This window comes from uncultured Treponema sp., from assembly GCF_934725225.1.
In the GTDB taxonomy this organism is placed as follows: Bacteria; Spirochaetota; Spirochaetia; order Treponematales; family Treponemataceae; genus Treponema_D.
This window is the reverse complement of sequence record NZ_CAKVAM010000004.1, coordinates 1-115343: the sequence shown is the minus strand read 5'-3', so window position 1 is coordinate 115343 and position 115343 is coordinate 1. Positions and strand designations below refer to the sequence as shown.

106 protein-coding genes, 1 tRNA gene and 1 riboswitch (1 of these 108 running past the window's edge) are annotated in these 115343 nt (G+C 40.5%); of the genes, 78 read left to right on the top strand and 29 right to left on the bottom strand.

Annotated elements, in window-relative coordinates:
• Positions 1-566, top strand: partial view of an ATP-grasp domain-containing protein gene (locus Q0H92_RS07345; RefSeq protein WP_296013430.1) — the end only. It extends 586 nt beyond the left edge of the window; 566 of the gene's 1152 nt are visible here — the last part of the coding sequence; its start codon lies beyond the left edge, outside the window; the stop codon is at positions 564-566.
• An 8-nt stretch (positions 567-574) separates the two neighbouring features.
• On the opposite strand, the gene Q0H92_RS07340 is transcribed toward Q0H92_RS07345, so the two are convergent.
• Both Q0H92_RS07340 and Q0H92_RS07335 read right to left on the bottom strand, forming a co-directional pair.
• Positions 575-1585, bottom strand: coding sequence for a radical SAM protein (locus Q0H92_RS07340; protein WP_296013427.1), 1011 nt, complete (start codon positions 1583-1585; stop codon positions 575-577).
• Positions 1586-1588: 3 nt separating this feature from the next.
• Positions 1589-1990 (bottom strand): hypothetical protein, encoded by a 402-nt coding sequence (locus Q0H92_RS07335; protein ID WP_296013424.1) that lies wholly within the window; start codon positions 1988-1990, stop codon positions 1589-1591.
• A 78-nt stretch (positions 1991-2068) separates the two neighbouring features.
• Between Q0H92_RS07335 and Q0H92_RS07330 the strand changes: the two genes are divergently transcribed.
• The 4 genes from Q0H92_RS07330 (at position 2069) to Q0H92_RS07315 (ending at position 4842) form a co-directional block, all read left to right on the top strand.
• Positions 2069-2608, top strand: a complete 540-nt coding sequence (locus Q0H92_RS07330; RefSeq protein ID WP_296013419.1) for an NUDIX domain-containing protein — start codon at positions 2069-2071, stop codon at positions 2606-2608.
• A complete protein-coding gene (locus Q0H92_RS07325; RefSeq protein ID WP_296013417.1) occupies positions 2598-2879 on the top strand; it encodes a hypothetical protein in 282 nt (93 codons plus the stop codon). The genes Q0H92_RS07330 and Q0H92_RS07325 overlap by 11 nt, the downstream gene beginning before the upstream one ends.
• A gap of 49 nt (positions 2880-2928) precedes the next feature.
• A tRNA-Cys gene (locus Q0H92_RS07320) sits at positions 2929-3000 on the top strand.
• A gap of 156 nt (positions 3001-3156) precedes the next feature.
• Positions 3157-4842 carry a glycoside hydrolase family 3 protein gene (locus Q0H92_RS07315; protein WP_296013413.1) on the top strand — a complete coding sequence of 562 codons (1686 nt, stop codon included), beginning with the start codon at positions 3157-3159 and terminating at the stop codon, positions 4840-4842.
• Between the two features lie 46 nt (positions 4843-4888).
• Here the strand turns inward: Q0H92_RS07315 and trxA are convergent, their stop codons facing one another.
• The gene (gene trxA, locus Q0H92_RS07310; protein WP_365920973.1) at positions 4889-5200 is read right to left on the bottom strand and encodes a thioredoxin; all 312 of its coding nucleotides are present in this window, start codon (positions 5198-5200) and stop codon (positions 4889-4891) included.
• An 11-nt stretch (positions 5201-5211) separates the two neighbouring features.
• The gene (locus Q0H92_RS07305; protein ID WP_288984750.1) at positions 5212-5409 is read right to left on the bottom strand and encodes a ferredoxin thioredoxin reductase catalytic beta chain; all 198 of its coding nucleotides are present in this window, start codon (positions 5407-5409) and stop codon (positions 5212-5214) included.
• A gap of 253 nt (positions 5410-5662) precedes the next feature.
• Here Q0H92_RS07305 and Q0H92_RS07300 point away from each other — a divergent pair, with 253 nt between their 5' ends.
• Positions 5663-7735, top strand: a complete 2073-nt coding sequence (locus tag Q0H92_RS07300; protein WP_296013404.1) for an FAD-dependent oxidoreductase — start codon at positions 5663-5665, stop codon at positions 7733-7735.
• A complete protein-coding gene (locus tag Q0H92_RS07295; protein ID WP_296013402.1) occupies positions 7735-8751 on the top strand; it encodes a Gx transporter family protein in 1017 nt (338 codons plus the stop codon). The genes Q0H92_RS07300 and Q0H92_RS07295 overlap by 1 nt, the downstream gene beginning before the upstream one ends.
• Here Q0H92_RS07295 and Q0H92_RS07290 read toward each other — a convergent pair.
• Positions 8748-9881, bottom strand: coding sequence for a Xaa-Pro peptidase family protein (locus Q0H92_RS07290; RefSeq protein ID WP_296013400.1), 1134 nt, complete (start codon positions 9879-9881; stop codon positions 8748-8750). The genes Q0H92_RS07295 and Q0H92_RS07290 overlap by 4 nt on opposite strands.
• A 17-nt stretch (positions 9882-9898) precedes the next feature.
• A complete protein-coding gene (gene murJ / locus Q0H92_RS07285; RefSeq protein ID WP_296013398.1) occupies positions 9899-11509 on the bottom strand; it encodes a murein biosynthesis integral membrane protein MurJ in 1611 nt (536 codons plus the stop codon).
• Positions 11510-11591: 82 nt separating this feature from the next.
• Here murJ and Q0H92_RS07280 point away from each other — a divergent pair, with 82 nt between their 5' ends.
• The 4 genes from Q0H92_RS07280 (at position 11592) to Q0H92_RS07265 (ending at position 17375) form a co-directional block, all read left to right on the top strand.
• On the top strand, positions 11592-13322 hold the full coding sequence (locus tag Q0H92_RS07280; protein ID WP_296013396.1) for an adenylate/guanylate cyclase domain-containing protein: 1731 nt from the start codon (positions 11592-11594) through the stop codon (positions 13320-13322).
• On the top strand, positions 13301-14800 hold the full coding sequence (locus tag Q0H92_RS07275) for a hypothetical protein (RefSeq protein WP_296013395.1): 1500 nt from the start codon (positions 13301-13303) through the stop codon (positions 14798-14800). Before Q0H92_RS07280 ends, Q0H92_RS07275 begins: the two co-directional genes overlap by 22 nt.
• A gap of 93 nt (positions 14801-14893) precedes the next feature.
• Positions 14894-15703, top strand: a complete 810-nt coding sequence (locus tag Q0H92_RS07270; RefSeq protein WP_296013393.1) for a pseudouridine synthase — start codon at positions 14894-14896, stop codon at positions 15701-15703.
• Positions 15696-17375: a formate--tetrahydrofolate ligase gene (locus tag Q0H92_RS07265; RefSeq protein ID WP_296013391.1), complete on the top strand. Its 1680-nt coding sequence runs from the start codon at positions 15696-15698 to the stop codon at positions 17373-17375. Before Q0H92_RS07270 ends, Q0H92_RS07265 begins: the two co-directional genes overlap by 8 nt.
• 52 nt (positions 17376-17427) lie before the next feature.
• Here the strand turns inward: Q0H92_RS07265 and thrH are convergent, their stop codons facing one another.
• Positions 17428-18033, bottom strand: a complete 606-nt coding sequence (gene thrH / locus Q0H92_RS07260) for a bifunctional phosphoserine phosphatase/homoserine phosphotransferase ThrH (RefSeq protein ID WP_294014038.1) — start codon at positions 18031-18033, stop codon at positions 17428-17430.
• Between the two features lie 107 nt (positions 18034-18140).
• On the opposite strand from thrH, the gene cimA reads away from it, so the two are divergent.
• From cimA to Q0H92_RS07175, 17 genes are all read left to right on the top strand, one after another.
• Complete coding sequence (gene cimA, locus Q0H92_RS07255; RefSeq protein ID WP_296013389.1) at positions 18141-19742, top strand: citramalate synthase; 1602 nt, start codon at positions 18141-18143, stop codon at positions 19740-19742.
• Positions 19743-19839: 97 nt separating this feature from the next.
• A complete protein-coding gene (gene leuB / locus Q0H92_RS07250; RefSeq protein WP_296013388.1) occupies positions 19840-20925 on the top strand; it encodes a 3-isopropylmalate dehydrogenase in 1086 nt (361 codons plus the stop codon).
• Positions 20926-21155: 230 nt separating this feature from the next.
• Positions 21156-23276 carry a response regulator gene (locus Q0H92_RS07245; RefSeq protein ID WP_296013386.1) on the top strand — a complete coding sequence of 707 codons (2121 nt, stop codon included), beginning with the start codon at positions 21156-21158 and terminating at the stop codon, positions 23274-23276.
• 159 nt (positions 23277-23435) lie between these two features.
• The gene (locus tag Q0H92_RS07240; RefSeq protein WP_296013384.1) at positions 23436-24704 is read left to right on the top strand and encodes a diaminopimelate decarboxylase; all 1269 of its coding nucleotides are present in this window, start codon (positions 23436-23438) and stop codon (positions 24702-24704) included.
• A gap of 38 nt (positions 24705-24742) precedes the next feature.
• The gene (locus tag Q0H92_RS07235; protein ID WP_296013382.1) at positions 24743-25156 is read left to right on the top strand and encodes a bacteriohemerythrin; all 414 of its coding nucleotides are present in this window, start codon (positions 24743-24745) and stop codon (positions 25154-25156) included.
• Between the two features lie 217 nt (positions 25157-25373).
• Entirely contained in the window at positions 25374-25583 is a 210-nt protein-coding gene (locus Q0H92_RS07230; protein WP_295795719.1) for a FeoA family protein, read from the top strand.
• A 62-nt stretch (positions 25584-25645) separates the two neighbouring features.
• Complete coding sequence (locus Q0H92_RS07225) at positions 25646-25867, top strand: ferrous iron transport protein A (RefSeq protein WP_294014023.1); 222 nt, start codon at positions 25646-25648, stop codon at positions 25865-25867.
• A 1-nt stretch (position 25868) separates the two neighbouring features.
• Complete coding sequence (feoB, locus tag Q0H92_RS07220; RefSeq protein WP_296013378.1) at positions 25869-28136, top strand: ferrous iron transport protein B; 2268 nt, start codon at positions 25869-25871, stop codon at positions 28134-28136.
• Between the two features lie 240 nt (positions 28137-28376).
• Complete coding sequence (locus Q0H92_RS07215; RefSeq protein ID WP_296013376.1) at positions 28377-28535, top strand: hypothetical protein; 159 nt, start codon at positions 28377-28379, stop codon at positions 28533-28535.
• A 71-nt stretch (positions 28536-28606) separates the two neighbouring features.
• Positions 28607-28705: riboswitch (glycine riboswitch) on the top strand.
• Positions 28706-28784: 79 nt separating this feature from the next.
• Positions 28785-30206, top strand: coding sequence for a sodium:alanine symporter family protein (locus Q0H92_RS07210; RefSeq protein ID WP_296013375.1), 1422 nt, complete (start codon positions 28785-28787; stop codon positions 30204-30206).
• 109 nt (positions 30207-30315) lie between these two features.
• Positions 30316-30642 carry a hypothetical protein gene (locus tag Q0H92_RS07205; protein ID WP_296013373.1) on the top strand — a complete coding sequence of 109 codons (327 nt, stop codon included), beginning with the start codon at positions 30316-30318 and terminating at the stop codon, positions 30640-30642.
• A 23-nt stretch (positions 30643-30665) separates the two neighbouring features.
• Positions 30666-31241, top strand: coding sequence for a sigma-70 family RNA polymerase sigma factor (locus Q0H92_RS07200; protein WP_296013371.1), 576 nt, complete (start codon positions 30666-30668; stop codon positions 31239-31241).
• Positions 31238-31690, top strand: coding sequence for a hypothetical protein (locus Q0H92_RS07195; protein WP_296013370.1), 453 nt, complete (start codon positions 31238-31240; stop codon positions 31688-31690). The genes Q0H92_RS07200 and Q0H92_RS07195 overlap by 4 nt, the downstream gene beginning before the upstream one ends.
• A 20-nt stretch (positions 31691-31710) precedes the next feature.
• Entirely contained in the window at positions 31711-33849 is a 2139-nt protein-coding gene (glgX, locus tag Q0H92_RS07190; protein ID WP_296013368.1) for a glycogen debranching protein GlgX, read from the top strand.
• A gap of 103 nt (positions 33850-33952) precedes the next feature.
• Positions 33953-36400: a glycogen/starch/alpha-glucan phosphorylase gene (locus Q0H92_RS07185; protein WP_296013366.1), complete on the top strand. Its 2448-nt coding sequence runs from the start codon at positions 33953-33955 to the stop codon at positions 36398-36400.
• 118 nt (positions 36401-36518) lie between these two features.
• Positions 36519-37415 (top strand): DMT family transporter, encoded by an 897-nt coding sequence (locus tag Q0H92_RS07180; protein ID WP_296013365.1) that lies wholly within the window; start codon positions 36519-36521, stop codon positions 37413-37415.
• 123 nt (positions 37416-37538) lie between these two features.
• Positions 37539-38843: an outer membrane protein transport protein gene (locus Q0H92_RS07175; protein WP_296013363.1), complete on the top strand. Its 1305-nt coding sequence runs from the start codon at positions 37539-37541 to the stop codon at positions 38841-38843.
• On the opposite strand, the gene uvrC is transcribed toward Q0H92_RS07175, so the two are convergent.
• On the bottom strand, positions 38840-40804 hold the full coding sequence (gene uvrC, locus Q0H92_RS07170) for an excinuclease ABC subunit UvrC (protein WP_296013361.1): 1965 nt from the start codon (positions 40802-40804) through the stop codon (positions 38840-38842). The genes Q0H92_RS07175 and uvrC overlap by 4 nt on opposite strands.
• Here uvrC and Q0H92_RS07165 point away from each other — a divergent pair.
• The 4 genes from Q0H92_RS07165 to purF are packed head-to-tail and all read left to right on the top strand — an operon-like array spanning position 40793 to position 47028.
• A complete protein-coding gene (locus tag Q0H92_RS07165) occupies positions 40793-42295 on the top strand; it encodes a LamG-like jellyroll fold domain-containing protein (protein ID WP_296013359.1) in 1503 nt (500 codons plus the stop codon). The genes uvrC and Q0H92_RS07165 overlap by 12 nt on opposite strands.
• Positions 42296-42305: 10 nt before the next feature.
• Positions 42306-44966 (top strand): tetratricopeptide repeat protein, encoded by a 2661-nt coding sequence (locus tag Q0H92_RS07160; protein WP_296013357.1) that lies wholly within the window; start codon positions 42306-42308, stop codon positions 44964-44966.
• 47 nt (positions 44967-45013) lie between these two features.
• The gene (gene purE / locus Q0H92_RS07155) at positions 45014-45514 is read left to right on the top strand and encodes a 5-(carboxyamino)imidazole ribonucleotide mutase (RefSeq protein WP_296013354.1); all 501 of its coding nucleotides are present in this window, start codon (positions 45014-45016) and stop codon (positions 45512-45514) included.
• Positions 45515-45540: 26 nt separating this feature from the next.
• Complete coding sequence (gene purF / locus Q0H92_RS07150) at positions 45541-47028, top strand: amidophosphoribosyltransferase (RefSeq protein WP_296013353.1); 1488 nt, start codon at positions 45541-45543, stop codon at positions 47026-47028.
• Between the two features lie 224 nt (positions 47029-47252).
• On the opposite strand, the gene Q0H92_RS07145 is transcribed toward purF, so the two are convergent.
• Entirely contained in the window at positions 47253-48056 is an 804-nt protein-coding gene (locus Q0H92_RS07145; protein ID WP_296013351.1) for a hypothetical protein, read from the bottom strand.
• A gap of 106 nt (positions 48057-48162) precedes the next feature.
• On the opposite strand from Q0H92_RS07145, the gene Q0H92_RS07140 reads away from it, so the two are divergent.
• Positions 48163-48408 carry a hypothetical protein gene (locus tag Q0H92_RS07140; RefSeq protein WP_296013348.1) on the top strand — a complete coding sequence of 82 codons (246 nt, stop codon included), beginning with the start codon at positions 48163-48165 and terminating at the stop codon, positions 48406-48408.
• Here the strand turns inward: Q0H92_RS07140 and Q0H92_RS07135 are convergent.
• The 4 genes from Q0H92_RS07135 to Q0H92_RS07120 all read right to left on the bottom strand — a co-directional run bounded on the left by Q0H92_RS07135 (position 48396) and on the right by Q0H92_RS07120 (position 51677).
• The gene (locus Q0H92_RS07135) at positions 48396-49034 is read right to left on the bottom strand and encodes a hypothetical protein (protein WP_273353288.1); all 639 of its coding nucleotides are present in this window, start codon (positions 49032-49034) and stop codon (positions 48396-48398) included. The two genes, Q0H92_RS07140 and Q0H92_RS07135, sit on opposite strands and share 13 nt — an antisense overlap.
• An 18-nt stretch (positions 49035-49052) precedes the next feature.
• Positions 49053-49274, bottom strand: coding sequence for a hypothetical protein (locus tag Q0H92_RS07130; protein WP_296013346.1), 222 nt, complete (start codon positions 49272-49274; stop codon positions 49053-49055).
• Positions 49275-49315: 41 nt separating this feature from the next.
• Positions 49316-50629: an ATP-binding protein gene (locus Q0H92_RS07125; protein WP_296013344.1), complete on the bottom strand. Its 1314-nt coding sequence runs from the start codon at positions 50627-50629 to the stop codon at positions 49316-49318.
• Positions 50630-50975: 346 nt separating this feature from the next.
• Positions 50976-51677, bottom strand: a complete 702-nt coding sequence (locus Q0H92_RS07120) for a DNA-binding domain-containing protein (protein ID WP_296013342.1) — start codon at positions 51675-51677, stop codon at positions 50976-50978.
• Positions 51678-51935: 258 nt separating this feature from the next.
• On the opposite strand from Q0H92_RS07120, the gene Q0H92_RS07115 reads away from it, so the two are divergent.
• Genes Q0H92_RS07115 through Q0H92_RS07100 form a run of 4 tightly spaced genes read left to right on the top strand, consistent with a single transcriptional unit; the run spans position 51936 to position 53194 of the window.
• Entirely contained in the window at positions 51936-52172 is a 237-nt protein-coding gene (locus Q0H92_RS07115; RefSeq protein WP_296013339.1) for a hypothetical protein, read from the top strand.
• Entirely contained in the window at positions 52169-52564 is a 396-nt protein-coding gene (locus Q0H92_RS07110; protein WP_296013337.1) for an NlpC/P60 family protein, read from the top strand. Before Q0H92_RS07115 ends, Q0H92_RS07110 begins: the two co-directional genes overlap by 4 nt.
• The gene (locus Q0H92_RS07105) at positions 52561-52983 is read left to right on the top strand and encodes a hypothetical protein (protein ID WP_296013335.1); all 423 of its coding nucleotides are present in this window, start codon (positions 52561-52563) and stop codon (positions 52981-52983) included. Before Q0H92_RS07110 ends, Q0H92_RS07105 begins: the two co-directional genes overlap by 4 nt.
• Positions 52955-53194, top strand: coding sequence for a hypothetical protein (locus tag Q0H92_RS07100; RefSeq protein ID WP_296013334.1), 240 nt, complete (start codon positions 52955-52957; stop codon positions 53192-53194). Before Q0H92_RS07105 ends, Q0H92_RS07100 begins: the two co-directional genes overlap by 29 nt.
• Before the next feature lie 113 nt (positions 53195-53307).
• Here the strand turns inward: Q0H92_RS07100 and Q0H92_RS07095 are convergent, their stop codons facing one another.
• The 4 genes from Q0H92_RS07095 to Q0H92_RS07080 all read right to left on the bottom strand — a co-directional run bounded on the left by Q0H92_RS07095 (position 53308) and on the right by Q0H92_RS07080 (position 58276).
• Entirely contained in the window at positions 53308-53475 is a 168-nt protein-coding gene (locus tag Q0H92_RS07095; RefSeq protein ID WP_296013332.1) for a hypothetical protein, read from the bottom strand.
• A 502-nt stretch (positions 53476-53977) separates the two neighbouring features.
• Positions 53978-55141, bottom strand: a complete 1164-nt coding sequence (locus Q0H92_RS07090) for an ATP-binding protein (RefSeq protein ID WP_296013329.1) — start codon at positions 55139-55141, stop codon at positions 53978-53980.
• 302 nt (positions 55142-55443) lie between these two features.
• Positions 55444-56640 (bottom strand): AAA family ATPase, encoded by a 1197-nt coding sequence (locus Q0H92_RS07085; protein WP_296013328.1) that lies wholly within the window; start codon positions 56638-56640, stop codon positions 55444-55446.
• 337 nt (positions 56641-56977) lie between these two features.
• Positions 56978-58276 carry an ATP-binding protein gene (locus Q0H92_RS07080; protein ID WP_296013326.1) on the bottom strand — a complete coding sequence of 433 codons (1299 nt, stop codon included), beginning with the start codon at positions 58274-58276 and terminating at the stop codon, positions 56978-56980.
• Positions 58277-58701: 425 nt separating this feature from the next.
• On the opposite strand from Q0H92_RS07080, the gene Q0H92_RS07075 reads away from it, so the two are divergent.
• The 11 genes from Q0H92_RS07075 to Q0H92_RS07025 all read left to right on the top strand — a co-directional run bounded on the left by Q0H92_RS07075 (position 58702) and on the right by Q0H92_RS07025 (position 70396).
• Positions 58702-61476: an SUMF1/EgtB/PvdO family nonheme iron enzyme gene (locus Q0H92_RS07075; protein ID WP_296013324.1), complete on the top strand. Its 2775-nt coding sequence runs from the start codon at positions 58702-58704 to the stop codon at positions 61474-61476.
• A gap of 186 nt (positions 61477-61662) precedes the next feature.
• On the top strand, positions 61663-62955 hold the full coding sequence (locus Q0H92_RS07070) for a hypothetical protein (protein ID WP_296013322.1): 1293 nt from the start codon (positions 61663-61665) through the stop codon (positions 62953-62955).
• 30 nt (positions 62956-62985) lie between these two features.
• Entirely contained in the window at positions 62986-63825 is an 840-nt protein-coding gene (locus Q0H92_RS07065) for a formylglycine-generating enzyme family protein (protein WP_296013320.1), read from the top strand.
• Positions 63826-64049: 224 nt separating this feature from the next.
• On the top strand, positions 64050-64781 hold the full coding sequence (locus tag Q0H92_RS07060; RefSeq protein ID WP_296013318.1) for a hypothetical protein: 732 nt from the start codon (positions 64050-64052) through the stop codon (positions 64779-64781).
• A gap of 126 nt (positions 64782-64907) precedes the next feature.
• Positions 64908-65486 (top strand): SUMF1/EgtB/PvdO family nonheme iron enzyme, encoded by a 579-nt coding sequence (locus Q0H92_RS07055; RefSeq protein WP_296013316.1) that lies wholly within the window; start codon positions 64908-64910, stop codon positions 65484-65486.
• Positions 65487-65510: 24 nt separating this feature from the next.
• On the top strand, positions 65511-65849 hold the full coding sequence (locus tag Q0H92_RS07050; protein ID WP_365920970.1) for a formylglycine-generating enzyme family protein: 339 nt from the start codon (positions 65511-65513) through the stop codon (positions 65847-65849).
• 141 nt (positions 65850-65990) lie between these two features.
• Complete coding sequence (locus tag Q0H92_RS07045; RefSeq protein ID WP_296013314.1) at positions 65991-66812, top strand: formylglycine-generating enzyme family protein; 822 nt, start codon at positions 65991-65993, stop codon at positions 66810-66812.
• A gap of 10 nt (positions 66813-66822) precedes the next feature.
• A complete protein-coding gene (locus tag Q0H92_RS07040) occupies positions 66823-67635 on the top strand; it encodes a formylglycine-generating enzyme family protein (protein WP_296013312.1) in 813 nt (270 codons plus the stop codon).
• A gap of 244 nt (positions 67636-67879) precedes the next feature.
• Positions 67880-68410, top strand: a complete 531-nt coding sequence (locus tag Q0H92_RS07035; protein WP_296013310.1) for an HRDC domain-containing protein — start codon at positions 67880-67882, stop codon at positions 68408-68410.
• A 191-nt stretch (positions 68411-68601) separates the two neighbouring features.
• Positions 68602-69225, top strand: a complete 624-nt coding sequence (locus Q0H92_RS07030; protein ID WP_365920967.1) for an RNA-directed DNA polymerase — start codon at positions 68602-68604, stop codon at positions 69223-69225.
• A 76-nt stretch (positions 69226-69301) separates the two neighbouring features.
• A complete protein-coding gene (locus Q0H92_RS07025) occupies positions 69302-70396 on the top strand; it encodes a hypothetical protein (RefSeq protein WP_296013308.1) in 1095 nt (364 codons plus the stop codon).
• 63 nt (positions 70397-70459) lie between these two features.
• Here the strand turns inward: Q0H92_RS07025 and Q0H92_RS07020 are convergent, their stop codons facing one another.
• From Q0H92_RS07020 to Q0H92_RS07010, 3 genes are all read right to left on the bottom strand, one after another.
• Entirely contained in the window at positions 70460-70741 is a 282-nt protein-coding gene (locus tag Q0H92_RS07020) for a helix-turn-helix transcriptional regulator (protein ID WP_296013306.1), read from the bottom strand.
• Positions 70734-71093 carry a type II toxin-antitoxin system RelE/ParE family toxin gene (locus tag Q0H92_RS07015; RefSeq protein WP_296013305.1) on the bottom strand — a complete coding sequence of 120 codons (360 nt, stop codon included), beginning with the start codon at positions 71091-71093 and terminating at the stop codon, positions 70734-70736. The genes Q0H92_RS07020 and Q0H92_RS07015 overlap by 8 nt, the downstream gene beginning before the upstream one ends.
• A 128-nt stretch (positions 71094-71221) precedes the next feature.
• Positions 71222-72367: an ATP-binding protein gene (locus Q0H92_RS07010; protein ID WP_296013303.1), complete on the bottom strand. Its 1146-nt coding sequence runs from the start codon at positions 72365-72367 to the stop codon at positions 71222-71224.
• Positions 72368-72639: 272 nt separating this feature from the next.
• On the opposite strand from Q0H92_RS07010, the gene Q0H92_RS07005 reads away from it, so the two are divergent.
• The 3 genes from Q0H92_RS07005 to purN are packed head-to-tail and all read left to right on the top strand — an operon-like array spanning position 72640 to position 75585.
• Complete coding sequence (locus tag Q0H92_RS07005; protein WP_296013301.1) at positions 72640-73830, top strand: Fic family protein; 1191 nt, start codon at positions 72640-72642, stop codon at positions 73828-73830.
• Positions 73831-73856: 26 nt separating this feature from the next.
• Positions 73857-74966 carry a phosphoribosylformylglycinamidine cyclo-ligase gene (gene purM / locus Q0H92_RS07000; RefSeq protein ID WP_296013299.1) on the top strand — a complete coding sequence of 370 codons (1110 nt, stop codon included), beginning with the start codon at positions 73857-73859 and terminating at the stop codon, positions 74964-74966.
• Positions 74959-75585 (top strand): phosphoribosylglycinamide formyltransferase, encoded by a 627-nt coding sequence (gene purN, locus Q0H92_RS06995; protein ID WP_296013297.1) that lies wholly within the window; start codon positions 74959-74961, stop codon positions 75583-75585. Before purM ends, purN begins: the two co-directional genes overlap by 8 nt.
• On the opposite strand, the gene Q0H92_RS06990 is transcribed toward purN, so the two are convergent.
• Both Q0H92_RS06990 and Q0H92_RS06985 read right to left on the bottom strand, forming a co-directional pair.
• The gene (locus Q0H92_RS06990; RefSeq protein ID WP_296013295.1) at positions 75582-76298 is read right to left on the bottom strand and encodes a tRNA threonylcarbamoyladenosine dehydratase; all 717 of its coding nucleotides are present in this window, start codon (positions 76296-76298) and stop codon (positions 75582-75584) included. The genes purN and Q0H92_RS06990 overlap by 4 nt on opposite strands.
• Before the next feature lies 1 nt (position 76299).
• Positions 76300-77772: an OmpA family protein gene (locus Q0H92_RS06985; protein ID WP_296013294.1), complete on the bottom strand. Its 1473-nt coding sequence runs from the start codon at positions 77770-77772 to the stop codon at positions 76300-76302.
• A 290-nt stretch (positions 77773-78062) separates the two neighbouring features.
• Between Q0H92_RS06985 and Q0H92_RS06980 the strand changes: the two genes are divergently transcribed.
• The 6 genes from Q0H92_RS06980 (at position 78063) to Q0H92_RS06955 (ending at position 85033) form a co-directional block, all read left to right on the top strand.
• Positions 78063-80111 (top strand): methyl-accepting chemotaxis protein, encoded by a 2049-nt coding sequence (locus Q0H92_RS06980; RefSeq protein WP_296013292.1) that lies wholly within the window; start codon positions 78063-78065, stop codon positions 80109-80111.
• 232 nt (positions 80112-80343) lie between these two features.
• Positions 80344-80589: an OadG family protein gene (locus Q0H92_RS06975; protein WP_296013290.1), complete on the top strand. Its 246-nt coding sequence runs from the start codon at positions 80344-80346 to the stop codon at positions 80587-80589.
• A gap of 28 nt (positions 80590-80617) precedes the next feature.
• On the top strand, positions 80618-82684 hold the full coding sequence (oadA, locus tag Q0H92_RS06970) for a sodium-extruding oxaloacetate decarboxylase subunit alpha (RefSeq protein ID WP_296013289.1): 2067 nt from the start codon (positions 80618-80620) through the stop codon (positions 82682-82684).
• A gap of 52 nt (positions 82685-82736) precedes the next feature.
• Positions 82737-84164, top strand: coding sequence for a sodium ion-translocating decarboxylase subunit beta (locus tag Q0H92_RS06965; protein ID WP_296013288.1), 1428 nt, complete (start codon positions 82737-82739; stop codon positions 84162-84164).
• 67 nt (positions 84165-84231) lie between these two features.
• Complete coding sequence (locus Q0H92_RS06960) at positions 84232-84573, top strand: hypothetical protein (protein WP_296013286.1); 342 nt, start codon at positions 84232-84234, stop codon at positions 84571-84573.
• A gap of 64 nt (positions 84574-84637) precedes the next feature.
• Positions 84638-85033, top strand: coding sequence for a hypothetical protein (locus Q0H92_RS06955; RefSeq protein WP_296013284.1), 396 nt, complete (start codon positions 84638-84640; stop codon positions 85031-85033).
• Positions 85034-85151: 118 nt separating this feature from the next.
• Here the strand turns inward: Q0H92_RS06955 and Q0H92_RS06950 are convergent, their stop codons facing one another.
• Positions 85152-85997: a DUF5718 family protein gene (locus Q0H92_RS06950; protein ID WP_296013282.1), complete on the bottom strand. Its 846-nt coding sequence runs from the start codon at positions 85995-85997 to the stop codon at positions 85152-85154.
• Positions 85998-86207: 210 nt separating this feature from the next.
• Between Q0H92_RS06950 and rplU the strand changes: the two genes are divergently transcribed.
• The 8 genes from rplU to rsfS all read left to right on the top strand — a co-directional run bounded on the left by rplU (position 86208) and on the right by rsfS (position 91216).
• Positions 86208-86522: a 50S ribosomal protein L21 gene (gene rplU, locus Q0H92_RS06945; protein WP_013701108.1), complete on the top strand. Its 315-nt coding sequence runs from the start codon at positions 86208-86210 to the stop codon at positions 86520-86522.
• Positions 86523-86561: 39 nt separating this feature from the next.
• Positions 86562-86855 (top strand): ribosomal-processing cysteine protease Prp, encoded by a 294-nt coding sequence (locus Q0H92_RS06940; protein ID WP_296013280.1) that lies wholly within the window; start codon positions 86562-86564, stop codon positions 86853-86855.
• A 30-nt stretch (positions 86856-86885) separates the two neighbouring features.
• Positions 86886-87146: a 50S ribosomal protein L27 gene (gene rpmA, locus Q0H92_RS06935; RefSeq protein ID WP_295800265.1), complete on the top strand. Its 261-nt coding sequence runs from the start codon at positions 86886-86888 to the stop codon at positions 87144-87146.
• A gap of 101 nt (positions 87147-87247) precedes the next feature.
• Positions 87248-88369: a GTPase ObgE gene (obgE, locus tag Q0H92_RS06930; protein WP_296013278.1), complete on the top strand. Its 1122-nt coding sequence runs from the start codon at positions 87248-87250 to the stop codon at positions 88367-88369.
• Positions 88370-88371: 2 nt separating this feature from the next.
• Positions 88372-89028, top strand: coding sequence for a nicotinate (nicotinamide) nucleotide adenylyltransferase (gene nadD, locus Q0H92_RS06925; protein WP_296013276.1), 657 nt, complete (start codon positions 88372-88374; stop codon positions 89026-89028).
• Positions 89012-89620, top strand: coding sequence for a bis(5'-nucleosyl)-tetraphosphatase (symmetrical) YqeK (yqeK, locus tag Q0H92_RS06920; RefSeq protein ID WP_296013275.1), 609 nt, complete (start codon positions 89012-89014; stop codon positions 89618-89620). Before nadD ends, yqeK begins: the two co-directional genes overlap by 17 nt.
• Before the next feature lie 18 nt (positions 89621-89638).
• A complete protein-coding gene (locus tag Q0H92_RS06915) occupies positions 89639-90862 on the top strand; it encodes an LCP family protein (RefSeq protein WP_296013273.1) in 1224 nt (407 codons plus the stop codon).
• A gap of 6 nt (positions 90863-90868) precedes the next feature.
• The gene (gene rsfS / locus Q0H92_RS06910; protein ID WP_296013271.1) at positions 90869-91216 is read left to right on the top strand and encodes a ribosome silencing factor; all 348 of its coding nucleotides are present in this window, start codon (positions 90869-90871) and stop codon (positions 91214-91216) included.
• A gap of 4 nt (positions 91217-91220) precedes the next feature.
• Here rsfS and Q0H92_RS06905 read toward each other — a convergent pair whose 3' ends face one another.
• Positions 91221-92210, bottom strand: coding sequence for a lytic transglycosylase domain-containing protein (locus tag Q0H92_RS06905; protein ID WP_296013269.1), 990 nt, complete (start codon positions 92208-92210; stop codon positions 91221-91223).
• A complete protein-coding gene (locus Q0H92_RS06900; RefSeq protein WP_296013267.1) occupies positions 92210-93274 on the bottom strand; it encodes a tetratricopeptide repeat protein in 1065 nt (354 codons plus the stop codon). Before Q0H92_RS06900 ends, Q0H92_RS06905 begins: the two co-directional genes overlap by 1 nt.
• Positions 93275-93398: 124 nt before the next feature.
• On the opposite strand from Q0H92_RS06900, the gene Q0H92_RS06895 reads away from it, so the two are divergent.
• The 8 genes from Q0H92_RS06895 (at position 93399) to Q0H92_RS06860 (ending at position 104483) form a co-directional block, all read left to right on the top strand.
• Positions 93399-93845 (top strand): hypothetical protein, encoded by a 447-nt coding sequence (locus tag Q0H92_RS06895; protein WP_296013264.1) that lies wholly within the window; start codon positions 93399-93401, stop codon positions 93843-93845.
• On the top strand, positions 93832-95640 hold the full coding sequence (locus Q0H92_RS06890; RefSeq protein WP_296013262.1) for a hypothetical protein: 1809 nt from the start codon (positions 93832-93834) through the stop codon (positions 95638-95640). The genes Q0H92_RS06895 and Q0H92_RS06890 overlap by 14 nt, the downstream gene beginning before the upstream one ends.
• A gap of 152 nt (positions 95641-95792) precedes the next feature.
• Entirely contained in the window at positions 95793-96215 is a 423-nt protein-coding gene (gene yajC, locus Q0H92_RS06885) for a preprotein translocase subunit YajC (protein WP_296013260.1), read from the top strand.
• Positions 96208-97944, top strand: coding sequence for a protein translocase subunit SecD (secD, locus tag Q0H92_RS06880; protein ID WP_296013258.1), 1737 nt, complete (start codon positions 96208-96210; stop codon positions 97942-97944). Before yajC ends, secD begins: the two co-directional genes overlap by 8 nt.
• Positions 97944-99194, top strand: coding sequence for a protein translocase subunit SecF (secF, locus tag Q0H92_RS06875; protein WP_296013256.1), 1251 nt, complete (start codon positions 97944-97946; stop codon positions 99192-99194). The genes secD and secF overlap by 1 nt, the downstream gene beginning before the upstream one ends.
• A gap of 135 nt (positions 99195-99329) precedes the next feature.
• Positions 99330-100184: a 4-hydroxy-3-methylbut-2-enyl diphosphate reductase gene (ispH, locus tag Q0H92_RS06870; protein ID WP_296013254.1), complete on the top strand. Its 855-nt coding sequence runs from the start codon at positions 99330-99332 to the stop codon at positions 100182-100184.
• A gap of 63 nt (positions 100185-100247) precedes the next feature.
• Positions 100248-101318, top strand: a complete 1071-nt coding sequence (locus Q0H92_RS06865) for a hypothetical protein (protein WP_296013252.1) — start codon at positions 100248-100250, stop codon at positions 101316-101318.
• Positions 101319-101321: 3 nt separating this feature from the next.
• Positions 101322-104483 carry a FlgD immunoglobulin-like domain containing protein gene (locus Q0H92_RS06860; protein WP_296013250.1) on the top strand — a complete coding sequence of 1054 codons (3162 nt, stop codon included), beginning with the start codon at positions 101322-101324 and terminating at the stop codon, positions 104481-104483.
• Between the two features lie 74 nt (positions 104484-104557).
• On the opposite strand, the gene pepF is transcribed toward Q0H92_RS06860, so the two are convergent.
• The gene (pepF, locus tag Q0H92_RS06855; RefSeq protein WP_296013247.1) at positions 104558-106357 is read right to left on the bottom strand and encodes an oligoendopeptidase F; all 1800 of its coding nucleotides are present in this window, start codon (positions 106355-106357) and stop codon (positions 104558-104560) included.
• 85 nt (positions 106358-106442) lie between these two features.
• On the opposite strand from pepF, the gene Q0H92_RS06850 reads away from it, so the two are divergent.
• From Q0H92_RS06850 to Q0H92_RS06835, 4 genes are all read left to right on the top strand, one after another.
• Positions 106443-107768: an SH3 domain-containing protein gene (locus Q0H92_RS06850; RefSeq protein ID WP_296013245.1), complete on the top strand. Its 1326-nt coding sequence runs from the start codon at positions 106443-106445 to the stop codon at positions 107766-107768.
• Positions 107769-107839: 71 nt separating this feature from the next.
• Positions 107840-109774, top strand: a complete 1935-nt coding sequence (abc-f, locus tag Q0H92_RS06845; RefSeq protein WP_296013243.1) for a ribosomal protection-like ABC-F family protein — start codon at positions 107840-107842, stop codon at positions 109772-109774.
• Positions 109775-109886: 112 nt separating this feature from the next.
• A complete protein-coding gene (gene galE, locus Q0H92_RS06840) occupies positions 109887-110867 on the top strand; it encodes a UDP-glucose 4-epimerase GalE (RefSeq protein WP_296013241.1) in 981 nt (326 codons plus the stop codon).
• 76 nt (positions 110868-110943) lie between these two features.
• On the top strand, positions 110944-112179 hold the full coding sequence (locus Q0H92_RS06835; protein WP_296013240.1) for a M20 family metallo-hydrolase: 1236 nt from the start codon (positions 110944-110946) through the stop codon (positions 112177-112179).
• On the opposite strand, the gene Q0H92_RS06830 is transcribed toward Q0H92_RS06835, so the two are convergent.
• Positions 112176-112973 (bottom strand): DUF4491 family protein, encoded by a 798-nt coding sequence (locus Q0H92_RS06830; protein ID WP_296013238.1) that lies wholly within the window; start codon positions 112971-112973, stop codon positions 112176-112178. The genes Q0H92_RS06835 and Q0H92_RS06830 overlap by 4 nt on opposite strands.
• Before the next feature lie 137 nt (positions 112974-113110).
• Between Q0H92_RS06830 and Q0H92_RS06825 the strand changes: the two genes are divergently transcribed.
• Positions 113111-113938 carry a hypothetical protein gene (locus tag Q0H92_RS06825; RefSeq protein ID WP_296013237.1) on the top strand — a complete coding sequence of 276 codons (828 nt, stop codon included), beginning with the start codon at positions 113111-113113 and terminating at the stop codon, positions 113936-113938.
• A gap of 171 nt (positions 113939-114109) precedes the next feature.
• Here the strand turns inward: Q0H92_RS06825 and Q0H92_RS06820 are convergent, their stop codons facing one another.
• Positions 114110-115087, bottom strand: coding sequence for a formylglycine-generating enzyme family protein (locus tag Q0H92_RS06820; RefSeq protein ID WP_296013235.1), 978 nt, complete (start codon positions 115085-115087; stop codon positions 114110-114112).
• Positions 115088-115133: 46 nt separating this feature from the next.
• Positions 115134-115343 (bottom strand): hypothetical protein (locus Q0H92_RS06815; RefSeq protein WP_296013233.1); only part of this gene is annotated, 210 nt, incomplete at its 5' end.

Here is a 115343-nt window from a genome sequence, read left to right as displayed (position 1 = left end):
CTTTAGTCCGGCTTTGCAAAAAAGAAATTGTTTTTATTCATGGAACGCCGTGCACTGCGGTTTATCAGCTTTTGAATCCTACCGCGGAAATAAAATCAGTTCTTGAAAAGTGGTGCGGTGCTTTGTTTGAAAAAGAAAATATTTCGTTCGGGCAGTTTGATTTTATTGAAGACCGTGAAGGAAGTTTTGTTCCGATTGATTTTGCGCCTAGAGTTGGCGGCGGAATTGAAGAGCTTTTAAAGTGTTGCAAAAAAAATGTCTATGCGGATGCAGTGCTGAATATTTCAAATCAAAATGAAACCAGTATTTTTTCTTCGGATGAAAATTATCTTTCGCAGTTCAATTATCTTCCTACAAAAAGCGGAAAAATTTTCAATGACAACTACGAGCTTCTTTCTGGAAAAAAAATTGTTTGCAAGCACAAGGGAGACTTTGTTCCAGAATGTCCTTCAAGCTCCGCAAGCAGAATTGCAGTTGTAATTGCGCGCCATAAATCGCCTGTTGAAAAAGAAATTTTAGATTCGCTTTTAATTGGCAGCGAGCATATTGAATTTTGGAAAAAATAATTTGAAAATCAGTTTGTTAGAAATTTTTCTTTCCAATGCCAAATCGGTTTTGCAAGCGCATTGCTGAAAGGCTGTGTTCTGTTAAAATCCGGAAGCCAGCTTGTATCGTCGCTTAAATCTTGGTAGAACAAATATTCAAAGTCGTAGGCTTCAATAATGTCGCGCAAAGTTTCATCTTCGTCTTTGTTAATCAAGCGGTTTTCAAAAGCGTCAAGAGAATTTTCTCTCCAGTTTTTTTCAGCTTCAGTTTTTGATTTAAAAGGAACTGGCGTGTACTGCGACATAAGCGAAATGCAGCTTTTTCCGTCCGCATTTTTTTTCAGCCATTCAAGCGCAAGGATTGTATCGTCAATTTTTCCAGGCAATGCAAGATGTCTTATTATAACGCCGCGTTTTATTTTTTCTTTTTTCTCGCCGTTTTTTGAAACTTCTTCTACTTCAAGCGGGAAATTTTTTATCATCCAGCTGATGCTTTTTTTTGCGGCAAGCGGATAATCTTCTGCCATAAAAAGTTTTTTGCTTGCTTCGCTGCTGATTGTTTTAAAATCCGGAAGCCATATATCAACAACGTTTTTTAAAAGTTCAAGAGTTTCAACTGATTCATAAGAACTGGAATTCCAAGCAACTGGAATTTCAAGTCCTGAATTTTTTGCTGATTTTAGGAACTGCGCGATTTTTGGAATGTGATGGCTTCCAGTAACTAAATTTATATTTTCAGCTCCAAGCTCTTGAAGCGTGATGCAGATTTTTACAAATTCCTTTTCATCTACATTTGCGCCCATTCCTTGCTGGCTTATCTGATAGTTTTGGCAGAACGAGCATTTTAAAGTGCAGCCTGTAAAAAAAATTGTTCCGCTTCCTCCGAAAACTGTAATGAGCGGTTCTTCGCCAAAATGCAAACCTGCAGAAGCGATTTTTAAATTTTCTGTTTCTCCGCAGAATCCAGTTTTTCCGCTAGCTCTGTCTGACTTGCATTTTCTTGGACACTGAACGCACTGCTGGTAAAAATTCTTTTCCATTAATTACATTGCCTGCTTGTCTAAAAAAATCATCATCATGCTGTTTAAAGTTTCAATTGGAATTTCTTCTGCCTCGCAATTTGTAATTTGGCAAAGTTCTTTCCAGTCGTCGTTGCTTAAAGCTTCCGTTGAAGAAACGTCATTTTCTATGAGAGCCTGCATTGCTCCAAGAATTTTTATGTGCTCTTCTGTCGGTTCATTTTCTGGCTGGCTTGAATTCAAAATATATTTGTTCATCCAGTAATCAGAAAAAGCGTCCGCAAGCGACTTTAAATTTCTATTTGAGTTTGAAAATAAATTCTGAATTTGAACGCAGACTTTTTTTCCGTCATAAACTGGATTTTCTGAACGGTAATGCTTTTTGATTTTTTGAACATCTGAAAAAAATTTTTGAATGTTATCCATGAAGTAAATATACATTTAATTTTCAAAAAATAAAATAGCAGTTTTTCATTGCGCTTGTTTTGTGCTATAATATTTTTTATGGAAAATAATAAATTTAATTTTTGTCCTGACTGCGGCTCAAAAAAAATTCAGACGCTTTTGAACGGAAGGCAATGGTTCTGCCCTGACTGCGGGCTTGAGCTTTTTAACAATGTTGCTTCTGCGGTTGGCGTGATTCTTGAAAATGAAAAACACGAAATTCTTTTTGAACGCCGGGCAAAAGAACCCAGAAAAAATTTTCTTGCATTTCCCGGAGGATTTTGCGAGCCTGATGAAGAGCCTGAAAAAAGCGTAATGCGTGAATGTTCCGAGGAAATTGGAGTTGTGCCGGAAAAAATAAAATTTGTCGGAGCGTTCCCAAATACTTATGTTTACAAAAAAATAATTTATAAAACCTGCGATATGTTTTATTCAGCCTCTTTGCCTTCTGATTTTGAATTTAAAACCCAGCAAAGCGAAGTCATTTCACTTGAATGGGTGAAAGTTGAATCTTTGGCGGATATAGAAAAAATTCCGTTGGCATTTGGTTCCGCAAAAAAAGCTCTTTTAAAATATCTGGAGATAAAAAATGCGCGCTAGTTTTTTTATTTGCATTGCAGGAATTGCAATTTATCTTTGTGTTTTGTTTTTTTACTGCATGAAAATTTCAGCGAAGAAAAATGCAATGAAAAAGGAAGACAAGGAAATTCAAAAAGCCAGCGCATCGTTTGTAAGTAGCTTGCTTCTTTGCGCTCTTATTGAACTTCTTCCGATTTTGATTCCTCTAAAAACTTACGTGATTGCAATTGTATGTCTGTGCGGAATTTTGGGCGCATATCTTGTTTTAAAAGAACGTTTTGAAAAATTGTAAATTCCACTAGACAAGAATCTTTTTTCTTGCTATAGTATTTTCACGTTATGGCGTCATACCCAAGTGGTAAGGGACTGGTCTGCAAAACCACTATGCATCGGTTCGATTCCGATTGACGCCTTTCGCAATTGAAGATGTCTTTTTTAAGGCATCTTTTTTTTGCGCTTACGGATTTTACAAGCAAAGCTGGAATCCGATTTTATATATTGCTGCCTTCGGGCGGCATTTTTTTTATAAAATTGCATTTTTTGTCTGTTTAAGCTAAAATATTTTCTCAATGAAATTAAAAGTTGTAGCATTTTTTTTCTGTTCAGTAATTTTTACAGTTGCTTTTGCTGATTCTGCAAAGATAGATTTTTGGAGTGATATTCCGCCAGAACCACTTTCTCAGAAGCTTGTTGACTCTATGAGCGATGAAGAGCTTCTTGCGCAGATTCTCATGTTCGGCTGGGCTGGGGCAGAACCGAGCGACTTGCTGAATTCCTGGGTTACACAACGCGGACTTGGAAGCGTAAAAGTTTTCGGCTGGAATACTGACAATATTCAAAAAGTTGCAAAGTCTGTGCGCATTCTTCAGCAGGAAGCGGCAAGCAGGTCTTTAAAGATTCCGCTGTTCGTTGCTACAGATCAGGAAGGCGGCTGGATTCGGCACGTAAAAGGAGAAACTTCTGATACCCCGGGGAACCTTGCGATTGGAGCTTCCGGTTATCCGCTTGACGCTTATTATTCCGGCTTCTATATAAACCGTGAAATCCGCGCGCTTGGAATTAATATGAATTTTGCTCCAACTGTTGATTTATATACGAATTTGAATTCAAGCGTAATCGGTCCGCGCTCGTTTGGCTCTGACCCTGTTGATGCTGGAATTCTTGGAGAAGCTTTTGCGGCAGGCTCGATGGATGCTGGTGTTATTCCGACTGCAAAACATTTTCCGGGACATGGCGACACAAGCCTTGACAGCCACGGAAGGCTTCCGCAGATTGAAATTGATGCGCGGACTTTGGTGAACCGTGAGCTTGTTCCGTTTGAATATTTGATAAAGGCGAAAATTCCTGCAATCATGAGCGGGCATCTTTCGTTTCCGCAGATTGAAAGCGACGGAACTCCTGCAAGCCTTTCAAAAAAATTCCTGACTGACATTTTGCGCCGTCAGATGAATTTTGACGGTCTTATAATTACTGATGACATGATGATGAACGGAGCGACTTTGTTTGCAGGCTCTTTTCATCGTGCTGTAATGATGGCGATTGAGGCTGGAAACGACATTATAATTTCTTCCACGACTGCCGGACTTTATGACAATATGTGGACGCGAAATCTTGAGCGGATGCGGACGAATTCAGAATTCAAAGAACGTGTAAAAGATGCCGCTCGCCGCGTTATTTTTGCCAAGCTGAATTATTTTAAAAGCGAAAATCATGCGCCGCTTTATCCTGATGAAAATTCAATTTTTGAACACATCCCAGATAAAGACGGCCAGAAATTTTTTCTTGAGCAAGCCTGCCGTTCGGTGAGCGTTTACAAGCAAGGCTCTGCTTTTCCATTGAAGCCTGCGGAAGGTGAGCGTGTTTTAATAGCAGGTCCTTTTCTTTCGCTTTATAGTGAAGGTCGCAAGCGTTATCCAAATGTTTCAACTTTTCACTTTAGCTATGAACTGAAAAATGACAACAGCAATTTTGATATTTGGAATGCGGCTTCTTTGGTTTCCGTGGCGGACAGCTATGACACAATTATTATTTGTGTTTACGACAAACACACGGCGAACATTGCGAAACGTTTGCGATACATGGACAAGCGTGTTGTCATTCTTTCCATTATGTCGCCGGTTTTTGTTCTCGATGATTTTGACTGGGCGGACACGATTCTCTGCGGATACAGCTACTCAAGCTATTCGTTTGCGGCTTTGTTTGGAGCCTTGAGCGGAGAATTTGTTCCGCGGGGAATTGTTCCGTTGAAGCACTAAAAAAATCCGTCTAAATGATGAAAAATCTTTAGGCGGATTTTAAATGCTATTCTATGAATTTTAGAATTTCATCTTTTGGCTGATAACCGACGCTGGTTTTTACTGCTTTGCCATTTTTGAAAAGCACAAGCATCGGAATGCTTACAACTCCAAATTGCGTTGCGAGCGCAGGTTCTTCATCAACATTTACTTTTCCGACTTTTAAGGTTTCTGATTTTTCCGCCGCGATTTCTTCAATTACAGGAGACAGCATTCTGCAAGGACCGCACCAAGTAGCCCAAAAGTCAACAAGAACCGGCTTGCTTGAATTTAAAACTTCTTCTTTGAAATTTGATTCAGTGATTTTTACTTCCATAATTTCCTCCAAAATTATTTTGATTTATAATAAAGCATGCAATGGCAAAATCCTTCAAAGTCAGGATCTTTTATCTGGTCTCTGAATTCCTTGCACATACATTTTGTGTCTGGAGTTTTTTCAACTCTGCACGGACAGTAGCCGCCTTTTTGCTTTAAGCCTTCTTTTACAGTTTGCGCGATTTCAGAATTTGGATTTTCAGTTATTTTCATTTTTCCTCCAAAAAAATTGAATGAATCTCTTTAAAATTCTGGTGCATTTTTCTGTCATAATAAAAGATACAAAATGTTTTTGCGTAAGACAAGTTGATTCGGAATGCCGCTTGTAAAATGTGTTTCTTCCATTTAAGTTTGAAATTTGGTATACTTGGCGCATTTAGAAAATTGAAGATTCGGGCTTTTGAGTTTTTGTTTTGCGCTGAAAAATTTTGCTTTAAAAACTTCCCGCTTTTTAAATAGAGGAACTATGGCTTTTTATGATTCATTCGATGTAGCAGTTTGCGGCGGAGGTCATGCCGGAATTGAAGCTTCCCTTGCTTGCGCCAGAATGGGATTAAAGACAATTTTAATTACGCAGTCAATTGACTCAATTGGAAGAATGAGCTGCAATCCTTCAATCGGAGGAATTGCAAAAGGAAATATTGTCCGGGAAATTGATGCGCTTGGCGGAGAAATGGGAAAGCTGATTGACCGCTCGATGATTCAATTTAGAATGCTGAACAAAAGCCGCGGTCCTGCAGTTCAGGCTCCTCGTTCACAAGCAGACAAAATTGTTTATTCATCTCTTGCGCGTCATGTTGTGGAAACTACGGAAAATCTTTCAACTTTGATGGATACTGTTGTTGATGTTTTGACTGTAGCCTCGGATGTGCCGTTGCCAAAAGACAGCTCTGGTTCTATGGAAGCAGGTTCGATTCCCGGAGAAAAACGTTCAGGCTCTTCATACGCTTTTGCAACACAAGCTTGTCGCAGCGGAATGAGACAAAAAATTATCGGCGTTGTTACGGAGCGTGGAAGAATTATTCCTTGCCGTGCCGCAGTTCTTACGACGGGAACTTTTTTGGGCGGAAGAATTTTTATCGGTGAATACGATGCTCCTTGCGGACGTTTAGGCGAGACTGGCGCATTTGGCTTGACTGAAAGTTTGAGCCGCCTTGGGTTTACAACAGGCAGACTTAAGACAGGAACTCCTCCGCGGATTTTAAAGCACACAGTTGATTTTTCAAAATTTGAGCTTCAAGAAGGCGACAAGGAAATTGTTCCGTTCAGTTTTGATGATGAAAAAATTGAACGTCCGATTGTGCCGTGCCATTTGGTTTATACAAATGAAGAAACTCATAAAATAATCAGAGAAAATATAAACCGCTCGCCATTGTACTCTGGAAAAATCAGCGGAGTTGGTCCTCGCTATTGTCCGAGCATTGAAGATAAAGTCATGCGTTTTGCTGAACGGAACAGGCATCAGCTTTTTGTTGAGCCGGAAGGACTTGAAACTGACGAGATTTATCTGAACGGATTAAGTTCCAGTTTGCCAGAAGAAGTTCAGGATGCTTTTTTGAGAACTATGCCCGGATTTGAAAACTGCGTTGTAAGCCGCCCGGGGTATGCTGTTGAATATGACTATGTTGAGCCGACGCAGCTTTTTCCTTCTCTTGAAACAAAGCGAGTTGCCGGTCTTTTTAATGCCGGACAAATCAACGGAACTTCAGGCTATGAAGAAGCGGCAGGGCAGGGACTTGTTGCTGGAATAAATGCCGCTCTTTATGCAAGGGAACACAAAAAATTGTGCGGACCGATTTGCGCTCCAGACTCATCATTCGGCTCTTCTCCTGCAAGTTCTGAACCGGGAAAATTTATGCCCAAGCCAGTTTTCAATTCTGATGAACTTAAAAATTTTGCTGAAATTTCCGCGAAAGAAACGGAAGCCTTGTCCAAGAAATTGAAGGAAACACAAAAAGAATTCGGCTTTGATTCGTTTGAAAAAATTCCGTCTTATGAGCCGCTTGTTCTTGGACGCGACGAGGCTTACATCGGCGTGCTTATTGACGACCTTGTTACGCTTGGAACAAAAGAGCCTTACAGAATGTTTACTGCGCGCGCTGAATACAGGCTGAAACTTAGACATGACACAGCTGACAGACGTTTGCGGAAAAAAGGATTTGATGCAGGACTTATTTCAAAAGCGCAGTTTGAACAGATGAATTTGAAATATCAGAAAGTTGACGAAGCGCTTGAATTTTTGAGCAAGCATCCAGATGCTGAAAATCCGGGAACTTTCAACAGCCTTGAATGGACTTTGGCGCAAGAAGATTTTAAGTATCGCTATTATATTGAAAAGCAGGATTCCAGAGTTGCAAAAATGCATCGCATGGAAAACGCAAGAATTCCCGCTGATTTTGATTATTCAAAAATTGTCGCATTGTCTTCTGAAAGCCGCGCGAAACTTGAAAAAATCCGGCCGCTTACTTTGGGACAGGCTTCAAGAATAAGCGGAATCAGAAACAGCGACATAATGCTTTTGATGGTTTATCTTCGCTGATGGAAAAAATCGACTGGAACAAAATTGCTTTTTTTTCTGCTCTCTGTTTTTTTCTTTCTGCTGTGGAATATGCAGTTCCAAAGCCTCTGCCTTTTTTTAAAATTGGATTTGCAAATCTTCCAGTTTTGATAAGCCTTTCAGTGCTGAAAAAAAAAGAAACTCTGCTTCTTGTTTTCTTAAAAATTTTTTTGCAGGCAGTTATAAGCGGAACTTTGTTTTCTTACGTTTTTATTTTTTCTTTTGCAGGTTCTGTTGCTTCCGGACTTTCCATGATGCTTGTATATTTTATTTTCAGAAACAAAATTTCTTTTGTTGGACTTTCTGTTTGCGGCGGACTTGCAAATAATATTGCGCAGATTTTTTTAGCCGGCGTTTTTATGTTTGGCTCGAATGTGAAATTTATTGCTCCTCCAATGCTTTGTGTTTCGTTTTGCACTTCGCTAGCTCTGGGAATTTTTGCAGAAAGCTTTTGCAGAAAATCAGTTTGGTTTAATGAACTTGTTCTTGAAACTCCAGTGAAAATCGGCTCGGCATTTTCAGAAAGCGAAAAATTGAATTTTTTTAATATTTTTATTTCTGCAATTGGTTTTGCAATTTTGATTTTTAGAAATTCAGTTTTTGAAATTTATTTTGTTGTTGTGCTTTTTGCTGTTTTAGTTTTTATAAAAAAAAGAAAATTAAAAATTCTTCCGTCTGTTCTTTTGATTTTTTTTGTTGTTCTTTTTTCATTGTTTTCTCCGCATGGAAAAATTTTATTTACTTTTGGAAACTTGAATATAACTTTGGGGGCTTTGATTTTAGGACTTGTAAAGGGCGGGCGACTTTGCGGTTTTGTTTTTGTGTCGCAGTTTTTAATTTTAAAAAACATTTTTTTTCCCGGCAGAGTAGGAAAGTTTTTTTCTAATATTATGTCTTGTTTTTCAAAACTGTCAGAGATAAAAATCCGGCTGACAAAAGAAAATTTTATTTCTCAAATTGACAGCCGGCTTTGCAAAGTTTGGCAGAATGAAATTTAAATTCTAAAAATTTCTGAGTGCGTTAAAACTTCATTGCCAGTTTCTGTTATTAGAATGTCATTTTCAAGACGAGTTCCGCCAAGATTTTTATCATAAAGTCCAGGCTCAAGTGTTATGATATTTCCAACTTTGAAAACATCATTTTTGTTTGCTCTCATGCTTACAAATGGCTCTTCGTGAATTTCAAGGCCTGTTCCGTGTCCAAGTCCGTGCGGCATAGTTCTGTTTATTTTTGCAAAAATTTCATCGGCCTTTTTTACTGCGCGGGAAATTTTTTCGTTAGGCATATAAAGTTTTTTGCATTCATCCGCGGCTTCTTGCACGGAATTTAAAAGCTGTTCTTGTTCTTTTGAAAGCGGCCCTTTTGCAATTGTGATTGTGCAGTCGCTTGCGTAGCCTTCATAGCAAACTCCGTAGTCCAAAATTGACAAGCCCTGCGTTCCCCAGGTTCCTTGCGTGTATCCCGGAAAAGCGTGGATTGCAAAACTTCGATCTGGACCTGCGGCAAGTGTGTCAAAACTTGTGCGTTCTGCGCCTTTTATTCTTAGCTCGTGTTCTGCAAAAAGCGCGACATCAGTTTCAGTTTTTATTTTTCCTTGGCGCAAATTTCCCACAATGATTTTTGTCATTTCATCTGTGATTGCGGCGGCTTTTTTTGTGCATTCAATTTCATAGTTGTCTTTTACGGCGCGAAGTGATTTTACAAAGTCGTGTGCAGAATTTTCTTCAGCGCAGATTTTAAAGTTTTCAAGTTTTTCTGAATATTTTTTAAACTGAATGTATGGAGTTTCTGGAGAAATGCAGACTTTTGATTTTTTTTCAGAAATGGCTGAAGTCAAAATTTCTTTTGCGGCATTTATGTAGCTTCTTTTAAATTTTTCAGAAGGAATTATTTCATCTGCAAACGCTTTGTCTTTTGCTAAATTTTCATCCCACGGAATTAAAAAAGATTTTCCATTATCCAAAATAATTAAAGATGCATCGCTTGGATGTCCGCAAAGATAACGCACGGCAACATCTCTTCTCTGTTCAGAATCTTCAAAGATTGCCGCCTTGATATTGTTTTGCTTTAAATATTCGCTGACTTTTTTCCGCCTGTTTTCATAAATTTGCTTTAAATTAAAATTCATTTTCTTCCCCTGAAATTTTATTTTCGTCTTGAAATTTTTTCAAATGCTGTTTTTAAAAGTGAATCTTTTGAAATAAAAAGGAGCGCAAGTCCTATTGCTCCAAAAATTGCCGCAGTTATAAAAATAGGAATTCCTTGTGAAATGATTCTTGGATTTCCGCTGAAAAATTTAATGAAATAATTTTTTGTCAAAACGACAGGAACAATTGCAATTACAGAAAATGCCGCGATTTTTATTGCGTATAAAACTGCAAGCTTTAAAATGTTTCCAACGTGAATTGATTTTGTTTTTCTTAAAAAAATAAAAAGCATCAATGTGTTTGCCGCGCTTGCAATCGTGAGAGCCAGCGCAATTCCTTTTCCTTTGAATTTAATTGAAAGAATTGAAGCCAGCGCAATGTTCACGGCGAAATTTATAAGTCCTGCGATTGTGGGGCTTTTTGTGTTTTGCTGAGCGTAAAATGCCGGGGAAACAATTCTGTTTACGGCAATAAAAAAAAGTCCCGCGATGTGAAAGTTAAAAACTTCAACTGTCATCTTGGTTGATTCGGAATTGAATTTTCCGCCCGCAAAAATCAGCGTGATAATATTTTCGCCCATTGCAAGTGAATAAAAAGTTACAGGAATTGCAATCAACGCCATGATTTTTATTGACTGAATCAAAAGCGAGTTGAAGTTTTCCCACAGATTTTTTTTTGCAAAACCAGTCAAATCCGGGAGAATTACAGTTCCGATTGTTACAGCGCAAATTCCCAAAATCAATTCCTGAAGCCTGAGCGAATATTGAAGGCTTGAAACGATTCCTTCTCCTGCGCGCGCCGCCAGTGCCGAGGACACAATGTCGTTTATCTGGTAGCCCGCCATTCCGATTATCGTCGGACCAATCAGCGCAAAAACTTTTTTGCTTCCTTCATTTGAAAATGCTTTTTTTAAATTTACAAAAGTTATTTTCCAGTTGTTTTTTAAAACGAACGGAAACTGAAAAAGCGCTTGGATTGTTCCGCCTGAAATTACGCCGATTGCCATTGCTCTTGCAGGATTTGCCGTGAAGCGCGAAAGAACGAATGTTGATAAAATTACGATTATATTGAAAAGAATCGGAGTGAATCCTGACGGCGAAAATATTTTTAGTCCGTTTAAAATTCCCTGAAAAAATGCCGCTACGGAAATTACAAAAAGATACGGAAACATTATCCTTGTCAAAACAACAGCTTCTTCCATTGAATTTTTGTCAGCGTAAAAAATCCGCAGAATGAACGGCGCAAAAATAATTCCGGCGATTACAAAAAGCGATGTCAAGAAAACAACCAGCGTAAAAGTCGCGCTTATAAAATCCTGCGTTTTTTGTTTTCCTTCCGAAGTTCCGCATTCTTCAAGATGATTTTTAAAAGTCGGAATGAACGCCACGGAAATTGAATTTTCAGCAAAAAGCCTTCGGAAAAGATTCGGAATCATAAAAGCGATTCCAAATGCGTCTGAAAAAGCTGAAGTTCCTAAAAAACGTGCCTTTGTCATTTCCCTTAAAAGTCCAAGAACTCTTGAAACCAAGGTAAGCATTGAAAGTGAAATTCCTTTTGCTAAAAGTGAATTTTGCGCATTTTTTTCTTTATTTTTTTGAGAAGTAGACATATAATATATAGAATAATCCGCTTGATAAAATAAAGCAATCGCTAAAGGATTATTTTTAAAGGAGAGCAACGGGAGGAAAATTTTGAAGACTGGAAAACGTCATTTAAAGTTTTTTCAATATGTTGGCGACACTCCGATTGTTCCTACAAAATTGAAAATAATTATTTTCTTTGTGGCAATGCTTTTGCTTTCCACTTTTTCAACAAATCTTGTTGCGATTATGCTTTCACAAAGAAAAACAATTCAGCTTTCAAATATTGTGCTTGTTGACAAACTCACGGAACTTTACAATGTTGCAAACAGCCAGAAGCAAATTGAAGCTTATTCGCAGGACACACAGACTTCAATTGATTCAATCACTCAAAGCGCGAAAAACGGATTTGCAAAAGATGAAAAAAACAGCGTTGCGCTCGGCGTGAATCCAGACGGCTCTCTTTTATTTTTTGCGACTCCAAATGAAGAACTAAAATGGGAACGCTTTACAGACAAAGACTGCATCGAGATGATGGAAAATTCAGAAACACACGAAGGTTCTGTTTCTTTTATTTCTCCTGAAGGAGATGAATATTTTGGAGTTTACAAATATCATCCGGACTGGCTCACTTATATAATCCGTGCGAACCGCCGTTCCGACACAAACCGCGCGATGTATCAGGTTTTGTGGATTACAGTTGTGCTTGTTCTTATAATGTCAGCGTTTTTCATTCTTATGGGAACAAAAATTCTTGACGGACTTCTTTCAAATATCAATAAATTTTCAACACAGCTTTACAAAATGCAGCAGGACAAAAAACTTAATCTCATTGATATTTCAGAATCGCCGAACGATGACATCACTTATCTTGCCGCAAACTTCAATTCGCTTTCTTCAACGATAACAAATCTTCTTCAGATTTTCCAAAAGTTTGTTCCGGAAAATGTTGTGCGTAAGGCGCATGAGGAGCAGTTCATCCGTTTGGAAGGAAGCCAGCGCGAGCTTACAATTCTTTTCAGCGACATAAAAAGCTTCACTTACCGAACTGAAGTTTTGGGAAACGACATCATTGGTCTTTTGAATGTTCATTATGATTCGGTTATCAGAAAAGTCAGCGATAACAATGGAATTATCGGATCGATTATTGGAGATGCGATTCTTGCAAGCTACGGAATTGAAGAGCACGTTGAAACAAACAAATCTTATGACGCAATAAAAACCGCATGGGAAATCACTGCCGTCACTTCGGAACTTAGAAAGAAAATGTCAGACCGCCGCGCTGTCCTTGAAAAAGAACGTCCGCTTACAGAAAGCGAGGAACGCGTTTATCAGGCTGTAATGCTTGATGTCGGAGTTGGAATTGACGGTGGAAATGTTTTCTACGGAAACATCGGTTCTTCAAAGCGAATGGCAAACACTGTAATTGGCGACAATGTAAACTCGGCTTCAAGATTGGAAGGTCTTACAAGAATTTACAAAGTTCCAGTGATTGTAAGTTCGTATATTATGGAAGAAACTCTTCGCGACAATGAAGCTGCTTCACGCTATAAATTTTACGAAATTGATACGGTTCAAGTCAAAGGAAAAACTGAAGGCGTGAAAATTTATTTCCCGCTTGACAAGGAATGTTCTCTTGAAGAATGGAAGTTTGAAGATCTTGACGAGAAATTTAAAATTTTCGAATACGGACTAAAAGCTTATTATGACGGCGACTGGAAAACTGCAAGAGCTGAGTTTAAAAAATCAGGCTTGGATGTTGCAAAAGTTTTCCTTGAAAGAATCGGAATGAAATCTTCACCAGAAGACTGGAGTGGAATATGGACAATGACAACAAAATAAATTCAATGGTTCCTGCGGCTGTAAATGTTCACAAGGAAGTTGCGCTTCTTCTTGAAAATGAGCTCAACAGAATTGCAATGGACAACAAGCAGGATTCTTTCAGCATAGAAGATGAATTTTCAAAGACAAAGAAAAACAGCTTTTCGTTTATGTGGCAAAATATGTGGCTTAGGCTTCTTATTTGTTTTGGAGTTGTTTTTGCGATTACAGTTTTTCTTGTGCTTTTTGTTTCAAATTCAAACAGAGAAATAAAAGTTGAAGTGAGCGAATTTAAAAGCTTGAATCTTACTAGCTTGCTGAACAAAGTAAATGACATTGACCAAAAAATCCACGAGATTGAAAATGCAAAAAAAGCGATTGAAGAGCAGCGCAATGCGGAAATCGAGCGAATCGAAGGAATCCGTGCAGCCGCGTTAAAATCACTTGCCGCGTTGAATATTAAAAATAAAACCCGTCGGCTTCAGCAGGAACAGCAGATTGAGCAGACTTACAAAGCTGATTTGGCTTCCGTGGAAAAATACAACAAGTTCATTGCGAATTACAACGAAGATTTGAAAATGTACACGGAACAGCGGAATGAATTTGATGCTACAAGAGTTCAGGAAGCTGAAAAGCAAAAGGCGATTATAAACAGCGAGCGTTTTTTGCATGAAAAGGAAAAGGAAAAAATTATCAATGAATATGAAGCGCGCCTTGAGGATTCAAGAAATCTTTTAAAGCAGACTCAGGCTGAAGATTTAAAGCGGCAGGAAGAGCTTCTTGCGTTTACAATCAATCAGTATGATCCGCCGATTCCAAAAGACAACGCAGATGCAAAGACTCTTGTAAAAGTTGCGGAAAATTTCAGTGATGAATACACAGGTCCGGTTTACGAGGATATTGAAATTCCTGTTTCCGAAGATGCGTCCGAAGACTTCAAAGATGTGTTTGAAATTCAAAGAGACTTGTACGATTCAATTGAAAAAATTTCAGAACTTTTGGAACAGCTTCCATTTAAAGATGAAAATTTGGTTGCTTCATTTGTGCGCTCGATAAAGCGTTATGCTTACACTGCCGGAAATCAAATTTCAATTGCAAGCGTTTCTGAAGTCAACAGGCTCATTGCGGAAAAAACTTCCGTGGAAAATAATTATGAACGCGTTTCTTCAGATTACAATGAATTTCTTGAAGCGATTTGTTCAGAGCCTTTTGGAAAAAGTACAGCTGACGGAATTATTGCAAAGCAAGGCGATTTTTCTGACACAGAAATTTACATTGCCGAATTCAGCCGTGATATTTTCACTAATCCTGAATACCGAGATTTTATTTTCCCTTGTTCACTTTGGCGCGGAAAAGACAAAATTGCGCTTGGCGAAATTTCTTTGAACGATGACGGAAATTATGTTTTGTCAAATCTTGCTTTTGGCGGCGGACTGAAAATAAAAACTGGCGACAGAATTATTTTTGAAGAGCCTGTGAATCCAAAAGCTAAAAAATAACCGAAAGTAAAATTTTATTTCTTTTGCAGTGCGGCGGCATTTTTTGTTGCTTGCGCTGCATTGTTTTTTTAGTTAAAAAATTAGGTTGAAAAAATGTCTGATTTAAAAAACACAGAACGCCTTGATAAAATTCTTTCAAACAATGGAATTGGAACGCGCCGGGATGTAAAGCGACTTATAAGAAGCGGAAAAATTTCTGTAAATGGAATTGTTGTAAGAGAGCCGGAATTTCATGCTGACGGAAGTTCTGACGAAATTCTTGTGGATGGAAAAATTCTTGCCGTTGAACAGAATGCGTATTTTATGATGAACAAGGCAAGCGGCGCGGTTTGCTCCACAAAATCCGACAGACGAAAAACTGTTTTTGAATATATTTCACCAGAAGACAACAGAAAATATCCGGGCGGAAATCTTAGTACAGTCGGAAGGCTTGACGCAGATACAGAAGGACTTCTTGTCATTACGAGCGACGGAAATTTAATTCACCGAGTTACATTTCCAAAGTATGAAGTTCCAAAGACATATCTTGTTTATTTGCGTGATTCAGTTGATGATTTGGAAAAACTCAGTTACGAAAAAAAACTTGCCTGTGGAGTTCACATTGAAGCGGAAGGAAAAGACGGAGAAGCTGATTGCCGTCCTGCCGTAATTGAATGGAAAGAAAAAAATCAGTATTATACCAAGACTAGCGAAAATCCTTCAGAAGTTTGCTGCCTTACTGTTACGGAAGGAAAATTCCACGAAGTAAAGCGGATTTTCAAAGCTCTTGGAAACGAAGTTGTTTACTTAAAAAGAATAAGAATCAACAATCTTTTTCTGGACGAAACTTTGGAGGAAGGAAGCTACAGACCGCTCACAAAGGAAGAGATAAGACTTTTAGACGTAGAGGAAAAAAATGACTGACATTGAAATTGCCCAGAAAAATGTAATGGAGCCAGTTGAAAAAATCGCGGAAAAAATTGGAATTGACCGGGAATCTTTGGAGCTTTACGGAAACTACAAAGCAAAAATTTCCTTTGAAAAACTCAATGCCTTGCAGAAAAAAGCGCTTGACTCTTCTTCCCGTGGAAAACTTATTTTGGTTACTGCGATGACTCCGACTGCTGCCGGCGAAGGAAAATCAACTGTAACAATTGCGCTTGGAGATGGTCTTAGAAAAATCGGAAAAAAATCTGTAATTGCTTTGCGCGAGCCTTCGCTTGGTCCTTGCTTTGGAATAAAAGGCGGAGCTTGCGGCGGCGGATATGCGCAGGTTGTTCCAATGGAAGACATCAATCTTCATTTTACCGGCGACATTCATGCAATCACTGCCGCAAACAATCTTATGGCGGCTCTTATTGACAATCATATTCAGCAGGGAAATCCTTTGAACATTGATCCTCGCACAATTTCTTGGAAAAGATGTGTGGACTTGAATGACCGTTCACTAAGAAATGTGATTGTCGGACTTGGCGGAAAAATCGATGGCGTTCCGCGTGAAAGCCATTTTCAGATTTCAGTTGCAAGCGAAATAATGGCGATTGTCTGCCTGTCAAAAACAATTTCAGAATTGAAAGAACGCATTTCAAAAATCACAATCGGCGCAGACTACAACAAGAATCCTGTTACATTCGGAAGCCTCGGCTGCACTGGAGCTGTCGCCGCGCTTTTAAAAGATGCAATCCGCCCGAACTTGGTTCAGACACTTGAAAAAAATCCTGCGTTTATACATGGCGGACCTTTTGCGAACATTGCCCACGGATGCAATTCAATTAACGCCACACTTTGCGCGCTTGCTCTTGGAGATTATGTTGTTACCGAAGCTGGCTTTGCCGCCGACCTTGGAGCTGAAAAATTCTTTGACATAAAATGCCGCATGAACGGACTTGCTCCAAATGCCGCTGTGATTGTTGCAACAGTGCGCGCTCTAAAAATGCACGGCGGAGTTGCAAAGGCGGAGCTTGCCGCGGAAAATATTCCGGCTGTTGAAATCGGATTTGCAAATCTCAAGACTCACATTGAAAACATGAAAAAATTCGGAGTGCCTGTCGCAGTTGCAATCAATAAATTTATTACAGACACTGATTCAGAAATTGCGCTTGTGCAGAAACTTTGCGCGGAAAACGGATGCAGCGCCGTAGTTTGTGAAGGCTGGGAAAAAGGCGGAGATGGGGCTGCTGACCTTGCGCATAAAGTTGTTGAGCTTTGTGATTCTCCTTGCGAATTCAAAAATATTTATCCGCTTGATATTTCTCTTAAAGAAAAAATTGAAATTCTTGCAAAGGAAATTTACAGGGCTTCTTCTGTTGAATTTGAAGGAAAGGCTTTGAAAAAACTCAAGCAGTTTGAAGAGCAGGGATTCGGTTCGCTTCCAATCTGCATGGCAAAAACCCAGAATTCAATAAGCCACGACAAATCTTTACAGGGCGCGCCAAAAGATTATGTGTTCCCAATTCGCGATGTTCAGCTTTATTCTGGAGCAGGATTTGTGGTTGCGTTTGCAGGCGACATTGTTGATATGCCGGGACTTCCGAAAACTCCTGCCGCGCTGAATATAGATGTTGATGACAACGGGATAATTTCAGGACTGTTCTAACAAAAAAAAGCATACTTTGGAAAAATCCAGAGTATGCTTTTTGCAAAAATTATTATTTCTTCAGCTGGGCTTTTATTGCGTCAAGAAGCTCGCTGTATTCTTCAAATGCCGGAAGCTCTGGATTTTCCGACTTTATTTTGTCTGTGCTTTTAAATAAAAATCCCGCCTTGCTTGCCTTAATCATTCCAAGGTCGTTGTAGCTGTCCCCGGAAGCGATTGTGTCGTATCCGATTGACTGAAGAGCTTTTACTGTTGTCAGCTTGGAATTTTCGATGCGCATTTTAAATCCTGTGATTTCCCCGGAATCAGAAACTTCAAGCGAGTTGCAGAAAATTGTAGGCTGTCCGAGTTTTTTCATCAGCGGAGAAGCGAACTGCGTGAATGTGTCGCTGATTATTATTGTCTGGCAAATTGATCTAAGCTCGTCAAGAAATTCTTTTGCGCCCGGAAGCGGATCTATTTTTTCAATTACTTCCTGAATTTCCTTAAGCCCAAGCTTGTGCTCCTTTAGAATTCCAATTCTCCAGTTCATGAGTTTGTTGTAGTCAGGCTCGTCGCGTGTTGTGCGTGTAAGTTCTGGAATTCCAGAAGCCTTTGCAAATGCAATCCAAATTTCAGGAACAAGAACGCCCTCTAGGTCTAAGCATGTAATGTACATATTTTTCTCCGAATAAAATTTGCTTTAGTTTATCAGAATCGGAATCATTGTGCAATTTTCAAAAAGAACGCTATTAAAAAAAAATTATTTCTGATATATTTTCCGCTATGGAAGAAAGAAAGATTGAAATACTTGATTCTACTTTGCGCGACGGTTCGCAGGGAGAAGGAATAAGCTATTCTGTTCAGGATAAAATTCACATTGTGCAGGCTTTAGATGACTTGGGCATAAAATACATTGAAGCTGGAAACCCCGGCTCGAATCCAAAGGACATGGAATTCTTTAAGCGTGCAAAAAGCCTTAAACTGAAAAATTCGCAGATTGTCGCATTTGGCTCAACAAGAAGAAAAGATTCTTCATGCGCAGAAGATGCCAACTTGCAAAGCCTTCTTTCTGCGGAAACAGAAACCGTTGTTATCTTCGGAAAGACTTGGGATTTTCAGGCTACGGAAATTCTTCACGCTTCCCTTGAAGAAAATCTTGAAATGATAAGGGACACTTGCGCATATTTAAAGCAGCGCGGACGCAATGTTATTTTTGACGCCGAGCATTTTTTTACAGGATTCAAGGCGAACAAGGATTACGCTTTAAAGGCTTTGGGTGCGGCGATTGAAGGCGGAGCAAGCGTTCTTTCACTTTGCGAGACAAAAGGCGGCGCAATGATTGAAGAGTGCCGCGAAGGTGTTCGTGCCGCTGTTGAAAAATTCGGAGCGGGCGCAGTGATTGGAATTCACACTCACAATGATTCAGGGCTTGCCGTTGCGAATTCTCTTGTTGCAGTTGAAGCCGGCGCAACTCATGTTCAGGGTGTTCTTCTTGGATTCGGCGAGCGTACTGGAAACGCAAATCTTTCTACGATTATTTCAAACCTTCAGCTTAAAATGAACTGCAAGTGCATTCCAGAGGAAAACATAAAACAGCTTACTCCAATCTGCAAGCGCGTTGCGGAAATTACAAACATAACGCTTGACCCAGGGCTTCCGTATGTGGGGCAGAATGCTTTTGCGCACAAGGCCGGAATGCACATCGATGCGGTTTTAAAAAATCCGTTTGCGTATGAGCACATTGAACCTGAGTCAGTTGGAAATTCCCGCGTGTTCCTTATGAGCGAAGTTGCCGGAAGAAGCATGGTTATTGAAAAAATCAGAAAGTTTGATTCGTCGATTACAAAGTCAAGCCCGGTTGTTTCAGAAATCATGGCGAAGGTAAAAGAGCTTGAGCATCAGGGCTACCAGTTTGAAGGCGCAGACGGAAGCTTTGAGCTTTTGGTCCGCAAGTCGATTGGAAAATATCAGCCGTTCTTTAAATTGCGCTACTATAAAACTTCCGACGAGTCTCCGCTTATTGAAGAAGGACTTTATTCTTTTGCCCAGCTTAAAATTGAAGTTGACGGCCATGAAGAAATTGCAGCCGGCGAAGGAAACGGTCCTGTTAATGCTCTTGACTTTGCGTTGCGTACTGCGCTCAAGTCGTTTTATCCGAGCGTGCAGGATATTCATCTTACAGATTATAAAGTCCGCGTTCTCGACGGAAAATCAGCTACAGCCGCAAGTGTCCGTGTTCTGATTGAATCTACGGACGGAACTGACAGCTGGACGACAATCGGTGTGAGCTGCGACGTTATTGAAGCTTCCTGGCTTGCCTTGGTTGACTCTTTTGAATACAAACTGATTAAGGACATTGAAAAAAAATACCACAAATTCATTTAATGTCCTTTACATAAATGTTGCTTTGGAGTATTTTATAAATACTTTATAAACTTTAGTATTAATAAAGTCCACTTTGATTTTTTATAGGAGCCTGATTATGGAAAAAAATATTGCTTTGATTCCCGGAGACGGAATTGGTCCTGATGTTGTTGCAGAAGCTGTAAATGTCTTGAACGCAGTCGCTTCAAAATTTGGACATAAATTTAATTATGAAACTGTTACAGCAGGCGGATGCGCAATCGACAAGTTCGGAAAGCCGTTGCCGCAGGAAGAGCTTGACAAGTGCCTTAAAAGTGATGCAGTTCTTCTTGGAGCTGTAGGCGGTCCAAAGTGGGACAATCTTCCGTCTGAGCTTCGTCCTGAAAAAGCGTTGCTTGGTCTTCGCGGCGGAATGAAAGTTTTTGCAAATCTTCGTCCGGCTGTAATGTGGAAGCAGCTTAAAGATGCCTGTCCTTTAAAAGATGAAATTGTCGGCGACGGACTTAACATTCTTATTGTCCGCGAGCTGATTTCTGGAATTTACTTTGGAGACAGAGGAACTGCCGCTGACGGAAAATCCGCCTGGGACACAGAAAAGTATACTTGGAGCGAAATTGAGCGCATCGTCCGCATGGGATTTGAATTCGCACAGAAACGCCAGAAGCGTCTTTGCGTAGTTGACAAGGCAAACATTTTGAATTCAAGCCAGCTCTGGAGAAAAGTTACAGAATCTGTAAAAGGCGACTATCCTGATGTTGCTCTTTCTTACCTTTATATTGACAATGCTTCTATGCAGCTTGTCCGCAATCCGCGCCAGTTCGATGTAATTGCAACAAGCAATATGTTCGGCGACATTCTTTCCGACGAAGCAAGCCAGATTACAGGCTCAATCGGAATGCTTGCTTCAGCTTCTTTGGGCGACGGAGGTCCTGGACTTTACGAGCCGATTCACGGTTCAGCTCCTGACATTGCCGGAAAAAATCTTGCAAATCCTCTTGCAACAATTCTTTCTGCTGCTATGCTTTTGCGTTACAGCTTTGGACTTGAAAAAGAAGCCAAGGTTATTGAAGATGCCGTTAACTCCGTTCTTGATGAAGGCTACAGAACAGGCGACATTGCCGGAAGCCATTTTGAAGAGCTTAAGTCTTCTGGAAAACTTGTCGGCACAAAAGAAATGGGGCAGCTTGTTGTAGAGCGCATTTAGTTTTGTTTTTGCTGTCATTATCAAGGATGTTTCTTTGTCATTGCCGGACTTGTTCCGGCAATCTTGTATATAAATGTACATTGAATTTCCGCATCAACTGTGGAAATGACAGTAAAAATTTCAATAGATTATCGGGTCAAACCCGATAATGACGTTAAATTATAAAGTTCTAAATTCTGCTTTTTTGTTTTTATTTGTATTTTCTTTCATTTGGGATTACAATTAAGAAAATGCAAAATATTTCTATTTTTTCAGACGACAAGGAACATGAATTTTCCCAGATAAAAAAAAGTGTTAGCGGCTACATTTTGGATAGCGGCGATACAAGAACAAATCAGTACAAAAAGGCAATTGCTGCCGACGCAATGATTCTTTATGAATTCAATCTTTCAAAAGATTTGATTGTAGGAAATCCTGTGCAAAGAATGAGCGACCGGATTGTTCAGCTTAAGCCTGCGATGGGACTTCCTGAAAACTGCTCTTACACTGATTTTATTGATGCGCTTTGCTGGGACTTGTCGGACGAAGAAAAAAAACGTTTCCTTGAAAAGATGAATGTCTATTGCCTCTTGGATTCGTTTATAATGGAAAAATATGAAATTCAGTTTGATTCAAGCAGATCTGGCTACAACGGCGAATCTTTCTGGACGCGTACAACAATAATTCTTACAAAAGATGAAAACTCAGGCGACATAATGGGACTTGCCGTTGTAAAAAATATTACGAGCGGCTACCGTCAAAAAGAAGAAAAACTTTATCAGCTGGAAATCATTAACGCGCTTACAATTGAATACAGCAATGTTTTTATGATAAACGTGATGTCTGGAATAATCCGCATTGTAAGAATCAACGACAGAGTAAGTTCTTTTTACAACGAATCTTTGGAAGGTCTTCCTTATGATGACGTTCTTGATTTTTACGCCAGCGTTTCAGTTTATGAAGATGACCGCGACATGATTAGGCGGGCTTTTTCGCGTGAAAATGTTTTAAAGCAGCTTTCCAAACGTGAAAGTTATTACGTAAATTTCCGCTCGTATATAAACAACAAAATTTCCTACATGAAGCTTACTGTTGTTAGAATTGGAAACATCCGCGAGACTGGAAATGTTCTTATGGGCTTTATGAATGTTGACACGGAAACTGAACATGAAATGAAGCAGCGGAAAGCGTTGCAGGAAGCGTTGTCCATGGCGGAACTTGCAAGCCACGCAAAGTCGCGTTTTCTTTCCAACATGAGCCACGACATCAGAACTCCGATGAACGCAATTATCGGCTACACTTCGCTTGCGGAAAAACACATCGGAAATCCAGAGCTTATAAAATCAGACCTTGCGCGCATAAAGACAAGCTCAAGCTATTTGCTTTGCCTTATAAATGATGTGCTTGATATGTCCCGAATTGAAAGCGGAAAAATAAAAATAAAACTCACAGCGAATACAATTGAAGATATTCTTGCGGAAGTTGACAGCGTTATTCAACCGCAGCTTCAGTCTAAAAAACTTAATTATTCAATTTTGCGCCATGGAAACTTAAGCCGTAAAGTTTTTTGCGACAAGCTCAGACTCAAGCAGATTCTTATAAACATTCTCGGAAACTCTGTAAAATACACTGGAGAAAACGGCTCAATAAAATTCACCGCCGCGGAAACTCCTTCTGTTTCAGACGGATATTCTTCGTATCAGTTTAGAATCAAGGACAACGGAATTGGAATGTCGGAAGAATTTCAAAAGAAAGTTTTTAATCCGTTTGAGCGCGATGAAAATATTGAAAACTTTCATGTTCAGGGAACCGGGCTTGGACTTTCAATTTCAAAAAATCTTGTTGAAAAAATGGACGGCTCGATTTTCCTAAAAAGCAAAAAAGATGTCGGAACTGAATTTCTTATATGCTTTGACTTTGAAAATGCCCCGGAAACAGAATCCGGCAAAAAAGAAATTTCATCTTCCGCTGAAAAAAATGTGGACTTGAAAGGAACTAGAATTCTTTTGGTGGAAGACAACAGCCTTAACCGCGATATTGCAAGGGAACTTTTAAAGGGCGCGGGCTTTGTAATTGACGAGGCTGAAAACGGAAAAATTGCGCTGGAAATGCTTTCCGCCAGCCCGGACGGATTTTACAAAGTTGTCCTTATGGATGTGATGATGCCTGTTATGAACGGATACGAGGCTTCTATGAAAATCCGCGAAATGAAAAGCAAGGCAAAGTCTTCTATTCCGATTGTGGCAATGACGGCGAATGCTTTTGAAGAAGACAAGGAGCAGGCTTTGAAATCTGGAATGGATTATTTTGTTTCCAAGCCATTTGACATAAAGTCGCTTCTTTCTCTTTTGTCTGAAATCCTTGCAAAATAATTCTCTTGAAAAAAAAACATAGAAGCAGCTAGATATGTGAATATGCGGCAAGAAAAAGAAAGCGGCAACAGAGCCGTTTTGAGCGTAAAAGGTGGCTTGTCTTCCCTCAAAAAAAGTGTAATAATAGCGTAAAATTATTAGCTTATTTTGGAGGATTTTATGAGTTCAGATTTTCCGTTGAGCCATAGCCAGCTTGTTGAGCTTGCAAAGAAATTTCCGACTCCTTTCTATATTTATGATGAAAAAGCAATCCGCGAAAATGTAAAATATTTTTATAAAGCGTTCAGCATTTTCCCTTCGTTCACGGAATATTTTGCGGTCAAGGCGCTTCCAAATCCTTACATTTTAAAAGTTCTTGAAAGCGAAGGCTGCGGCGGAGACTGTTCTAGCTTGCCGGAACTTATGCTTTGCGAAAAATCTGGAATAACCGGGCAAAGAATAATGTTTACAAGCAACGACACACCTGCACAGGAATTTGTTTATGCGCAGAAACTTGGAGCGATTATAAATCTTGACGACATTACTCACATTGACTTTTTGAAAAATGCTCTCGGCGGAAAACTTCCAGACACAATCTGCTTTAGATACAATCCGGGTCCTTTAAAGGAAGGCGGAAATTCCATAATCGGAAAGCCGGAAGAAGCCAAGTACGGACTTACAAAAGAGCAGATGATTCATGCTTATAAAATTTGCAAGGCGGAAGGCGTAAAGCATTTTGGAATTCACACGATGGTTGCTTCCAACGAGCTGAATCCTGATTTCTTTGTTGACACTGCGCGCATAGTTTTTGAGCTTATTCTTGAAGTGCAGAAAGAATGCGGTGTTAATATTGAATTTGCAGACCTTGGCGGCGGAGTCGGAATTCCTTACAAACCCGGACAGAAAAAAGTTGACCTTGATTATGTGGCAAAAGGAATAAAAGTTCTTTACGATAAAATGATTGTTCCGGCTGGACTTGATCCATTGAAAATTTGCTTTGAATGCGGACGCCCGATTACAGGTCCTTACGGCTGGCTTGTTACAAAGGCAATTCACGAAAAAAATATTTACCGCAATTACATTGGAGTTGACGCGAGCATGGCAGACTTGATGCGCCCCGGAATGTACGGAGCTTACCATGAAGTTACTGTCAGCGGAAAGGAAAATGCTCCTAAAGATTATGTTTACGATGTTTCTGGAAGTTTGTGCGAAAACTGCGACAAGTTTGCGGTTCAGAGGAATCTTCCAAAAATTGAAATAGGAGATCTTTTGATTATCCACGATGCCGGCGCGCACGGAAGAGCGATGGGCTTTAATTACAACGGAAAACTTCGTGCCGGAGAACTTCTTTTGCGTTCAGATGGAACTGTAAAAGAAATCCGCCGCCGTGAAACTGTTGAGGATTATTTTGCTACATTGGATTTTGAAGGACTGAAAAATTTCAGCTGATTTTAGCTTGAATAGATTTGCCATTGGAGGTAAAAAAGATGGTTGAAAAAATTGAATGGAGCGACTCTTATCTTTTGGGAATTCCTGAAATTGACAATCAGCACAAAAAACTGATTCAGATTGCAAATGAACTTTATGCTACGGCTACTGGCACTGATGAAGCTTATGGTCTTAACATGGCGAAGGTTCTGAAAAAGCTTACGGACTACACGGTTTATCATTTTTCAAATGAAGAAGAATTTATGCGCAAGTACGGATATTCAGGCGTTGATATTCACAAGACTGCGCATGACAACTTTATAAATGAAGTTAACCATCAGATTAAGCAGCTTTCTTCCGACCGCAAAGATGACGGCGCAAGGTTCTATTCTTACATGGTTGGCTGGATTTTGAATCACATTGCAAAAGCCGACCGCGTCTGGGCTGCGTTTGTAAAGCCAAAAATTTCATAATCGAATTTTTTTATTTTCCACTTGCAAGACTTCCGGTTTCTTTTGAGGCTGGAAGTTTTTTTTATTTCCGTTAGAAAGGCAAATTCATTTTTCAGCAATTCAGAATTTATTGACATATAATTTTAGTTAGTGTAAGATAACGAAGATTAGGGCAGGTTAATTTTTATTTGTTTTAGGTAATTATTGTTGCTCTTTGTTAACTTGCTAGGAGGTTCTTATGCCATTATTGTTTGCAAATCCTGGAGATGAAGTAAAAATTTCTGGTGTGAATGGAAATCCGCAGGTAAAGCAGCATCTGAATGAGCTTGGATTCAATGTTGGCTCTTTGGTCACAATTGTTCAGAAAGTAAAGACCGGCTTGATTGTAAAAGTCAAGGAAGCCCGCGTTGCATTGGACAGCAGCTTGGCGTCCAAAATAATTGTCTGATTTTCTAAAACTCAAATTAAAATTTAAAGCTTTCTCATTGGCTTTTTATAGGAGTAAAATAAATGGGTACATTGCGTGAAGCACAAGTTGGTTCAACTGTAAAGGTAAAAAAGTTGAACGGTGAAGGCGCTTTAAAAAGACGTCTTATGGACATGGGATTTACAAACGGATGCGAAGTTTATGTTCGCAAAGTCGCACCTCTTGGCGATCCTGTTGAAGTTACAATTCGTGGCTATGAGCTTAGCGTTCGCAAAGATGACGCTGAAAATATTGAGGTAGAATAAAATGTCAGAAATCAGAATTGCTCTTGCAGGAAATCCAAACTGCGGAAAAACCACAATGTTCAACAACCTTACAGGCTCAAACCAGTACGTAGGAAACTGGCCTGGAGTTACTGTTGAAAAGAAAGAAGGAAAAATGAAAGGTATGAAGGATGTTGTTGTAACAGACTTGCCTGGAATTTATTCACTTTCACCTTATACATCAGAGGAAGTTGTTTCCCGCGATTATCTTATCAAAGACAATCCGGACGCAATCCTTGACTTGGTTGACGCTACAAATATTGAAAGAAACCTTTATCTTACAACTCAGCTTCTTGAACTTGGAAAGCCTACAGTAATTGCCCTGAACATGATTGATGTTCTTAAAAAGTCAGGCGATTCTGTTGATACAGAAAAACTTCAGGCTGAACTTGGCTGCACTGTAATTGAAACAAGCGCGCTCAAAGGAACTGGCGTAAAAGAAGCTGCCGCCGCTGCAAAGAAAGCCGCTGAATCTGGAAAAGCTTTTATTCCGACTGCTGTTTTCTCAAAAGATGTTGAAGAATATATTTCAAAAATGGAAGCTCTTGTTCCTTCAACTGTAAAATCAGAATTGAAAAGATGGTATGCAATAAAGCTTCTTGAACGCGATTCTGTTGTGCTTGGTCAGCTTGCTCTTTCTTCTGCGGATTCTGCAAAGGCTGAAGAAATTTCAAAGGCATTGGAAAAAGCAAAAGATGATGATGTTGAGTCAATCATAACAAATGAACGTTACGTTTACATTCAGGGAATTGTAAGCCGCTGCGTAAGAAAGTCTGGACAGAAAATGACTCGCTCAGACAAAATCGACCGCATCGTTACAAACCGCTGGCTTGGAATTCCAATTTTCCTTGCTGTAATGTGGGTTGTTTATTACATTGCGGTTTCTTCGCTTGGAACAGTTTTGACTGACTGGGCAAATGACGGACTCTTTGGAGACGGATGGAACTTCCTTGGAATTGAAGGACTTGCTATTCCTGGAATTTCAGCTTCCGTGGAAGAAGCTCTCACAAATGCTGGAGCAAACGAAGTTCTCATTGACTGCATTGTTAACGGAGTTATTGGCGGTGTTGGAGCGGTTCTTGGATTCGTTCCGCAGATGGCTGTTTTGTTCCTTCTTCTTTCCTTGATTGAAGACTGCGGATATATGGTTCGCATTGCATTCGTTATGGACCGAATTTTCCGCAAATTTGGTCTTTCAGGAAAATCGTTTATTCCGCTTCTTGTAGGTTCTGGCTGTGGCGTTCCTGGAATTATGGCAAGCCGCACAATCGAAAATGACAACGACAGACGTCTTACAATCTTTACTACTACTTGGGTTCCTTGTGGAGCAAAGCTTCCTGTAATTGCGCTTATCTCTGGTGTTATCGGTGCAAAACTCACTGGCTGGGATGGCGGCTCTCTTACACTTTTGATGTACGTAATCGGAATCGGAGCTGTTGTAATGGCTGCAATCATGCTCAAGAAAACAAAGCCTTTCCACGGAAAAGCCGCGCCTTTCGTTATGGAACTTCCGCAGTATCACCTTCCGCAGCTCAAGACAGTTCTCATGCACACTTGGGAACGCCTTAGAGGATTCATTGTAAAAGCCGGAACAATTCTTTTTGTTGCTTGTCTTGTAATTTGGTTCCTTTCTTCTTACGGATTCGCTTCTCCAAAAGATGAAGTTGTAGAAAACGGCGAAGTTGTAGAAGAGGCAGTTGAAGGCGGATTTGGACTTGTTGACGCAGATGAGTCTTTGCTTGCTGATGTTGGAAATGTTATCCGCTACGTATTCAAGCCTCTTGGATTTGGTGAAAAAGTTGGCGGATGGCAGAGCGCGGCAGCTAGCTTGTCTGGATTCAGCGCAAAAGAAGCTATTGTTTCTACAATGGGTGTTCTTGCAAATGTTGATGAAGAAAACGTTGAAGATGATGCTGTTGTTGCTGAAGCTATCGGCGGATGGTTTGCTACAGCTTTGGCGGCCTTTGCATTCCTTATGTTCAACTTGCTTGATTCTCCTTGTCTTGCCGCAATTGCTACAATGGCAAACGAGCTTAAGAGCCGCAAGTGGTTCTGGTTTGCAATTATTTTCCAAAATGTTTTTGCTTATGTTTTGACATTGATTGTTTACCAGCTTGGAATGCTTTTTGTTCACGGACATTTTGGCGTAGGAACTGTATTCGCCTTTGTTTTCCTTGCAGGAATTATTTTCGCTTTGTTCAGAAAAGATCCTTACAAGGGACAGTACTTTGATTCAAAGAGCGCGTCATAAAAATTATGGGCGGCTCCATAGGTAAATTTTCTATGGGAATAATGATTGCCGTGCTCGCAGTTCTTTATGTTCTGTGCGTTGCGGTAATCACAATCGTAGAAAAAATAAAAAAGCACAAACAAAAAAAGGATGAAGCTTGAGAAAGTTTTGTTCTTGAACTGAATAAGGCTTTCTAGGATTTTTTCTTGGAAAGCCTTGTTTTTTTTATCAAGTTTATTTATTTTTTTTCAGAGGCTGATTATGATTGGAAACATTATAGGAATTCTTGTGCTTGCAGTATGGCTTATTGCTGTTGCTGTTTACATAATAAAGCAGAAAAGAAATGCGCGTTTAAGCGGAAATCACATCTGCATTGGTTGCCCCGGAGCCGCCACTTGCAAAAAATGCCATTGCAAATAGAAAAATTTTTCTGTTGATTAAATTAAAAAAAAATGATAATTTGAATTGTCAAGAAAACAGCGTTGTTGATTTTTTGATTCTCTGGAGAGTCTCCATAAATCCTTGTGGAGCGCCGAAGGGTTAAGGCTATTCAAGCCGACATCTCAGGCAAAGTGGACAGAGCATAAAAAATGTCCGTTCATCACTCTTTGGAGAGCCTGTCTAGGTAAAACTGGGCGGCTCTTATTTTTTTTCTTGCGAGGACACAAAATGTCTTTTGAAGCAATCCTCAACACTATTGATGATGTTGTATGGGGTCTTCCCACCATCATCCTGATTTTTGTCACAGGTCTCCTGCTGACAATTCGTACCCGCGGAATCCAGTTCACGAAATTCGGACGCGCGTTCAAGAGCATCTTCAAGGAGAACGAAGGCCACGGCGAGCTTTCTGGATTCGGCGCTCTCTGCACGGCACTTTCCGCAACAATCGGAACCGGAAATATCGTCGGCGTTGCAACTGCGATTCTTGCCGGCGGACCCGGAGCTCTTTTCTGGATGTGGTTCATGGCGATTCTTGGAACTGCCACAAAGTATGCGGAATGTATGCTTTCAATCAAATACCGCGAGGTCAAGGAGGATGGGCACGTTCTGGGCGGACCTTTCTATGTGATTGAGAAGGGAATGGGCAAGAACTGGAAATGGCTTGCGGTTCTTTTCGCGATTTTCGGAACTCTCGTAGGACTTTTCGGAATCGGAACTTTTACTCAGGTGAACGGAATCTGCGGCGCGGTTCAGAACGCATTTGACCCGGACAAGGCAGCGGTCGCTTTCTCGCTCGGCGGAAACTCATATTCCTGGGCGACTGTAATCGGCGGCGCGGTAATCACCATTGCGACGGCTCTCGTCGTAATCGGCGGTTTGAAGAGAATCGCAAAGGTCGCCGAAAAAGTTGTTCCTGCCATGGCTATAATCTACGTGTTCCTCGGACTTTCAGTTCTTATAATGAACGCGACAAAAATTCCTGGAGCTTTCGCGCTCATCTTCAAAGGCGCGTTCGGTGCGGACACAGGAATGCAGGCTCTTGCGGGCGCGACAGCCGGAACGATAATCAGAATGGCGATGCAGAAGGGAATAGCGCGCGGAATCTTCTCCAACGAGGCGGGTCTCGGTTCGGCTCCGATTGCGGCTTCAGCGGTTCAGACAAACGAGCCTGTCGAGCAGGGAATGGTGAACATGACCGGAACTATCATCGACACTCTGGTTATCTGCACTATGACAGGACTTTCAATTGTGATTGCGGGCGGCGACGTATGGAACAGCGGACTTTCAGGGGCGGCTCTCACTTCGGCTGCGTTCTCAAAAGTTCTCGGTGGCGACCAGCATTCGGTTCAGTTCCTGCTTATGCTCTGCCTTGTGTTCTTCGCGTTCACGACAATCCTCGGCTGGGACTACTATTCTGAAAAATGTCTTGAATATTTATCTAACGGTAATATGGCGGTCGTAAAAGTCTACAGATGGCTTTATATATTAGCTGTTGCAATCGGACCATACATGACAATTTCCGCAGTCTGGACAATCGCCGACATCACGAACGCGCTCATGGCAATCCCGAACTGCATCTCGCTGATTGTCCTCAGCGGCATTGTGGCAAAGGAGACAAAGGCCTATTTCGACAGAAAGCCAGCGCTTTAATGCTTTATTAAATTTTACTTTTAGAGGCATGGTGTGTTTTGCATCATGCTTTTTTTTTGCAACTTTTTTTGTAAAATCGTGTCTTATATTTTAAGAGGTTACAGATTATATGAACCAAATTGTTTCGCCTGCTGCACAGGTTATTGTTTCGATTATTCCGATTGTGGGAATTTGTTTTGCGGCATCAATTATTTTTTTCGCCTTGCTATGGAAGCACCACGAAAATGTAATGCTGATTCAAAAAGATTCGTACAATCCGCCGAAAATTGACTTGCGGAATTTTTCTTTGCTTTTGGGACTTTGTCTTGTCGGCGTGGGACTTGTTCTTTCGTTGATGTTCGTGCTTTTAAAGCATCTTTCCTGGGGACTTTTGGGCGGACTTATTCCGCTTGCAGTCGGCGTAATGCTTTTGCTTTTCCATAGGATTTCAAAATAATTTTTCAGTTTTAGTTTTTATCTATGAAAAAAACAATTTCTTCGTCGCTGGAAAATCTTGTTATTCGAAAACGTGATTTTTATTATGTGCAGGAAACTTTGAACGGTTCTTCCCGCGCGTTTTCCAAGCTGACGGGTTTTTACTATAAGCGTATTTTTGCAATTGGAATGCGATTTTTTCATAATCAGGCTGACGCTGAAGATTTTGCGCAAAATGTTTTTTTGAAGGCTTACGAAAAACTTTCAAGCTTTAAAGGCGAAAGTCTTTTTTCAACTTGGCTTACGAGAATTGCCTTTACGACTGCGATGAATCAGAAGGAAAGAAGCCACGATGCGGAAACTCTTTCTGATGAAAATTTGATTCCGGGAAAAATAAAAACGCCCGAGGAAGAGCTGATTTATTCTGCGACTGTTGAAGCCGTAAAAGGCTCGCTTGAAATTTTGCCTGAACGTTACGCTGAATGTGTGCGGCTTTATTTTTTCAATGGAATGAGCCATGAGGAAATTTCAAAAGCCACAGGAATTCCCGTGAACACAATCAAGTCGCATATTTTCCGCGCAAAAAAAATTCTTGGAAAAAAGCTGGAGGATTATAAATGAAAAAGAACTGCGATTTTTATATGGACAAATTTTTCGCCTTGGACAAAAATGAAAGGCTTCCTGCAAGTCTTACAGTTCATCTTTTGTTTTGCAAAAAATGCAGAAACTTTGTAAGAAAATTTTCCCTGCTGGAAAAAAAATGTTCCAAGGAAAACATGAAAAAAATTTCATGCGACTCAAAAAACATTGTTGAAATAATGCGCCGCCTTGATTCAGCTTATGAAATGTACAACTTGCAAAAAGAGCGTGTTTCGATGCGGCAGTGGCTTGTGGCTGGCGCGGCTTTGATTTTGTGCGTGGTTCTTTTTGAAATGCTTGCGTTTTTTGCTTCCGCGGAATTTTTTGTTTTTCCTTTGTCGCTTTTTTTTGCGTTTAGTATAATTATGTATTGTGCGGCTTTTGTTGGAACAAATATGGATTTTTTCATTAAAAAGTGGAAAATCCAATGAAAAACTGATATAATCTTGGCATGGAAATTTTGAACTCTCTACCCGGAACACCACTTCCACTTGGAGCTTCTGTTGCTAAAGACGGCGTTAATTTTTCAGTTTTTAGCCGGAATGCCACAAAGGTATTTTTGGAATTTTATTCTGCCAGCGAGGACAGCGAGCCTTATGCTCAAGTTGAATTCAGTCCTTCTGAAAATAGAACCGGCGATATTTGGCATGCGTTTGTGCCAGGAATTAAGCCCGGAACTCTTTATCTTTTTAGGGTAGACGGACCGTTCGAGCCTTCAAAAGGCCACAGGTTCAATGTGCATCAAAGGCTTTTTGATCCTTATGCAAAAGCAATCACTCCAGTTTCTGTTTTTTATAATCTTCCGCCTGACTATTCTGCGCCGCTTGACAAGAACGACATTGAGCATGGAAAAAATCAGTGCGCAAAAGTTTTTCCGAAGTGCGTTGTAATTGACAATGAAAATTTTGACTGGCAGGGAGACAAGCCGATTAATAGGCCTTTGTCGGAAAGCGTAATTTATGAAGTTCATTTAAAAGGCTTCACCGCCGGAAAAAATGCCGGAGTTTCTTGCCCGGGAACTTACGCTGGCTTCATTGAAAAAATTCCTTATTTAAAAGATTTAGGAATTACTGCGGTTGAGCTTCTTCCTATTTTTGAATTTGATGAATTTGAAAATTCAAATGTTAACCCGCGCACTGGCGAGCGGATGAAAAATTACTGGGGCTACAGCACGATAAATTTCTTTTCACCGAAAGCTTCTTTTGCGGCGGACAAAACTCCAGGCGGCTGCGTAAATGAATTTAAAACTTTGGTTCGTGAACTTCATAAAGCTGGAATTGAAGTTATTCTTGATGTTGTTTTCAACCACACTGCTGAAGGAAACGAGCATGGCGTCGCTTTGAATTTCCGCGGATTTGAAAATAGCGTTTACTACACTCTTGTTACTAGCCACAAAGAATATTACATGAATTTTTCAGGCTGCGGAAACACCGTGAACTGCAATCATCCTGTTGTAAGAAATTTTATAATCGACAGTTTGCGCTATTGGGTTTTGAATTATCACATTGACGGATTTAGATTCGACTTGGCTTCAATTTTGAGCAGAGGGCAGGAAGGCGAGCTTTTGAAATTTCCGCCGCTTACAAATGCAATTGCTGAAGACCCTGTTCTTGGCAAGACAAAAATAATTGCAGAGCCTTGGGATGCTGGCGGAGCTTATCAGCTTGGAGGATTTCCAGGCGGAAGATGGGCTGAATGGAACGACCGTTTCCGTGATGACATAAGAAGATTTTGGCGCGGAGACGAATATGTTTCTACAAATGCGGCTACAAGAATCAGCGGCTCAAGCGACCTTTTCACAATTTCTGGACGCTCTCCTTACCACAGCATAAATTATGTTTGCTGCCATGACGGATTTACAATGAACGACTTGGTAAGCTACAACGGAAAACATAACGATGAAAACGGCGAAGGCAACCGCGATGGCTCTGACTCAAACTGGAGCTACAACCACGGCTACGAAGGTCCTACGCTGAATCCTGTAATCGAAAAAATGCGGAACCGCCAGATGCGAAATTATATGCTTACTCTTTTGATTTCGCAGGGAACACCGATGCTTTTGGGCGGAGACGAATTCCGCAGAGGTCAGCAGGGAAACAACAATGCTTATTGCCAGGACAATGACATCAGCTGGTTTGACTGGGGAAACTGCGGCTTGAATTCCGTGCTTGTCTCGTTTACAAGAAAAGCAATCGGACTAAGAAAAAATCATCCTGTTTTCCGCCGCACTGAATTCTTTAAAGGCAACATGGCAGGAAAGCAGCCGGACATCCAATGGTATGCCGCCGACGGAAGCAATCCCGACTGGAGCAAAATTTCAAGATTCCTTGCGTTCAGGCTTTCGGGGACATTCGATTCCGGGAAAGAAAAAATTTCCGACAACGATTTCTTTATCGCCGCGAACACAGACCGTCAGGATATAATGCTTAGAATTCCTGCGATTACGGATTCGCGCAAATGGTACAGAATTGCGGACACTTCTATTGAAGATGAAACGTCGCTTTTTTCTGTGGAAAATGCTGAAACTTTGCTTTCTCAAGACCGCTATGTGCTTCCTGCCAGCTCTATGCTGATTCTGGTTGCAAAATAAAATTCGGTTGGAACTTGAATAAGGAAACGTTTCCATATTATACTAGGTAAACATAATGCCGTTTTGCTTTTTAGCTTAACAGGCTGATTGGAGGAATATAAAAATGACTTTTGATGCAGAGCAGTTTAAGGAAAATCTCACAGCCCGTCTGCGCCGCCAGTATGGAAAAGACATCACACAGGCAAATAAGCACGACTTGTTTGATGCAGTAAGCGCAAGTGCGCTTGAAATCATCATGCCAAACTGGATGAATACCCGTAAAGAGTATGAGGCTAAGCCTACAAAACAGCTTTACTATTTGAGCGCAGAATTTTTGATGGGACGCGCGCTGGGAAACAACCTGATTAATTCTGGCATTATGGATCATGTAAAAGATGTTCTTAAAGACATGAACATCAGCTATGATTTTATTGAAGATGAAGAGCCTGACGCTGGTCTTGGAAACGGCGGTCTTGGTCGTCTTGCGGCTTGCTTCCTTGATTCACTTGCAACTCTTGAATATCCGGGACACGGCTACGGAATCCGCTATGAATACGGAATGTTCGAGCAGCATATTATCAACGGCGAGCAGGTTGAATTTCCTGACAACTGGCTTAAGCATCGCGATCCTTGGGAAGTAAAAAGAAGCGACCTTGCAGTAACTGTAAAATTCGGCGGACAGATTAAATATGGAAAAACTCCTGACGGACAGGACAGGTTCTATCTTGAAAATGCAGAGGAAATTACAGCAACTCCTTACGATATGCCGATTGTTGCTTACGGTTCAAACACAGTAAACACATTGCGCTTGTGGCAGGCTTCAAGTCCTAATGGATTCGACCTTCAGCTTTTTAACGATATGCAGTATCACCGCGCAGTTGAACGCCAGAACGATGCCGAGAATATCAGCCGTGTTCTTTATCCGAATGACAACGGCCCGATGGGAAAAGAGCTTCGTTTGCGCCAGCAGTACTTCTTTACTTCCGCATCTCTTCAGGATTTGGTTCATCACTTTGTAAATACTTACGGAGCTGATTTCTCAAAGTTCCCGGATTATCATGTTATTCAGCTTAACGATACTCACCCGGTTGTTGCAATTCCTGAACTTATGAGAATTCTCATTGATGAATACAATGTTGGCTGGGACGATGCTTGGAGCGTTGTTCAGAAAACTTTTGCTTACACAAACCATACAATTCTTTCTGAAGCTTTGGAAAAATGGACAATCGAAGTTTTCCAGAAACTTCTTCCGCGTATTTATCAGATTGTTGAAGAAATCAACCGCCGCTTTGTAATTGAGCTTCGCCAGCAGTTCCCTAACGACTATGAAAAGCAGAACCACATGGCAATTATCCATGACGGAAAAGTTTACATGGCATGGCTTGCAATCCACGCAGGTTTCAGTGTAAACGGTGTTGCTGCCCTTCATACAAAAATTCTTAAGGAGCAGGAACTTAAGGACTGGTATAAAATTTATCCAGAAAAGTTCAACAACAAGACAAACGGTGTTACACAGAGAAGATGGCTTTTGCTCGCAAACCCTGAGCTTTCAGAATTTATCACAAAGAGAATCGGACACGGCTGGGAAAAAGAGCTTTCGCTTCTTAAAGGCCTTGAAAAATATGTTGATGACGACGCTTCTTTGGAAGAGCTTATTACAATCAAACGCCACAACAAGGAAAAACTTGCTGAATATTTGAAGCACAGCCAGAATGAATTCCTTGACCCGGAAAGCATTTTCGACACACAGGTAAAGCGTCTGCATGAATACAAGAGACAGCTTTTGAACGTGTTCCACATCATGTATCTTTACAACAAGATTGTTGAAGATCCAAGCTACAATCCTCCTGCACGCACATTTATCTTTGGCGCAAAGGCAGCTTCTGGTTACCGCCGCGCAAAGGCAATCATCAAGCTTATCAACACTGTTGCAGAAAGAGTCAACAATGACCGCCGTGTTCGTGGCAAGCTTCGTGTTGTGTTTGTTGAAAATTACCGCGTTTCAGTTGCAGAAAAAATCATTCCGGCTTCTGATGTTTCCGAGCAGATTTCAACAGCGGGCTTTGAGGCTTCTGGAACTTCAAACATGAAGTTTATGATGAACGGCGCGCTCACAATCGGTACTTTGGACGGCGCAAATATTGAAATCGTTGAAGAGGCTGGAGACGACAACGCATTTATCTTCGGTCTTAAGGCGGATGAAATTGTCAAGATGAAGCAGGAGCATTCTTACAATCCTACAAAATATCTTGACAGAAATCCGGCTCTTGCAAAAGTTGTAAATCAGCTTGTTGACGGAACTTACGATCCAAGCGGACTTTTGTTCAAGGAGCTTCACGATTCGATTGTTTACGGTGTTGAAGGACAGCAGCCTGACGTTTACTTTATTCTTGCTGACTTTGATTCTTATGTTAAGGCTCACGAAAAACTTGCCGCTGAATATGCTGACAAAAAAGCCTGGGCAAAAAAAGCTTTAATCAACATTGCAAACAGCGGAAAATTCTCAAGCGACCGCACAATTGAAGACTACGTAAAAGACATCTGGCACTTGAAGAAAGTTGTTGTAAAATAATTTTTTGCATGGCATTTCTTGCTCCGTGTGGATTTTTCTGCACGGAGTTTTTTTTGCTATTTAGGTTTTGTCCAAGCCGTATTGACCTTTAGACTAAAAAATTATTATCTTATCCGCTATGGAAAAACGTGAACTTTCTATTATTTTTGGAGCGGGACTGGTTCTTACTGCCGCAATCTGGGGATTTGCTTTTGTTGTTGTAAAAGACAGCTTGGATTTCGTCGGACCCACTTGGATGGTTGCAATCCGCTTTACAATTGCCGCTGTCTGCTTTGGCTTGATTTTTATAAAACGATTTCAGCATTTAAATAAAGACATTTTTTTTCACGGATGCTTTTTGGGACTTCTTCTGTTTTTGGGCTATCTTACTCAGACGATTGGCTGTAATTTTACAACTGCCGGAAAAAACGCATTCCTTACAACTTTCTATGTGATTCTTGTTCCGCTTATTGGCTGGCCTGTGTTCAAGAAAAAGCCGGGCTGGTATGTCTGGGTTGCGGCGGCTGTGGCTCTTACAGGAATCGGTTTGCTTGCCCTTGACGGAGACGGAGCCTGGTACATTATGAACCGCGGAGATGTTCTTACTTTAATCTGCGGAATTTTCTTTGCGCTTCACATAATAGCAGGCTCGTTTTTTGTAAAGAAAGAAGATGTGATTCTGCTTACATTTTTTCAGTTTGCGGCGAGCGGAGTTCTTGGATTTTTAACTGCGCCTTTTTTAGACGGAAACTTTGATATTTCACTGATAAAAAATTCAACCGTTGTTGTTTCAATGCTTTACCTTGGAATTTTCAGTTCAATGGTTTGCTTCGTGCTTCAAAATGTCGGACTCAGATATGTGCCTTCCGCGCTGGCTTCTCTCTTCCTTTCGTTGGAAAGTGTTTTTGGAGTTCTTTGCAGCTGCATTTTCCTTGGTGAACGCCTTACGTTAAAAATGTTCGTCGGCTGCGCCTTGATTTTCTGTGCAATAGTTTTAGCGGAAGTGATTCCGAATTTGAAGCAAGACAAAAAATAGTTTTCGATGACATAAAATTATTTTGTGTCATTATGACGTTTTTTGCAAAAATGTCTTGATAAAATCTTTTTTCCGTGCTAGTCTTTTCTCCAGTTAAACTTTACGTTTATTGGAGTAATTATTATGAAGAAAATTGCTTTGCTGGCTTTTACTGCTGGTCTCGGATTTGCTTTTGCAGGCGGTGTAGATAACAAGACAAATTTGAATCAGGGCTACATGAGAAATCCTAGCCGCAATACGGAAACTTTGCGTCCGGAAGCTGTTTTGTACAATATCGGCGGAACAGCATTTATGAACGACGGACTTTACTTTGAGCTTGGAAATCAGTTTGTTTTGAAGAATTATGCCGACAAGCTTGACGGACAGAAATTTGAAGACGACCAGAATGTTTATTTCTATCCGAATGCTGAAATCGTTTACAAGAAAGACAACTGGGCTGCATTTTTTGGCTTTGGCGTTTTTGGCGGCGGCGGAACTCTTGACTACAGCGACGGAACTGGACTTACTTCATTGGCTCTTCAGAGTGGATTTGCAAATAAATTGAAATCTAATCTTCCATTGCTCATTGCTTCTGGAGCTTGTACTCCTCAAACGGCAGCTTCTTACATAGCTTCTGCTTCTGCAAAAATGGCGGCGCATTCTCTTGAAGTTTATTCAGTTCAGCTTGGAGAAATTCTTGGAGCTTCGTATAAAATCAACGACATGATTTCAGTTGCGGCGGCAGGAAGATTTATGCACGGCGAGCAGAACATCACGCTTAAATGCGACGGCTTGCAGTCAGTAAACGGCGGAAGCTCAAAAATCGGCTATGACTCCAACGGATATGGATTTGGCGGAATCTTCGGTGTTCATATCAAGCCTTGGAATACTCTCGATGTTGGAATTCAGTATCAGACAATTACAAAACTCAAATACAAATACGATGACTTGACTGGCGCGTATGCATCTTCTTTCCTTAATGCTGATGAAGGCGACAACTTTAAAAATGATTTGCCGGCTGTTTTGAATCTTGGTGTGGGCTACACTTTCTTTGACAAACTGAATGCGAGCATGAGTTTCAACTATTACTTCAACAAGCAGGCTACAATTGAAAGTCCGATTGACCGCTCTGAATATGACTACGATGATTCTTGGGAAATTGCTCTTGGCGCGGACTACAGATTGAATGAGCAGCTTAGCTTTGGAACTGGTTTTTCTTATGGAAAGCAAGGCTCAAAGTCTGATGTGAACAATGTGTTCAGCCCTGTTCTTGACAACTTTGTTATTGGCGCTGGCGTTGAATATTCGCCTGTAAAACTTGTTACAGTTTCTGGCTCTGCGATGTACTGCAAATATTTCAGCGAGGATTACAAAAAAGCAGGATACACAATGGAGCTTTCAAAAAATGTTGTGATGCTTGCGTTGGGCGTTACTGTAAAACCTTTCTAAAAATCATCAGGACTTGCAACTTCAAGGGCTGCCGATGCCAAGTTTTCATTAAGCTTGCTTCGTGCGGCCTTTTCTTTTGTTGTTCCGGCTGCTCCAATAGAAAGCCTTTGTTTTTGAAGCAAAGCGTTTTGCTCTTGGAAAAGTTTTTTTGCGGAAAACAAAATTTCCTTTGCGGCTTCTTCTGGTACTTTTAAAGTTTCTGAAATTTCATTTTCATTTGATTCTGCAAGATTTTTGAGCGTGCCGAATTTCTTCATTAAAAGTGCATCTCGCTTTGGACCTATTCCATGTATTTTTGTAAAAGGCGAAACTGTGTTTTCTTTTGTTCTGAGTTCTTGGTTCCGGCTTGTGGCGAATCTATGTGTTTCGTCGCGCACACGCTGAAGCAACCTAAGGGCATCGCTTCGCTTTGGAAGGCAGATTGGCGTACTGTTTCCGGGGCGGTAAATTTCTTCATCGCGCTTTGCAAGACCTGCAATTGGAATGTCAAGGTCAAGCGATTTTAAAATGGAATCAACCGCATTTACTTGTCCTATTCCGCCATCTATTAAAATCAAATCAGGCAATTCTTTTTTTTCGTTTACAAGCCTTGTGTACCTTCTTGAAACCGCCTCTTTCATTGAAGCAAAGTCATCTATTATTCCGTCTGTTGTTTTCAGCCTGAAATACCTGTAGCTTTTCTTGTCAGGGTTTCCGTTGTAAAAACTGATTAAGCTGGCGACTGGAAATTTTCCGCCTATATGCGCAATGTCAAATCCTTCGATTCTTGCCGGAAGATTTGGAAGTGACAGTTCTTTTTTAAGCTCTTCCATTGCCGGAAAGTCTCCTCGCTCTCTCATTCTGCGAACTATGTCTTCCTTTGCATTTTGCTGCGCCATTCCTATTGCGGCTTTGTGAACACTTGGAGAATTTTCGTTTACTGCGACTATTTCAGTTTTGATTCCGTAAGTTTCAAAAATCCACCGCTTCATAAATTCTGTTCCGTCGCTTTGCATTATAAAAATCTGCGGAGGAATAAGCTCTTTTTCGTTGTAGTATGAAGCCATGAATTCCGGGATAAGCTCTGAATCCTCGTTTAGGCTTACCGTTCTGTAGTTGTCTCTGCCAAGAAGTTTTCCGCCGCGCATTTTTAGAACTGTAAAGCTAACAAGCTCGCCTTCACGCCAAGGAGCAATGTAATCTTTGTCTGTGCCTTCAAAATTTTCAACGATGTTTCTGTGCTGAAGAATTTCCAACGCTTTAATTCCATCGCGCAGTCTTGCGGCTTTTTCAAAGTTCAAGTTTTTTGCAGCTTCCTTCATCTGGACTTGAAGTTTTTTTACAGTTTCTTCGCCTTTGCCCTCAAGTAGCGAGCAAATTTCTTCGATAAATTCATTATAGGTGGATTCATTTGTTTTTTTGCAGCACGGGGCTTTGCATCTTCCTATATGGTAATACATGCACGGAAAATTTTTTTCGCGAAATTTTTTGCACCTTCGCAGCGGATAGATTTCATAGAGCGTTTCTAAAAATGAATCCAATGCCGAAGCGTCAGGAAACGGTCCGAAATAAATTGAGCCGTCGTGTGTTATGTTTCTTGTTTTAAAAAGGCGCGGAAATTTTTCTTTTGTAACTTTTATTACAGGATAAGATTTTCCGTCCTTCAGGCTGATATTATAGCGCGGTGAATATTTTTTTATGAGGTTGTTTTCAAGAAGAAAAGCTTCATATTCATTGTCGGTTGTAATATACTCAATTGAGCGGGCGCGACTTATGAGCAGTCTTGTCTTTATGTCCTTGTTTCCGCTGAAATACGAAGTGAGCCTGTTTTTTAAATTTTTTGCTTTGCCTACATAGATTACGGTTTGTTCTTCATTCCGCCAAAGATAAACTCCGCTTTTTAACGGTGCTTTGAGCGCGGTCTGATGAAGAATCTCTCTATGTGAAAGTTTTGGCGTAGAATTTATTTTATGGTCGTTCATATTATGAATAAAAATATTTTGACTGCAATTATAGCATTTTTTTTCGCGCTTTTGAATACTGCCTTTGCACAGGAAAAATCCATTGTGCTTGGCGGAAAAGATGGCTGGCCGGCACTTTCAAAAATGGACGGAATTGTTCAAGGGAAGGGCAGGTTCGGCTATGACGCGATGGTTCTTGCCACCAACAGCAGGCCTTTAGATAAAGACACGGATCTTCTTATTAATTTTGAAAACAATGAAGTAAAAGACGTTTCTGGAAATTATTCTGTTACAAGCAATTCTCTAGTTCCTGCGGAAAAATCATTTATGGGAAAATATTCCGGACTTTCACGCGGAACTGGCGGAGTTCGTTTGCGCGGCGGAAAAGATACGATTTTTGGAAAGCAAGGACAGGGAGGCTCAATCACAATTGAATTCTGGCTCAAGCCTTCAATTGCAGAAAACGGAGAAATTGTTTTTTCATGGCGGTCATCAAGAACTGTCGCAGGCTATCCGCTTTATCAGATGATTACGGCAAGCTTCTTTGGAAATCATCTTGAATGGTCGTTTACAAATGTTTTCAACGGATATGTAAAAGACGGCGGCGAAATAACACTTTCAAGCTACACAACAATAATTCCAGAAATTTGGATGCACCATGCAATTCATTTTGATCAGGACACAGGCGCGTTTGAATATAGAATCAACGGCAAGCTTGAAGATTTAAAATACGTTACAACTTCCGGGCATGAAACAGGCGGCTCTGTTTACTCTCCGATTATGGGAGTTCCTGCCGACATTGATATTTGTCCGCAATACACAGGCTTGATTGACGACTTTAGAATTCAGCGCACATCAAAAAGCGAAGTTTCAGAAAACCTTGGAATTGACAACTATAAAATTTCAGGCGGAAGATTTGAAACTGAACCAATTCTTTTAAGCCAAGGCTCAAGCGTTGTAAGCATTGATGCGATTGTGGACAAGCCGTCAGAAACAGGAGTTGAATTTTTTATCCGCAGCGGAGACAACTTTTATAACTGGACAGAGGATTTTCCTAAATGGATTCCTGTAAAGCCTGGAGAAAAAATTGAAAATGTTTCAGGACTTTACTTTCAAATTGCAGCGGAATTGTATCCAGACGGAAAAGGCTCTCGCACCCCTTCTGTTGCACAGCTAAGCATAAACTACAAAGAAATTCCTTCTCCGCTTGCTCCGTTCAAACTGACTGCTGTTCCTATGGACGGCTCTGTTGTTTTGACCTGGCCTTATTCAGTTGATGACAGCGTTGGTGGCTACTATGTTTTTTACGGAGAACGTCCGGGTGAATATCTGGGCAGAGAAGCATTAGAAGGTCAGTCTCCTATTGACGCAGGAAATTCTGTTTCTATAAAATTAAACGGCTTGAAGAACGGAAAAATTTATTACTTTGCAATAGCCTCTTACTCAAAATACGACTCAAGGATTATGGGCGAACTTTCCAAAGAAGTTTTTGCCCGGCCTTCAAGAAAATAGGAAGAAAGTTATGGATAACGAGAGCAAGCGAAACAATGGAATTTTGGACAGGGCAAACGCCGCGATTCTTTCCAGGGATTTTGAACAGGCAGCCCGCATTTACAAAGGACTTTTAAAAAGCGATCCGCAGAATGTTGAGCTTCTTAGTTCCTTGGGAAATCTTTATGTAAAAAGCGGCGATGATGAAAAAGCTCTTGCTTATTTTAATGAAATTATCCGCATTGATTCAAAAAATGTTGAAGCCTTGAATTCGCTTGGAGGAGTTTACCGCCGCCTTAAAAAATACGACGATTCTATTTCTGTCCTTGAGCAGGCGGTTATTGCGGATGAGTCAAATGTTCAGTCTTTTTACAATCTGGGCTTTACATTCAAGCTGATGGGAAAATATGATGATGCGCTTAATTGCTTTAACAGAGTTGTCGAAGAAAATCCAGAGGACGTTCTTGCATTCAATCATATCGGTTCAATTTATGCATTGAAAAATCAACATAAAGACGCAGTTTCTTCTTACTTGCGCGGACTTAAAATTGATCCGAACCATCCGATTCTTCATTTGAATCTTGCAAAAAGCTATGACGCTCTTGGTGAATTTGAAAAAGCCCAGTCTGAATATGAAGCCGCATTAAAGACAAAACCGGGCTGGCTTGAAGCTATAGAAAATTACGCCGACTTGCTTTTGAAAAAAAACAAGACTCGCAATGCCGGCGAACTTGTAAGGCACGCTCTGAATTTAAATCCAAAAGATGCCGCAATGCACACAAAACTTGGAGATGTCTACACAAAGCAAAGCGACTTTGACAATGCGGAAGTTGAATACAATGAGGCGTTAAAAATCCGCCCGGAATTTTCAAAGGCGCTTTCTGGACTTGCGTCTGCTTATGAATCAACAGGAAGAAATGAAGATGCGCTTGAAATAATGAACCGCATGGAAAATGCGTCTCCAGAAGATTCCGCAATGCTTTGCCAGTATGCGCATATTCTTTTGAGCGCAGACAGAATTGAAGAAGCCGGAAAAAAAATTCAGTGCGCCTACGAAAAAAATCCGAGCGATGTCCACGTTCTGAATCTTCTTGGCCAGTATTACATTTGCATTGGCGACGAACGCAAAGCTTCCGGCTGCTTTAAAAAAATAAAGGCGCTGAATCCTAGCTACTCTGATTTTTACCGTGAAGGCGGAATACGCTATTCACAAAAGGGCGAGCTTAAAAAAGCGGAAGAATTTTATCTTCGCTACATTGCTCAAAATCCAGAAAACTTGGACGGTCTTCATTCAATTGCAAAAAACTACGAGGCGCAGGGAAATCTTACGCAGGCAATGTCCACTTACAGGCAGATTGAAAAATTCGATTCTGAAAACAAAGCTTGGAAAAATGGCATTGAACGAATAAACAAAAGACTTCTTGATTCTACAAATATTTTTGCAAACGCAGGAAATTCTCTTGAAGATGAATTTAAAGATGCGGACGAAAATTTTGAAATTGGACTTGGTGAAAAAACTGAAGCTCCAGAAATTTCTTCTTCCGAAAATGAAACGCAGCCTTCTGCTCCAACTGAAATAAAAACTGAATCAGAATCTACAACTGAACCTGATCCTGACTTTGAAAATCTTCAAAATGAAGAAGTCGCTGTTGAAGAAGTTTTTTCAGACGGAAAACTTGATGCTGAATCAGAAGACAATGACAAGGAAAAATATTCCCAGAGTCTTGACAATTTAGTTCCAGAAGAATATCAGGATGAAGATGTCGGCGGACTTGAAGAAGATGAAACTAGCGCGGAAGATTTTTTTGCGCAGAATCCATTTTCATCCGGCGACAAATCTTCTGCTCCTAAAGAAAATTCTTTTGAGCCTGACTTTGAAACAGAAAGTTTTGACTTGGAAGAAGAAACGCCTGATGTAACATCAATTCCGCTTGAAGAAAAAATTGAAAAGAAAGAGCTTCCTAAGCGTGAGTATAAAATGCCGGAAGAAAAAATTCCTGCGCCGCAAAAAACAGAACCTGAAACTCCTGTGCCAGAAGAAGAAATTTCTGAACCGAAAGAACTTATTGATGACGAAGATTTTTCCGAAGATGATATTTTTGATTTGCCGGAACAGCCTGCTGATTCAACTGAAGATTCTTCGGATTTGTTTGAAGATGAAAACTTGAACTTTGAAGATGATGATTTTGACGAAGATGCAAAAGACCTTGCGGCTCAAGAATTCTTTATGGAAAGCGACGAGCCTGAAAAAACTGTAGAGCCGGTTCAGACAGAAGAAACAGAATCTTCAATTTTAAGCGATGAAAATTCCGCTGCAAACAATATAGAAGATAAAAAATCATTTGAAAATTCCCAGACGCAGCTTTTCAAAAAACTAAAAGCGTTGTGCCGTTATCTTCCGGAACAGCAGAAAAAGAATTTCCTTGAAAGCAAAACAAATCTTCAGCTTGAATATATAATTTCGCGCCTGTCTGGAAAAAAAGGACTTTTTGCTTCCGCGGAAAATGCAAGAAAAGGATCTGGCTTTGTTCCTTCCACGCATGAAAACGAAACTGGCATAAAGCTTCTTTTAAAAGTCGTTTTGTGCTTAAAGGAGCTTGTAAATTATATTCAGGACGAGCAGATTTCAACTTTGCTTTCTGCGGAAATAAACAGAATGTCAGAAATTCTGCTTCCGTATTCCGACGAATAGAATGCGGGCTGTGTTGATTTCTTTTATTCATTGTGATATTTTACAGTATGAAAGTTGCTATCTTTTTAGGTTCCAAGTCTGATTTGGATACAATGAAAAAATCCGCCGATGTTCTAAAAGAATTTGGCGTTGAATACAAGGCTTACGTTATTTCCGCGCACAGAGCCGGAGACTTGCTTGTAAAAACTATCGCTTCCGTAGAAAAAGAAGGCTGCGATGTGATTATTGCCGGAGCAGGACTTAGTGCGGCTCTTCCTGGTGTTATTGCCAGCCGCACGGTTCTTCCTGTTGTCGGAGTTCCTCTTGAATGCATTAATCCCGGAAAATCAAACGGACTTGCAGGAATGGATTCACTTCTTTCTATTGTGCAGATGCCGCCGCAAATTCCAGTTGCAACTGTCGGAATCGGAAATGCAAAAAACGCCGCTTACCTTGCGCTCGAAATCCTCGGAATAAAATATCCTGAAATAAAAACAAAGCTTATAGAATTCCGCGCAAAGATGACTGCCGATGCAGAATCAAACGGCGGCTTGGGAATCGAACTGTAATTTAATAAATATTTAATGGAAAAAAAATGAAGTGCTGTGAATTTCTTGTTGAAGAAGAGGAAGACAAGCTGCGCGATGAATGCGGTGTTGTCGGAATTTATTTAAATCCACCTAAGCAGGGCGAACCAGAAAAAAAAGAATATGTGGCTTATTCTGCCAGCGATTTTAACGCCGCAACTCAAGCTTATTATGCGCTTTATGCGTTGCAGCACCGCGGGCAGGACAGTGTTGGAATTGCAGTAAGCAACGGCGAAGATATTTCCATTCACAAGGCAATGGGAACAACTGCGGAAGTCTTTAAGCCAGAAAATCTTGAAGCTTTAAAAGGAAACATTGCCTGCGGACACGTCCGATATGCCACAGCAGGAAGCGCGACTTTGGAAAATGCCCAGCCGCTTCTTTTAAAGTCAAAGCTTGGCGCGGTTGCAGTTGCCCACAACGGACAGCTTGTAAACTACGAGCAGCTCCGCGAAATGCTTGAAGATTCAGGAAGCACATTTTCTTCAACAAGCGACACGGAAGTTATTTTAAAGCTCATTGCGAAGTCGTACAAAAAAGGACTTGAGCGCGCGCTGACCGATACAATTCAGATGATAAAAGGCTCTTTTGCGCTTGTTGTTTCAACAGAAAAATGTCTTATCGGCGCAAGAGACCCGAATGGAATCCGTCCGCTCTGCCTTGGAAAAGTTGAAAACGGCTGGATTCTTGCAAGCGAAACCTGCGCAATTGATTCTGTGAACGGAACTTATGTGCGCGACATTCAGCCTGGCGAAATTGTAATAATAAACGAAGACGGAGTTCTTTCATTTGAATTTGGAGAGCGCACTTCCAAGCGGACTTGCGTTTTTGAATACGTTTACTTTGCGCGCCCGGACAGCATAATCGACGGAATCCCTGTTACAGAAGCCCGTGAAAAAATGGGTGCCTGCCTTGCTCGTGAAAGCGGAGTTCCTGCTGATGTCGTTATCGGAGTTCCTGACTCTGGAATTGGCGCGGCTCAAGGATATGCAAAGGAAGCCGGAATTCCCTATGCAAGCGGAATTATAAAAAACAAATATATAGGGCGCACATTTATTGCTCCGACTCAGCGTGAACGCGAGAACATGGTTTTTGTAAAGCTCAATGCAGTGAAGTCTGTTGTGGACGGAAAAAGAGTTGTTGTAATTGATGACTCAATTGTACGCGGAACAACGAGCCGCCGCCTTGTCCAGATTTTAAGACGCGCCGGAGCAAAAGAAGTTCACTTTAGAATTTCAAGTCCGCCTGTAAAATTTCCTTGCTACTTCGGAATCAACACACCGACTAGAGGCGAGCTGATTTCAAGCATTCACAACGAAGAGGAAATCTGCAAGGAAATAGGAGCAGACAGCTTGGCGTTTATTAGCGCGGAAGGAATGCTGGATGCCTGCCGTGAATGCAATCCAGACCAGTACGGATTCTGCAAAGGCTGCTTTACCGGCGAATATCCGATTTCTGTTCCCGGCGAACTTAGCGGAAAAAAAATTTCTGACTGAAAACTTTAATCTTCTGTAATAGATTCCCGCATCAAGTGCGGGAATGACATTTAGTTTATACTGGAATTACATTGTGCCTTGTCATTATCGGGCATGGCATTTTGTCATTATCCAGCTTGACTGGATAATCTGTGAAAAAGCTATATTGGATTGCCGGATGTTTCTCCGGCAATGACATTGTATCCTGTCATTATCGGGCTTGACCCGATAATCTTTTCCTTTGTCTAAAAATGAAATTTCAAGCCGAGCGCAAATCCGTTTGTGTTGTAGTCAAAAATTTCATTTTCCTGCCTTTTCCAGGCGGCGTAAATTTCAAGCGGACCTGCAACCATGTATCCAAGTTCCAAGTGTGATTCTGAAATCGTGCAACTTTCATCCGTGTAGCCTGAAACAACTGCGACGGAAGCTCTCCATTCAAGAATACATTTTGGAATAATATAAGATTTTAAAATTATTCCAAGTCCGGGACCAGAAGCCCTGTCATGCGCAGGTTCAATTATAAAAACTTTGTTCCATTGAAACATCACTGACGCGCAGATGACATTTGACTGAAAAATAAAAAACTGTCCGCCAAGCTTAAGGTTTCCCATGATGTCATCTTTGTTTGTTTTTGCAATGTGCTGGTATTCAATTACCGGTCCGATTATGTGGTAAAGAACACCTTCAAGCCGAGTTTCGCTTCCTATGAATTTTTTTACGGGAAAACTGAATGCGCCAGTTTCTACTTCCATTCTCCAGAATTTTCCGGGACTAGGTTCTTCATCAGAGCAGAAATTTATAAAAGGCTCGTTGTTGTAGAATGGATATTTTCCGTAGAAAACCAAAAAATTTTCAGCTATAAGCATATCAACTAAAAGAGAAAAAAAACTGTCGTAGGTTTCTTCTTTATCAGTATCAGGATTTTCCCAGCTCCATTCTTTTTCTTCTATTTTAATTTTGCTGCTGTTGAATGTAAGTTCTTCCTTTGAAAACACCGGCGCGAAAAGAAATGAAATTAAGATTGCAAATAAGCTGATTTTTCTAATCATAATAATTTTCTCCAAATACAATTTTTATAACAAATGTTATTTGTATCTTATAATTTAATGCTTGTCAATGAGGAATTTTCTGTAAAAAAAAGCATATATATAGTACATGGAAACAAAAGAAAACATTATGCTTTTTGGAATACTTGAAAAAGATGCCGAGCCGATTCTTAATGAAGAGAAAGAACTCGGCTGTCTTCTTACTGTAAAATCAAAGTCTAGAACTCACAAAGTGGAAGTGTTCTCAAGCCTGCTGCCAGTTTTGTATAAAAAAGCCCTGAAGAATACCCACGTGCTTGTTCCGGCCTGTAAACAAAAAGAAAAATTGTTCGCGTCTGTTGTTTATCCTGCCTGAAACTCTTGAACGTCCAGAGAAAGCCATTTTAAGAGCGCGCTAAAAAGCTCCCGCCTTTCAAGCACATTGAATCTTTCTTTGAGCCTATGAAGGCAAGTCTGTATGTACCTTTCCTTGCGCCCTGTAAGTGACTGCATTTCTTTTAAAGACAATCCTTCCGCAATTGCAAAGACAAGCAGCCTGTTTGTTTCGCTTAGAGATTCAAGGTTGATGAATCTTCCCAAAAGCTCAGTTTCATTTTTTCTTTGGGCCGCCTTTGATACAAATCTTTTTCCTTTTGTGTAAAACTCTGCGCAATGGGCAATGTCTTCCATGCTTTCCGGGCAGAAAAGAAGTGAAACGTTATCCAGCTTGCGGACAATGCATAAAAAAAGAGCTGTTGGAGGTCTCTCTGAATACAGCGTTATATGGAGTTTTTTTTCTCTTAGAATAAGAAGAGCTTCAAGAGCCTTTCTTTCATCCGCCGTGCACCCAATAAGCACGTGATCAGTTTCCTTGATTTCCTTGCCCTGAACTTCATGGCTTTTAAGATACTCAGAAGCGTAAGACGGACAAAGAGCCCTGAACACAGGAATATGCATTGCATACTCCGACCTTGAAAAATTAACAATATATAATTTGCTCATATATTATTATCGGAGTGTCTACACATATTCCGCCGGAATCGCCATCACGCCCTTAGCTACAGAAACCGGCTTTCCGCAGTTGCAGACAATGCACGGTGGAGCAAACTCCATATTCTTGATTCTGCTGTTTTTTCTGCATGACGCTCTATAAAAGCCATATTTTCTTCCAAAATCAAGTTTTTCGTGGGATAATCCAAACTGCCACTTTGGATTATCCCACGAAAGGGAAAAAAAAGACAAGATTAGTGCTCTTTTTGTAGGTGTAGGGGGCATTAAGCTTTTTACATATCGTCCATACTTAAGCCTTTCATGCTGATTTCGAATCCAGAAACATTTGATCTTAGCGCATTTATTTTTTCTTCCAGTGCTTTATAGTCAATTTTTTTTGCATTTCTTTTTACTTCAAAAATATGGCACGTTTTATCAATTTCATTTACTGCAACAATGTCAATTTCATTTTGAGATTTTTTATCCCACCATCCGCCAATAGATGTCAGCTGCATCTCTTCATTAATTTTTTCTGTAAAATACTGCTCAAGCGTTTTGCCTGTAAAAGTCTTATAGTCGCGTAAAATCAGTTTCTTTAGTAAATCGTACTGCCCAAGTTCAATTAAATTTTGATTGGAGTAAATGAACCTAAAGTAGAATCTTAGGTAACTGTCTGTAATTTGCCAGCGCACATTGCGGCTTTCTGGCTTTGAAAAAATCGGCCTGACGGGTTTTATAACATTGAACGTTTTATTAAGATTTGAAAGGTAGGAGCCTGTATTTTTTTGAATTATAGAATCAATTTCGCTTTGGACCGTCATCCCGCTGGAAATAAGCGAAAGAATTGAAAAATAGATTCCATAGTCTTTTCCGATTTCACTTATAAGCAAATCTTTTCCGTCTATTAAAAATGGAGAAGAAATTCCTGTTACATAATTTATCATTTTTGTGTGCGTAATGCTTCCGCTTTCCATTAGAAGAAAAATATATTTTGCAACCCCTCCGCTGAGCATATATAGGCAGAGCAAGTCCTCGTTTGTGTATTGCGGGTTAAAGTCTTTTAAAATCTCTTTGCATACAGAAGGGGTAAAAGGTTTTAGATGGATTTTTGCAGTGGCGCGTCCAAATAGAGGTTCTTTTGCGCCTTCAAAAATTTTTATCATCATGGAATAAACTGACCCACAGGCAATAAAGTTGATTTTTGAATTATCTTTGCAGTTGTCCCATATATTCTGCAGATGACTGAAGAATGAAGAATTTATATTTTGAAGCTCCTGAAATTCATCTATGATTAATATAAAGTGCTCCTGTTTTGAATACTCCATTATCTGCTCAAAAAGTTCCTTTAGTGTCGTTATGTTTCCAAAAATTTTAAGGTTGATTGATTGCTCCAGTTCTTTTTGCCATTGCTGGCATAAAATAGGTTCGGAGTTTCTGGTGGTAAAAAGGTAGCAGCTTTTTTTTGTAGATATGAATTTCTTTAATAGCGCAGTTTTTCCAATTCGTCTTCGGCCTGTGATTACAGTGAAAGCCGCATTTGAGTAAGAGTTCTTTTCTATTTGCTCCAGAATTTTTAACTCATTTTTTCTGTCATAAAATTTTTTCATCTTATTGTAACCTATGTTAATATAATGGATATTAAAATAATAGCGATTATATTAACGGCTTTCAAGATGAGAATATTTGTTTATGTTAGAATTTCTAAAGTGAGTATTCCTAAAGCCTTAAGTAAGTATTCCTAAGACCCTGAGTGAATATTCCTAAAGCCCTAAGTAAGTATTCCTAAGGTTCTTAGGAAGTATCTCTTCAGGTCTTAGGAACTATTCCTTAGCCTCTTAGGAAGTATCTCTTCTGGTCTTAGAAAGTATTCCTTTGGTCTTAAGTTTATTGCAATAAACTAAAAAACGGCATGCCGTTTAGACATGCCGCAGAGACTTCTTTTCAGAGTCTCTTTTAGCTTATTGTAATTTCTTTAATAAAGCTGCCATTGTACAGGATTGTGTTTGGCTTTGCCCTTATGCTGACCTTGTATGAGCCGCTTTCAATGTCTGCCGGAAGCATTGCGTCAATCCGCTTGTTTTTGTTCCAGATGTAGTTTTCAAGCCTTATTGAAACATCTCCCTTTGTAAGGAAAATTCCTTGCTCGCTGTCATTTTCGTCAAACTTGAGGTACTCGCCGATTATCCTGATTACATTTCCTGGCTTTGCTTCTTTTAATGCAATTCCATTTACGTTCTGGATTTCTTCTATTGACGGAATCATCTTGTATCTTCCTGACACACGCTCTGTTTTTGTGTTTGCAAGCACTGTCTTTGCTACGGAGCTGTCCACAGTGAGCTTTAGGTTTAAATCGTGGTCATTGCCGGAAAGGTGCGGCTCAAAAGAAGCAAGCTTGTCATTTGCAGTTCCTTTTGCGCAGATATAGACCTGTCCAAACGGGCAGTATACTTTGTAGCCAAGCTGCACATAGCGAATAACAACTTCCTTGTACACATTCATTGCTCCTGCAATGTCGGCCTTTGTTATAGTCGTGTTGTTTTTTGCCATCTCATTGATGAGCTCGTCCAGCGTGATTGAGCCTTCGTTTTCAGAATGAAAATGATAAGGGGACTTTGCATTGGCTGTCTTGTTCTCTCTTAATGAAATCTTTAACATAATTTTCTCCCGCCGGACTTGCAGGCGCCTTGCTTGCCCGGCATTTTGTTTTTTGAGGCAGAAGTCCGCAACGCGGAGGTTTTCTCTGCCGTTCGTTGTGTACAATATACAGCGCGGCAAAGCCCTTGAAATGATAACATTTACGCACTGTTTTATGAGCGTAAAAGCTATCATTTTTTGCTCACCGTTTGGCTTTATCTTCTTGGAAAAGACTTTCGCATTAACTGTGCAAGCCAGTATTTTTACAAGGAGGCGGCTATGGAAAATGAGTTGCTTACAAAGCTCTACGGTGAGTTCTGCTCTATGCGTGGAGAAATGTGCGAGTTCAAGAACAGAACTCTTGAGCGTCTGGGGGCTCTGGAAACAAGCCTTAAAAAATCTTCTGCTGAAAAAACAGCAAGAATTTGCCAGATTGTTTCTATTGGTACAGGAGCGGTTGCCCTTGCTTCTGCAGGATTCGCTGTGCTGAAGACTTTCTTGGGAGGCGCGGCATGAGCATTCAGCAAAAATACTTTGAGGAATTAAGAAAATTTGAGGGCGCGCATTATGTGTGGGGCGGTTCTTCTCCAAGTGGAAGCGACTGCTCGGGCAGTGTGTGCGCCGCAGTGAGCCGTTCTCTTGGAATAAATCTTCGTATTACAGCAGATGAATTATATAGAAGATTTTTTACAGAAAATGTAAAAAGCTTTTGCAACTCAAATTTCTTGTACGCGGCATTCTTTCTTGATGCGCAGGGCAGGGCGGTTCATGTGGCAGGCTGGTGCGGAGCTTGCTATGTAAATGTTTCTAGGCTGGAGGAAAATAAATGCGGCGCATTCCGCAGTGAAAGTGAGATGAAGTCAATGTATTCTCATTTAAGGATGGTAAAAAGAGGGCTTGCTGTATGACAAAGATTGAAAGCATTCATTTTACTTATGCAGAGCTTTTTCAAAATGTATTTAAAAGGCTGCTTCTTCTTGCAGGAAAACTTGCAGGGTACAAGGGATTTGCAGTTTTAATTGCGACAGTGCTTCTTAGGCTTGGATATATAGGGGATGCTGTCTGGGCTTCTGTTGTGATTTCTGCTCTCTGTGGAGTTGTGCTGCCAAAAGCTTTAGGAAGCTATGCCGCTATGGATTCGTCTATGGATGTAGGAGGTAAAGAAAATGAGACATTCGCATATAATGCAAAAAACAGCCGCCGTGATTCTGGCGGTAAACATGGTTTTTCCGGCGAGTGCAGAAAAGTTGTTTCCAACGGAAAAAGCAGAATCAGAAGCGCAGTTAAAAACGCAGGACTTGCCGCTGGATCAGGCTCTGGGCAATGAAACCCTTGCAGCTGAACTTGAAAGAATTCTTGAAGAAACGGTTGATGAAGCATTGTTTTTGCAGCAGGAGGGACTTAAGGCGCAGTTTGAAAAAGAAAGCAGGCGCATTCTTAAAAGCTGCGCGTTCTGGAAAAAAACAGCCATGTGCGAACTTGCCGTTATTCTGGGAGCCGCATTTACAGGAGGTGTTATGTACAGGCTTAGAAACTAGCAGAGATTCCCTGGTCTTGCCGGGGAATTGTATATTTACCGAAAATACTTTTTTGATTGAGAATTATTTAATAGGTTCAGTTTTGAGTTAAAACTGGAAGTGCCTGTATATTCTTATAAAACTTGAAGTTTTTCTGTTTCTGCAGTTTTTGCATTTACTTTATTCTTTGTTTTTTCAAACGGCTTTTCTAAGAAAGTGATGATTACTTTTTGTGGTTCTTGTGTTACCTGTTCTTCCAGTAAACAAACATTGCCATCGTAATACCCATTCACTGCAAGCATTGTTTTACCTCCTTATGAGATATGATTAATTATAGCATAGTTTGTGAGAATTGTGTTTAAATTTTACGGATTTATTAACTGTTGTTCTCATGTCAAGCATGGTAGTAACAAGAAAAGTAAGTGAGGCAATTACTTAAAAATATAAAACTTGGCATTCAGTCTAAAGATATGCATTCTTGAGTTATATGCAATTCTACCTTAAAAAGTGTTTTAAAAATCTGCATAATTTAATCATGTTAAAGCGAAGAACTTGTAGTTTTCTTGATGGGGGGGCAGAAAGCAACAATACGGCTGAATTAGAGTGATGCTCCAAATCAGCCGAGGCGTTGAATGTATATTGAAAGGCGCATTCTGCAAGCGTTTGCATAAAATCTTATTCATTTAAAAACATGGCGCGGCTTTTCCATTTTTGAAAAAATATCTGCAATAAGATTTTCGTAAATAGCACCTCATTATATGTGCATGTTTTTGTAAAGAGTTAAAAATACGAGATATGCCATTATCACTCCACCAAACTTCCGCAGTTCTTGAAATTCAGGTATTTTACACCGTCGCTTTCACATTCAAGGTTTCCGCTGTAGATAACGGTTGGATTCACTGTATTTTTTGCGAATCCTGCAAATTTTTTCAGATTTTTAGCGAATTCTGCGTTGAAAGTTGAGGCCGCCTTTATTTCAACCGGAACAATGCTCCGTCCGTTCTGGACAATCAGGTCAATTTCAAAGCCTTTGCTGTCCCTGAAATAATACAGTGATTTTTCCTCGCCTTTGTTGTACTGCGACTTTAATATTTCAAGCACGACCATGTTCTCAAAAAGGTTTCCCATAAGCGGATCGCGCGAAACCTGCTCCGCGTTTTTTATTCCTAAAAGGTAGCAGGCTGATCCTGTGTCATAAAAATAAATTTTCGGCGATTTTACAAGCCGCTTGGTAAAATTTTCAAAGTAAGGCTCAAGGCGGAAAATGATAAACGATGACTCAAGAATTGAAATCCATTCAGAAATTGTAGTCGATGAAACTCCAGTGTCATTTGCAAGCGATTCATAATTCACAATCTGCCCGATTCTTCCTGCTACAAGACGAAGAAATTTCTCAAACAGATTTTTGTGCTTCACGTTCAAAAGCGACTGCACATCCCGCTCCACATAGGTCTGAAAATAAGAGCGGTAAAGCAAATCAACAGGCTGGTTTTCCGAATAATGGCGCGGCATGAATCCCTGGTACAAATATTCATCTTTTGAAAGGTTCTGTCCGATTCGTAAAAGCTCAGAAATTGAATATGGAAGAAGATTTATAACTGCTGTTCTTCCTGCGAGCGACTGCGAAATTGCGGATTTTAAGCCCTGCTGGAAACTTCCTGTAAGAATGAACTGTCCGTTTTGCTTTTTCTCATCGACTAGAACTTGGATTTTATTCAGCAGGGCAGGAACTCGCTGGATTTCGTCAATAATCAAGGGCGCCTTAAAAAGATTGAAAAATTCATTTATATCGTTCTGTGCAAGCGCAAAAATTTCCGGGTCTTCAAGGTTCACATATTGATAAGATGGAAAAAACATTTCTGCAAGCGTGGTTTTGCCGGACTGGCGAGGACCTAAGATTGTAACAACAGGAAAATATTCAGCGCAGCGTTTGAGTTCAGCTTCGATTTCTCTTTTTGTGTTCTGCATGATAAGAGCGTATAAAAAAACAGAACAAATTTCAAGTTCAACTTTGGATTTGTACCATTTTTTTTATGAATCTAAAAATATGCTTTTAGGAGTCAAAAACTGTTCTAAAAATCTGCATAATTTTATTATGTTAAAGAGAAAAGCGTATGATTTTCTTAATGAATGGCGAAAATGCTGGAGGTTGTGAATAAATTTCTTGAGACAAGCAATTACAATGTAGTCCATGAGGAGCAGGTTCGAAACAGTGGCAATGAGATAGAAAACGTTTAAAACTCGGCATTCTAGCTATTAAAAAGTAGAAATCAGTACATAAATCCCAGCAGCCAGATAGGAATCCGCCGGTCAGTGCCGAATTCTATGTCGTCGGCGATAATGTATGAGTCTGGAACTGTCTGAATTTGTTTACGCTTTTTGTTCTTCCCGCCTACTTCAAAAGTGTATTTTGAGTCCACAAAGAAATCACTTTCCTCTGAAAAATCAACTTTATGGGAATGTAAGAGCTGGTTTAGAACAAAAGTTTCCCGGCGGTTGCCTGTATTGGCGTTTTCTCCATTAAAAAGTTCCATAAGGTTTGTGTTTTCCATGAGAATCTTTTCGGGTTTTTCAAGGACACTTAATCCGCGTGATTTTTTATAAAGCTGGTTTATCAGTTTTGCGTCTTCCAAATATTTCAAATATTGAAGCAAGGTCTGTCTTGAAATTCCGATTTTTGCGGCAAGCTGTGTTATGTTTGGAATGAACGGGGCAGATTCGCCTATGATAGCCAGAAGTTTCTTTATTCTTGGAATATAGGCGATTTCCAGTCCGCGGAGAAAAGGAACCTCAACTTCAAGAATCATGTTCAGGGTTTCATTTAGACGGTTAAAATAGTCGTCTTTTCCTTCTAAAAAGTACGGATAATAGCCAAAAGATAGATAATCGTCAAAAAATTCAAACGGCTTGATTTTTGATGCGATTTCCGCGGAAATCTGCTCGTTGTTCTCTAGTATTTCTTCCAATGTAAAAATTGGAAAATCGTGTGCTTTTATCAGCGAAAGATACTCGCGGAAAGAAAGACCGGTCAGCTCATAAACTAAAGTTCTGCGGCTTAAATCCGCTCTGCCGTTCAGAATTTCAAGCAAGGAAGAACCAGTGAAGGCGATGTGAAGCTCTGGAAAATCATCGTAAAGATTTTTGATTTCCTTTGACCAGTTTTCGTATTTATGCACTTCATCAAGAAAAAGATGAGTTCCGCCACGGCTTACAAATTTTTCTGCAAGTTCAACAAGTGTATTGTTTGAAAAATAAATGTTGTCAAGGCTTACATAAAGAACTTTGCTCAGGTTATCGGAGAAAGTTTTTTTTATATGCTGCAGGAATAGCGTTGTTTTTCCAGTTCCTCTTGAGCCTCTTATGCTTATAAGCCGCGCATTCCAGTTTATTTTTCTTTCCAGTTCGCGCTCAAAGGTTGGAAGCGGGGCGGTCATTTTCTTTCTGAAAACTTCTATCAGTTTTTCCATAGCTTGATTTTATAACATATTGCTCAAATTGTTAAGTCTACTTAACAATTTTTGATTAATTTTGTTAAGCTGACATAACGTTTTTTTTTAGTTTTGGTTGAACTGGTTGTAATCGGGAAAACTCGATTGATTATTGAGTGGTACAAAAAACTGTATTTTTAAACTAGGAAATATTCTAAAAATCTGCATAATTTAATCATGTTAAAGCGAAGAACTTGTAGTTTTCTTGATGGGGGGCAGAAAGCAACAATACGGCTGAATTAGAGTGATGCTCCAAATCAGTCGAGGCGTTGAATGTATATTGAAAGGCGCATTCTGCAAGCGTTTGCATAAAATCTTATTCATCTAAAAACATGGCACAGTAAAGCGGCAGTGTAATTTTTTTGTTTGCAAAACCAATGTTTCCATTGCAAAGTTTTATTCCATACGGAAATTCACTCTTTTTTAGCAGATTATCCATGCTGGAAGTTCCTTTGTTTCCGCTTTTTACTTCTACTGGAGTTGCATTGTCTTTGTATCTTATAAAGAAATCAATTTCCCCCTGTGAGTTTTCTTTTTTGTAATAATAGAGCGGCTTTTCCATTTTTGAAAAAATATCTGCAATAAGATTTTCGTAAATAGCACCTTTATAAATTTTCAATGTGTCATCAATAATGTCTTTTTGAGTTCCGTCATCCAGCATTGCACACAAAAGTCCAATATCATGCATATAAATTTTAAAGCAAGAAGAGACAACATTTCCTGCAAACGGAAGAGCTGGCGGATTTATATTGTAGCAAAAATCAATTATGCCTGCATCGTAAAGCCACATCAGGCTTCCTGCAAACTTTCGGGCAGTTCCTTTTTCTTCTACAATGCCGTATTGAAATTTACGGTTTTCTTTTGCAAGCTGGCGCGGAATAGAAAGAAAACATTCCCTTGCCTTTGTTTTTTCTGAAACAGGGGCATATTTTGCAATGTCATTCTGGTAATTAAGCAGAATATTTCTTTGAAGTTTCAATGCAGTCTGATAATTGTGTTCATTCGTAAAACTTTGCACAACTTGCGGCATTCCGCCGATAACCGCATATTGCCTAAAATATTCCATCATCTTTTTGTGTGTGGCATCGGGAATCTTTTTTGAGTTTTCATAAAATGAGCGGATATAGCTGACTGTTTCATGAGGCACTCCCAATGCCCATAGAAATTCCTCAAAGTCCATGGAATGCATTTTTTCTTCCTGCACATAACCTACCGGGTAAGAAGAAACATCTTTGTAGTTGAGCCCCAAAAGAGAACCGCTTGCAATCACATCATATCTTTTGTCCATTGAAAAAAATTTCAGCGCAGTTCTTGCCTGCGGGCAGCTTTGTATTTCATCAAGAAAAATCAAAGTTTTTCCATTTTCAAGATGGGCATCTTTTACCCTGAGAGAAATTTCAGCTGTGAGTGTATTCACATCTAAGTCGCCGGAAAATATATCTTTATAGGAAGGATTTTCTTCAAAATTGATGTAGATGTAGTTTTCATATTCAGCGCGACCAAACAAATCTATTATATAGGTTTTTCCAATTTGCCTTGCGCCACGAACAAGCATACATAATTTATCTGTTTTATTTTTCCAGTTCAGAAGAGTATTATAAAATTTTCTTTGCATAAATATATTATTGCATATTTTAAGTACCTTTGGAATATGTAATTTGCATATTTTAAGCATTTATTAGACAGTGTTGTTGCATATTTTAAGTATAGAGAAAGTGTTCATATTTTGTGTATTCTGCAAATATTGACATGGAGATATTTTTGCAATAAAATGTTGTTATGGACTTGACGAGAATTTATCAGTTTGCTAGCCTCTATTGCTCTATTGCTCTATTGCTCTATTGTGGGGCATAGTATGCGCAAGTTCTAATAGCGAAGAAAACCTAAAATCATTCTACATTTATAGAAGAAACTCACAATATACGACCCGGTGGGCGCACGTTTTATGTGCGTCCGCTGGGTCGCGCTGTTTTAAACTCAATTCTGCAAACCATACCAGCTGAAAAATAAAATTAAATAAAAAAGGAAATGGAGAAGAAAATGAAAAGATTTCTTACAGTTTTGATTGTGGCTTTGCTGCTTGTTCCGGCGTTCGCCCAGACGACAGTAGATGAAGGAAAGCTAGTAAAAACGCTTGAAAAGAACAAGGACAAAGACGCCGCCTTTGCGAGCGAGATTGACCTTAGCCAGATGTATGTGTACAGCGACGGCGAAATTGATATTCCGCTTTTTACAAAAAGCAAGGTCAAGATTGTCAGCGACATAGACATGACTGACATAAAAATAAGAATTTCCAATGCCAGAAAAAGCAGATTTAACGTTTTGTTCAAGGTGAAGGACATCAAGACCAGAACCTATAAGATTACAAGAATTGCAGGAATTGAAACTGCGGCTGAATATAGAAATCGGCTTGAGGCAGAAAGAAGACGGGCGGAAGAAGAGGCGCGAGAGCGTAGAAGGCAGCAGGAAGAAAAAGAAAGGCTTGAAGCCGAAGCCGCGGCGGAGGCTGCAAGAAAAGCTGACCTTAGAAACGCGGTGTTTGTGATTGTAAACCTGGAGCCTGAAAATTTGCCAGGTGCAGAAGCTGAATGGATTCCTGTCTGCGTAAGAGACAATCTTAGGCTTAACCTGCGCGAGTGCCTTGAAATGAGCTTGATTACAGACTCAGAAGCCGAGTCTATGTTAAAAAGCGGCAAGGCGCAAGATAAGGCTGAATACGCTCTGTTCACAAAAGTAAAAAAGACAAGCGACGGATATTCTATAAACACGGAATTCAAAGGAAGCGACGGCACTGTAAAGGCGAATGTAAGTTCTGATGAATATCCATCTGCTGGAGACTTGCTTGCTCCTGGAGGCGCAGTTGATAAAATTTCCCTTGCCCTTGCTGACGCCCTAAATATTCCTGTGTACGATTTTATGCGCGACATTCTTTTAAACAAAGACTATGAAGGAAACGAGCTTTTTAATACAGGAACTAAGGCAAATTATTTTAACATGCTGGTTACTGACAGCAACAATGATATAGAAAAAATAGGCGCTTCAGGAAAGATAAATGACATTACAGACAGAATCAGAATAAAGAATGACAAGGAGCTGTTTGCTCAAAAGCTCAATGCGGCTGAAAAACAGAAGTCATTGCTTGAAGAGCAGAACAAGCGCAAAAGCGCGGATGAAAATCTGGATGAAAAACGCAGCGATGCGCTCAAGGCACGCAGAACCCAGATTGAAGAGGCTGTGGCAAAGGCGGCTTTAGGACGCAAGTCTGACACAGGAATCCGTTTGATTACAACTATTGAGGCAAAGAAAAAGGCTTTGTCAGAAATACGGCAGTCCGTGGAAAACGAGTGCATTGAGCTGCATGACAAGATGAAACTTGACGAGGCTGAGCAGGCTCTTGAGATTCTGGAAGCGGAATGGACTTCTGTAGAAATGAACGACGGACAGCCGACAGAAGCCGCCAAGCAAAGAAGAGTGAACAAGGTAAATGCAAGCCATGCCGCATTGCTTGAGAAATTCTATGCGGACTGCGACGCTGTTTACCAAAAAACGGCTGCACGGCAGAACGCGCTTATAAATGACATAAACGCAGACTACAAGAAAATTGCGCAAGGCGGAACTTTGAGCAGCGCGGACCATGCGCTTGCAGTGAGCTTTGGCGAGTATGACGGCGACAAATACGGCTGGAACGTGGAGCTTTGCGTGTACTCTGACGGAATTCTCTTGCTGGACGACACATTCATATTGAAGTACGAAAGCATTGCTGGAAAAAAGGCTCCAGACCTTGCGAGCGCGACAGATGCGCAGCTTGCAGAGTATGCCGACAACACAGACTTGTACAGCTCCCTTTTTGCGCGCGGAGTGCCTGTGATAACTGTTGAGGCTGATATAAAAGTCGTGCCTGCCACTGAGAACAAGCCAAGCTGCTACACTCTTAATATAAGCGAAGTGCGAGCTATAAATACCTTGACAGGAAAAACTGTGCAGAAAGACACTGTTAACAGGCAGGCAGAACTTGCGCTAAAGCCAAGATTTGATATGCGCGGGCTGCACGGCGTTGTTGCAGGAGAAAAGGATATAGCGCAGAGAGAGGCAGAAAAACAGGCTGTGCTTGAGAGGTGCAGACAGATTCTTTCAATTTTAGAAAACAAAAACTACAAGGCAAGCGATTTGATGATTCCTGTTCCAAATATGCATTATTCAATAATGGCAACAGAAGTTACACAGGAGCTTTACAAGTCTGTTATGGGCGAGAACCCAAGCGAGTTCAAGGGAGAAAAGAACCTTCCTGTAGAAAACGTAAGCTGGTATGACGCTATTGTGTTCTGCAACAGGCTGAGTGTAAAAGAAGGTCTTAAGCCTGTTTATTCTGTTGACGGAGTAACCAATGTGTCTATGTGGGGCTATACTCCGCATAAAGGATATTCCATTTACAGTGAGATTAAATGCAACGAAAAAGCGAACGGCTACCGCCTGCCAACAGTAGAAGAGTGGCGGTATGCGGCAAAGGGCGGTCAGGAATTCAAGTACAGCGGAAGCGACAACTTGGACGAAGTTGCTTGGTACGACGGCAACAGCGGAGACAAGACACATACAGTTGCGCAGAAAAAGCCTAACGGCTACGGCTTGTACGACATGAGCGGAAACGTGTGGGAGTGGTGCTGGGATTCCAGCAGCTACAGCAAGCGCTTTTACTGCGGTGGCGGCTGGAGCAGCAGCGCCGCGGGCTGCGAGGTGGGCCGCAGGGGCTGGTACAACGCCGACAGCACCGACGACAACCAGGGCTTCCGCATTGTCCGCTCTTCCAGCAAAAAATAGCGAGCTGTAGCGGTGTAGAGCCAGCGTAAAGAGGCGTTAAGCCGAATGGAGCAGGCTCGGAGCAGCCACAGCGAGCGGGGCACGGAGAGAGTTTGTTTTTTATTAACTTGTTGAAAAAGGAAAATAATAATTATGAATGGAAAAACGGGAATCCTTTTTGGAGCGGGCGCGGAAAGGTGTTTCAAAATGCCAACAGGAAGTGATTTTGCAATGGAAATACTTTTTCCAGAAGATAATGTAAAAGATTCTGCAAGGAAAATGTTTTCGAAAGTTTTTGGCAATGAAAATATGTTTAAAGCTTTTGACGGTAGTGATTATAAAACGGTGATAAAATCAACTGTCGAGAAAAGAAAAAATGTTTTGGAAAATTTTTTTACTGAAAAAAATATCGATATTTCATTGTTTAATGATTATTACAGCAAAATAGAAGAATTTCCAACTTTTGATAAAAATAAGGCAAAAACAGAACCTTGCAGGGAGAATTTTAGAAAACTGGTAAGACTTTACGCTGCATTTTTTATGATTTCAAAAGGAATAAAGGAAAGGGATTCTTTTAATGAAGCCATTGGAGCGGAAAGCAATTCCATTAAGAATTTATTTGATGATGTTGCTATTGAAGAGCTTCATTCGTTTAACTATAGCCGGCTTATATCTCTTAATAAAGAGATTGTTTCTCTTGTACAAAAAAAACTTGATAGCAATGAGAAATCTGGAAATTCTTCATTGATGGAAGTCTACGAGGAAGTTCGTAGCAGTGTATATGATATTTTTACGAAGACACTGGATTATCAGCTTCTTATGAATGAATACTATGACTATCTTTTTGACAAGAACGGGTCTTCTTCAAAGTGCAACAAAATTGCCTCATTTCTTTTTGTAATTCAGCAATACATAAAAGAGCATTTTGATGAAAAAAAAGCTTTGGAGAAAGGCAAAACATATTATGCTGATATATTTGATAAAAATCTAAATGATTTTTTCATTGCATCTACAAATTACTCGAAGATTCCAGAGTTGGAAATAGAATATCTGAATGGAAGTACAGATAAATATCTTAACCTTGATGGTTTTGATGTGGTCTCAGAAGATTATGTTCCTGAAAATAAAAATTGCGTGCCTTTTATATTTCCTCAAACTACACTCAAGCCGTTTGTTTCTGTGGATGCTGTTCTTCCATTCGCAAAAACCTTTGAAGAATTTAATAAATGCTCAAAAATCGCTGTTATCGGATTTAATTTTAATGATGATGACAGTCTAATAAAGTCAATATTCCATAAACTGTTGATATATGGAAAAAAGGTCATTTATTTTAGCTATAAATATGAAGAAGATGGAAATATTCATAAAGTTGAAAATAAATTGAAGGAAAAACTTTGTCTTAGCAATAATACCGGGGATTTGATTGTAAGACTGATAGATGATGATAGAAAAGATACTGAAACTGGAAAAAACTGGCTTGATTATCTTCAAGCTATCTGAGTTCAAAAAAATATAGAGAGGTTAGTAATTATGAAATTGAAATTTGTTTTTATCGCTGCAATGTCTGCTCTGCTGTCATCTGTGTTGGCTGCGGAAGACAATTTTGAGGAACTTTTGGAAAAGTACAAAAATGTTACTTCTGAGAGTCTTTTAGCAGAAAGAGAAAAGAAACAGAGTGCTGTGATATTGAAGGAAAAGCTAGACAATACTTTTCTTGATGGCGCAATGATTGCAGTTCCCGAAAAAAGCTACAGCATACTAAAAACAGAGGTTACACAAGAGTTTTACGAAGCTGTTATGGGAGAGAATCCTAGCAGATTTAAAGGAGAAAAGAATCTTCCTGTAGAAAAAGTGAGCTGGTATGACGCTGTTGTGTTCTGCAACAAACTGAGTGTGATGTATGGACTTGCTCCAGTGTATTCCGTTTCTGGCAAGTCTGATGTATCTGAATGGAACTATGAGCCTCATAAGGGTGATGGCATTTCAAATGAAGTTGGATGCAACGAAAATGCCAACGGCTACCGCTTGCCCACAGTAGAGGAATGGCGGTATGCGGCAAAGGGCGGTCAGGAATTCAAGTACAGCGGAAGCGACAACTTGGACGAAGTTGCTTGGTACGACGGCAACAGCGGAGACAAGACACATACAGTTGCGCAGAAAAAGCCTAACGGCTACGGCTTGTACGACATGAGCGGAAACGTGTGGGAGTGGTGCTGGGATTCCGGCAGCTACAGCAAGCGCTTTTACTGCGGTGGCGGCTGGAGCAGCAGCGCCGCGGGCTGCGAGGTGGGCGGCAGGTTCTGGTGCAACGCCGACCACACCGACTTCGACCTGGGCTTCCGCATTGTCCGCTCTTTAAGCAAAAAATAGCGAGCTGCGGCGGTGTAGAGCCGGCGCAATGAGGCGTTAAGCCGAATGGAGCAGGCGCGGAACAGCTGCAACGAGCAAGTGTTGTTGAAAAAAGATAGATTCCCGCATTGAGTGCGGGAATGACACTTTGATATGTGTGGCAGGACACGGAGAGAAATTGTTGAATCAAAAATTTATGAAAGAAATATATGAGGTGTAAATTGTTTCGTAAAGTTAAGATTTTTGTGAAAGAAAAAGACAATTGTCTTAAATCAAAAAATACAAACTCAGGTGAAAACTTATTTTCTTGCTTATTTAAGATTCTACCAATGGTTTTAGTTGTAAGCATTGTGGCTTTTGTTGCTGTATATTTTTTGATATTTATTCTGAAAAATTTTTCTCCCGAAATAGAAAAATCACGTTTCATGGTGTCAGATAAATTTTCGTTGTTAAGCGGATTTATTGGTTCTGTGGTTGGTGCTGTTATTTCAGCAGCTATTGTTTGGAAGCAGCTTGGGGAAAATACCTGTGCCATAAAAATGCAGAATCAGCTTGAGCTTAGAAAAATGTTCTCGGAAAAACGACGCTGGAGAATACATCTTGTCATCCAAGAACTTGCTAGGTCGGAAACTCATGTTAAAAAAGATAAGCTTAAAGTCATAGCCTCTGAATTTAACATTGATAGTTCTGAATTGGAAAACATTAATACATCTGGAGATGGAAAAGAATTTCTTGAATCAATTCTTGAAGATTATGAGTCTGAACTTGATGACTATCTTGGTCTTTTTGAGGTTGCTTGTGCAATGCTGAAAAATGGCAATCTTGACTGGGATATGTTCTTTGAAAGTTATTCGTACAGACTGAATTATATAGGTGCGGCAGGGTTTATATCGATTAAAATAAAACTTGAAAAAGAATATTGGAAATTGCTACAGGAATTAATTCGTGAAAATTATATTTGGTGTCAGACACAATAAACAAGCTTTGGCTTAATGTTGAGTTTTTATTTTGTTGAGGTTATGGATTCTCCGGTCAAATCGTGGAAAGTAATCGCGACATTGTTGTGTTTATAAATTTAATTTCATTTTAACAAGGAGAAAAAAATGAAAATCTTTAAGAAATCTTTTACTTGGACTAGTGGCTGCAAAAGGAGCCTGTCTTTTGCTAGTTCTATTATTTGCGGAATTATACTTCTTGCTGTTACATTGCAGATTTCATGCTCTAACCCAGGAGACGACAATGGAGATTCAACTATTGAATCAACCTTTGAAGGGGCGGATGTTGACAAGAACAATTCCGGTGAAACAAAGCCAGATGGGGGCGAGGATAATTCAAATCCTGACGAAACAAAGCTAGACACTGTCAAGGCTGCCTTGGCAGTGGGCGTTACGTATAAAAATGTTTGTAAGCTTATGATCGCTGTTCCAGGAAAGGAATTTTCTATTCTTGCAACTGAGGTTACGCAGGAGCTTTACGAGTCAGTTACGGGCGAGAATCCTAGCGAAAATAAAGGGGAAAAGAATCTGCCTGTGGAAAATATAAGTTGGAATGATGCAATCTATTTTTGCAATGAGTTGAGTAAGAAGTGCGGTTTGCCTCCTGTCTATGCTGTTGATGACAAAACTGAGGCAAAAGAATGGATGTATGATTCGGAAAATAAAATAATAGGAACTATAAATTAAAATGAAAATGCCAACGGCTACCGTCTGCCTACAGTGGAAGAATGGCAGTATGCGGCAAGGGGCGGACAGGAGTTCAAGTACAGCGGCAGCAACAACTTGGATGAAGTGGGCTGGTATGGCGGCAACAGCGGAGAAAAGACACATCCAGTTGCGCAGAAAAATCCGAACGGCTACGGCTTGTACGACATGAGCGGCAACGTTTATGAATGGTGCTGGGATTCCAACGATAAAGGGAATCGCTATGACTGTGGTGGTAGCTGGCGCAACAGTGCTGACCGCTGCGAGGTTGACAACGGTTACTGGAACGATGTTAGCTACTCCTACTCCAACTTAGGTTTCCGTGTTGTCCGCAATATAGAATAGTAAGAGCGATGTGTCCGGCAAAATGTACAGAAATGCCAACCCTGAACGGGACAGAAGTCTCACATCAGGAAATGTTAAAGAAAATAATCACGACATTGTTGTGTTTATAAATTTAATTTCATTTTAGCAAGGAGTATAAAAATGAAAAACTTAAAAAAATGTTTTGGTTTGGCTGGCAGCCGCAAGAGCGGACTGTCTTTTGCAAAGTTTGCATGCGGAAGCATGCTTGCCGCTTCGCTTTGCGCTTCCTGCGCCTCGAACAAGGCTGTTGAGCAGATTGTCATAGAGGACGAGGAGCGGGGAATAAATATGGTTTCGATTCCTGGAGAAAGCTATTGCATAATGGACACGGAAGTTACCCAGGAGATTTACGAGTCTGTTATGGGAAATAACCCAAGCAAATTCAAGGGAGAAAAGAATCTTCCTGTGGAAAATGTGAGCTGGAACGATGCTGTTATGTTCTGCAACAAGCTGAGCGAGCAGGAAGGTCTTGCGCCTGTGTATTCTGTGGACGGAGAAACTGATGTAAGCCAGTGGGGGCGTATGTTTAGCTCGGTAAGTGTGAAAATAAAATGCAATGAAAATGCTAACGGCTACCGTCTGCCTACAGTTGAAGAATGGCAGTATGCGGCGAAAGGCGGACAGGAATTCAAGCACAGCGGCAGCGACAATTTGGATGAGGTTGCCTGGTATGGCGACAACAGCGGATACAAGACACATCCAGTTGCGCAGAAAAAGCCTAACGGCTACGGCTTGTACGATATGACTGGCAATGTTTGGGAATGGTGCTGGGATACAAGTGGCAATAACTGGGACTTTTACGCTGGGTATTACGGCAGTGGATGGAATACCCCCAGATTTAATTGTGCAGTGGGGAAGCGTAATAGTAGCTACGCTGACCGTAGGTACGACAATTTAGGCTTCCGTGTTGTGCGCAATGCTGATTATTTCAGAGAAGAATAGGATAGAAAAAGTGAATGCGTTAAAGAATCCTAAAAACGGACGGCATTTTGCAAAAATGGCCTGTGCATTTGCGCTGCTTGGCGTTTTTCTGTGCGTGTCATGCGGAAACAAGAAGGTGAATGTGGCGGCGGCTCTTAAAAAAGGAATTCATGAGGCTAGCAGCCTGATGGTTGCAGTTCCGGGAAAGAGCTATTCCATTCTTGCAACAGAAGTTACGCAGGAGCTTTACAAGTCAGTCATGGGCGAGAATCCTAGCGGGTTTGATGGAGAAAAGAATCTTCCTGTGGAATGTTTGAGCTGGTATGACGCGGTTATGTTCTGCAACAGGCTGAGCGAAAAAGAAAAACTTGAGCCTGTGTATTCTGTGGACGGAGAAACTGACGTGGAAGAATGGGGCTATTCTCCTCATAAGGCTGCTGAATTCAAGCCTGAAATAAAATGGCGCAAGAACGCAAACGGCTACCGCCTGCCTACAGTTGAGGAATGGCAGTATGCGGCAAAAGGCGGGCAAAACTACAAGTACAGCGGCAGCAACGACCTTGACAAAGTGGGCTGGTATGGCGAAATAGAAGGACTTGTAGCAATAGGAAAAACTCATCCTGTGGCGCAGAAAGCTCCCAACAGCTACGGTCTTTACGACATGAGCGGCAACGTTTGGGAATGGTGCTGGGATTCCTACAGCCACTGCAAACGCTATAACTGCGGCGGCGGTTGGAACAGCTACGCCGTCGACTGCGAGGTGGGCTATCGGAACGACTACTTCGCCTACTACGGAGACGTCAACCTGGGGTTCCGCATTGTCCGCTCTTCTAGCAAAAAATAGCGAGCTGCGGCTGTGTAGTGCCGGTGTAGCGCAGGCGGCAAGCCGTAGCGTAACAGGCACGGAACAGCTGTAAGCGAGCAGGCGGTGTTGTAAAAAAATAGATTCCCGCATTGAATGCGGGAATGACATATAACCAATAGCGGGAATGATAAATTAGCAAGAGTGTGAATGTCATATAAGCAAGCCTTATAAAGTTGTATGTCATTCCCCGGCTTGACCGGGGAATCAATGTGGAGGAGAATTTATGGCTTTATTGACCCAGTTCATGACGTTTTTTGTAAGCCCGTTCAGCGAGCCGTCTAGCCACGCGGAGCTTAACAACTTTCTTAAGTCCCGCCGCATAATAAATGTGGAAAAAAGGCTTATAGACGGCGAGCGCGGCACTGGCTGGGTGTTCCTTGTTGAATATTCAGACAATGAGGGCGCAAAGCCTTCATACACGATGAGCGCGAAAGTTGACTGGCGCGATGTCTTAAATCCAAGTCAGTTTGCAGTCTATGACCTGCTGCGCAAAAAACGCAAGGAAATCGGCGAAAAGACAAAAATTCCCCTCTACGGAATCTTGAGCAACGAGCAGCTCGCGCTTATGGCGCAGAATCCGCCAAAGACAAAAGAGGAGTTCATAAAGATAAAAGGAGTGAGCGAGCAGAAATACAAGCAGTTCGGAGAAGAGTTTCTTGAAACAGTAAAGTCAGCCATGCTTTCTGCTGAGCATGCGGCTGACAGCGCAAAAGAAGATTCCGCTGAAAATAAAAATCAGCTGGATATATTCTAGGAGATCGACTGTCATTATCGGGCTTGACCCTGCGATGTTTCTGAAAGAAACTCGGTTGATAATCTATTGCAAATAAAAAAAGCAGATTGTCGTATCAAGGTACGACAATGACAATGAGCTTTAAATATTTAGGAACAAGCCTCTGGAAAAGTTTTCGGCTGGGATTCCAACAGCAACAGCAAACGCTATAACTGCGGTGGCAGCTGGAACAACAACGCCAACATATTCACTATGCGTTTAAAAAGGCTGGAATCTGCAAGTATTTTCTAAAGCTCGATGTGCGGAAGTATTTCGACTCTATTCAACACAAAAAACTTAAGGAGCTTCTTTTTAGAATTATAAAGGACAGAAAATGTCTGGCATTGCTTTTTGGGATTATAGATTCCTACAGCGTTTCAGACGGACGCGGGCTTCCGATTGGAAACCTTACAAGCCAGTTTTTCGCGAACTATTATCTTTCGTCGTTGGATCATTTTGTACTGGAAAAGCTAAAGCCTAAAGGATACGCGCGCTACATGGACGACATTGTTGTTTTTTCGGACTCAAAGAGCGCACTAAAGGACATTCTTTTCGAAATGCAGAAGTTCATAGAGCCGTTCTCGCTTTTGTTCAAGCAGCCGGTGATTAGCTCGTGCAGGGGCGGCGTTCCGTTCCTGGGATATTCAGTTTCTGGCAGGGAAATTTCGCTTCTGGGCAGGACACGCAGAAGAAAGGCAAGAAAAGTCAGGCGGCTTGCCTACGAGTTCAGACAGGGCTTGATAGACGGAGAGAAATTTGCGGACAGGATAAGCTGCATGGGGATTGCAGTGATTTAGTAAGAAAAAAATATGCGGATTCGTTGAATTCCGTGTGTTTTTAATAGATTCAATTTCATTTTAAAAGGAGTAAAAAATGAAAAATGTAAAAGAGTATTTGAACAAGGCTGGCGGATTTATAAACAAGCTGCCTTTTGCAAATCTTTCGGAAAAGTATCTGGGAAAGGTTTCTGCCTTAAAAAAGGTTATTCCGTATGCAAACTATATTGCCTGCGGTGTTGCGGCTTTAATAGTTGTTGCAGTTGTCTGTAGCATTGTTGCGCCGGGAATTAAATTCAACAAGTGGATGAAGGTCATTGAAGACGCTTACGAGGAGCAGACCGGCAATTATCAGTCTGTTGACTTTATGGGCGAGTACAGCAAGGCTCTTGATGAAGCTGTTTCCCAGATGAATGAATGTTCAGACGACAGAAAAGGCTTGGAAGAGCTAAGAGAAAATAAAAAAGACTATCTTGGGCAGCTTTCAGATGTCAGGGACAGGCTTGAGAAAATGTCAAATGAGTTCACAGACAAGTTTTCCGCCAAAATGAATGAGGCGGGAAACCCGAACTTTAAGATGTCAAACAAGATGATAAAAGAGTACCAAGACAAGCTTGCAAAGCTTGTTCCTGCTTCTTCTGACTTGATGGAAAACTATTTCACAATCAATTCAGAAATATATGACGACTTCTGCGGCAAGTTTGAAGAAAAGTATGCTGAAAAGCTCAATAAAATAAATGAAGCCATAAAAGAAGCCGACAGACAGGCGTATTTGAGCTATCTAAAAAGAACGCTGCCGGGAAAATGGAGATTTGACGATAAAAAAGATGACATAAAAGGATTTGCGGAGCTTGTCTTCAAAGGCGACGGAGCGTCTGGAGAGTTCTCTTATTACTATCATAAAGATGCTGGCACAAGGAAAGAAATAGATCTTAGTGATCGTTTGGTTTTTTCTGTAGTTGATGCTCCTATTGAACGAGGATATATCTTGATAAAAGTACCAGAGGAAGAATTTAAATATTCCGGCACATATACAATGCCTGAAAATACTGCATATCTAAAGATTGGTTCTTCTTCTAACAAGAATACGCCAGAAAAGAAAGCAGGAGACACATTGCAGTCCCGTGTAAGCTTTGAAGACTCGAACACTCTCTATTTTGACGGAAAAATGTTCAAGCGCGCTAGAAAGTAGAATGTGATTCATGCAAAAAGAAATTCCCGTGCTGCTTGCACGGGAATGGAAAAACTCGGCTAATCATTGCAGTTGCAATACTAACTTTTTTCCAAGCACATTTGCAGCTTTTGTCAAAGTTGCAAGGGTTACAGAATCATTATATGGATTCAAGAGCCGGTCCAATGCGGCACGAGAAGTTGACATTTTCTTTGCCATTTCTGTTTTGTTGATATTCTGCTTTTGCATTTCTTCAATCAAATTATATGAAATAAGTCTTTTTATTGCCTCATTTTTTACTTCTGTAGCAATTCCCTCTTTTTCGAGAAAATCATCAAAAGAACTTCCTGCATATGCATTATTCATTTTGGCCTCCTAAAACTAAGTTCCTTCGTTTCTTGCCTAATTCCATATCATCTTTTGGAGTTTTTTGGGTTTTCTTTATAAATGCATGAAGCAATATCATTTTGCTTCCGTTTATTGTGAACATCACTCGGCAAATTCTTTTGTCAGAAATATCTGAGCGAACTTCCCATAAATTAGTATCAAGTTTCCTTACTGTTGGATATCCAACCGGCCAAGACATTTCCACAGCCATAATATCCGCCCCCACAGATTTCTTATCTTCTATGGATAGTCCTTTTAGAAAATCCCGCACAGGCTCATTGTTTTGTTCTGTTTTGAAAAATTCTGCTTTTATTTTCTTTTGGATTTCCATATTTTTTAATGTATCATAATTGATACGCTTCGTCAAATAAAAAAGACGGTCTTGACCCGCCACAAGCATGGGAATGGAAAAAACGTTCTGCCATTATCCGATAAATATATTCCGGCTGCAGTGCCGTGCTAATTTTCTGTAATAAATCCGATGTAGTTTTCTTTGGTAATTACTGAAAATGGAATCTCAGGATAATTGTTGGAGAATGTAAGCGGACACTTTGCGCCGGATTTTTTTGAACTGTATTTGAATTCAAAGGCGGAAAAAACTCCGTCCTTTTCTTCTATAAAATCAATTTCCTGTTTTTGGGTTGTGCGCCAGAAATAGTACTTTTCCTTTCTGTTGTGGAATGCATTATTCTTGATGCGTTCGCTTATTAGAAAATTTTCCCAAAGTCCGCCGATGTCTGCGCGCAGGTTGCACGGAGAAAAATTATTAATGACAGCGTTCCTTACTCCGTTGTCGTAAAAATAAATCTTTATGCTCTTCTTCAGTTCATTTCGCACATTCCGGCTGTAAGAATGAAGATGAAAGATGACAAATGCCTTTTCCAGCAGATCAATATATCTTTGTACGGTCAGACTATCAATTCCAAGCAAGCTGCCTATCTCGTTGAAAGAAACCTCGCTTCCTACCTGCAAGGCTAGTACCTGAACAAGTTTTTCTATAATAGCGGGTTTCCGTATATCCTGAAATTCAAATACATCTTTATAAAGATAGCTTGAGACGATGTTTGAGAGAATATCCTTTTCATCCCCCGGATTGTTAACAACATCTGGATAAAATCCGTAGACTAAGCGGGTTTCCAGTTGCCTGATTTCATCAAGCATGGATGAATTATGGACAAGCTCGTTCGTGGAAAACGGAAAAAGATTGTACTCAAATTTTCGCCCAGTCAGAGGCTCATTTAATATATTGGAAAGATCTAGTGACGAAGAGCCTGTTACCGCGAACTGCACATCCTGAAAATTTTCGTAGAGGATTTTCAAAATAAGCCCGATATTTTTTACACGTTGCGCCTCGTCAATTACAATGAATTTTGACTTTCCGATAAGCGGTCTAAAGTGCGCAGAAGATTCTTTAGTAAGCATGGAGCGCACATCGCTTTCATCGCAGTTCCAATATTGCGCCGTGTCTAAAAAGCCTGCTTCTGAAATCATTGACTTAAAAAGAGTTGTCTTTCCTACTTGGCGAGGTCCAATTAATATTATAATTTTTCCTTTTCCGATTCTTGATTTAAGAATGCTCTTTAAATCGCGTTGAATTTTACTCATGATGTTAATATAGATGAAAAAACTAGGCTAATCAATAAATATTATAATATTTTTCGATTATATTCTGAAATTATTATAATATTTTTTGATTAGGCTGTTATTATTCGGTTTGACCGGATAATCCTATGCAATACAAGAACAAGAGCCCCTGACACAGCAATGACACTGTGGCTTTAGCTTTGCGGAGAAAAATTGCTTAATCTCCGCATGAATGACTGAAATTTTGCGGAGATTATCTTGATATTCTCCGCAAGCTGTGATACGTTACAATCATGGCGTATCTTTGGCAGAACCCTGAATGGCCGCGCTTTTCATGGGATTATAAAGAGCTTTTGAATTCATTGACAGAGCTTTACGCAAATCAGGGAATTCTTTATGGACAAATGAAAACTCTCGGTTTTGCCGTTCAGTCTGAATCAACTTTGAACCGTTTTACACAGGAAATTAAGAATTCTTTTGAAATTGAAGGTGTGTCATTGAATGAAACAAGTATCCGTTCGTCTGTTGCCCGGAATTTGGGGCTTGAGAATGTAATCCTTGCAAACGAAGGCCAGCTTGATAAGAACCGTCCGCACCTTAATTATATTGTTGAGGTCATTACGGATGCCGTTCACAACTGCAATGCCCCTTTGACGGAAGAGAGGCTTTTTTGCTGGCATAAAAAACTGTTTGGAAATCCATCTGGCTCTGAAAGCTTTAACGGTCTATATGCAATTCATGTTGGTCAGTATCGGACTGATAGTGAAGGTCCGATGCGTGTTATAAGCGGTTATGGAAAAAATGAGACAGTTCATTTTGAGGCTCCTCCTGCCTGTACACTAAAAAAGCAGATGAAAGCTTTTTTTGACTGGTTCAATGGTGTTGATTCGGATGAGCAGAAAATCAGCTCTGTAATAAAAAGTGCTGTTGCCCATTTGTATTTTGTTGAGCTTCATCCTTTTGAGGATGGAAACGGACGCCTTGCGAGGGTTATTGCAGATATGGCTCTTTGCCGGGGAGACGGAAATTTATCCCGGTCGGACTATCGCACGGATCATCTTTACAGCATGAGCGCGCAGCTTTGCAAAGAGCGGAAAAAATACTATGAAATGCTGCATCAGGCTGAAATATCCGGCTCTATGGATATAACCCAATGGATCTTTTGGTATATTGGCTGCATGAACCGGGCTGTTCTTTCAGTTCTTGCTGAGCTTGAAGAAAGCTTATGGCGAAAGGAATTCTGGGCAAAAATTGATTCCATTGAAATAAATGAACGGCAAAGGAAAATTCTAAAGATGCTTTTGTCTGGATTTGAGGGAAAGCTGACATCTGCAAAATATGCTAAAATCTGCAAATGCTCTCAAGATACAGCAGGAAGAGATATTGACAAATTGATTGCATCAGGCATTCTTATAAAGGGGCAGGCCGGCGGCAGAAGCACTTCGTATGAATTGAACAATAACAAAATAAACTGTATATTATAAAAACAATTTTTTTAAGGAACGAAATCATGGCGGAAAAATTTGACTACAAGAAAGCTGGCGTTGATGTTAACGAAGGCTACAAGGCTGTTGACAAATACAAAAAACAGTCTGAGCGCGCAAGAATCCCAGGACAGCTTACAGAGCTTGGCGCATTCAATGGAATGTTTGCAGTTCCAAAGAACATGAAGAATCCTGTTATGGTTTCTGGAACAGATGGAGTTGGAACAAAGCTGGACATTGCTTTTCAGATGGGAATCTATGATACAGTCGGAATTGACTGTGTTGCAATGAGCGTTAACGATATTCTTTGTAGCGGCGTAAAGACTTCATTTTTTCTTGATTATATTGCCTGCGGAAAACTTGATTCAAAGGTTGCCGGCGAGCTTGTAAAAGGTGTAACTGACGGTTGCGTAGATGCAGGCTGCGCTCTTCTTGGCGGTGAAACTGCTGAAATGCCAGGTTTTTACGATGACGGAAAATACGATTTGGCTGGCTTTGGAGTTGGCGTTGCAGATAAATCTGACATTATTAATGGAAGCAAAATAAAAGAAGGCGATGTTTTAATCGGTCTTTCTTCTACTGGTCCTCATTCGAACGGATATTCTTTAATCAGAAAGCTTGTTACAGATTTTGAGGAGAAAATTACAATCGGCGGAAAAGAAAGAAAAATCGGCGAGGTTCTTCTTACTCCTACACGCATTTATGTGCGCCCTGTCATGGATGTTTTGAGCAAATTCCGCGCAAGTGTTCATGGAATGGTTCATGTTACAGGCGGCGGATTCTATGAAAATGTTCCGCGTATGTTCCCTCATGCAAAAGAAGGCAAAAAGCAGCTTGTTGCAATGATAAAGAAAGATTCTTGGGAAGTTCCTGAAATTTTTGATGAGCTTATAAAGCGCGGCGCAGATCCGGAAAATGTTTTCTCAACTTTCAATATGGGAATCGGATTTGTTCTTGCGGTCAGCAAAAAAGATTCCGCGGAAATCCTAAAGAGATTCAATGCGAACGCAAAGAAATTCGCTGTAAAAGGCGCTCCTGTTATGAAAGCCTATGAAATCGGCTACGTCGGCCACACTGACAAAGTCATCAAGGGCGACTTCAAGGGCAGCAAGGAAATGACACAGTTCTATGTTTAAGACTGCTGTTTTGGTTTCCGGCGGAGGAACAAATCTTCAATCTCTTATAGACTATCAGAAATCTCATGCGGACTGTCCTTACAAGATTGACGTTGTTATTTCAAGCACAAAAAATGCCTATGCGCTTGAGCGTGCAAAGAATGCCGGAATTGACTGCGTTGTAAAAAGTCCGTTTTCTGTGATGGGAAAAGAGGCGGCTCAAAAAGCTTCGCGTGAAGAAAAAAACGCTGCGGTTTCTGATGCTATTCTTGAAGAGTGCAAGCTCCGCGGAATTGACGGAATTGTTCTTGCCGGCTACCTGAGCGTTTTGCAGGGAAAAATAATTCAGGAATATAAGAATAAAATTATAAACCTTCATCCGGCGCTTTTGCCTAAATTTGGCGGAGTAGGAATGTGGGGTCATAATGTCCATGAGGCTGTTCTTGCCGCAAAAGAAAAAGAAAGCGGATGCACGGTTCATCTTGTGGACGGCGGATGCGACACAGGAAAAATTCTTGTGCAGAAAAAAGTTCCTGTAATGCCTGACGACACTCCAAATTCCTTGTATGCAAGAATTGCTCCGAATGAACACGAAGCCATTGTAGAAGGTCTTCTTATGCTTTGTTCCGGCAAGTTCTAGAACTTCACGAGGTCTTTTATTACTTCGCCTGCAATAATCAAGCCAGCTACGGACGGTACAAATGATGTGCTTCCGGGAGCTGGTCTGCCTGCTGTTCCTTTTGTTTCCGCGGAACTGTCATAGACTATTTTTACAGGCGCTTCCTTTGAGTACACAACTTTCAGTTTTTTTATTTCGCATTCTTTTAAGGCTTTTCGCATTGCGCGGGCAAGAGGACAGACGCTGGTTTTGTAAATATCTGAAACTTCAAGCTGTGTTGGGTCGATTTTGTTTCCGGCTCCCATGCAGCTGATTATTTTTGTTCCGCATTTTTGTGCTTCTTCTGCGAGCGCGATTTTTCCTGCGACTGTGTCAATTGCATCTATTATATAGTCGTAATTTGAAAAGTCGAATGTTTCTTTTGTTTCCTGCGTAAAAAAAACTTTGTGTGTTTTTACTTGTGCTTGCGGATTGATTTCAAGAATGCGCTCTTTTGCAACATCTACTTTGTAAAGCCCTATTGTTTTGTGAGTTGCTATAATCTGTCGGTTTATGTTTGTAAGGCTTACTGTGTCGCTGTCGATTAAATCAAAGCTGCCGATTCCGCCTCTTGCCAAGGCTTCGACTGCGTATCCTCCAACGCCGCCAATCCCGAACACTGCGACTTTTGAGCGGTTCAGTTTTTCAATTCCAGCCTTGCCAAAAATAAGTTCTGAGCGTGAAAACTGGTTCATGCTATTCTCTTAGAATGTAGCTGCCTTTTGGCATGATTATGATTTCTACACGGCGGTTTAATGCTCTTCCCTGCGGAGTGCTGTTGTCTGCCACTGGCTTTGTTCCGCCGAATCCTCTGTATGTAAAAAGATTTTTGTCAATTCCGTTTGAAACAAGCTCTTTGATTATTTCCTGCGCGCGCTGAATGCTCAAAGTCATTTGTCCGTTCGGCTTGTTTACGTCTGCAGTGTGGCCTTCAATCATAATTGTGTATTCGCCGGAAGCTGTGGCTTTTTTTAGCGATTCTGCAATCTGTGCAATGCGCGGTTTTTCCTGCGGAAGAAGCTCATAAGAGTCAGCGATAAAGCGCAGATTCTGCATTGTAATTTGAATTCCTGTGAGAACTTCGTTCAAGTCAACGTCTGGAATTTTGCGCTCAAAGAAATATTTTTTTATCTGGTGATATGCGATGTAATAATTTTTGTCTTTTTGCGGCACTGAAACTTTATGCTCAAGCTGCTCCTTGTCCAAAAGAATTACAACTTTCCCTTTCTTTAAAAGCTCCACATTTTTTTCAACGGAAGCAATTCTTAAATAGTCTTCTTTTGAAATTACCGGGTCGCATCTGTTTATTCCGTAGACTTTTTTTACGGTAATCCAAAGCGGATCTTTTCCGGCTCTTCCGTCATAGTCTTCTATAAAATCCGAGCTTGAATATTTTACGATTCCTGATTTTTTTGCGGTTTCAGGCTGAACCATGTTGCGCTCGTACAAAAGCTCCATGTCTTCTGTCCAGACTTTTGGGAACAGGCACGGATAAACTTCGCTTTCTATGAATTCTCCATGAACTGGCAAAGAGCCGCGCGCATCAAGAACAATTCCTGTGTATTCTCTGGATGCAACTTTGTCAATTGGCTGCATTTTTTTGTATGGCGTGTGATGCTTTACAAGGCTTGAAGAAATGTCGTTCAGGTCGATTGTGTGCTTTGTTAAAAGAAGTCCGTCTTTTGTAAATACCGCCGGAGTTTTTTTGCTGTTGTCCACGATTCTGGTAAGGCTTTCGAGTGTAACAGTTCCGTCAAGAACAAGGTCGCCGAGAGTTTTTGCATCGTCAACGTAAAGCGAAAGCAGCGGATTTTTTACAAGAATTGGAAGCTTCATTTCAATTTCTTTTACAGAAGTTGATTTTCCGCTTGGAAGAGGAATTCCCGCTTTTTCAATATTAAAAGCCACGTCCGAAGCGAATGTGCTTTTTGTCCAGTTTACAAAGCTTGAAGATGTCATTACGGCATCTTTTTCTGAAACCTGCCCCTGGGCCTGGGCTGCCATGATTGATTCACGCTCAATTTCTATGTCTGAATATGGAACGTAGACAGACGGAACTGGTTCTGTTGTTTCCGTGGAAAAATCGAATTGCTCTATGTAACTTTGCCCGAAAATGCAGGCGCATGAGATTATTGCAGCTGTGGATAAAATAAAGTTTTTTGTTTTCATAAAAAGTCCGCTGCTAAATTTTCGGCATATTAATAGAAAAAATCAAGTTGATAAATAAACAAAATCTTTATCTTTGTTGAAATTAGTTTGTTGTCTTTCATTGTAATAAAAGTGTCATCTTCGGGCTTGACCCGAAGATCTGTTACAGATCCCATGTCGAGCACGGGAATGACATTCAATTTTTATGGTTGCATATTTTTTTAGTTATGCTATACTTGCGCATTATAAAAAACTGGGGTTTGTGCTTGATAGGCGGGGGGGGGGACTGACTACACTGCATGGGGTTCACTATGAAAAAAAGATTTTCGATTTCGGCAGTTCTTATGCTGTCGAATATTATCGGACTTACGGTTTATGCCGTGGCTCTTTCGATTATTGTCTATTCCAGAATAAAAACCGATTTCTCTGAATATTTCAGGCAGACATTAAAAGACGACGTTTCTATCGTTTATGAAGAAATTGATATTTATAAGAAAAGCTGCACAGATTCAACCTTGTATACTCTAAAGACAATCGAAGATATTTACTTGAACTTTGGCTTTTCAAAACCTGAATTATTCCGCAATACTTGTAAAAATTCCATTGCCGCTTCTTTGTTTGATGCCTGTAGTTTTGTTGGAAACGACGGAACTTCAATAAATATAGGAAATATGCATGAAATCGATGGTCAGACTGTAAAAAATGTCTTTCAGGGAAAACGGTTTTCCGGCTTTATTCAAGCTGACGGTATTGTTTCTTATATTTGCGGGCGTCCTTTGGAAGCTAACGGAAAAGTTGTAGGAGCATTCTTTACAAAAAAGGAAATTCTGAACAATGCGTTTGTTGGCCGCATTTCAAAATCCACAACCTGCGACTTTACAATTTTTGAAGGAACAAAAAGAGCCTTTACTTCAATTGCCGGAATGCTCGGAACTGAAATTGCCGATAAAACTCCAATTGAAAGAGCTTCTGGTGGCGAAGAAACTTTGTACAACGCAAAAATAAATGGAGAAAACTATTTTACATATTATTTTCCGTTAAAGCAGGACGACGGAACTTTCCTTACAACGCTTTTTCTCGGAAAAAAAGTTTCGCTTGTGCATGAAATTATATTCTCTATTTTCTCACGGATTCTTATTGCTACAGTTTTGTGCGCAGTTGTTATCATTCTGATTCTTGTGGCTATTCTGATTGCAAAAATTATAAATCCGCTTAAGGCTGTCGGAGATGCAATCAACAATCTTTCTTCCGGAGATGCCGACCTTACGGCGCGCTTGCCTATAAAATGGAACAATGAGTTTGACGATATTTCACTTGACATAAACAAATTTATTGAAATGATTCAGAAAATTATTGTTGAGCTGAACGAGGCGCAGAATTCACTTGATTCAATCGGCCAGAATCTTGGAACAAACGCATCAGAATCCGCCAGCGCGACTGCCCAGATTATGGCGAATATTACCGGCGTAAAAAAGCAGTCGGAAAATCTTTCGCTTTCTGTTTCGAATACAACTGGAATTCTTGGAAAATCTGCCGGCAGTGTAAAAGATTTGTCTGGACTTGTTGAAGCTCAGGCGCAGGGAATTTCAGAGTCTTCAGCCGCAATTGAAGAAATGCTTGGAAATATTTCTTCTGTTACCGCAAATGTCCACAAAATGTCAGACAGCTTTAAAGAGCTTGGCGGAACTGTTGATGAAGGAAAAACAAAGCTTGCGAATGTAGACGGAAAAGTAAACGAAATTGCCGCCCAGTCAAAAATGCTTATTCAGGCGAACCAGATTATTTCGCAGATTGCCTCTGAAACAAATTTGCTTGCCATGAACGCCGCGATTGAAGCCGCCCACGCAGGAAAAGCGGGCGAAGGATTTTCTGTTGTTGCAAATGAAATCAGAAAACTTGCGGAAACTTCAAGCCAGCAGTCAAAAAATATCAATACAGAACTGAAGCAGATTTCTTCTTCTATTAAAGATGTTGTTTCCCTTTCAAAGGATTCGCAGACTGCATTTGGCGAAATTGTTACGCACTTGAATTCAACCGACACGATTATCCGGGAAATTGACAACGCCATGAATGAGCAGGAAAATGCTTCAAGGCAGATTTTCAGCGCGCTTAGCGACATGAGAAGCCAGTCTTCCGAAGTAAACGAAAAATTCAAGGACGTAAACAGCGGAATTATTGAAGTTTCCAAGGAAATGGATTCTGTTCAGCACGTTTCTTCTACAATTCTTGGCAGCATGGACGAAATGGCGGCCGGAGCAAGGCAAATCAGCTCGGCGGCGCAGAATGTTTCGGATTTGGCGCAGTCTACAAAGGAAAATATTTCTGTAATGGACAGCCGTCTTGGTCAGTTCAGGGTTTAGCCTAAAACTTTAAATAAAAATTTCCGCTTGGAATATTTGAACGCGCTTCATTTATTCCGGGCGGATTTTTTTTTGCGTAACTGTTGTTCATTTGGTGAATAAATTCTTTCTATTCTAATTGTAAAGTTTTAAAAATTTCTCTATATTATTAATGGTATCTTTTTGCTAAAATGCGGAAAGATTCGGTTTTAAAAAATTATTTTCCTATAAATCTTTATTCTTGGGAGGAACTATGACAGTTCTTGAAATGTTCAGCCAAAGTGGAATTCTTACTTTGCTGGGAATGGGTGTGGTTTTCTTTTTTCTGATTATCATGATTTTGGCGATGATTGCGCTTCATGCTGTTGTTCACGCCTTGAAATGGGACGCCGAGCCTGTCGCCGAGCAGCCAGTTGCTTCTCCTTCTGTTCCTGCCGAAGACAATGGCGCTGTTGTTGCCGCTATTGCCGCTGTTTTAAAAGATAAAAAAGCTTTGTAATTAATAGATTTTTATAAGAGGTTGATTTATGTCTAAGAAAATTGGAATTTCTGAACTTGTTTTGCGTGATGCCCATCAGTCTTTGCATGCCACACGCATGACAACTGCTGATATGCTTCCTGCTTGCGGAATGATTGATAAAATCGGCTACTGGGCTGTAGAAGGCTGGGGCGGAGCAACTTATGACTCTTGTATCCGCTTTTTGAATGAAGATCCTTGGGAACGTCTCCGCAAGCTTCATGCGGCTCTTCCAAATAATAAGATTATGATGCTTTTGCGTGGACAGAATCTTTTGGGATACCGCCACTACGCAGATGATGTTGTTGACAAGTTTGTTGAAACTGCCGCAAAAAACGGAATCGATGTTTTCCGCATTTTTGATGCCTGCAACGATCCTCGCAACCTTGAGCGCGCCACAAAAGCTGCAAAAAAGACAGGAAAGCACGTTCAGATGGCAATTTCCTATGCAGTTACTCCTTTCCATACAAATCAGGTTTATGCTGACCTTGCAAAAACTTACGCTGAATTCGGCGCGGATTCAATCTGTATAAAAGATATGTCCGGACTTTTAAAGCCTTATGAAGCCTATGACTTGGTTCTTGCCATTAAAAAAGCCTGCGATCTTCCTATTGAAATCCATTCTCATGCTACAACTGGACTTTCTGTTGCCACAGAGCTTAAGGCGGTTGAAGCTGGCGCGGATGTTCTTGATACAGCAATTTCTTCAATGTCTATGGGAACAAGCCATTCCCCAACTGAAACTGTTGTTGAGATGCTCAAGGGAACTGAATATGACACAGGACTTGACACAAAGGCTCTTCTTGAAATTGCCGCTTATTTCCGCGAAGTCCGCAAGCATTATTCTTCACTTGAATCTTCTTTCCTTGGAGCTGACACACGCATTCTTCTTTCTCAGGTTCCGGGCGGAATGCTTTCAAATCTCGAAAGCCAGCTTAAACAGCAGGGCGCGTCTAACAAAATGGACGATGTTCTAAAAGAGCTTCCAATTGTACAGAAAGATGTTGGCTATGTTCCTCTTGTAACTCCGACTTCACAGATTGTTGGAACTCAGGCTGTTTTCAATGTTCTTTTTGGACGCTATGAAAGAATGACTGGCGAATTCCGTGATCTTTTGGTTGGAAAATACGGAAAACTTCCTGCAGAGCCAAATGCGGATCTCGTAAAAAAAGCTCTTGCCCAGAATAATATGGAAGAAGTTATTACTTGCCGTCCTGCTGATAAAATTGAGCCTGAATGGGACAAAATGGTTAAGGAAGCAAAGGAAAATGGCGGCGACGGAAGCGACGAGGACACACTCACTTATGCAATGTTCCCGAAAGTTGCTCCAAAATTCTTTAAGGAAAGAGCAAACGGTCCTGTTGACGCTGCGACTGCATTTGCAAAGAAAGAAGCTCCGGCTGCTGAACCTGCTTCAAAGGGCGGTTCTTATACAATCACAGTTAACGGTTCTGCATACAATGTAACTTCAGACGGAAACGGTTCTGTTACAGTAAATGGAACTCCTTATTCAGTTTCTGTTGGAGCTGGAACTGTTGCTCCGGCTGCTGCTTCTGCACCAGTTGCTACGGGCGGAGTTGATGTAAAAGCTCCAGTTGCCGGAACTTTGCTCAAACAGTGCTTTGCAAACGGAACAAAAGTTTCTAAAGGCCAGACTATAATAATAATTGAATCAATGAAAATGGAGCTTGAAGTTAAAGCTACAGACGACGGAACAATCACTTATTCTGTTGCTCCAGGCTCTCAGATTCAGAGCGGACAGGTTCTTGCTACTATTGGCGGCGTTGTTGTTCAGCCTGCTCCAGTTGCAAAGCCAGTTGCTTCTCCTGCAGCTCCGGCTCCAGCTGCTCCAGTTTCATCTGGCAATGGAACAAAAGTAAATGCTCCAGTTGCCGGCGTGTTCCTTAGAACTGCAGTTGCTGAAGGCGCTTCTGTAAAGAAAGGCGACAATGTTGTTATTATTGAATCAATGAAAATGGAACTTGAAATAAAAGCTCCTGTTGACGGAAAAGTTCACTTCCTTGCAAGTGCCGGAACTCAGCTTACAAATGGTCAGCCAGTAGCTGAAATTTGCTAAGATTATCTGCCGTTTCTTTTTGGAGCGGCGGAAACTTTTTTAAGGAAAAAATATGCCTGATACAAAGAAAATTAAAAATACAAAAATTGCATTTATTATGCTTTCGATTATGGCAGTTGCTGGAGTTCTTTCATTTACAACAAGAACTTTTGCGCAAGACAAGCCTGCTCCAGCTTCTGGAATGGAACGTGTAATAAAAGGAACTGAAAACTGGAATGGAAAGTACGATATTTCTATTTCAAAGTTCTTAAAGAATATTGGAAAGTCAACTGGAATCTATAAGATGATTCATCAGCCTACAGCGGAAGAGCTTGCGTTGGAAAAAGCGCAGGCAGAAGCTCAGCTTGCGGCGGAAGAAAACAATCCGTTTGATGAAGCCCCTAAAGCTCCGGGCTGGCAGTCTTTGATTATGCTTGCAATTGGCTTCCTTATTATTTATCTTGCAGTTGGCAAGGGATTCGAGCCGCTTCTTCTTATTCCGATTGGATTTGGAACTGTTCTTGTGAATATTCCGGGTGCGGCAATGGGAGACGCTCCTCATGGAATGCTTCATATAATTTACAGCGCGGGCGTTGGAAACGAATTCTTCCCGATGCTTATTTTCATGGGAATTGGCGCAATGACTGACTTTGGTCCTCTTATTGCAAATCCAAAAACTGCATTGCTTGGCGGTGCTGCCCAGTTTGGCGTTTTCTTTACGCTTTTCGGTGTTGCATTTATGAACGCTTTCCTTGGAACTGACTACACAATGCTTCAGGCTAGCGCAATTTCGATTATCGGCGGCGCGGACGGTCCGACTTCAATTTATGTTTCTGGAAAACTTGCTCCTGAAATGATGGCGGTTATTGCGGTTGCAGCCTATTCTTACATGGCTCTTGTTCCGATGATTCAGCCTCCGATTATGAAACTTCTTACGACAAAAAAAGAACGCCTGATAAAAATGGATCAGCTTAGACCTGTTTCAAAGACAGAAAAAGTTTTGTTTCCGATTTTGCTTCTTGTGATTTCAATTCTTCTTTTGCCGCCAGCTTGTCCTTTGATTGGAATGCTTGCGTTCGGAAACTTCGTAAAGGAAAGCCATGCTGCGGAGCGTCTTTCTAAAACCATGGAAAATGAACTTATGAACATTGTTTCAATTCTTCTTTCTCTTGGTGTTGGAAGCCAGATGACTCCAGAAAAAATTATTAAGAAAGAATCTCTTGGAATTATTGTTCTTGGACTTTTTGCTTTTGCAGTTGCCACAATCGGCGGTCTTGTAATGGCGAAAATTATGAATCTTTTCCTCAAGAAAAAAATCAATCCGCTTATTGGTTCTGCTGGAGTTTCAGCGGTTCCTATGGCTGCCCGTGTTTCAAATAAAGTCGGACTGGAATACGATCCTTCAAACTTCCTTTTGATGAATGCGATGGGACCGAATGTTGCTGGCGTAATTGGAACTGCGATTGCGGCTGGCGTTTTCATTGCGACTTACGGCGCTTAGTTTTGTGCAACGGAACTGCATTTTGTAAAGTGCGGTTCTGTTGTTTTTGTGCCTGAATTAAGATTTTATGCAGAAAAAATTTTTATATACAATTTTAATTATCTTTTCAGTTTTTCTGTGGATTTTATATCCTGCGTTCAGGCATGAACTTAAAATTTCCAACAAATGCGCTCTTGAATTTGAAAATGATTCGGGCGCAGTTATCTTGTCCTTTTTTGATAATTCCACTGTTGAAGCATTTGTGCATGAAGAAAGAAAATTTGAAATTACTTTTGCAATTTGCCTTGCGTTTTTAGCTCTTCTTGTTCTTGTAGTTGAAAGAAACATTGATTTTTCATTATATGCGCTGGCTGTTCCAGTCAGGCATAAATACATTGATTTTGTAATAAAGAAAACTTCTGTCTTGTAAGTTCCTCATAATTTTTCACTTCTAATTTTATACTTTCTCATTGTTTTTTTATGGAGGAATTTTTATGTTGACTTTTTACTCTGCTGGAAATATCAAAAATGCTGAAAAAAATTCAGTTCTTTGTTCTTTAGTTGATGCGGTCGATTCAAACTGTGTTATGGACAGGCAGCTTGTAATCAGTGATTTGCAAAAACATGACGAAGCCGCCGGCGAGGAATCAAAGTTTGGAAATGTGTCTGTTCATGTTGCAATGTCTGTTGGCGTAAAGTCTTTTTGCATTGCGGCGGGAATTTTAAAAGACCGTGCAGAGCTTGTAATTTTATGGAATGAAATGTCGGAGCATAATCTTGACTTGATGTCAAAAGTTGCCCAGATTCTTGAATATGCAGACAAAAAAGGAATGGATGCAGTTCAAGCTTTGGATTTTTTAAAGAACAGTATTTGTATCTGTTCAAAGTAAAATATTAGCCGCTGAATTTTTATTTTACAAAATCTGGCGGCTTAATTTAGGGTTTGTCAAAACTCTAAAAACGGCTGAGTCAAGGTCTTAAGCGTAAGCGTACCTTGACCAGACGTATTTACTGCAAAATTATTTTTTGCCTTAAAACGCTTATTTCTTTGTCGGAAAAAGAATTTTCAGCCGCCATTTCTTTAATTTCAGTATTTGAATATTTGTATTCAGGGTAAAGAACAACAATACTTTCGTCTCCTTCTTTTAAGAAATTTGTTTCCCCGAATTCGGTGTAGCGCGTGGCTCCAATGGAAACCATTATTTGTTCTGGCAAGCTGATTGAAGTAAGATAATTTCCGACATTTTCCGCAGTGCCTTCATCTTTTTGCGTGTTGAATTTTTCTATGAGCCAGTTTGTGAGCTTTTCAAAAATGTAGCTGTAGCCTTTTACCGCGCTGTCTTCTCCGTATTCAAAAATTTTTCCGTCCCTAAAAAGAAAGCAGGCGATTCTGTATTTTGCAATATTTCCGCTTTCTGAAAATTCGTCAATGCTGATTAAATTTTCAGAAAGTCCTTTGCTGCATTTGCCCCAGTTTTTTTTCATGCTGATTTTTTTTGCACCGGGCTTGCGGATTGAGCAGTCGTTTGACGCTCCGAATTTTACTGGAACAAGAGATTTCAGTTTTCCGTTGTTCCATTCAGCGTTTAGAATCAGCGCGCATTCCGGCTCAATCTGAAGTTTTTCTTCTCCGCGCGGAAAAATTATTTTGCCTGAATCAAATGGAAAAGTTCCAAGAAATTCTGGCACTGGATTTTTTGCGTTCGGTATATATGTTGGAAAAATTGCTTTTGGCGCATTTTTTTCTTTTGTCTTTACATTCTGAAACTCAACGGCTTCTCCTGCCTGTTCCAGATGTCCTGTAAAATTTCCTGCAACTCCAAAGCACGGGAGTTTTTTCAAGTCGAATTCCATGTTTTCATTTTATCCGAACTTCTTGAAAATTTCAATTTTATGAAACTAGTTTGAAAATGCGGCGGAAATTAAAAGCTGAAATTTTTATTTATCGGCAGAAATTCGCTTGACCTTAGTTTATGAAATTTGTTAAAATGTCTTACTAATTGTTGAAATGCTTTCAAGGAACCCGTTACTCCTTGGGGCAAAAAAAATTTAGAGGTTTATAAAATGTACGCAATTGTTGAATTCAAAGGCAATCAGTACAAGGCAGAAAAAGACGCTGTTCTTGAAGTGTCAAAACTTGATGCAAAAGATGGCGATGTAATCACAATCGATACAGTTCTTCTTGTAAGTGATGGCGATAAAGTTTCTGTCGGTTCTCCTTATGTAAAGGGCGCTAAAGTTACTGTAAAAGTTGGAGAAACTTTCAAAGACAAGAAAGTTCTCGTATTCAAATACAAGTCAAAGAAAGACTATCATCGTCTTATTGGACACCGCGAGCAGTATACAAAAGTTACTGTTCAGGATGTTGTTTTGGCATAAGTGACGGAAGTTCTTTTGGTTTGCGGCAAAGACGGATCGTTGAAAAGTCTGAAAGCTTTTGGTCATGCTTCCTTTGCTGAAAAGGGTAAGGATATTGTTTGTGCCGCTGAATCCATAATTCTTGGCACATCAGTTGAAATGCTTCAAAGTACAAAAGAACTTGTTTTTAATGCTGACACTTCTACCCGTGGCTTTTTGGAGTTTCGGGTTGAAAAATCCGCAGCCTCTGCTGTGGAACGCTTGAAATGCATTGGGGATTTTATAAGATTTGCTTTTATAAAACTTTCTGCTGAATATCCTGATAATGTGCGGTTTCAAGAAATAATTGAATAATAGTCCGGTTTATGCCGGCGGAGGATTAAAATGGGACGTACTAAAGGCGGTAGCGGTGCTAAAAATGGCCGCGATTCAAACCCTAAACATTTGGGCGTTAAAAGATTTGGTGGAGAAAAAGTTACTGCCGGTTCTATTCTTGTAAGACAGCGTGGAACTCGTATCCATCCTGGCAACAATGTAAAGCGTGGAACAGACGACACTTTGTATTCTGTTGTTGACGGTGTAGTAAAATACACAGAGCGCATGAATCGCAAACTTGTTTCAGTTGAACCTGTTTCTGCCAACTAATAAAGAAAGTTTTTATCTTTAGGATTTGAAATTTTCTAAAATAATTAAAATGCCCGGCTTGGAATAATTATCCTTGCTGGGCTTTTTTTATGGGAGCAACGATGATTCAATTTGCTGATGAGGCCGTTATTACTGTCCGTTCTGGAAAAGGCGGAAACGGCTGTGTTTCATTTAGGCGTGAAAAATATATTCCAAACGGTGGACCGAATGGCGGTGATGGCGGACGCGGCGGAGATGTGATTTTTTGTTTAAAGCGGAATCTTAGAACTCTTGCGCATTTAAGGTATCACCCGATTTTAAAGGCGAAAAATGGCGGTGATGGTCAGGGCTGGAACCGCTATGGAAAAGACGGTGAGGATGTTGTGATTCCTGTTCCGCCGGGAACTACAATCCGCGACAATGAAACTGGCGAGCTTATCCATGACTTTACTGTTGAAAGTGAAGAAGACCAGTTTGTTTTCTTAAAAGGCGGAAACGGCGGCTGGGGAAATGTTCATTTCAAGTCAAGCACAAACCAAGCTCCGCGCATTGCAAACAAAGGTGTGCCGGGTCAGGAAAGAGTTCTGCGTGTTGAGCTTTCTGTTATGGCGGACATTGGCCTTGTTGGTTTTCCGAATGCGGGAAAATCAAGCTTGCTGGATCTTTTTACGAATGCGCGTCCGAAAATCGCTCCGTATCCTTTTACGACAAAAATCCCGAATCTTGGCGTGCTTCATGCTGGCGATGACAAAGATTTTATTATTGCGGATATTCCCGGAATAATAGAAGGCGCGTCTGAAGGCGCTGGTCTTGGCATAAGATTTTTAAAGCACATTTCAAGAACTGCCGGGCTTTTGTTTATGATTGACTGCAGCGATGAAAATTTCCTTGAAGCCTATGACTTGCTTTTAAAGGAACTTGACAGATTTGGCAGGGAACTTACAAAGAAACCAAGAATTGTACTTTGCAATAAAATTGACATTGAAGGCGCGCTCGAAAATGCAATGAAAGTAAAGGAAAAAATTCAGAGCAAAGAACCTGACGTAAAAGTGCTTGCGGTTTCTGTTGCGGCAAGAACAAACATGAACGAAGCAAGAATTGAAATAATTTCGCTTATTGAAAAAATGGAATCGCTTAACAAGCCTGCTGCCGAAGAAAATTCCGTGCCTGAAAAAAGTTCATTTTTGTCCAGCCGTTCCGTGGATGATTCAATGGAAGTTCAGTTTCCGGGAAGTGAAAACTGAAAATGAAAATCGCAGTTTTGGGCGGAAGTTTCAATCCGATTCATATTGGGCATCTTGCTTTGGCGGACGAAATTTGCGTTTCGCTTGGCTATGACAAAGTTCTTTTTGTGCCGGTTTTTTCTCCGCCGCATAAAAACATGAACGGAGCTTTGCCGCCTGAAAAACGTGCAAAAATGGTTGAGTTTGCCTGCCAAGATGATCCGCGGTTTGAAATGGAGCCTTGTGAAATTCAGCGTGGCGGAATTTCGTACACTTATGACACAATCTGCTTCATTGAAGAAAAATACAAGCCTGAAAAAATCGGGCTTGTAATCGGAAGGGATTTGTTTTCAACTTTTCATCTTTGGAAAAATGCGCCTTTGCTTGTAAAAAAATGCGAACTGATTTTAGCGGAGCGTCCTTTTCAGGCTGAAGATAAAAATTTTAAAAACAAAGCGACTGGAAAATATTCAGAAGCAGATGATTCCGCAGAAAAAAAATTCCGGATAGAAGATGAGCCGCTTTTTAAAAATGCAGTTTTTCTGAAAAATGAGCCGCTCGCTGTAAGTTCAACTAGCATAAGGTTTAGGGCGGCAAATAAAATGGCTTTTCAATATCTTGTGCCTTCAAAAGTTTTCAAGTATATTATTGACGGTAATTTGTATGGAAGCAAAAACTGAACAGCTTATAGAAAAAATCAGAAAATATGCAAAGTCGGCATTGAAAGAAAAACGCTTTGAGCATTCTGTGCGTGTTGCGGAAACGGCGGCTTTTATGTGCGGCTTGTTCGGCTACGACAAAGACATTGGTTATCTTGCTGGACTTTCCCATGATATTTGCAAGAATATGGAAGATTCTGAAATTCTTTCTCTTGCGTCCGAAGACGGAAATTCTATTTCTGAAATTGAAAAAAACAAGCCTTCGCTTTTGCATGGAAGAGCTGCCGCGGTTTTGCTTCAGAAGAAATTTTCTGTGAAAAATCCTGATGTTATTCAGGCAGTTGCAAACCATACTCTTGGCGGCGCAGGTTTGTGTCCGCTTGCAAAAATTATTTATGTTGCTGACAAAGTTGAGCCAGGACGTCCGCAGTCAACGGAAGAATATAGAAAAAAACTTTTTTCTATGACGCTGAATGAAATGACGCTTTTTGTTGTTCAGGAAAACATGGAATATTTAAAAAACAGGCAGAAAAAAATTGCGGATTCAAGCTATGAATTTGAAGCAGATTTGAAAAAGCAGATTTCCGCGGAAAATTCTCTGCGTGCCAGTTAAACTTTAAGGATGGTAAAAATGAATATTTCAAAAGAACAAAGAAATGGAATTTTTCTTCTTGCTATTCTTGTGATTATTATTGGCGTTGTTGGCTTTGTGGCATTGTCGCTTCGTGTAGATCCTATTGAAGAAAATCTTAAGCTGAATCCTGTTATAAACAGCCTTTGGATTTTAAAGGATGACGAAGGAAACGCGCTTTCAACTGATGTTCTTGTTTTTTATCCGAAGACAGGGCAAGCCGCCGCTTTTGATATTTTGGGAAATACTGGCGCGATTTATAAAAGCCTTGGACGTGTAGACAGAATTGATTCAGTTTACAAGGAAAAAGGTCTTGCTTCTTATAAAGAAGAAATTGAAAAACTTATCGGAAAGCAAATTCCTTTTACAATTGAAATAAAGCTTTCAGACTTGGAGCTGCTTACGGATTATCTTGGCGGGCTGAATGTTTTTATTTCATTTCCTGTTGATGAAACTGATGAAAACGGAATGCGCTGTCTTTTTCCGAGCGGCGCAGTTGTTCTGGACGGAGATAAAATCCATGACTATGTTATGTACAAAAGTCCGTCTGAAAATGCAAGCGATGTTGAGGACAGGCGGCAGGCTGTTTTTGTTTCCCTGATTTACGCTTTAAAGGAAAACCGCAATGTTATTTTTGCAAAGAATAATTTTTCAGTTTATGAGGAAAAAATCAAAACAAATATAGACAAGAAAAATTTCTATAACTTGATGAAAAAAGTTTCTTCGATTGACACTGAGCGATTTTCGATTCAGACTATAACTGGAAGTTTAAGAACTGTTGACGGCAAGACTCTTTTGTTTCCGTATTATGACGGCCAGCTCATAAAGGATGTTATAAATCAGGCTATAAGTTCTCTTGTTTCTGGAGATTCTGGAAATCAAAACCGAATTTATGTTCTTGTAATTCAAAACGGAACAACGGAGCAGGGACTTGCGCGCAACACTTCTTTCCTTTTGCAGAGCGCGGGTTATGAAGTTCTTGAAACAAAAAACGCCGACCGCAACGACTATGAAAAAACTGAAATTATAAATCATATTGGAAACTCTGAAGCTGCAAAAACTTTAGGAAATTTTATTCATTGCGCAAATATAATTGATGAGGAAGTTATGCCGGAAAATGCTGATTCCACAAGCGCGGCTCAGGCTGACTTTACAATTATTTTGGGCAAAGATTTCAATGGACGTTTTGTAAAAGGAAGCTCTTCTGCCAAATCGTCCGAGTGAGGAAAAATGGAAAAAACTGTAAAAGAAATGGCGCTGGAAATTGCCAAGCTTATTGAAGATGGAAAAGGCGCGGATGTTTGTGTTATCGATGTTTCGGAGCTTAACAGCTGGACTGATTATTTTGTAATTGCAACAGTTTCAAGCGGTCCGCATTGGCAAGGTCTTTACAAGGAAATAAAAGACTACATAAAAGACACAGATCTTGAAATCCATAAAATTCATAACAAGTCTTCCCAGGGAAACGACTGGAATCTGATTGACTTGGGTCCGGTTGTTGTGCATCTTATGAGCCAGGAAGCAAGAGACTTTTATGAGCTTGAAAAACTTTGGCACGCGGGCAAAAAGATAATGTAAAAATTTACCGAAGGTTTTCCGCGGCGACTTTTGCTTTGCCAGCCGGAAGCCTTAATCTGTAAGTTGTTCCGGGCGGTGTGATTTCCTTTAGAAGCTCGATGTTAAGCATTTTTACAGTTTCTAGTGGAAGTCCTGCTGCCTTTGCTACAGTTGAAAGTTTTATGCTGCCTTTTATTGTAAGATAGCTGAATTTTTGTGGCGCGGCATCTTCAATTCTCTTGTCTGCGACTCCAATTTCAATAGCTCCATAAAAATCCGCATTTTCAACAATATCTGCAATTGCTATAAGCTTTGGAATATATTCAGAAGCCTGCTTGCTCAAAAGCCCTTTTTCTGCCAAAGCCCAGTAATCTTTTCCGGGATTCGCCTTTACAATCCGTCCTACTGCTCCTGCACCCATATTGTACGCGGCAATCGCCAAATGCCAGTCGTTAAACATTTTGAAATTTTCCGCTAGCTTTGAAAGCGCGGCATCTGTTTCTTTCCAAGGATCGCGACGCTCATCAAAGTATTCGTTCTTTTTTAAATAAGGATGCATGCTGTTTGCCATGAACTGCCAAAGCCCGGTTGCGCCTGAGCCAGACACCGCTGTTGGCTTGTAGTTTGACTCGACAATCGGAAGATATTGCAGATAAGGCGGCATTTTTTTTTCTTTGAGTTTCGCTCTTATGTATGGTCTGTACGGAATTGAATCGTAAAGAATATCCGCGAGCCATTGCCTGTTTGAAGCCGTAAGGTAGCGTTCCCGGTATTTTAAAGTCGGCTCTTTGAAAACACCTGAAATGCCAATGTCCTTGCGTTTTGGCTCTGGAATTATATAGTTTTTTTGCGCAGAATTTTTCTTTTCTTTTTCTGAAGAAATGCTTTTTGTCTTTGCAGGGCTTTCATTTTTAAAGGCTGAAAAGTCGATTTCAAAGTCAGCGACAGGCTCTTCCGCAAAAATAAACGAGGCTAGCAATACTGAAACTATCGAAACTGCAAATTTTTTCTTCATTACAATTTTTCACCAAAGTAAATTCCAGCCCATTCCCAGCGTCCGTGGATTTCAGGGTCAGCTGGAAAATTCACTTTTCTAAAATAAAGATACCAGACATTCACGTAGTTGCTCCAGCCTGTTGTGCGCAAATATGCTTCGGTTGGAGAAGACGACGGATCAAGCTCCGCGCTGTAACGGATTCTGTTTCCGCGCATAAACGAGCGCATCGAAAAACTTTCCTGGGCGTTTACGTCAGTTTCAACTTGTCGCCAGGACATTGCAAAAAAGTTAACTTTTGATTTGTAGCGGTCCAAGGCTTTGTAATTGTATGATGAAATTCCAGACTTTACGGCCGCAACAAGAGCGTCAAGAGTTTCAAATGTCCAGTCTTTTGCTGAGTTGCTGAAATCTATGAGCTGCTTTGCATTTAAATATGCGTTAGGGTAGCCTGCAATTTGCAGTGTGGACGCGTCGTCTTGGTCAAGAAACTGCGTGTATGAGCGGATTGCCTGATTCCATTCGCCTTCCTTTTCGTATTCAAGGGCGAGCCTGTAAAAAAGTTCCGTTGTGCTTACGTTGTTTGGAAACCGGCTTATAAGCTGGTTGAAATACGAAATTCTGTTTGCCGGACTTGAACTGATTTGAATCAAATGCTGAAGGCAGATAAAATGAATTGATTTTCCCTGAACAATAAGGTCGTTGTAGTTGTTTATAATCCGCTCAAAGTAATATTCAGCTATCGGTTCAGCGTCATTTTCAAGATAGGCATAAGCTGTCATCAAAAGCCAGTATGCGTTGTAGGAATCGTCTTCGTGCAGTTCAACCCAGTTTGTAAGAAAATGCACAAGCGACGGATAATCTTTTACGGAAAGCATATTGTTTGCGATTCTGTTTACAACCGCGTATCTTGTTTCGCCCTTTGTTTCTTTTTTTTCAAGCAGCGAAATCAAAAGATTCTGTGTGTTCTTGTATTGCTTTGAAAACGCTTCCGGCAGAATTGTGCCTTTTCTGTCTTTTGCGCATGATATTATAATTATGGAAAAAAAAGCCGCCGCCGCAAATCTAAAAACTTTCCGAATCATTCTTTTATTCTACCATATTATAGAAAGTATTTTCAATTAAAAAGTTTGAAGCGCAAAGTTGTTCCTGTAAGTTTTTAAAAGCCGTTGTCAAGAATTGAAATTTGTCTTATTATTTATTGAAACTATGGAAAATCTTGAGCGGACAAAAAAAGTTTCTCCTGCAGGACTAAGAAAACGCAGCCTTTACATTGCATTGGGATTCATGCTTGTGTTTGACAGCATTTTTTTTGCCTTGCTGAACATAGAATTTTTGCATTTGAATTTAAAAGAACTTTGGCCGGTTATTGTAATAAATGCCGGGCTTGCATTTCTTGTTTCAGATTTGTTCATTTATAAAAAAATCAGGACGGCTTTTTTTTTTCCGTCTGTCGCGCTTTTTATTCTGGGAATTATTTTCCTGCTTTTTTCGCTTCATGTGTTCCATATTTCGTTTGCAAAATTTATTTCGGTTTTCTGGCCAATAGTCCTTTTTGTTCTGGGAATTCTTCTTATTCTTGTTTATGGAGTTCAAAGAATAAACAGCGAGGAATTTCCGTATATGAAGGATGATTCTTCAGATGACAACTTTTAGAAAGTTTGCTTTAAGGAAAACTGCGGCTGGATTTTTTAGAGAAGCCACAATTTCAGAAAGAATTTCTTTACGGAAAATGCGCGGAACTTTTTATCTTGTTTTTGCTACATTGCCATTTATTTTCTCTTGCGCAAGCGCGCCTTCTCCTGTGCCGAAATCCGAAGAAAATTTACCAGCAGTTGCGGTTCAGGTTGCTCCTTCAAAAGACAGGTCGTTTTTTTCTTCCATAGATAAAGAAACAATGCGCCTTGTGGAAATCGGTTCTCCGCAGAGCTTAAGGCAGGCTGCCGCTTCAATTCATAAAAGTTCTCCCGATGACTATTCCGACGCTGAAAAAAGCATTCTTTATATTTCTGCGGAAATTATGAAGCTTGCATGGCCGTCAGAAGCCGTAACTTGGAGCGTTCCGCCTATTGCAAGGACAAACCAGTACATTGGTGCTGTTGAAAGCGCGAAGAAGGGAATTTATGATTTAAGCATGAACCGCTCTGATTTTCTTTCCATTATGCTTCCGTCGCTGGTTCTTTTGACTTCATCTGGAACAATTGAAGATTATTATGAGCTGTCTGAAAATTCTTTGAAGTTTGCTCTTGAGCTTTGTCCTGATTCAGTTCTTGCAAATTATCTTATGGGAACTCTTTGCCTAAAGCAGAATAAAAATGAAAAGGCTTTGGAATATTTTAAGCTTAGCAATGGAAAATATGCTGGTGGAACAAAAGAAATTCTTGAATCCGTGGCAAAGGCTTGTTTTTTGACTGGAAACTATGAGCTTGCACTTTCATTTGGAGAAGAGCTTTTGTCGCGATTTCCGCAGGATACAGACCTTTTAAAGACTTGCGCCTTGTCAGCTTTTCACCTTGGGGACTTTGACAAGACTGAAGGCTTTGTTGTGCGTGTTCTTTTGCTTGAGCCGGACAACACAAGCTATGTTTTGCTTCGCGCGAAAATCCTGATGGAAAAACAGGATTATATCAGGGCTTCTTCCTTGCTTGATGCCGTTGAAAAGAAAAACACCGCTTCCAAGGAATATTATCTTTTGCGCACACAGCTTTTGCGCGACTGGAGCAAGAATAATGCCGTCGCTATAGAAACTGCCGGAACTGCTCTTAATTTGTATCCTGATGATTCTGAAACTTTGCTTATTGCCGCACAAACTGCTTCTGTTGCGGGGCTTTCTGTAAATGGAATGACGGCTCTTGAGCTTGCTGAAAAAGTTCTTGAAAAAGATTCAGAAAATGTTCAGGCAATGGAAATTCTTTTGGATGAATACATAAAAAAATCCGATTATGCAAAGGCGTATTCCCTAAGTTCACATCTTATGCAGATTCCTTCAGCGCAAAAAACTTCGCTTTTCAGGCACATCGATATTTGCCTTGCATTAAAAAAGAACACGGAGGCGATGAACCTTGCGTTAAAGGCTTATGAGGAAAATCCTGCTGATGAAAATTCGTGCATGGCTTACGTAAAAGTTCTTTCTGCTTCCGGGCAGAAAAATTCAGCAATGCAGCTCATTTCAAGCCTTTTGCCTTCCGCCAGCCAAAAAATGAAAAGCTTTTTGTATTTTGAGCGCAGCCAGATGCAAGGAACTGAAGATTCTGCTTTGGCGGATTTAAGGGCAAGTTTGACTGCAAACCCGCGCAACAAGGATTCTCTTTACAGGCTTTATGAAATTTACTATGCAAAAAAAGACTGGAGACGCGCGCAGTATTATTTAAAGCAAGTTGTTGCTCTTGATCCGTCAAATTCTTTATACCTAAGTAAAAATTCTGAGCTTGAAAAACTGCTTGGAAGATAATTTCCTTTCATTGAAAAAAAATCACTTCGAATTATTGCAAGAAAGTTTTGAGCTTGTGAATGAATTGCTCTAAATAATTCTCTTGTAAATTTATGCGAATAATGTTATTCTTCTATACCATTTTAAATTAATTATGAAGGAAGGAATTTAATATGTTGTTTAATTCACTTTTGTTACAGGCAGCTGATCCTGCGGCTATGGGCGGCGGATTTGGAATGTTTTTGCCTCTCATTCTCATCATAGGAATCATGTACTTTTTTATGATTCGTCCGCAGAACAAAAAGCAGAAAGAGCTTCAGAAAATGCTTGATGCGCTTCAGAAGGGCGACAAAGTAATTACAATCGGAGGAATCCACGGAACTGTCAGCTCTGTAAAAAAAGATTTAAATGTCGTTACAATAAGAGTTGATGAAAATACAAAAATAGAATTCAACCGCTCTGCAATTGCAACTGTTGTTTCTGACAAGCCTGCTGAAAAAGCTGAAGAAAAGAAAGGAAAAAAGCAGAAAGAAGAGCCAAAAGCTAGCGCGGAAAACAAAGAGCCTGCTGCTTCAGAGGAAAAGAAAGATGAGTAAGAAAAGCCGGCTTTTTATGATTATTGCAGTGCTGGCTGTTTGCTTTGCCTTTTTGTGGCCGTCAATCAGCTGGTATGTACGCACTCCAAAAGAGGACAAGGTTCTTGCCTTGAGTTCTTTGGAAAATATAAAAAGTTATTCAAGTTTCAGGGCTAATTCTGAAGTTAGAAAATTAGTTGATGCTGTAAAAGCAAATTCAGAAGTTCCAGTTCCAGAAGACAGCCAGTGGCTTGTAAAACAGGCAAAGAAGAATTTCAAGGCTGCCGGAGAAAAAGCTCCTGCCACAATTCTTTTGAAAGACGCTTTGAATTCTTTTGATTCAAAATCAGAGCTTGCTTCTTTTATCGAAGGAATTTATAGAAAAAAGATTCTTAAGACAAAAGATTATTATAAGAATTCTGTAAAGCTTGGTCTTGACCTTTCAGGCGGAATGAACGTGATTGTAAAGGCTGACCTTGACTCTGTTATTGCAAAGCAGGGCGATACTGTTGTGGACACAGGAACTTTAAAGGCTGACATAATGGCTCAGGCTGTTGAAACTTTGACAAGCCGCATTGACCGCTTTGGCTTGAGTTCTCCAACAATCAGACAGCAGGGCGAAGACAGAATTTACATTGAGCTTCCTGGTTCTGCAGAAGCTGACCAGATTAACTCGATAATTCAGGGACGCGGAATTTTGAATTTCCGACTTGTTGACAATGAAGCTACTTCAAATTTCAACGCTTATTATTACAACAATCCTGACACAACTTTTGACATAAGAGGAAATCTTGTTGACCCTTCAATCATTCCTGATGACTGCGAAGTTTTGGGATACTACACAACGGACGCTTACGGACTTGATCAGCGCGAAGGCTATCTTGTTGTAAAAAAAGAAGTTGCTCTTGATGGAAAGCACATAAAATCTGCTGATGTCGGCGCGGAAGAACTTACAGGACGTCCTGCGGTTACATTCTCTCTTGATGCTGAAGGCGCTGAAATCTTTGGAAAATTCACTGGCGAGCACGTTGGCGAAAATCTCTGCATTATCAGCGATAATAAAATCAAGTCAAATGCTACTATAAATACTGCCATTACAGGCGGAAACGTTCAGATTACAGGATTCGGACAGCGTGAAGCCCAGAACTTGCGCAAGGTTTTGCAGACGGCTTGGCTTGATGTTCCGCTTAGCGTAGAAAGCCAGCAGGTAATTGGAGCTTCTTTGGGAGAACAGGCAATCCGCCAGGGACTTTTGGCAGTTGCAGTTGGTCTTCTTTCAATTATGGTTTTCATGCTTATATGGTACAAAGGTTCTGGAATAAACGCCTGTGTTTCTCAGGTTTTGAACCTTTATATCATGTTCAGTATTTTGAGCGCATTTAATCTTACAATCACTTTGCCGACTGTTGCTGGTATGATTCTTACAATCGGAATGGCAACTGATGCGAACGTTATTATCTTTGAGCGCATAAAAGAAGAACGCCGCCTTGGAAAAGACAGAGCTTCTAGTGTAAGCGCGGGATTTGACAACGCATTCTGGGCAATCATGGACTCAAATATCACAACATTTATCGCCGCAATCTTTATGACGCAGCTTGGAAGCGGTGCCGTTCAGGGATTTGCAGTGAGCCTTGCGATTGGTGTAGTTTCAACTGTATTTACAGCTTTGGTTGTTTCTCGCCTTATATTTGATTTCCAGACAGAAGTCTTAAAAGTAAAGAATATCAGCATTGGCTGGGGGATTAAATAATGAAAACAGTAAAAAAATTCAGTAAAGCATTTCCTGCCTGCGCTGTTTTAAGTTCAGTTTTGATTCTTTTTGGAATCGCAGGATTTTTTATCCGCGGAATAAATTTCGGCATTGACTTTGTGCCTGGTCTTTTGGAAGAAGTCCGCATTGGTCCGGCTGCTATTGAAATTTCCTACAACGGCTCTGCAAATATAAGCGTTGGAACTTCAAGCACTGCACTGGAACTTGTTATAACAGGAACTGGGGCGGAAAACGAAACTAAAGTTTTTTCTTATGCGCAGAATCCTTCTATAAAAGACATTGCGGCTTCTCTTTCGGAAGTTGACGGACTTTCAGTTTCTGTAAAAGGCGCTGAAAATGTAAGTTCTTACGGAATTTATTTGGACAGCTCTTCAACTTCTCGACTTTCCGCAGATGCTCCTGTTTTGCTTTATGTTTCAGATGCGTCAACAAATGTTTCTATTGATGACGTTCGCTCGGCTCTTGCTTCTGAAGGCGTTGAAGTAAAGGAACTTGGAGACGATTCAAACAGAAGTTTCCAGATTCGCGCAGCAATTTCAAAGAATGACACTTCATCTGATTCTCTTCAGGCAGGAATTATCGGTTCGCTCAAGGAAAAATTCGGCGAAAGCAATGTTGCGATTATTAAAACTGACTTTGTAGGCTCAGGATTTTCTAGCAGCAATGCAATCAAATCTGTTATTCTTGCAGTTGTAACTTTGCTTGCAATCTGGATTTACTGCGCAATAAGATTCCACTGGGACTTTGCGGCTGGCGCGATAATCGGTCTTTTGCATGACTGTCTTATAATGTTCTCGTTCATTTCCTGGACACAGGTTGAATTTTCTGCGACAAGCTTTGCGGCGGTTCTTACGATTTTTGGTTACTCAATCAATGCCACAATCGTTATTTTGGATCGCGTGCGCGAAAATATCAGCTTGATTCAGACAAAGAACTTTAACGATATTTTGAATGCTTCAATTTCTGAAACATTGTCGCGCTCAATTATCACAACTGTAACAACGATGTTCGCTTCTGTTGCGCTTCTTATTTTTACTTCTGGAAGCATAAAGGACTTTGCGATTGTTCTTACAGTCGGTCTTGTTTCTGGATGTTATTCTTCTATGCTCATTGTTCCGGGTTTTGTATCTTTTATGCGCCGCAACTGGGAGCCGGGAGAATTTGCGAACCACGTAAGGCCGCATAACAACAAAAATGTTCTTTCGTTTAAGTCAGCACAGAATGTTTAAAGATTGCTTTAAGCGGATTTTTTCTGTTTGATAAGGAATTATTTTAAGGCCGTAACTTTTTTGGTTGCGGCTTTTTTCTTTTGTAAGTCAGTTTTAAGAAATAACAGAATTTTGAAACTGGCGTTGGAGTTTCTGTTGAAAGTTGTTCGTGCCAAAGTTCTTGGATTTTGCATGGGAGTCCGGCGTGCTGTTGAAACTGCTTCCGCTGCTCTTGAAAATTCAGAAAAAAATGGACAGAAAAAAGTTTTTACTCTTGGACCTTTGATTCACAATCCGCTTGTTATGGATTCGCTTGAAAAAAAAGGCGCGCAGATTCTTGAGCCTTCTTCTCTTGAAAAAGCGAAAAGCGATTCGGTTGTTGTAATCCGTGCGCATGGAACTACGCCGCAAGTTGTGTCTGCTCTTGAAAATCAGGGTGCGGAAATTCTTGATGCGACTTGCCCAAGAGTTCACCTTAGCCAGAAGAGAGCGGCTGAATGGGCAAAGAAAGGTTTTCTTGTTGTGATTGCGGGCGACAAAAATCATGGCGAAGTTGTAAGCATTTCGGGCTATGCGGAAAATCATGCTGTTGTTGTGGAAAGCGCGGAGGAAGCTTTAAAAATTGAAATTCCTGAAAAAACAGTTTTGATTGCGCAGACGACATTTAGTCCTGTTGAGTTTGAAAAAATTGCTTCGGCTTTAAAGCGGAAAAATCCTTCAGTCCAAATTTTCAATTCTATATGCTCGGCGACAATGGAGCGGCAAAACGCATTGAAAGAACTTGAAGGCAAAGTGGAAGCGATTCTTGTTATTGGCGGAAAAAATTCCGCAAACACACGCAGGCTTTTTGAAACGGCTTCTTTAATCTGCGGAAAAACTGCGCTCATAGAAGATGCTTCTGAAATTCCTGATGAAATTTTTTCTTTACAAATTGTCGGACTTACTGCCGGAGCAAGCACTCCTGATTTTGTTATAGATGAAGTTGAGCGCGCTTTGCTTCGCGGCAAATAAAAATTGTATTCCATTTGAAATAGTTTTATTTTTTGTTATAATTTGAAACTGGAGGTTTACTTTATGAAAAAAGTAATTTTGGCGGCGGCTTTTTTAGTATGCATGGCTGAACTGTTTGCTTACAATCCGCCTTATGGTGGCGAGGATCTTTATAGGCTTTCAAATCCTGAGCTTATGTCTGGCGCCGCATCTGCTGCTGGCGGCCCGAATTTTACAATCGTTCCTGCGTCCATAACTTATAACCCTGCCCTTACTGCCGGCGAGCAGCGTGCTGATATTAATTTTAGCGGAACTGTTTTTTATAACTTTGATAAAATAAAAATTGAAGGCGAAAGCAGCGATAAATCTGTTGGTGGCGGATTTCAGGCTGGAATGATTGTTCCTACAAAATGGTCTGTTTTTTCGCTTACTGCAAATGCTCTTTTTGCTGATTTTTACGGAATGGATTTGAGAAAGACTTTGGTTTTTCACGCCGGATTGTCAAAAGAAGTCAATGAAAAACTTTCCGTAGGCGCGAATACGTACGCCGGGCTTTACATGGGAAGCGGCTCTGATTTTTCTGTGGGAATAGATTTGGGTGCGCTTTACAAAATGAACAGCTTTAGCATTTTTACAAATCCAAGGTTTGGAGTTTCGCTTTTAAATATTGGAAAATCTGCTGATTATGAAACGCTTGGAATTGATGACAAAAAAGATTCTTCATCTTATCCTTCACCGTTTACTCCAAGAGTTTCTTTTGCTTCGACTGTTTTTGAAGTAAAAAAATGGGCTGGTTCATTTAGCACGGATTTTGCTTTTCCATTTTTTCAGAATTGCGTAATGGATTTGGGACTTGGATTTGAATATAACAAATTTATCCGCTTGTCTCTTGGCTGGCAGGCGAATATACGCGAAATTGTAGAAGGAAATGCTGACGGCGTGAACAGCATTTCAGTTGGCGTTTCATTGAAGCTTGGAATCACTTCTAAGAAATTTTCAGAAACTAATGCCGACTGGGAAAAAAGCGAAGTGACGCCTTCTATTGCAACTCAGACACTTTATTCAGGGATTCAGGCTGTAAGTTTTGGCGCAAGGCTTGACTTGGGATTGAAAGACACCGATGCTCCTGAAATCATTCTTTGGAACGAGGAATAAAAAATGAAAAGAACGACTAGAAAAATTTTTACGGCATTTGCACTTTGCTCTGCGCTCAGTTTTTCTTCTGAACTTTTTGCCGAGCCTGGCATTGTTTATATTTCACCGAACAACGACGGAATTCAGGACACGCTTGAAGTTCCTTTGAAAATCCGCGAAAAACGCTATGTGAAAGAATGGAGTTTTGTAATTACCGATGAAGCTGGAAATGTTGTGCGCACAATCGGAAACAAAATTTCGCTTCCTTCAAAATTCACTTTTAAAACTTTTTTCAAGACATTGATAACTCCAAAGCGCGGCGTTGATATTCCTTCAATAATTGTCTGGAACGGATTTTTGGATGACGGTTCGTTGGCGCAGGACGGAACTTATTATTATCAGTTTACGGCTTCTGATGACAATGGAAATACTGCAACAACTTCAAAGCTGCCGGTTGTTGTTGACAATACTCCTCCGGAAATCAATCTTGCAAAACTTGAAGGCGCTGATAAAATTTTTGGTGAAGGAAACAAGGCTGTGTTGAAAATCAGGCAGTCAGGTTCAGCTGAAAAACTGTGGACTGCCAAAATAACAGATGCCCAGGGAAATCTTGTCCGCTCATACAAATGGGAAGACTCTTCGCCGCTTGAAATTGAATGGAACGGAACAAACGAAAGCAAGTCAATTATGCCGGATGGAATTTATAACTATGAAATTTCTTCGACTGACTTGGCAGGAAACACTTCTGAGCAAGCAAGAATTTCAAATATAATTTTTTCTGCTGAAAAACCTGAAACCGCAGTTTCAATAAACGGCTCAAGATATTTTGCTCCGTCTCCAAAAGGAAGCGTGGCTGTTGCAAGAAAGACAATTAATTTTTCAGTTGCAATTCCTTCTCCTTCTGCAAGTGTGAACTCGCTTACTGACTGGCAGATTTCCATTGTAGGAAAAGACGATGATAAAGTTTATTATTCAAAATCTGGAAAAACAAATCCGCCTTCTTCATTCTTGTTTGATGGAAAAAATAATTCGGGTGCAAATTTAGCTGATGGAGAATACCGTGCAAAAATAACCGCAAAGTACTTGAATGGCTATGAGCCTGCGGCTGTTTATTCTCCTGTTTTTGTTCTTGACAATGAAGCTCCAAAAGCGGCTGTTTCTCTTCCGGCGAATACAGTCTTCAATGGAAAAAATAAATTCCAGATTTCGCAGCAGCAAGTTGCGGAGCCAGCCTACACTGGAAAAAAAACTTGGACAGGAAAAATTGTTGATGAAAATAATAATGCTGTAAAGAATTTTGACTTTGACACAGTTCTTCCTGCTTCCGTTGAATGGGACGGACTTGATGACAAAGGGCAATTTGCAAAAGACGGAAAATATAAATATGTTCTTGAAGTTTCTGAACTTGCAGGAAACAGCAATTTGATGGAATCAAAAGAATTTGTTCTTGACACAAGCAAAACTGAACTTGCGCTTTCTGTAAGTCCGGCTGCATTTTCACCGAACGGGGACGGAATTCAGGACAAAGTTATTTTGACTCCAGTTGCAAAAGCTTCTAGCGGAATCGATTCTTATGAGCTTAAGATTTTCAATGGAACTGCTGTAAAAACTTTTAAAGGTTCTGGAAAAATTCCTTCTTCATTTATTTGGGACGGACTTGCTGATGATGGAACAAGGTGCGCAGATGGAACTTATTCTGCTGTTATAAAAACAGTTGCAAACAGCGGAACAGAAGCGGAAGCTGCAAGTCAGAAATTTGTCCTTGACACAGTTGCGCCTTCAATAAAAATTTCTGCGCCTTATACAGTTTTCTCTCCAGACGGAATTTCAAGTCGGCAGACAATTCCTGTAAAAGTTGAAGACTGCTCTGTTGAAACAAAATGGAATGCTGAAATTAAAAATGCGAAAAATCAGGTTGTAAAAACTTTTGCCTGGAATAATTCTAAGGCTTTGGATTTTGCATGGGATGGAACAGACGACAGCGGAAACAAAGCGGCAAATGGAAGTTATTCGCTTGCAGTTTCTTCAAAGGATGCGGCAGGAAATTCTGGAAGCACAACGATTGCAGGAATTTCTTTGGACGCGCGTCCTGTAACAGGATTTGTTACTGCTGAATACAAAGGCATTTCTCCTAATGCCGACGGAATTCTTGATGCCCAGAAATTCGATATAAAAGTTTCTCTTGCTGAAGGAATTTCTTCATGGAAATTTGACATTGTTGATTCGGCTAATTCAGTTGTAAAAACTTTCTCTAGCAATGACAGCGAAAATCTTCCGGCTGCAATTACTTGGGCAGGCGACACATCGGATGAAAAAATCGCGGAAGGAACATTTACTGGAAAGCTTCATGTTGAGTATGCAAAGGGAAATGTTGTGGACGCGGCTTCTTCAAGCTTTATCTGCACGGCAATTCCGCCTGCGCTTTCTGTTAGAACTGCTCCAAAATATTTCAGCCCGGATAACGACGGCAACGATGACGACTTGTTCATTGAGCTTGGATGCCAGACAATTGCTGGACTTAAAAATTGGAACTTTACAATCAAAGACAGAAACGGAAAATCATTCTGGAAGACAAGCGGAAAATCTTCAATTACAAAAAGAATCATTTGGGACGGCCGCGGAAACAATGGCGAAATTGTTCAGTCTGCGGAAGATTATCCGTTTGAATTTACAGCTTACGATGAACTCGGAATGTCAAGCACTGCGCAAGGTGTTATAAATGTTGATGTTCTTGTTGTCCGCGATGGCGACAAACTCAAAATGCAAATTCCTTCGATTATTTTTAGAAGTAATGAAGCTGACTTTGGCGTAAGAACTGTTGATGCGAATGGAAAAATTATTAAGGCTGGAATTACGCAGGCGCAGGCTGACAACAATGCTCGTGTTCTAAAGCGCGTTTCTGAAATTCTTAAAAAGTTCAAGGATTACAAAGTTACTATTGTTGGACACGCAAATAGAATTTCTGACAACTCTGCGGAAGAAACTGAAGAAGGCATTTGGGGCAAGGCGTTGATTTCTCTTTCTGAACAGCGCGCGGAATTTGTTAAGAGTAATCTTGTAAAATTAGGAATTAATTCTTCTCGTCTTTCTGTTGAAGGAAAAGGCGGAACAGAACCAGTTGCAGACCGCAAGGATACAAATGTGAACTGGAAAAACCGCCGTGTAGAATTTATTCTTGAAAAGTAAATTCAGGTTTTACATTTAAAACTAAAAAAGCCAGCTTTGAAAAAGCTGGCTTTTTTTCTGCACATCGTTTGATTTTACAGAAGTTCTTTTTCTAACTGATCAACAAGCTCTTTGAATGTGTCAAGAGCCGCTTGAACTGGTTCTGTGCTTTCCATATTTACGCCTGCGACTTTCAAACTTTCAATTGGGTATCTTGATCCGCCGGACTTTAAGAATTTGAAGTAGTCATCATGTTCTTGCTTTCCTCCGTTGACAACTCTTTTTGCGAGCGCAAGGGCTGCGGAAATTCCTGTTGAATATTTGTAGACATAGAATGCGTTATAGAAATGCGGAATGCGAAGACCTTCCATGTCGCTGGATTTTTCAAATTTCATTGCAGGTCCGAAGTACTGCTCCAAAAGTTTTCTGTAAATACTGCGGATTGCTTCTGTGCTTAAAGGCTCGTTGTTTTCTACAGCTTCATGGCATTTCAGCTCGAATTCTGCAAACATTGTCTGGCGGTGCAAAGTTGCAAGAATATCGTTCGCGCGCATAGACAAAAGATATTTTTTCATTTCGTGGTCTTTTGCATTTTTAAGAAGATACTCGAATACAAGCTCTTCATTGAATGTGGACGCAACTTCGGCTTCAAAGATTGTGTATTCATAAGACATGAACGGATTGTTGCGGACGCTGTACCAGGAATGCATTGAATGTCCGCCCTCATGCGCCATTGTGTAAACGTCGCGCAATGAAGTGTCTTTGTAATTTAAAAGAATGTAAGGATAGCCTTCGTAGCAGCCGCTTGAAAATGCTCCGGAATTTTTTCCTTTGTTTTCAAAACGGTCAACCCAGCCGCCTTTTAGTCCGCCGCAAAGAGTGTCTGTGTATTCGCTTCCCAAAACTGCAAGCGCGTTTCTTACAATTTCAACAGACTCGTCATAAGAAATTTTTGACTTTACAGATTTTACTAGCGGAACATAAACATCATAGTGCCGAAGTTCTTCAACTCCGAGAACTTTTCTGCGGATTTCGTAATACCTGTGCAGGGTGTCGAGATTTTTGTGAACTGTTTCTATAAGATTTTTGTAAACGCTTACCGGAACTTTGTCGCCGTAAAGAGCTGCTTCCAAAGATGAATTGTAGCCGCGCGCCCGTGCATGAAAAATGTCGTTTTTTACAGAGCCTGAATATAAAGCTGCAAGAGTGTTTGCGTGGCTTTCAAATACTCCGTAGAATTTTTCATAAGCTTCCTTGCGGATTTTTCTGTCCTGATTTTCTTCAAAGTCGCTCCAAGTGCTATGTGTGAGCGGAAGCTGTTTTCCTTCAACTTCTACTGTTCCAAAGTTCATATCAACGTCATTTAAAAGTGAAAAGACATTTGAGGTTGTCTGCCCTGATTCAGACTGAAGAGCCATTATGCGTTCTTCTTTTTCGCTTAAAATATGCGGCTTGGCATGAAGTGCTTTTTGAATGTAGATTTTGTAGTCTTTAAATTCCGGCTGCTCTATCCAGGAATTTATTTTTTCATCTGGAATTGCAAGAAGCTCCGGCGTAAAAAAACTTGTTTCAGAACAAGCTGCTGTGTATGCCATCATTACGCGGCTGTATTTTTCCTGCGCGGTGCTGTCTCCTTGGTCAGCCTCGTTGTTAAGGCTTGCGTAGTGATAGACTTTTTCAATTTGACGGTCGAGAGCTTCATCTGCTTTTAAGGCTTCAAGAAAAATGCTGCTGCTTTCCGCCAGTCTTCCTTTAAATGATGCAAAATTTTTTACAAGCGAAGGAATTTTTTTAAAATCCGCTTCCCATTCATCGTCTGTTTTATAAAGCTGTGTAAGGTCCCATTTGTATTCCGCCGGAACGTCTTTTCTTAATGGAATTGTTTCGTCTTTCATGTTTTCATATTATATCAAAAAATATAAAAATTCAATTTTGCTTCATTTGTAGAACTTTATGATGAAATCCTGTAAAATATCCGCCATGAAAAATAAATTCTTTCTTTTTGCATTTTCATTGTTCATGCTGATTTTTTCTTCATGCTCTGGAATCATTGGCTACGGAGTTCTTTTATGGAATGTCGGCGAAAAAGAAATTCCAGACGGAACAGTTGTTCCTGTTTATTTAAAGTCAAATATTTCCAAAGTTTATGTAATCGGAGTTCCTGAAACAAAAGAAAAAATTGAAGTTCCTCTGTGGAAACTTTCTGCTCCTGAATCGAAATCAAAGGCGTTGAAGCGCGCTCAAAAATATTCTGAATATAAAGGAAAATATGCTTTTTGCATTTTGGACGGACTTCCAATCCGCGCGGAAAAAGTGAACACTTCAAAGCAAGTTTACCGCCTGCGCAAAAATGAAGTTATCCGCACGCTTTATAAAGGAAAGGGCGTTTCTCCAACAAACGGCGGCGTTCCTCTTCCTGGCGAATGGCTTCATGTTCTTACTGACAACGGAACTGAAGGCTGGTGCTTTAGCTACAATCTTAGGCTTTTTGAAATGAACTTGGACGGAACTTACGGAATCGGCTCGGAAGTTGTTGAAGCTCAAAAAGCCGATGAGACTCTTGAAAAAATTCTTTCGACTGCTTGGTATCCTGAATATTACAGAGCCATGATTTCAAAAAAGCAGATTGACTTGGATTATGTTGTTCCGGGCTACGGATTTGATTCAGGCTATGTTTCCGGCACTACAAAAATCAGCCTTCCGAATTTAAATGTAAGTTTTCCGTACTCTGAATTTGAAAAAGCTGACAACGGAGACTACAAGGCAAAAGATTCTCCAATTGAAATTGTTCCGCGGAATTCAAAATTCATAATTGTAAAATACACAGACGAAGGCGGAAAACCAAAGACTTACAATTTTGTTTCGCTTGATGGAAATGTAAAAATCGAAGAAATCGTTTCTGCGGAAAAAAACAGGCGACAAGGACTTTATAAATCTATTCAGACTCTTGGACCGGATTTTAAAAGCGGAAACTACGGAACACTTTCTTTCAACGATGGAAATATTTTCAGATGGAATGGATTTTCTAAGCTTGTTCCGTCTGTAATTTCTTCAGGCTCAAAAGGTTCTGGAATTGTTGAAATGAAATATTTTCTTGACGGAACTCTTAAGTCTTCTTGGGACGGAGTTGCAACATTCCATTTTGAAAATGCCAGCCGTGAAGTCAACTTCCTTTATAAAAAAGAAGTCAACGGACTTAGGCTTGCTTATGCGAATATAATTGAAAAATACGACGATAGTTTTGGAAGAAAATATTCTTCAGTTTCACTTCCTGCGAATTCTATGGTTTTGTTTTTTCAAAAATAAAATAACTGAGCCAGTTTCAAAATTCAAAAAAAAATTATTAATTTGAGCTGACTTTTTAAAATAGGTTTTTTATGGCGTTTATTCAGTTTTCAAAAGTTTCGCTTGCGTTTGGCGACAGAGATATTTTAAAGAATGTTTCTGTGAATTTGCAGGCAGGAACAAAGGCTGCTCTTACCGGCGCGAACGGAGCAGGAAAATCAACTTTGATAAAAATAATGGCAGGCATTTCTGAACCTGATTCTGGCGAACGGATTGCTCAAAAAGATGCGCGCATTGCATATCTTCCTCAGAGTGGGCTTGTTCATTCAGGCTGCACTTTAAAAGAAGAGGCAGACAAGGCGTTTGACTGGGGCTACGAAATTCAAAAGAAGGCGGATTCTCTTGGCGAGCTTTTAAAATCAAATCCTGAAAACTCTGACAAGATTGCGGTTGAGCATTCAGAACTTTTGGCTGAACTTGAAAACAGCGGCTGGTACAGGCGTGAAGTTCTTGCGGAACAAGTTTTGCTTGGACTTGGCTTTGAGCGTTCTGATTTTACAAAGCGCACTGAAGAATTTTCCGGCGGATGGCAGATGCGTATTGCGCTTGCAAAAGCTCTCATGTGCGGCCCGGACATTCTTCTTCTTGACGAGCCTACAAACTATCTTGACATTGAAGCGCGCAACTGGCTTGAAAAATTTCTTGCGGATTTTAAAGGCGGATTTTTGCTTGTAAGCCATGACCGCTATTTTTTAGATCACACAATAAATGAAGTCTATGAGCTTTTTAATGGAACTTTAAAACGCTACCCTGGAAATTTTTCACATTATGAGGAAGTTCGCAAAGTTGAGCTTGAATCCCTGATTGCTTCCTATGAACAGCAGCAACAGGAAATTCAGCATCTTGAAGAATTTATAAAGCGTTTCGGCTACAAGGCGACAAAGGCGGCGCAGGCTCAAGAGCGTCAAAAAATGCTTGATAAAATTCTTGAAAACAAAATTGAAATTCCAGAAAACCTTAAAAAAATTCATTTTAGTTTTCCAGAATCTCCCCATTCCGGCCGGCTTGTTCTTACGCTGGAAAATATCTGCAAAAATTACGGCGGACCTGATGTAATAAAAAATCTGAATCTTGTTGTGGAGAATGGCGAGCGTCTTGTTGTCGCAGGAAGAAACGGAGCCGGAAAATCAACCTTGCTTAGAATCATTGCAGGAATTGACCACGATTTTTCAGGAACTGTAAAACTTGGAGCTGGAGTTTCAGTCGGATATTTTAGTCAGGACAGCGCGGAAAAAATAAATGGCAGCGAAACGATTCTTGAGCGTCTGGAAAACAATGCGCCTCTTGAACTTATTCCGAAACTTCGTGATATGCTTGGCGCGTTTTTGTTCCGTGGCGACGATGTTTTTAAAAGCATCAATGTGCTTTCCGGCGGAGAAAAATCCCGCATTGCTTTGCTTGAACTTTTGCTTCGTCCTGTGAATCTTCTTGTTCTTGATGAGCCTACGAACCACCTCGATATGCATTCAAAAGATGTCCTGCTTGAAGCTTTGAAAAGTTTTGGCGGAACAGTTGTTTTTGTAAGCCATGACCGCGGATTTATCGAAGAGCTTTCTACAAAAGTTCTGGAGCTTCATCCCGGCGTTTTTAGAGAATTTGTCGGCGACTACAAATATTATATGCAGCGCATTGAAGAAGAGCAGTCTGCGGAAGGTGAAAAAAATTCAGTTCCCGAAGCAAAAAAATCAGAGCAAAAAACTGAATCAAAACTTTCTTGGGAAGAGCAGAAAAAGCGCGAGTCCGAAAAAAGAAAAATTCAAAAAGAAGCGGACAAACTTGAAGCCATGATTCTTGAGGCGGAAGAAAAAAAATCCGAACTTGAAAATCAGCTTTCATTGCCGGAAGTTTATTCAAATGGCGAAACTGCAAAATCTGTTCAGGCGCAAATTTCAAAAATCGCTTCGGAACTTGAAGAGCTTAATGCTCAGTGGCTTTGTGCCGCGGAAAAACTTGAGGCGTTTTCTTGAGTTTCGTGATGAAAGTTTTGTGCAATTTGTTGCGCAATTTTTTTAATATAAATTGAAAAATTACTTTTATTGGATTATTATATTTTTAGTTTAATCCAAGATGGAGGAGCAAATGAAAGTTTTAGTTATTGGTGGCGCAGGATATATCGGAAGCCACGTTGTAAAAGAGCTTATGGCAAAAGGCCACGAAGTTACGGTTTTTGACAATCTTTCAAGCGGACTTATCCAGAATCTTTTTAAGAAGAATGAATTCATTGCAGGCGATATTCTTCACCCGGAAGATTTGGACAAAGCGTTTGCCCGCGGATTTGATGCTTTTATTCATCTTGCTGCGTTTAAGGCTGCCGGCGAGTCTATGATTTACCCGGAAAAATATTCAATAAACAACATCAATGGAACTTTAAATATTTTGAATGCTGCCGTTGCCCACAACTGCCTCAACATGGTTTTCTCTTCAAGCGCGGCGACTTTTGGCGAGCCTCAGTATCTTCCGATTGATGAAAATCATCCAAAAAATCCTGAAAATTACTACGGATTTACAAAACTTAAAATTGAAGAATTCATGGGCTGGTATGACAAGCTTAAGAATCTGAAATTTGCGGCTCTTAGATATTTTAATGCTGCCGGCTACGATCCTGAAGGCGTTATTTACGGACTTGAAAGAAATCCGGCGAACCTTCTTCCTGTAATGATGGAAGTTGCCTGCGGAAAGCGCGACAAGCTAAAAGTTTTTGGAAGCGACTACGACACACGCGACGGAACTTGCATCCGCGATTACATTCATGTAACGGATTTGGCTTCTGCTCACGTTCTTGCTTTGGAATACATTGCCAAGAACAAAAAGAGTCTTACACTCAACCTTGGAACAGGAAACGGAATTACAGTTACAGAAATGCTTGAAGCAACACGCCGCATAACGGGAAAAGAAATTCCTGCTGAATATGTTGGTCGGCGCGCAGGAGATCCGGCTCAGCTTACTGCTTCTTCTAAACTTGCAAAAGAAGTTCTTGGCTGGGAACCAAAGTACAGCGATGTTGACACTTTGATAAAGTCAACCTATGACGCTTACCTAAAGTACTACAACGAAAATTAGTTTTGTAAAAAGCCGTCTGTTGAAACAGGCGGCTTTTTTGTTTTATAATTTTTCAAAAATATTCTAGGACACAAAAATGAATTCTGATTTTGAAAAAATAAAAAATTACATAGAAAACAATACTTGCAGCATGGTGGAGCTTGAAAAACTTTTGACTTCTATTCCTGCTCTTGCTCCTGAAAACGGCGGCGAGGGCGAAGAAAAAAAATGCGCGGCGCTTGAAAACTGGCTTTTGTCAAATGGAATAAAAAATCTTAAGCATTATGATGCTCCAGATTCAAGAGTTCCTGCCGGATTTCGTCCGAATTTGGTCGCTGAAATTCCGGGTGAAAAAAATGATTTTTGCATTTGGGTTTGCGCGCATCTTGATGTTGTTCCTGTTGGCGAGCTTTCTATGTGGAATACAAATCCGTGGCAAGCTGTTGAAAAGGACGGAAAAATATTTGGCAGAGGAGTTGAAGACAATCAGCAGGGACTTTGCAGCGGAGTTCTTGCGGCGTTGAGTTTTGTAAAGCAAAATATTGTTCCTGCTCATACAATCAAGCTTCTTTTTATGGCTGATGAAGAAGTCGGCTCAAAGTACGGAATGAATTTTCTGATAGAAAACCACAAGGACATTTTTGGAGCAAATGACAGAATTCTTATTCCTGACGGCGGAGATTCTTTAGGTCAGACAATCGAAGTCGCGGAAAAAAATATTCTTTGGCTTAAGTTTCACACAATTGGAAAACAGGCGCATGGTTCTCGTCCTGATCAAGGCTGCAATGCAAAACTTGCTTCAAGCTATCTTGCTTTAAAGGTTCACGGACTTGAAAAAGTTTTCAGTGCGCATGACAAAATGTTTGAGCCTTCACGTTCAACTTTTGAGCCGACAATGCAATACCAGAATGTTTCCGGCGTGAATATAATTCCGGGCGATGATGTTTTCTGCGCGGACTGCCGCATTCTTCCGCAGTATTCTCTTGACCAAGTGCGCGCGGAAGTGAATAAAATTATTCGGGAAACTGAAGAAATTTACGGCGTGAAAATTCAAGTTGAAGAGCTTCAGGCTGAACAGTCAAAAGCAACGTCTGTGGAATCTCCTGTTGCAAAAGAACTTTTTGAAGCCATTAAGAATGTCCACGGAATCGAACCGCGCTTTGTTGGCATTGGAGGCGGAACTGTTGCCGCAGGACTTAGAAACGTCGACATTGATGCTGTTGTCTGGTCAACGATGGATGAGCTTGCGCATCAGCCGAACGAATACGCAGTTATAAAAAATATCGCAAAGGACGCGCTTACAATCGCATACATGGCGTGCCGGTCGTTTTAAATTTCTTTTATCAAATGAATTGTTGTCGCAGTGTGCCCGGAATTTCCAAGCCGTGAAGAAAGTTCTGCAAAGCCGTTTTTCTTGTACATTGAAACTGCGCTTGAAAACTGCGGGAACGATTCAATGTAAAGTTTTTTGTAGCCCGCAAGTTTTGCGCGTTCTTCAACAAGTCTGAAAAGTTTTGTTCCGATTTTCATTCCGCGTGAATCCGGGCAAAGATAAAATTTTACAATTTCTGCGCAATCCGCCGGAAGTCCTTCGGTTGGAAAATATCCGCAGCCGCCAAGAATTTTTCCGTTCTGTTCCGCAACAAAATATTCTGATTTTTTATTTTCGCTGAATGTTTCAAAAAGAAAATCTGTTGCCTTGTCTGAATAAACTGAATTTTCTTTTGGCGCGTCGAACTCTTCAAATATTGCGCGGATTATAGAAGCCAGTTGCCCGTTGTCTTTTTTTTGAATCGGCCGGATTATTATTGCTTCTGAAATTTTTTCTTGCGTTGAAGCATTTTGACTTCTTTTTTTATTCTGCGGAAACCAGCCTTTTTGAACTCGCTTGGTCTGCTCTTTAAGTTCCTTTATGCTCCAAATGCACGCGCTTCCCGTGAGCGCACATAGAATCGAAACAATTCCGCTTGTAAAAACAGAAACCGCGCAAAGCAAAATTCCAGCCGCAAGAAACGCCGGCCAGATTTTTTCAGAAAAATAATATTCGCCTTTTATAACAATCGGATGGAAAATTCCAATTACAAAAAACGACACAAACGCAATGATTAATCCGTAAAAATTCAGCATGAAATCATTTTATAAAATCGGCGCGCAAATGTAAAATAGTAAAATTTTTCAAAACCTCTTGACAAATCCCGGGGGGGGGTAGAATAGAAGTCGCTCTTTTTGAATGGGCATTTCTATAAATTCTTGGAGGATTTGTTATGAAAAAGTTTTTGAAAATTTCACTTTGCGCATTTATTGCGTTGTTCATGTTTTGCGGTTGCAAGGCTGATGGTTCTCTTGATGAAGAAAAAATATCAGGCATTGTTAATTCCAACGGAAACAATGAAGAAAAAACTGGAATAAACTGCCTTTCTGCCTATAACTCTCCAAGCGGAAATGGAGTTCAGCTTATGCTTTCCAATTTGCCGGATGGTTGCAATGGCGCGGACATTATTTATAAATCCGAAGATGATGAATTTTGGCAGACAACGGCTTATATCGATTTGAGTGGAAATGACAGAACCGTTTATTTTCCTTTTGTTGACAACGGAAAAAAATACAGCTTTTATGCGAATCTTAATCATAATGAAACCGGAAAAGAATCTGTGCGCCTTGGTTATTCAGCTATTGTTGAAGTTGTGGCTAAAGGTGAAAATTTGCTAGGTGAAATAAAGATATTAAGCAATCCTTATATTGAAAAGAAATATGAAAACGGAATTCTTAGCTTTGAAAAAATTTCAGTCAAAAATGCAGATTGCTTGGATAAAGTTGTTTGCGAAGTTTTTGATGAAAGATGGGGCTGGCAGGGAGCTTATAAAGGCGAATTTTCAGGTGATTCTGTTTCTTTTGATTTCTCTGATGAAGATTTGCTGTTTTATGATGAAAGAAACTTTCGTTATGATAAAAATGAAAATTATAATTTCAATGTCTATTTTTTGACAAAACAGGAAGGGGAAACTGTGCGCCTGTTTTTCTACCACACAGTTTATGATTCTGAGCCAGGATATGGAAAAAAGGGTGCAAACGACTATTTCACTTATAAATAGCCTCTGAAAAAAAAGTAAAAAACACAAATGATTTTTGTCAGCACCCCTTGCAGAGAATTTTGGGCAGGACGCCTGCCCAGCACACGTCAGGGGGTCTGCCCAGTGTTTGTCAGGAGGCCTTGCAAGAACACATAAGCCTACCTGCCGTGTACACGCAAGGGTATATGAACGCTATTTTGCAGCGCGGACAACGCGGAAGCCACCGGTACTCTGTCTGGAGTCTGGAGTGCGGGCTTCTCGGAAGACAACATCAGAGCGAGAGGGAGGACTATCAAAAAACCCGCCACGTCTACAGCGGCGAACGCCAGAAGCCAAGCCTGTAGCTGGAGTGTCGCTTGATATATCTTCACATAGATAAAAAAAGTATAAGGGGGAGTCGGCAGTTTCATGTTCCTCGAACCCTCTGTATTCTCCGCTCCTGTCCCAACACCATTCCGCTACGTTTCCGCACATGTCGTAAAGTCCGTAGCCGTTTGGCTTTTTGAGCTTTACCTCGCTTGTTCTTTGAGGGTTAAAATAGCCGGAAACCCAGGCTGTTTTTTCATCGTCGTTGCTGCCGGCATACCTGTAGCTTTCGCCGCCGCGCGCAGCCCATTCCCATTCAGCCTCTGTCGGAAGGCGGTAGCCGTCTGCCGTAAAGTCGCACGTTGCGTTGTCCCATATTTTATAAAGCCTCTCGGCTTTCCTTTTCGAAATCTTTTCTTTTTTTCTTTCCCACTTTGCAGGGTCTGTCTCTCCGCCAATTGCATAGCAAGGTGTAAAACCCTCCTTTATAGAAAGCGTGTTGCAGTATACAAGCGCATCAAACCAGCTGACTCGGGTTACAGGACAATTGTATTCAACGCCATACTTGTCATAACGGTAAATACTGCCGTGCTGATGATATGTACCGGTAAAGCTTGGGTCGCTTCCTATTACAGCCTTGTACTCTCCGCGTGTTACCTCATGGTCGCTCATGTAGAACGGGGCGATCTCAAGCCTGCGTCCGCTTACAAATACTTTTGATTCTGGAAACCAAGTCTCGTTTCCTTTGATTGAAGCGGCAGGAATTTTCACAAATCCTTTCGGAGGATTCTGGCTGTATATTGCAGACGAGGATGCGAAAGCAAAAACCGCAAGCACAGACAAAATCTTAGAAATCTTTTTCATAAACTTATCCTTAAAAAGAAATTCCGCTGAAAAAAATCAGCAAAGCCTATTGTACCCCCCCCAAGAATTTATCAAGTGCTTTCGTGTTTTTTTTAATAAGAGAACATCTTGGTGGTTGTTGCTGTAGATATAAAAAACAAAAAAAATTAAAAAAAGTTGAGAAAAAGGCGCTGAAGGTGTTGACACGCTCGCGGGAAATGCGGTATATTGATGTCCACCTGCGACGGTAAGCCGCAAGCTTTTTGAAAGGCATATA

Excerpts from the sequence above, each read along its gene's own strand:
- Q0H92_RS07340 (WP_296013427.1), bottom strand. The coding sequence starts at position 1,585 with ATGGAAAAGAATTTTTACCAGCAGTGCGTTCAGTGTCCAAGAAAATGC.
- Q0H92_RS07335 (WP_296013424.1), bottom strand. The coding sequence starts at position 1,990 with ATGGATAACATTCAAAAATTTTTTTCAGATGTTCAAAAAATCAAAAAG.
- Q0H92_RS07330 (WP_296013419.1), top strand. The coding sequence starts at position 2,069 with ATGGAAAATAATAAATTTAATTTTTGTCCTGACTGCGGCTCAAAAAAA.
- Q0H92_RS07325 (WP_296013417.1), top strand. The coding sequence starts at position 2,598 with ATGCGCGCTAGTTTTTTTATTTGCATTGCAGGAATTGCAATTTATCTT.
- Q0H92_RS07315 (WP_296013413.1), top strand. The coding sequence starts at position 3,157 with ATGAAATTAAAAGTTGTAGCATTTTTTTTCTGTTCAGTAATTTTTACA.
- Q0H92_RS07305 (WP_288984750.1), bottom strand. The coding sequence starts at position 5,409 with ATGAAAATAACTGAAAATCCAAATTCTGAAATCGCGCAAACTGTAAAA.
- Q0H92_RS07300 (WP_296013404.1), top strand. The coding sequence starts at position 5,663 with ATGGCTTTTTATGATTCATTCGATGTAGCAGTTTGCGGCGGAGGTCAT.
- Q0H92_RS07295 (WP_296013402.1), top strand. The coding sequence starts at position 7,735 with ATGGAAAAAATCGACTGGAACAAAATTGCTTTTTTTTCTGCTCTCTGT.
- Q0H92_RS07290 (WP_296013400.1), bottom strand. The coding sequence starts at position 9,881 with ATGAATTTTAATTTAAAGCAAATTTATGAAAACAGGCGGAAAAAAGTC.
- murJ (WP_296013398.1), bottom strand. The coding sequence starts at position 11,509 with ATGTCTACTTCTCAAAAAAATAAAGAAAAAAATGCGCAAAATTCACTT.
- Q0H92_RS07275 (WP_296013395.1), top strand. The coding sequence starts at position 13,301 with ATGGACAATGACAACAAAATAAATTCAATGGTTCCTGCGGCTGTAAAT.
- Q0H92_RS07270 (WP_296013393.1), top strand. The coding sequence starts at position 14,894 with ATGTCTGATTTAAAAAACACAGAACGCCTTGATAAAATTCTTTCAAAC.
- Q0H92_RS07265 (WP_296013391.1), top strand. The coding sequence starts at position 15,696 with ATGACTGACATTGAAATTGCCCAGAAAAATGTAATGGAGCCAGTTGAA.
- thrH (WP_294014038.1), bottom strand. The coding sequence starts at position 18,033 with ATGTACATTACATGCTTAGACCTAGAGGGCGTTCTTGTTCCTGAAATT.
- cimA (WP_296013389.1), top strand. The coding sequence starts at position 18,141 with ATGGAAGAAAGAAAGATTGAAATACTTGATTCTACTTTGCGCGACGGT.
- leuB (WP_296013388.1), top strand. The coding sequence starts at position 19,840 with ATGGAAAAAAATATTGCTTTGATTCCCGGAGACGGAATTGGTCCTGAT.
- Q0H92_RS07245 (WP_296013386.1), top strand. The coding sequence starts at position 21,156 with ATGCAAAATATTTCTATTTTTTCAGACGACAAGGAACATGAATTTTCC.
- Q0H92_RS07240 (WP_296013384.1), top strand. The coding sequence starts at position 23,436 with ATGAGTTCAGATTTTCCGTTGAGCCATAGCCAGCTTGTTGAGCTTGCA.
- Q0H92_RS07235 (WP_296013382.1), top strand. The coding sequence starts at position 24,743 with ATGGTTGAAAAAATTGAATGGAGCGACTCTTATCTTTTGGGAATTCCT.
- Q0H92_RS07230 (WP_295795719.1), top strand. The coding sequence starts at position 25,374 with ATGCCATTATTGTTTGCAAATCCTGGAGATGAAGTAAAAATTTCTGGT.
- Q0H92_RS07225 (WP_294014023.1), top strand. The coding sequence starts at position 25,646 with ATGGGTACATTGCGTGAAGCACAAGTTGGTTCAACTGTAAAGGTAAAA.
- feoB (WP_296013378.1), top strand. The coding sequence starts at position 25,869 with ATGTCAGAAATCAGAATTGCTCTTGCAGGAAATCCAAACTGCGGAAAA.
- Q0H92_RS07215 (WP_296013376.1), top strand. The coding sequence starts at position 28,377 with ATGATTGGAAACATTATAGGAATTCTTGTGCTTGCAGTATGGCTTATT.
- Q0H92_RS07210 (WP_296013375.1), top strand. The coding sequence starts at position 28,785 with ATGTCTTTTGAAGCAATCCTCAACACTATTGATGATGTTGTATGGGGT.
- Q0H92_RS07205 (WP_296013373.1), top strand. The coding sequence starts at position 30,316 with ATGAACCAAATTGTTTCGCCTGCTGCACAGGTTATTGTTTCGATTATT.
- Q0H92_RS07200 (WP_296013371.1), top strand. The coding sequence starts at position 30,666 with ATGAAAAAAACAATTTCTTCGTCGCTGGAAAATCTTGTTATTCGAAAA.
- Q0H92_RS07195 (WP_296013370.1), top strand. The coding sequence starts at position 31,238 with ATGAAAAAGAACTGCGATTTTTATATGGACAAATTTTTCGCCTTGGAC.
- glgX (WP_296013368.1), top strand. The coding sequence starts at position 31,711 with ATGGAAATTTTGAACTCTCTACCCGGAACACCACTTCCACTTGGAGCT.
- Q0H92_RS07185 (WP_296013366.1), top strand. The coding sequence starts at position 33,953 with ATGACTTTTGATGCAGAGCAGTTTAAGGAAAATCTCACAGCCCGTCTG.
- Q0H92_RS07180 (WP_296013365.1), top strand. The coding sequence starts at position 36,519 with ATGGAAAAACGTGAACTTTCTATTATTTTTGGAGCGGGACTGGTTCTT.
- Q0H92_RS07175 (WP_296013363.1), top strand. The coding sequence starts at position 37,539 with ATGAAGAAAATTGCTTTGCTGGCTTTTACTGCTGGTCTCGGATTTGCT.
- Q0H92_RS07165 (WP_296013359.1), top strand. The coding sequence starts at position 40,793 with ATGGTCGTTCATATTATGAATAAAAATATTTTGACTGCAATTATAGCA.
- uvrC (WP_296013361.1), bottom strand. The coding sequence starts at position 40,804 with ATGAACGACCATAAAATAAATTCTACGCCAAAACTTTCACATAGAGAG.
- Q0H92_RS07160 (WP_296013357.1), top strand. The coding sequence starts at position 42,306 with ATGGATAACGAGAGCAAGCGAAACAATGGAATTTTGGACAGGGCAAAC.
- purE (WP_296013354.1), top strand. The coding sequence starts at position 45,014 with ATGAAAGTTGCTATCTTTTTAGGTTCCAAGTCTGATTTGGATACAATG.
- purF (WP_296013353.1), top strand. The coding sequence starts at position 45,541 with ATGAAGTGCTGTGAATTTCTTGTTGAAGAAGAGGAAGACAAGCTGCGC.
- Q0H92_RS07145 (WP_296013351.1), bottom strand. The coding sequence starts at position 48,056 with ATGATTAGAAAAATCAGCTTATTTGCAATCTTAATTTCATTTCTTTTC.
- Q0H92_RS07140 (WP_296013348.1), top strand. The coding sequence starts at position 48,163 with ATGGAAACAAAAGAAAACATTATGCTTTTTGGAATACTTGAAAAAGAT.
- Q0H92_RS07135 (WP_273353288.1), bottom strand. The coding sequence starts at position 49,034 with ATGAGCAAATTATATATTGTTAATTTTTCAAGGTCGGAGTATGCAATG.
- Q0H92_RS07125 (WP_296013344.1), bottom strand. The coding sequence starts at position 50,629 with ATGAAAAAATTTTATGACAGAAAAAATGAGTTAAAAATTCTGGAGCAA.
- Q0H92_RS07120 (WP_296013342.1), bottom strand. The coding sequence starts at position 51,677 with ATGTTAAAGATTTCATTAAGAGAGAACAAGACAGCCAATGCAAAGTCC.
- Q0H92_RS07115 (WP_296013339.1), top strand. The coding sequence starts at position 51,936 with ATGGAAAATGAGTTGCTTACAAAGCTCTACGGTGAGTTCTGCTCTATG.
- Q0H92_RS07110 (WP_296013337.1), top strand. The coding sequence starts at position 52,169 with ATGAGCATTCAGCAAAAATACTTTGAGGAATTAAGAAAATTTGAGGGC.
- Q0H92_RS07105 (WP_296013335.1), top strand. The coding sequence starts at position 52,561 with ATGACAAAGATTGAAAGCATTCATTTTACTTATGCAGAGCTTTTTCAA.
- Q0H92_RS07095 (WP_296013332.1), bottom strand. The coding sequence starts at position 53,475 with ATGCTTGCAGTGAATGGGTATTACGATGGCAATGTTTGTTTACTGGAA.
- Q0H92_RS07090 (WP_296013329.1), bottom strand. The coding sequence starts at position 55,141 with ATGCAGAACACAAAAAGAGAAATCGAAGCTGAACTCAAACGCTGCGCT.
- Q0H92_RS07085 (WP_296013328.1), bottom strand. The coding sequence starts at position 56,640 with ATGGAAAAACTGATAGAAGTTTTCAGAAAGAAAATGACCGCCCCGCTT.
- Q0H92_RS07080 (WP_296013326.1), bottom strand. The coding sequence starts at position 58,276 with ATGCAAAGAAAATTTTATAATACTCTTCTGAACTGGAAAAATAAAACA.
- Q0H92_RS07075 (WP_296013324.1), top strand. The coding sequence starts at position 58,702 with ATGAAAAGATTTCTTACAGTTTTGATTGTGGCTTTGCTGCTTGTTCCG.
- Q0H92_RS07070 (WP_296013322.1), top strand. The coding sequence starts at position 61,663 with ATGCCAACAGGAAGTGATTTTGCAATGGAAATACTTTTTCCAGAAGAT.
- Q0H92_RS07065 (WP_296013320.1), top strand. The coding sequence starts at position 62,986 with ATGAAATTGAAATTTGTTTTTATCGCTGCAATGTCTGCTCTGCTGTCA.
- Q0H92_RS07055 (WP_296013316.1), top strand. The coding sequence starts at position 64,908 with ATGAAAATCTTTAAGAAATCTTTTACTTGGACTAGTGGCTGCAAAAGG.
- Q0H92_RS07045 (WP_296013314.1), top strand. The coding sequence starts at position 65,991 with ATGAAAAACTTAAAAAAATGTTTTGGTTTGGCTGGCAGCCGCAAGAGC.
- Q0H92_RS07035 (WP_296013310.1), top strand. The coding sequence starts at position 67,880 with ATGGCTTTATTGACCCAGTTCATGACGTTTTTTGTAAGCCCGTTCAGC.
- Q0H92_RS07025 (WP_296013308.1), top strand. The coding sequence starts at position 69,302 with ATGAAAAATGTAAAAGAGTATTTGAACAAGGCTGGCGGATTTATAAAC.
- Q0H92_RS07020 (WP_296013306.1), bottom strand. The coding sequence starts at position 70,741 with ATGAATAATGCATATGCAGGAAGTTCTTTTGATGATTTTCTCGAAAAA.
- Q0H92_RS07015 (WP_296013305.1), bottom strand. The coding sequence starts at position 71,093 with ATGGAAATCCAAAAGAAAATAAAAGCAGAATTTTTCAAAACAGAACAA.
- Q0H92_RS07010 (WP_296013303.1), bottom strand. The coding sequence starts at position 72,367 with ATGAGTAAAATTCAACGCGATTTAAAGAGCATTCTTAAATCAAGAATC.
- Q0H92_RS07005 (WP_296013301.1), top strand. The coding sequence starts at position 72,640 with ATGGCGTATCTTTGGCAGAACCCTGAATGGCCGCGCTTTTCATGGGAT.
- purM (WP_296013299.1), top strand. The coding sequence starts at position 73,857 with ATGGCGGAAAAATTTGACTACAAGAAAGCTGGCGTTGATGTTAACGAA.
- purN (WP_296013297.1), top strand. The coding sequence starts at position 74,959 with ATGTTTAAGACTGCTGTTTTGGTTTCCGGCGGAGGAACAAATCTTCAA.
- Q0H92_RS06990 (WP_296013295.1), bottom strand. The coding sequence starts at position 76,298 with ATGAACCAGTTTTCACGCTCAGAACTTATTTTTGGCAAGGCTGGAATT.
- Q0H92_RS06985 (WP_296013294.1), bottom strand. The coding sequence starts at position 77,772 with ATGAAAACAAAAAACTTTATTTTATCCACAGCTGCAATAATCTCATGC.
- Q0H92_RS06980 (WP_296013292.1), top strand. The coding sequence starts at position 78,063 with ATGAAAAAAAGATTTTCGATTTCGGCAGTTCTTATGCTGTCGAATATT.
- Q0H92_RS06975 (WP_296013290.1), top strand. The coding sequence starts at position 80,344 with ATGACAGTTCTTGAAATGTTCAGCCAAAGTGGAATTCTTACTTTGCTG.
- oadA (WP_296013289.1), top strand. The coding sequence starts at position 80,618 with ATGTCTAAGAAAATTGGAATTTCTGAACTTGTTTTGCGTGATGCCCAT.
- Q0H92_RS06965 (WP_296013288.1), top strand. The coding sequence starts at position 82,737 with ATGCCTGATACAAAGAAAATTAAAAATACAAAAATTGCATTTATTATG.
- Q0H92_RS06960 (WP_296013286.1), top strand. The coding sequence starts at position 84,232 with ATGCAGAAAAAATTTTTATATACAATTTTAATTATCTTTTCAGTTTTT.
- Q0H92_RS06955 (WP_296013284.1), top strand. The coding sequence starts at position 84,638 with ATGTTGACTTTTTACTCTGCTGGAAATATCAAAAATGCTGAAAAAAAT.
- Q0H92_RS06950 (WP_296013282.1), bottom strand. The coding sequence starts at position 85,997 with ATGGAATTCGACTTGAAAAAACTCCCGTGCTTTGGAGTTGCAGGAAAT.
- rplU (WP_013701108.1), top strand. The coding sequence starts at position 86,208 with ATGTACGCAATTGTTGAATTCAAAGGCAATCAGTACAAGGCAGAAAAA.
- rpmA (WP_295800265.1), top strand. The coding sequence starts at position 86,886 with ATGGGACGTACTAAAGGCGGTAGCGGTGCTAAAAATGGCCGCGATTCA.
- obgE (WP_296013278.1), top strand. The coding sequence starts at position 87,248 with ATGATTCAATTTGCTGATGAGGCCGTTATTACTGTCCGTTCTGGAAAA.
- nadD (WP_296013276.1), top strand. The coding sequence starts at position 88,372 with ATGAAAATCGCAGTTTTGGGCGGAAGTTTCAATCCGATTCATATTGGG.
- yqeK (WP_296013275.1), top strand. The coding sequence starts at position 89,012 with ATGGAAGCAAAAACTGAACAGCTTATAGAAAAAATCAGAAAATATGCA.
- Q0H92_RS06915 (WP_296013273.1), top strand. The coding sequence starts at position 89,639 with ATGAATATTTCAAAAGAACAAAGAAATGGAATTTTTCTTCTTGCTATT.
- rsfS (WP_296013271.1), top strand. The coding sequence starts at position 90,869 with ATGGAAAAAACTGTAAAAGAAATGGCGCTGGAAATTGCCAAGCTTATT.
- Q0H92_RS06905 (WP_296013269.1), bottom strand. The coding sequence starts at position 92,210 with ATGAAGAAAAAATTTGCAGTTTCGATAGTTTCAGTATTGCTAGCCTCG.
- Q0H92_RS06900 (WP_296013267.1), bottom strand. The coding sequence starts at position 93,274 with ATGATTCGGAAAGTTTTTAGATTTGCGGCGGCGGCTTTTTTTTCCATA.
- Q0H92_RS06895 (WP_296013264.1), top strand. The coding sequence starts at position 93,399 with ATGGAAAATCTTGAGCGGACAAAAAAAGTTTCTCCTGCAGGACTAAGA.
- Q0H92_RS06890 (WP_296013262.1), top strand. The coding sequence starts at position 93,832 with ATGACAACTTTTAGAAAGTTTGCTTTAAGGAAAACTGCGGCTGGATTT.
- yajC (WP_296013260.1), top strand. The coding sequence starts at position 95,793 with ATGTTGTTTAATTCACTTTTGTTACAGGCAGCTGATCCTGCGGCTATG.
- secD (WP_296013258.1), top strand. The coding sequence starts at position 96,208 with ATGAGTAAGAAAAGCCGGCTTTTTATGATTATTGCAGTGCTGGCTGTT.
- secF (WP_296013256.1), top strand. The coding sequence starts at position 97,944 with ATGAAAACAGTAAAAAAATTCAGTAAAGCATTTCCTGCCTGCGCTGTT.
- Q0H92_RS06865 (WP_296013252.1), top strand. The coding sequence starts at position 100,248 with ATGAAAAAAGTAATTTTGGCGGCGGCTTTTTTAGTATGCATGGCTGAA.
- Q0H92_RS06860 (WP_296013250.1), top strand. The coding sequence starts at position 101,322 with ATGAAAAGAACGACTAGAAAAATTTTTACGGCATTTGCACTTTGCTCT.
- pepF (WP_296013247.1), bottom strand. The coding sequence starts at position 106,357 with ATGAAAGACGAAACAATTCCATTAAGAAAAGACGTTCCGGCGGAATAC.
- Q0H92_RS06850 (WP_296013245.1), top strand. The coding sequence starts at position 106,443 with ATGAAAAATAAATTCTTTCTTTTTGCATTTTCATTGTTCATGCTGATT.
- abc-f (WP_296013243.1), top strand. The coding sequence starts at position 107,840 with ATGGCGTTTATTCAGTTTTCAAAAGTTTCGCTTGCGTTTGGCGACAGA.
- galE (WP_296013241.1), top strand. The coding sequence starts at position 109,887 with ATGAAAGTTTTAGTTATTGGTGGCGCAGGATATATCGGAAGCCACGTT.
- Q0H92_RS06835 (WP_296013240.1), top strand. The coding sequence starts at position 110,944 with ATGAATTCTGATTTTGAAAAAATAAAAAATTACATAGAAAACAATACT.
- Q0H92_RS06830 (WP_296013238.1), bottom strand. The coding sequence starts at position 112,973 with ATGCTGAATTTTTACGGATTAATCATTGCGTTTGTGTCGTTTTTTGTA.
- Q0H92_RS06825 (WP_296013237.1), top strand. The coding sequence starts at position 113,111 with ATGAAAAAGTTTTTGAAAATTTCACTTTGCGCATTTATTGCGTTGTTC.
- Q0H92_RS06820 (WP_296013235.1), bottom strand. The coding sequence starts at position 115,087 with ATGAAAAAGATTTCTAAGATTTTGTCTGTGCTTGCGGTTTTTGCTTTC.